Origin of the sequence: Pontibacter liquoris, from assembly GCF_022758235.1 — a bacterium.
Taxonomy (GTDB): Bacteria; Bacteroidota; Bacteroidia; order Cytophagales; family Hymenobacteraceae; genus Pontibacter; species Pontibacter liquoris.
Genome location: NZ_JALEBG010000001.1, coordinates 1,785,753 through 1,900,829 on the forward strand (window position 1 = coordinate 1,785,753; position 115,077 = coordinate 1,900,829).

Below are 115,077 nucleotides of genomic sequence, written 5' to 3' on the forward strand. Positions count from 1 at the left end.
GGCTGCAAAATGAAGCAAATTTTACACTTTATACCAGGTTTTAGACGAAGCCTTGCCTGCAACCTATTAATCAGCTGAAAAAGCAGACCGGCACCAGTGGTAGGCTCCGGCGGAAACCTTTTGCCGCCGATTTGCTTATACTAAGGCCAGGTGTAGCGTGAGTTTTAAACCAAAAAAGATGATGCGTTTTATAGAGAAAGAAGGCTTTGTAACGGTAAGTGCCGACAGCACAGCGCCGCTTGTAGCCAACGTAAAAGCCGGTACCGAAAAAGCTGTGATCGACGAATCCGGGTTGGCCACAGGTACCAAGTCAGGCCCGGATCCCTATGATTATATCCTGAGTGCGCTGGGTGCCTGTACGGTCATTACGCTGCAGATGTATGCTACGCGAAAAGGGTGGCCCCTGGAGCGCGCCGAGGTGAGGCTGTGGCACGAACGCATACACCCCAATGACTGTGAAAAGAGTGACGACAAAGATGCCCGCCTCAGCCACGTCACCAAGAAATTAAAGCTTTACGGCAACCTGACAGACGAGCAGCGCGCGCGCCTCAAGGTGATCTCCGCCAAATGCCCGGTGCAGAAAACGCTGGAAGGTGGCATTGCCATCACCACAAAACTCGAAGTATAAAGCAGCGTTTCTTTTGATTACAAGTATGATCAAGAGGTATAATAGCCATTAAAGAGCGCTCCATGTCTCATGCGCGAACTGCGCGTGGCAAATGCCTGCTTTTTTCCTATCTTCGTTCTCAAGCCACTGCTTAAGTTTGGCAAACAACCTACCCGAATGTTGAAAAGAACAACCTATACTTATCTGATCGCTGCGGCACTGGCCTTTGGCGCAGTAGCCTGCGTCCCCGTCGAGCAGCAGGGGCAATCGTCGGGCAGCAGTGCCGCAGGCGTGCAGAACGAACTGCGGTACGAGGATTATATCTATGCCGATAACATCAAATCGGTGCAGGCTTACCGCGCTTCCGGCACGCCGCAGGAAGTGCTGCAGCCGCCGGTTATTGCGATAGACCAATCGCAGCCGATTCTGCTTGAGTTTGACCGATTAAACACAGGCCCGCAGCGGCTTATCGCCAAACTGGTGCACTGCAATGCCGACTGGACACCTTCCGGCCTGAACGAAACGCAATACCTTTCTACATTTAACGAGTTCTTTATTACTGATGTGCAGAACTCAGTGAACACGCGCATCCCTTACGTGCATTACCGCTTCCGGGTGCCCCGTGTAAAACTGAGTGGCAATTACCTGCTGGTGGTGTCGGAAGAAGGCGGGAACCTGCTGCTCACGCGCCGCCTGCTGGTATACCAGAACGGCGTAGTGGTTGCAGCAAAACTGGGCCCACCCGTAGGGCCGGGTGGCCGGGAAACAAGGCAGCCGGTGGAGTTCAACGTTTTTTATCCTGATTTCCCCATCGTAAACCCTACTGTGGATGTAAAAGCTGTGATGCGCCAGAACTACCGCTGGGATAATGCCAAATCCTATCGCCCAACCTACGTGCGCGACGATCAGCGCCGGTTGGAGTACGTGTTCTTCGACCCCAAAGATCAGTTTAAAGGCCTGAGCGAGTTCCGCGTTTTTGATACACGTAGCCTCAACTTCAATGATGTGGGGGTGCAGGGCATCAACCTGCAGGCAAACCCGATAGAGGTGAACCTGGAGCCGGACAAAAGCCGCCAGAATGCCGTGTATAGCCAGGACCCGGACATAAATGGCCAGCGTATTTTTGGCAACAAGCAGTATGGCAATGGCGAAGTGAATGGCGATTATACCTGGGTGGATTTTGAGCTGAACGCTCCTGAAGCGGTACCGGGCCCGGTGTATGTATTGGGTGCCTTGACTGACTGGCGCCTGCAGAACGATGCCAAGCTCACCTATGATGCGGCTCGTGGCGTGTATGCGGGTCGGTTGTTGCTCAAGCAGGGCTACTATAACTACTACTACACGCTAAAACCTGCCAATGCCGTAGCAACCGACGAAAGTTACTTTGAAGGCAGCCACTTCGAGACGGACAACAACTACGATATTCTGATCTACTATCGTCCGCCCGGCACGCGTGCTGATTTGCTTGTAGGCTACCAGGAGCTTTTCTTTAACCGCAAGTAACGCGTCGCTTCTATATCGGCCTGCTGCCGATAATTATACTTGCCTGGGAGGAATACGCCGGGCACCTGGTTCATTTTTAACTTTAATGATGCGTTTATGCAGCTTGCCTTTAATGCCAAGTATAGCATCCTGCTGGGAATAAGTCTTTTGGGGATTGCCGCCTTTTCGTGCAAAACTACCGGCAACACGCAACCCATATCCGAAGTAACTACCCGCCGGGGCAGTATTGGGCAGACAGATGACGCCAGCCAGGCAGCCAGGCAACTTATTGCACCGGGTGCAACGCCGCAACTAGTTTCCCGGCAGTTCGGCTTTACCGAAGGCCCCACTGCCGATAAACAAGGCAACGTGTTTTTCACGGATCAGCCAAACAATAAAATCTGGAAGTATGGCACTGATGGCAAACTGTCTGTTTTCCTGGACAAGGCAGGCCGGGCTAATGGCTTATACTTCGACAACAAAGGTAACCTGCTAGCCTGTGCTGATGAACAGAATCAACTGTGGGCTATCTCGCCGGAAGGCAAGGTTACGGTGCTGGTAACTGATTACCTGGGCCAGCACCTGAACGGGCCCAACGATGTATGGGCAGCTCCCGGCGGTGGCATTTATTTTACCGACCCCTATTACCAGCGGGACTACTGGAAGCGGCAGGCTCCCGAAATAGAAGGAGAGAAGGTGTACTTTCTGGCAAGCCCGCAGAGTAAGCCCGTGGTGGCAGCCGCCGACCTAGTAAAGCCCAACGGGCTGGTAGGCACGCCTGACGGTCGTTACCTGTATATCGCTGATATCGGAGACAATAAAACCTACAGGTATACGATTGCGGCAGACGGTACATTAACCGGGCGGCAGCTGTTTGTGGCGCAGGGCTCTGATGGCATGACGATCGATAGTCAGGGAAATATTTACCTGGCCGGAAACGGCATCACCGTGTATGATCCGGCTGGCACGCAGCTCACGCATATTCCTATCCAAGCCAACTGGACAGCAAACCTTTGCTTTGGCGGCCAAGATCGGAAAACACTGTTCATCACCGCTTCAGAAGCTATTTATACTTTGCAGATGAACGTGCAGGGGGTGCAGTAAAGGTATCCGGAGAAGCGTATAAAACAGGAAAGGCAGGTATATGTACCTGCCTTTCCTGTTTTATACTTTAACTGGCGCTGCCTTACACGTTGAAACGGAAGTGCATGATGTCGCCGTCTTTTACCACGTAGTCTTTGCCTTCTACGGCCATTTTACCGGCTTCTTTTATCTTGGCTTCGGTGCCATATTGCTGGTAATCTTCCAGCTTAATTACCTCGGCGCGGATAAAGCCTTTCTCGAAATCAGAGTGGATCACACCGGCGGCGGCAGGCGCTTTCCAACCTTTTTCAATCGTCCAGGCGCGTACTTCTTTCACGCCGGCGGTAAAGTAGGTGATCAGGTTGAGGAGCTCGTAAGAGGCGCGGATCAGCTTATTCAGTCCGGATTCTTTCAGGCCATATTCTGCCAAAAACATCTCCTTTTCCTCCGGATCGGTAAGCTCCGCGATCTGTGCTTCGATCGAGGCCGAGATCAGCACCACCTGCGCATTTTCGTTCTTTACATGGTCTGCCAGCGTTTTGGAGAACTGGTTACCTTCTATCATGGAGTTTTCGTCCACGTTAGCTGCGTAAATCACCGGTTTGGCTGTCAGCAATTTCAGGTCTTCCACTGCTTCCAGGTCGTCCTCGTTCACGTCCAGGCTGCGGGCATTCAGACCGGCTTCCAGGTGCGCTTTATACTTCTCCAGGCTCGCCTGTTCTTTCTTTGCTTTTGCATCGCCGGCTTTTGCGGAGCGCAGCACTTTCTGCAATTTCTTATCGATCGACTCCAGGTCTTTCAGCTGCAGCTCGGTATCGATGATCTCTTTATCAGCAATGGGGTTTACTTTGCCATCTACGTGCACAATGTTCTCATCTTCAAAGCAGCGCACCACGTGAATGATGGCATCCACCTCGCGGATGTTCGCCAGGAACTTATTGCCCAGGCCCTCGCCTTTGCTGGCGCCTTTTACCAGGCCGGCAATATCTACGAACTCGATCACAGTGGGCAGCACACGCTCCGGGTGCACCAGTTCTTCTAGTATCGTCAGGCGCTCGTCGGGTACGGTAATTACCCCCACGTTGGGCTCGATGGTACAGAAAGGGTAGTTGGCAGACTCTGCCTTGGCGTTAGAAATAGCGTTAAATAAAGTAGACTTACCTACGTTTGGCAGTCCTACGATGCCGCATCTTAATCCCATGTATACTTCTTATTAATTTCAGGGGGCAAAGATACGGTTTTTTGTGGATAGGTTTATAGTTGGTTTTGAAAGTGTTGTTTTGAAGATGGGGGAAGTTCTGGAGTTCACTAGCTGTCATTTCGAGCCCAGGCGAGAAATCTGTCTGCTTTTTAGTGGTGTTGCTATTTTATCAACTAAGCTATACTTGGTAGCTATCATTCTACTGGTAAGATATTTCGGCTATACTTGCTAGCTGGCTTTCTTCCTCAGTCTTATACTTGTCCTGTTTCATTTTATACTTTGGAGCGCTCTAAGTCCGCGAGGGCTCGTCCTCGGGCATCGCGCTGCTTTCGTTTCCTGCCCTCGTACCTCGGGCTGCCTCACTGAAGCTCGTCACCGGAAACTCTCGAGGCGCTCAACCCAAGGACTGGGATCAATTCAATAGCTTAGGCTTATACTTCAGCTAAAATAATAGGAAAGAAATCGGCTGTATTTTACAATGCAACTTGAACCAAGTCCCCCTTTGAAGGGGGTAGGAAGATGATAGGTAACTACAAAGCTATACCTGATCTATGGTAATAGCAGGACTTAACCACTTTTTCAGAAGACACTACTACGTGGCAGCTTTACCTAATACGATTGTAAAAACAAACAGCGCCTGCAGTTAATGCTGCAGGCGCTGTTTTATAAGTATAAAGGAGGGGAGAAGGTTACTCCCACTTCAGTTCTTCATCAAAGGAGGCTTCTGTTTCGGCGGTGGCTTCTACTTCTACTTCCACTTCTGCTTCAGCTATCGGGGCTTCCAGTGCAGCCAAGGCTTCTTCTGTCAAAAGCTCGGATTTAACGTGGTCGATGGTTCCCTGCAACGCATCCATAAACTTGGCAAAATCTTCTTTGTAAAGAAAGATCTTGTGCTTCTCATATGAGAACGTCTCGTCGTTGAACTTGCGCTTGCTCTCCGTAATGGTCACATAGAAGTCGTTAGAACGAGTTGACTTCACATCAAAGAAATACGTTCTCTTCCCGGCTCTTACCCTTTGGGAATAAATTTCTGCTTTTTCGTTGTTCTCTTCCACCGTTATTAGACGTTAAATTCAACTTTGTGAACCTAAAAGTAACATATACCTATGATATATAAAAATTTTTGAATTTAAAATTTAAGTAAATATTTTCCGATATATTTGCAACGGACCAAAATAGTAAATCATGAATTTATGTTCACTTTTACTAGTACTCGTTCTCTCGTTCTTGTCGGGTAACACCACTACAAATTACACGGCCAAAGGCAAAGCCTCCTATTATGCCGACCGCATGCATGGCCAGCGCACAGCTAGCGGCGCCCGCTACGACAAAACAAAATTAACAGCCGCGCATGCCTCGCTTCCTTATAACACAAAGGTGCTGGTAACCAACCTGGCCAATGGCAAAACCGTGGTGGTAACCATTAACGACCGCATGGCGCGCAATCGCCACAACATCATCGACCTGTCGAAGGCAGCAGCCAAAGAGCTCGACATTATCCGCGCAGGGTATGGATCAGTAAGTATAACCCTGGTGGATAATGCCACCCCGGAGCAACAAGACACGCCTGCAGCCGTTTCAGAGTAGCAGTACCTGCCAAACGAACTTCCTGCCATGAAAACGCCGCTGACACTTGCCGACATACAGAAATTCGGGAACATGGAGTTTCTGGCGCGGCAGCTCGTAGAAGGCTTTATCACCGGGCTTCACCAATCACCCTACCATGGTTTTTCGGTGGAGTTTTCGGAACACCGCCTGTACAACAGTGGAGAGAGCACCCGCCATATCGATTGGAAAGTATACGCCCGCACCGACAAGCTTTTTGTGAAGCGCTTCGAGGAAGAGACCAACCTGCGTTGCCACCTGCTGCTCGATGTGTCGCCCTCGATGTATTATCCCACCGAAACGAACGGCAAAATTACCTTCAGTGCTTTGTGTGCTGCCGCACTGGCAACTCTGCTGCGCAAGCAACGCGATGCAGTTGGGCTGGTCACGTTCTCGGATAAAGTAGAGTTGCAGACGCCCGTTCGCTCCACAGCCTCGCATTTGCATACCTTGTTGCTCTTGCTGCAAAAGCAACTGGACCAGAAGCCCACCGCCCAAGGCACCAACGTGGCTGATGTGGTACACCTAATCGCCCAACAAATTCCAAAGCGCTCGCTGGTCGTGATTTTCAGCGACATGCTTAGCCGCTACGACGACAGCGATGCCGTATTTACAGCCCTCCAACACCTCCGGCATCAGAACCATGAGGTGCTCATTTTTCATGTGATGGACCGCCGGACAGAGGAGGAATTTGATTTTGCCGAGCGCCCGTACGTGTTTGTGGATGTGGAGACAGGGCAGGAGCTAAAGCTGCAACCCTCGCAGGTACGCGATCACTACAAAGCGGCCGTAGAAAGCTACAAGCGTGAGCTGGCCCTAAAGTGCGGCCAGTATAAAATAGATTTTGTGCCTGTAGATATCAGCGAGCCATTCGACAAGGTGCTGTACAGTTACCTGGTAAAGCGGGCGAAAGTACGGTAAGTATAAGTTGCTTTCTAGTTTAATAATCTCTTCGTCCTGCTTCTTTTGTTTAAGCGGAAGCCTATCTGTTACTGAAGGCTGTAGCAAACAATAGCTTTTTACCGGAACGTATAACTTACCAATTCCTGCCTCTTCATTATTTTATCTGAATCAGTATAGTATGTATCTGATCGGATGAGTCCCATCCCTGGTGCCACATAATCATCCTGTTTCATGCTAAACACCGAAATGTTTGTGTGATACGTGCGCTGATTATCTATTTTGAAAAGGTAACTATCGAACGTTCCGGCAGCAGTGGCTACTGTGTTCAGCTTGTTCGTTCTTGTGGTAAGTACCCACAGGTCGTATTGGGGATATTTATACATGTAGCCAATACCACCGTAATCGGGGCCCTGGTAAATCAGGACGGGCTGTTTACCGGCTGTGTTGTAATATACATAACCCTCCGCGCTGTTCTGAACAATGCTACCGTTATTCAGAATGTACCACGTACTCTTCTGTATAATGGTATCTTTCAGAACAGATCTTATAAACGAGCTAGTAGACAAAGGACTGCCGCTGGTATCATACGCCGTTACCTGGTACACCCATTTGTTTCCGACTTGTAGCGGGACAACTTCCTCAATTGGTACAGGCATCGTTTCAGTATCATTATCGCAGGAGGTGAATAAAAACTGAACTAACAAAATAGCTAAGACTGCATTAAATCTTATGTTCATGCGCGCTCTTTTAAGATTCTGTATAGGAGAGTAGTTTAGAAGTGAAAGCGTTGCAAGTGCCTCTTAATTTCTGATAATTATCCTCAGGCTGTACCTGTTTTCTCCCTTACTTATCTGCAAGCCCTTTGACTAAGTGCTGTGTTGCAGGTAAGCAAGCCTAGCTATAATCCTGCAGCCGGATTATCTTCCCATCTCTGAACGTAAAAACAGACCTTCCTTCCAGCTCCAGTTTATCGCCTGCTTTAATTCCGTTTGGCAGATCGTGGGCAAGTATAGCAGTATAAGCGATCAATGCTTCGGCACTGTCATCTTTTATCGTTAGCTGCGTGATCTTTTGCTCGCGTGTGGTAAAATACCGCGTGGCTTCTTCGGCCTGCTGTTTAAAGTTGGCTATGCCTTTTATACTTAGCGTTACTTCTCCGTTCGAGATGTTCTCAAATGCAATTTCCGGGTGCAGCAGCGCCATCATGCCTGCCACATCAAAGCTGTTGTAAGCGTTAATGTAGTTCTCTATACTTGTTTGAATCGCAGTTTTGTGCATGAGCTACAGTTGTATACTTAGTGAGGCAATGGGGTTCTATTTTTATCTAATGAAGACAAAACAGGGAAGCCGTTTTATTATCAGTCTAAGCTTTTGATTCTGTTAACAGCCTGGGCACTTAACCTTTAATGTAGCTATGCAGGGTTGAAACCTTTTAGGGAATAAGCTACCCCATAATGCCAGGCGTTAAGGGTTTTATAGTATTGTAGTTTCCCTGTTCTTCCACAAAAACAGATCAGCAAGATAAGCTATCGTTATGCCGAGCAAGTAGCGAAGCAGATCGACCCATAAGAAACCTTTTCCCAAAACCAGTGCACCCAGGGTAGTATGTCTAATTTCATTGATCCAATCAACCTGGTAAAGCTGACTAAATTCTATCACGTAACTGAAGAGCAAACTAGCGCCAAAAGCCCAGGGCAAACTTTTGGTTGTAAATATGCAGCGGAAACCAAAGTATACCATGGCAGCCCAGAGCATGTCACCACTATTGTCTGCCACAAAAAATGGTAACTGATCAGAGAACTTTCTGGAGCAAAGGCCCAGGATGATGATGACAACTACCGTAATCGCATACTTGATTTTGGACCAGGTCACCATAGGTATGAAGAAGCACAGGTAAATGTTTTGCCCATCAGCAAGCGGCTTTGTATCAGTTTACCAATGTACTGAAGTTCACCCAAAACAAAGCGGTGAAGCTTTATGTCAAGCCGCGTTATTATTCGGCAGTTGGGCGTTTTAAAGTATGGCCAGTGGCTGATTAGTTTGCAAGCCATTCCGCTTTTTCAATCTGGTAGATATAATTTAACTTCGGGGATTCGCCAAAATAAGCCACTTCCTGTTCGCCAACTTTCCGGGCACCTAACCGTCCGATAGCTATTTGAGAGCGCACGTTGGTTGCTCCGATATGAAAGCTCACCTGGGAAACGAACTGGAAAAGGTAATCCAACAGCAGTACTTTAACAGCATGGTTGACGCCTTTGCCCCAATACTCGGTACCATAAAAAGTATACCCGATCAGTATACTATTGTCCTGGGCATTGTAATCATACATGCGGGTACTCCCCGCAACTTTACCAGTGGCCTTCTCAATAACTTTATAAGCCCCTTTGCTCTGCATGGCGCCGTCGAAAAAGGTTTGAAAAACATCTTTCTTCCAACGATCTTTGTTTGGATGCTGCTCCCAGATCTTCGGGTTTGCTGCCACCGCGTACAGTTCTTCAAAATCACTTTCCTGTAAGGGAAGTAGTATTACCTGGTCATTCTCTAATAGCGGTTGCATATCAAATTTCATAGTAGGGTTCTTTGAGTTTTAAGCTAGGGAAAAGTTGCGCAAGTTTGACTTGATACTAGAATTTTAGAATTAAGGTATAGGCATTAAGTATGGTTACACTTAGATATTAAACTTTGCAGTAATACAGCTACTTTAAAGGCGTCAGCCAAGCTTAAGCCTGTGCTTTGTTACCTGCACGTATTTCTTTTGTTACTCCTAAAACCATACTACTCTGGGATGTAAAGTGAAGGCTTACTCTATCCCCAATTTCAAATTTGTTATACTCTTCTTCTTCTACATGTATCCTTTGACTGTCTATAATTAAAAAGTATTCGACAAGTTTGGGTTGTGAGTTAGAGTCAGCGGCTGGATTACCATGCCACCCCCAGTTAGTATTTGTATGTTTATCGGTTATTTGTCCTGAGTGTATTTTTTTTGTATCACTTTTTAAGTCCTTCAGATAGTCCCTAACAGCAAGGTATAAAAATGCTGCATAAACAGATACTACAAATAAGAGCAAAAGAGTTATTGCTGCACCTTTTTCTATAGGCAGAGTGTCATTCTTTTGTATGAAGATGGTGAAGGCTGCGGCCACTATTGCCAAAATGATTCCGATAGCTATATAGCTTACTACAACTTGTTTTATTTCGAGCTTTACTTTGCTCTTATCACCGCTATTTAACTGTTCTACATTCCTCATTTTTATGGCAGGTAACCACCTGACTAGCATAAACATCCGCTTACCAGCCGTACACTTCATCCTCAATATAGAAAGAAATCCCTACTTTGGCATGTTGTCCAGCGACTGCCAGAGGTATTTGCTGGCGATGGTGCGGTACGGACGCCAATTCTCGGCCAGTTGCTGCATCTTCTGGCGCAGGGCTTTGCCGGTTTCTTCAAGGTCATAGTGCTTTTTCATCGCATTCTGAATGCCCAGGTCATCTACCGGAAAAACATCAGGCCGTTCAAGGGCAAACATCAGCAGCATTTCTACCGTCCAGCGGCCCACGCCTTTTATCTGTGTCAGGTGGTTAATGAGGGCTTCGTCTTCCAGGGCATCGATGGTGGCGTGCTCCAGGTTGCCGGCTGCGGCAAAAGCGGCCACATTGCGCACGTAGCCAATTTTCTGCCCCGACAGTCCGGCGCTGCGCAATATCTCATCCGGGGTTTGCTGCACCAAATGCGGGTGCGGGTAGTTGTCTGGAAACAGCGCTGTGAACCTTTTGAAAATGGTAGCCGCTGCCTTCGTGCTCAGTTGCTGCGACACAATAGAACCCAGCAGTTTAAAGTATAGATCCTCCGACCGGGATGATTTGAGTGGACGGCCGCCGGCAATAATTCCCGCTATAACAGGATCTTTGGCCAGGACGGCCATTACGTCAGATGAAGGATAATCAGGAAAATAATTCATAGTTACGGGGTTTGTAAAAGCGCTCTGTAATAAAGCAGGAAACTGCTGCCTGTACGGATTCGGTATAAGCAGCAGTTTACGCTTTAGTATGCAAGTTAAAAAGCAACAGGAACTTACGCCGGCACCTGCGCCTCGTTCAGGGCGTTGAGAACCTGGAGCAGGTGTTCCTGCATTTCGTCGGTTACGTCCAGGTGGGTTACAAAGCGTACCATTTGCGGGCCGAAGCTGGCGGCAAGTATGTTTTGGGCAGCCAGTGCTTTGATAAAGGCAGCGTCCGTATACTTGTCGTTTAGCTTGAAGATAACGATATTGGTTTCTACGGGTAGCACCTGCGCCACATAGTTGGCCTGCAGCAGCACGGCTTCCAGCGCCTTGGCTTTGCGGTGGTCTTCCTGCAGGCGCGCAATGTTGTGGTCGAGGGCGTACAGGCCAGCAGCGGCAAGTATACCGGCCTGGCGCATGCCCCCACCCAAAACCTTGCGGATCCGGCGGCTCTTTTTGATGAACTCCTTGCTGCCCAGCAGCACTGAACCTACCGGCGCACCCAATCCTTTGGATAAACACACCGAGATGCTGTCGAAGTACTTGCCGTAGTCCTGTGCCTCGTCGCCGGAGGCCACCAGCGCGTTGAATACGCGGGCGCCATCCAGGTGCAGGGCCAGTTCGTGGCGCTTGCATACTTCCGAAATGGCACCGATCTCATCCAAAGTATAAAAGGCGCCGCCACCTTTGTTGCAGGTGTTCTCCAGCGAAACCAATTTCGTTTCAGGGAAATGGATGTTGTCCAGCGGGCGAATATGCGCTTCTACCTGCTCAGGCGTCATTTTGCCACGCTCGCCGTGCACCAGCGCCACCGAAGCCAGCGAGTTAAAAGCAATGCCGCCGCCTTCGTACTGGTAAATATGGGAGGTAACGTCGCATATCACCTCGGTTAGCGGGGCTGTATGGGCTTTAATGGCGATCTGGTTGGTCATGGTGCCGGAAGGGCAGAAGAGGCCGGCCTCGAGGCCAAACATCGCGGCTGCCTTCACTTCCAGGGCATTTATGGTTGGGTCTTCCCCATATACATCGTCCCCTACAGGCGCGGCTACCATGGCCTGCAGCATGGCCTGCGACGGTTTTGTAACGGTGTCGGAACGGAGATCAGTTAGTTGAGTCATGAATTTGCTTTTAGAAATACTTTACTTTGTAAAAATAATAACTTACTTTTGCCCTTCAAATTTAATCTTTGCAACGATGGGAGTTACTAGACTTAAAAGAAAAGACCGTAAGAATAAGGCAAGAGCAAACAACAGAGTAGCTAGAATTAAGCAGTTGTTGTTAACACCAGTTATCAAGAATGTGGACATGGACGAGTTAAGAGCTCAGTTCGGTGAAGCTCCAAAAAACAAAGTAGCAGCTACTGAAGCTCCGGCCGAGCAAAAAGAAGAAGCTTCTGCTGAGTAATCCTTATTCGGGTATGTAAGCCCATCTGCCTGCCGCTGTTGTTTCAGCACACGGCGGCGGCTTACCAGATAAGACTTCAGGGTGTGTTTGCCACGGCAGGCACACTTTTTTTATGCCCGTTTGCCCAGCTCTATTACCTGCAGGTCGCGCACCTGCCCGCTTTCGATCGAGAACCGCACCATGGTCCGGATCTTGTGAAAGCCATGTTTGCCGGACGCACCGGGGTTTATGTGTAGCAGGCCAGGCAGCTTTTTATCGGGCATGATCTTGAGTATATGCGAGTGTCCGGTGATATATAATTGCGGCGGATTCGCCTGGATCATCTCGCGTACATCGGGGTGATACTTGCCCGGGTACCCGCCAATATGCGTCATCAGTACATCAAGGTCATTGGCTTCAAACCGCAGCACTTTCGGGTACACCTGCCGGATGTCCTTGCCGTCGATGTTGCCATACACACCGCGCAAAGGGGCTACTTGCTTTAACTGCTCTGCTACGTCCATACTTCCGAAATCGCCAGCATGCCAGATCTCGTCGCGGTCGGCCAGGAGCCGTAGGATCTGATCGTCTACGTAGGAGTGGGTATCGGAGAGAAGGCCTATTTTCATTTGATCGGTTTTATACTTGGATTTACTGGTGATGGTGAAGGGAGGTTTTCCTTCCGAGTTAAAGGGTAAGCTTACTTTTTAGTTTAGAAGTTTTTTATACTTTATTCTCTGTCATCCCCTAGCTATTTTTCAGCTTAAATTATCTAGCGGTATTTAGTTGTTACAGTTTGATCTTGAGTAAGATATTCCGGCTATACTATGCAGCTTTAGTTTGATGCTCAGTTTAAACTTTGGCTATACTTGGTAGCAGCATTCTCTTCCGCTTTATACTTCTGGCTATACTCACTAGCTTAAGTTTAATGCTCAGTTTTATACTTACCTTGTTTCATCTCATACTTTGGAGCGCTCCAAGCCCGCGGGGGCTCGTCCTTGGGCATCGCGCTGTGGCGTGAAGCTGCTCCTCGCTTCGCTGCGGGCTGCCCTTCGGGCACCGCAACACACCAAGGCGCTCAACCCAAGGACTGGGATCTATTCGATAGCGACTGCTTTTGCTTATGGGTACTCCAGTAGGGACAGGTCGCGACCTGTCCGCGCGATGGCATCTGCTATGTAAGCAGAGTATAAGTATGAATCTCCTCTCTTTGCTTCCTTCATTTTGTCATCCTGAAAGGATCTTGGTGGAAGGGAGATGAAGGTTTCGCTAAGCAGGTGTTCTGCTGCTCCTACATCAGCCCAAAGTCCCCCTTTGAAGAGGGTAGGGGGATGGTTTCTTTATCCAAAGCTGCTTTTACTTCAGCTTAGGTATACTTCTGTTGTTGTATTCTCCCCAGCAAAAACCATAAGCAAACTGTCATTTCGAACAACGTGAGAAATCTGCTACAGACACATGAAGTGTTTTAAACAGATCTCTCCTTGCGCCGAGATGACAGCAGAGCGTGTGTGACGCTTTTTGCAACTGCTCAGAACATACATCGCTTATACTTCACCAAGCAGCAACAACAAACTCCCCTCCTTAAACAAAGAGGGGCCAGGGGCAGTTGGAACCGGAACTGTAAACTTATACTTAAGAAATAACCTCCTGCTAAACTCCCCAGGTTTCCGGGGATTGCCGCCACTGCGCCAGCGTTTCCATAGCCGACTCCGGGATGTAACCGTTGGCTAAGGCCGCTTCGGTCAGCGCATTGTAATCGCTCAGGCAGTGCAGCGCAATACCGGCTTTTCTGAAATTTTCTTCGGCCAGGGCAAATCCATAGGTAAAGATCGCAGCCATTCCGACCACTTCGGCACCAGCTGCCTTTACGGCTTCGGCGGCTTTCAGCGAGCTTCCGCCTGTAGAGATCAGATCTTCTACCAGCACCACTTTCTGGCCTGCCAGCAGCTTGCCTTCTATCTGGTTGCCCATGCCGTGCTTCTTGGGCTCGGGGCGTACGTACAGGAAGGGCATCTCGAGCAGATCGGCTACCAGAGCGCCCTGGGCAATACCGGCCGTGGCTACGCCGGCAATGGCTTCGGCCGACGGGAAATGCAGTTTTATCAATTCAGCCAACTCCTGTTTGATGTAGCTACGTATGTAGGGGAATGAAAGCGTGACGCGGTTGTCACAGTAGATCGGTGAATTCCAGCCACTGCTCCATTTAAAGGGCTGTGCCGGGCGTAATTTTACTGCCTCCGTTTCCAGCAGGAACGAGGCGACCTGATGTGCTGTGTTGGTTGAGTCCATGGCCGAAATTACATAAATATTCGTCCTTTTTCAGCCACCAAGTTTTCATTGCGCCGTTTTATTTATTGATTTGCATTAATTTGGCTACCAACTGAAGCACCGAATACTATGAACGTTTTTATAAACGACATTCCCCTGATCCTGAAAAGAGCCACGGAAAAGGTATATAAGCACGAATACGACCTGATCCTGAAAGCATCGGACCATTTTACATCCAAAACGCTAATAGGGGATGTGCTGATAAAAGAAGCTGATCCGCTGCTCGTTGATAGGCTGGTCCGGCTGATGGAGGTGAAAAAGCTTAAAAAACTGCGCTCGCTGACGCTGGTGACCGATAAAAAGAAGAAACTCATCGCCCACCTCAAAGACCAGTTCAAGATCGTGAAAGCGGCAGGCGGACTGGTGCTTAAAGATGGAAAGATCCTGATGATCTACCGCCTGGGTGTATGGGACTTGCCCAAGGGCAAGCTAAACCGCAAGGAAGCTGTGCAGGCGGGCGCGTTGCGCGAAGTAGAGGAGGAGTGCAACATACAGGTAGAAGTAGTAGGGAAGTTGCCTAAAACCTGGCATTCGTATGCCTACAAGGGCAAAAAAATATTAAAGAAGACCAGCTGGTATGTGATGGCCTGCACCGACGATAGCCTGATGAAGCCCCAGGCCGAGGAATTTATCGAAGAAGTACGCTGGATGACGCCTGAAGAAGCTACCAAGGTGCTACCTAAGGCTTATACTTCTATCGCTTTTATTGTGTCGCACTATCTGCAATCTCTGAAAACCGGAAAGGTATAAAATCATCCACGTTGCCGCCGTATTTATGAATTTCGCGGATAATGGACGAACTGATGGCGGCAAGCGGGGGAGAGGTGATCAGGAACACTGTTTCCAGGTCGTGGTTTACGTGCCGGTTGGCCTGGGCAATTGTATTTTCATATTCAAAATCGGTGGTGTTGCGCAGGCCGCGCAGCAGAAACCTGGCGCCCGCCTCGCGGGCAAACTCAGCGGTTAAGCCTTTAAAAGTCTGCACTTTGATGTTAGACTGATCTTTAAAGATACGTTCAATCACCTCCAGCATCCTGGCTACGGGTATGTAGCGCTGTTTGCTGCTGTTATTGCCAATGGCAATGATCACCTCGTCGAAAAGTTTTGCTCCCCGCATAGCAATGTCGTAGTGGCCGTTTGTAAACGGATCGAAAGAACCAGGAAACAGGGCGATACTTTTCATAGTTTAATTGTTAAATGGCTCGATTGTTAAATTGTTATTATGTACGGGATTGTTCTTACATTCTTGTTTGCCGCTTATACGTGCGTGTATGATGGAAGGCATGCATCATACTTAAAAGTATATTAGCCATTAAACAAGTTAACCACACAGCTACTACCAATTAACAGCTAGCAATAAACTAGTCGCAGAGGTTCAGGCTGTAAAGCTCGAAGTAGCGGTGTTCAAACAGATCGTGGAATTTGTAGCTATACTCTACGTCGGCGGGCTTTTTGCCTAATTTAATGTGCTGGATGTATTTTTTGAGAATGTGAAACAGTGCCGAGTCGTGCGTAATATCGCCCCAGATGGTGATCGTTTCCTGCTCGGGGCTCAGCTTTTGCTCCTGCATCACAAAAATGATGTAGTAAATAAAATCCTCCGGGCTTAGGTAATGGAAGATATTGCAGAATTCCAGCCCGGCCGGTCCAACCATCAGGATCGTTACAAAATCCCGCTCCACAAACGCATACATGCTGCGCTGCGCCGGGCGCTCGGCATAGTGCAGTACACTCCTGATCAGCACACTGGTCTGGTGCACAAAATGCACCGGCTGCTCCGGAAAGATATCCTGCAGGGCTTGGTACGTTGCCGCATCCACCGAAAAGATATTGATAGCTTCCAGCCCCGGGTGCCGGTAGGTGCAAACAACTTCCTGTTGCAAATTCAGGTTACTGTGCAGGCGCAGGTAATCGGCCTGGTGGGCAGGGTCGTAGAGGGTTTCGGGCACCAGCGTAAAGTGCTGGTTGCTGACCGATACGCGTAGTTCCTGCCAGTTTTTGGTTTGCATCAAGGGGTTTTCGGCCGCAATAAGCCGCAGCTGTTCAGCTACCTGCATGGGCACCAGGTTACTCAGGAGCTCGTAATCTTCCAGCAGCACAAATTTATTCCGGGCGGTATCTACTACAGCAAAACGGATGGATTTCCTGCTCAGCGACAAGTATAACTTGCAGGTGGGTGCCTGCTGGAAGTTAAACGCCTCGTCCTGAATTTTATGCGAAAGCCTGAAATAAGTGCTGGTCGTGTTCAACGTAGTACCGGGTTAAGCGCAGCACCTAACGAAGCGCTGCTTTACTGCAAGTATAAAAAAATTATGGCAAATGGCCGCATAGCGCTGCTTATCTCATAAAGTGGTGGGGCAGTCCCATAAGATCATCGAGGGAGAACAGGTGCTGCAGCGCCCGGTGCTTATCGGCGGTGGGGATGGCCTGCAGTTCTTTGATGGTGAGCCATTGTACCTGTTTGATCAGCTGCTGGTTGGGAGCTGCTTCCGGGTCGGTGCCGGTAGTTGCCTGGCCGTTGCTGCAGCTTACTTCAAAAAAGAACTCGACCGCATGCAGCGGCGGCTGCACAAACTCATTTACAAACAGGAAGCGGCCCACCTTTACCTCCAAGCCGGTTTCTTCCTGCATTTCGCGGGCCAGCGCCTGTTGCATGGTTTCGCCAAAGGCTACACCGCCGCCGGGGGGGGCCCAGAAAGCATTGTTGTTCAGGGTATGGTCGTGCTGCACCAGCAGAAGTTTATTTTCCTGCAGGCAAACACCGCATACGCGCACGCGCACTTTGCCGGCGTAGGCGGCTGCATTGGGGTTCAGGTCGGTCATTTCTTTTGCGGATAAACGGAAGCGTCGTAGTTTTACAGTATGATAAAAACGTACAATCCCGAATTTGAACAGGATATACGCGAAAAGCTCCAGCGGCAGGGATTTATGAAGCTCCTGGGCTTTCACGTTACAAAGATAGCAGCTGGAAGCATAGAAGGCGAATTAACCTTGGAGCCGCACCACCGGCAGCACAAAGGCTTTGCGCATGGCGGCCTGATCGCAACGCTGGCCGATATTGTGGCCGGCTTTGCCGCGGTAAGCCTGGTGCCCAAAGACCATCACGTGGTAACGGCAGAGATAAAAGTGTCCTATTTTCATCCGGGCGTGGGCGACAAATTACTGGTAAAAGGCTATGTGATTAAACAGGGGCGCAAGCTTAATTTCTGCGAAGCCGAAGTATACGATGTGCGGGGCGCAGCGGAGCCTTTGCTCATTGCCAAAGCATCGGCCACCATGGCCACCATAACCCCGGAAGAGATCGCGCGTAGAGTATAACATGTTGCCCAAGTGGTTGTAAAAAAGCAGGTTCCGGTATTTTTATACTTGCCTGCCGGCGCATGAATGTGCGCCAAGGCTAACCGGCAGCATACACACCGATCAATTATTTCTGGCAAATTAAAATCACAAAATGAACAAGGGAGTTGTAAAGTTTTTTAATGAAACCAAAGGATTCGGCTTTATTAAAGATGACGAAACAGGTAAAGAGTATTTCGTACACGTGACCGGCCTGGTGGATGAAATCCGGGAAAACGACGAAGTGACGTACGAACTGAAAGAAGGGAAAAAAGGGTTGAATGCGGTGAACGTACAACGCGTTCAGTAGCCGTTTGCTACAGGTTTTTCAGCTGTAAAGCCTTACCTCCGGGTAAGGCTTTTTTCTTAAATAAGGCCTGTTTTTAAGTATAAAAGGACGTAAATTTGTATTAGCCGTAGCAAGGCGGTAACATTTGTTTAGCTGCCTTGCCGCCTTACCTGATGCGTATTTTGCGCCACGGTTTATTTTATTATTTCAGCATAACGAATGCGCCCATTAGAAGCCCTCCGCGAGAATTTCCCGTTTGAACCCACCGGAGACCAGGCCATGCTCTTTACCAAACTCGATGCCTTTATACAGGCCAGGCAGGACGAACGGCAGGTGTTCCTGCTCAAAGGCTATGCCGGTACAGGTAAAACCACGGTGGTAACGGCGCTGGTCAAGATCCTCAACTCCTTCGGTTATAAATATGTACTGCTGGCACCCACTGGTCGTGCCGCCAAGGTAATGTCCAGCTACAGCGGCAGCCCGGCCTTCACGATCCATAAAAAAATTTATCGCCAGACAGCAAACCCATACTCCGAAGGCCTGTCGTTTACGCGCCAGCCCAACAAAGCAGATAATACCTTTTACATTGTGGATGAGGCATCCATGATCTCGGACGACAGTGGCTTCGGACAGAACGGCCTGCTGCAGGACCTGCTCAGCTACGTGTTCGATAAAAAGAACAACAAACTGTTGCTGATAGGTGATACAGCGCAGCTGCCGCCGGTAGGTCAGGCCTTAAGCCCCTCGCTGGAGGCCGAATACCTGCGGCATAACTTCCGATGCCAGGTGCACGAAATTGAGCTCAGGCAGGTAATGCGCCAGGCCGAAAGCTCCGGCATCCTGATGAACGCCACCAACTTGCGCAACCAGCTGGGGCAGGAGCCGCTCGATATCAAACTGGCCACTAAAGGCTGGCGCGATATTTACCAGATGACGGGCGAGAAGCTGGAAGACGGCCTGCGCTATGCCTATGATAAGTTCGGCATTGAAAGCACGACCGTTATCTGCCGCTCCAACAAGTCGGCTAACATGTATAATCAGCACATCCGACGCCGCATCTTCTTTGCTGAAGATGAGCTGGGCGTGAGCGATTACCTGATGATTGTGCGCAACAATTATTTCTGGCTGCCCAAAGATTCGGATATCGGTTTTATGGCTAACGGCGACTTTGTGGAGGTAACCAAGATCATCCGTCACGAGGACATGTATGGCTTCCGGTTTGCCGATGTGCGCATCCGGTTTGTCGATTACCCTAATGCGCCGGAAGAGGAAGTGAAGATCATGCTCGACACGCTTTACTCCGATGCCCCGGCGCTGCCCGCCGACCAGAATAAGAAACTGTATGAAGCCGTACTGCAAGATTACCAGGACATCACAACAAAGCGTGAACGGAGCAAGGAACTGAAAAAGAACCCTTACCTGAATGCGCTGCAAGTAAAATTTGCCTACGCCCTGACCTGCCACAAAGCGCAGGGTGGGCAGTGGAAGGCAGTATTCGTGGATCAGGGATTTCTGAAGGACGACATGCTGAACGAGGAATTCGCCCGCTGGCTGTATACGGCCTTAACACGTTCATCAGAAGAGCTTTACTTGCTGAACTTTAATCAACAATTATTGGTTAGCTGACAAATGAATGACTACCTTGTATCGTTTTTAACGTAATTGAAGTATAATAGCGACAGCAATCATTTTAACCCTTTCAATCAGATGAAAAAAGTAATCCTTTCCATGGTTTTCGCCGCGCTGGTTGCCGGCGGTGCCAGTGCCCAGACGCAGCCTAAAACGCAGGCTACTGCCCCACAGGAGCAGGCGAAAAACGGCCCGGCTATTACGTTTGAAGAAACAGAGCACAACTTCGGCAACATCACCCAAGGCGATGTGGTGGAGTACACGTTCAAGTTTAAGAACACAGGCACCCAGCCACTGGTAATTGACCGTGTGGACGTAACCTGCGGCTGCACCACGCCAAACTGGACGAAAGAGCCGGTAGCACCAGGTAAAACCGGTATTGTGAACGCTAAGTTTAACAGCGCCGGTAAACTGGGCCAGCAGAAGAAAGCGATTACCATACACTCTAACGCCGCCGCCGGCGACGCTTACGTGTACATCGTAACAGACGTAAAAGAGAAAACTGCTGCCAGCGCCCAAAAGCAATAACAGCAAGTTTAAAGTATAGGAAAGGCCCTTCTGAACGGAGGGCCTTTTTTTGTGCGCTCGGCTTATCATTATAAATAGCGTCAGCCCAATTTTTTTTATTACGGATTTACTATATTCGTTCAGTAAAGCCCAGTTAAATAGAAGCTTACATACAGCGCTATGAACAAACGAATCGTATTGATTGCCTGCACCTGCCTGTTAAGCTGCCAGGTGCTGCGAGCGCAGGATGCAGAGCAACCGTTGCCCAAGCAAAAGGTAAAACAGGAACTGCTGCCCGCGCAAAGTCAGCCGCACGAGGTTTACCTGGGATATGGTATCTTTTCGCTGCCCGTTATGATCCATGGCTTAGGCGACCTTATCCTTGGAGGAAGCATTCGCGACATTGATGTCGTAGGACCAGTCATGGCAGGCTATACTTATTTCCCTTCCCGTAGGATTGGTGTTGGGCTGGAGGCAGGCTACACAACGTACACCACAAGTTTCAGAAGTGATGGAGAGAAGGAGCGGAACAGCTATCTGGTGGTGATGCCGCACGGGGAACTCTACTGGGCTAGGTTACGGGGTGTGGAGTTCTTTTCGGGAGTGAAGCTAGGTGCCTGCTTCATTCAGCGCCCAGCTGATTACGGCTCTGGCAGTCAACACAGTATTATACCGGCCTTTCACTTCACCACCATCGGCACCAGGGTCGGCAACATACTGGGCTTTTATATGGATTCCGGCATTGGCTTCGATGGCCTGACAAATGCCGGGCTTAGCCTACGCTTTTAATAAGCAGCGCCACTCTTTAAAGGAGTGGCGCTGCTTATTAAAAGGCTTTGGATACGGCATAGAACAAAGCGCCCCAGCCCACGATCAGCAGCAGGCCACCGATAGGAGTGATGGCGCCAAGCCACGTAACGCCTGTCAGACACAACGTATAGAGCGAGCCGGAGAAAACCACGATGCCAAGTAAAAAGCACCAGGCCGCTACCTGCAGTGCCGGCTGCTCAACCCGGAAGAGTAATAGCCCCACGGCCAGCAGAGCCAAGGTATGATACATCTGGTATTTCACGGCAGTTTCGTACGTATCGAGGCGGCCGCTGGCCTGCAGCATGGGCCCCAGGGCATGTGCCCCGAAAGCGCCGAATACAACACTTAGTGCGCCCAGCAAACTCGCTGTCAGAAGGATGATCTTTTGTGTCACAGTATCTTTGGTAAAACGGAATTACATTTCGGTTTCTTCGTCGCCGCCTTCCAACGCCTCGATCACCTGCTCTTCAAAGTCTTCCTGGTTGTCGTACTGCGTAAAGGTTAGCGTTTTGTTCTGCGCTCTTACTTCTTTGGTTACATCCAGCGCTACCTCCAGCGGTTCTGCTTCTTTGCCGGTCAGGTCGGTATCCCAGTTAGCACCCATCAGCAGCGCATCGCCATACATGCCTACGCACCAGTTTTCCAAAAACTCTACCAACGTAATCGATTCCGGTACATAATCAGCCCAGTCGTCTTCGGCACAGGCCTTTGCGCCGGCCTCATCCGACCAGAAAAGGATCACTTCGGTGTCCTCGTATTCGGCCGAGCTGGAAGTAGCCCATGTTTCATCTTTCGTTAGTCCCCAAACGGCGTTTGTGTCCACAACCTGTCTGATGAAATCCTGATAACGCTTTTCAATGGTTGCCGCATCTTGTGTCATAGCTTGTGTATTGGTTTAAGAGTTTAGAATGGCCTGCAATAAGCAGATTTTTGTCAAAGATAGTATTAACTACGATAAACCTACCAAAGGTGCTGCATCCTTTACCGGAACAGATCGGGATAATCCGTAATTATACCATCCACCCCTTTTTGGCGGAGTTGCCGGATTGTTTCCACGTCATTTACTGTCCACGGGATAACTTTTATGCCGCGGGCATGACAGTTTTGAACCAGTTTGCTGGTTACCAAAGTATAAGAGAGGCTGTAGATGGTAGGCGTAAAACCCAGCATGGACAGGTTCTTCTCCAAACCCGAAAGATTCTCGACCAACAGCGATGTTTTTACTTCAGGATAGTTCCGGTGCAACACCTGCAGCGTGCGCACATCAAACGATTGGATGATGACCCAGGGAAGAATCTCTTTTTCGCAGAGCACTGTGAGCAGCCGTTCTACAAATTCCTCCGGAGCCGGGTGGTTTTTGCCATCTGTTTTTGAGGTAGATTTTGTTTCGATGTTATAGTATACCTGCGGCAGGTTATGCTGCTGCAGGTAGGTTTGCACCGAATCGATCACTTCAGAGAGCAGTGGTTTATAGGTTTTGAATTTCTGCTGCTTCGGAAAGCGGGGGTAATATTTCGTGCCGACATCGGCTTTCCGGATCGTAGCATAATCCATCTGGTAGAGCACATACTTGCCTTTGTCTTCTGCCGGAATTTCACTTCCGTACGGCGACAGTTCGTGCTCGGGGTTCAGGTAAGGGTCATGCGAGAGGATCACCTGGCCATCGCGCGTTATGTGAGCATCCATTTCCAGGGTTGTCACGCCCAGCTCCAGTGCCTTGAGCATGGCTGGCACGGTATTTTCCGGCATCAGTCCCCGCGTTCCCCGGTGCCCTTCTATGTCAAAAGCAGGGAAGGCAGTTGGGACCTTTTTTGAAGTAGTGTCAATAGCCATTTTAGAAGGATTGCAGCCTGTGATACAAAGTATAGCAACAAGTAAAAGGGTAGGAGCGCGCATGGCTGCCATTTTTAAGTTATTGTAAAACTGCGATCGGCTCCTAACAAACACCCTCGATTCTTCAAGTCAATCTTTTTCCATCTGCCCTAAAAAGCGCAAAAGCCGCTGCTATGAAAAACCTGATTACTTGCTATAGTCCCGGGCGCCGAACACGCCGCTGCCTACGCGAAGTAGTGTGCTGCCTTCTTCCAGCGCAATTTTCCAGTCGGAGGTCATCCCCATGGAGAGCTCGCAAAAATCAAGATTGGCATGAAAAAAAGTATCGCGGAGCTGCTCGAAACAGTAGCGGAGGTAACGGAACTCCTGGCGCAGCTTGGCCTCGTCGTCGGTATTGGTGGCAATGCCCATTACGCCCACAATGCGGATATACTTCATGGCACGGTATTCTTCCGACTGCAGCAGGGCGACGGCATCCTCATACGTCATGCCATACTTGGTTTCTTCGTCGGCAATGGCAATCTGCAGCAGGCAATTGATTGGAAGTGTGCGGCCAAACATTTCGGCACGGCGGTTTATCTCTTCCAGCAGCCTAAGGCTGTCTACCGACTCAATGGTATTGATGAAGCCGGCAATCTGCTTTACTTTGTTGGTTTGCAGGTGCCCGATCAGGTGCCAGGAAATATCATGTGGCAGCTGCTCATATTTCTCTACCAGTTCCTGCACTTTGTTTTCGCCGAAGAGGCGGTGGCCGGCATCATAGGCCTCTTGAATAGCGGCTACCGGATGGGTTTTAGAAACGGCAACCAGGCGGCAGGGAGTATTTCGCAGTTGCTCGTCGAAGTATAAAATGTTATCGGCTATGGCCATCGTATCTATTTTTCATTTAGCATTGTTTGTGGCGTATCACGACACATGTATCTCGTATCACGACAAAGTTGCATGTTTTGTTCCAGGGTATAAAGCAAGTATGTGTTGCCTTCTAAGCTTTCTATCTTTCGAACTCAACCTCAGTCTTCCAGCACGCTGGTAATGAAAGTGTTTTTGAGCAGCATCCAGCCCAGCAGCAGCAGCAGCGCCCACTTGAGGTATACCTGGTAATAATCACGGGTATCGCGGAAGCGACTTTCTCGGATTTCCGTTTTTTCCAGCCGGTTGATGTTGGCGAACACCTCCTGCAGGCCCGACTTGTTATCGGCTCTGAAATAGTGGCCCTGGCCGATGTCAGCAATCTGGCGCAGGCTCGATTCGTCCAGCTTGGTATCCACGTAGAGTGTTTTACCAGCTTCGTCCACATCGTAGGCTACCTGCCCATCTTTACCAATTCCGATGGTATAAAGTTTTATGTTGTAGCCAAAGGCCAGTCTCGAGGCCATGGCAGGATCCAGGCTGCCGGCCGTGTTTTCGCCGTCGCTGATGAGGATAATAACCTTGCTTTTGGCGTTAGAGTCGCGTAAGCGGTTGATGGCTACCGCCAGGGCGCTACCGATCGCCGTACCGTCGTTGGGAATCATCTTCAGGGAAATGTTGCCGATACTTTCCCGCAGCAGTTCATAGTCGGTGGTAAGCGGAGAGAGCGAATAGGCATCGCCGGCAAAAACCACCACGCCTATACGGTCCTGCACCCGCCCGTTTATAAAGTTGGTGGCTACTTCCTTGGCTGCCTCGAGGCGGTTAGGTTTAAAATCCTGCAGTTCCATCGAACCCGATACATCCAGCACCAGCACAATGTCAATGCCTTCGGCCGAGAGCTCCACCTGCTCGTTTACACGCTGTGGGCGGGCCAGTGCCACCAGCACCAGCATCGTAAAAAGGATAAAAACCAAAGTAGGAAGGAAGCGCAGCAGGCTGCTCCACTGCCAGCGATTTCTGCCTTCAAAAAGGGCCATGTCCAGTTTGTTGCGCGTGTTGCGGCGCACGGTATTCTTGAGCAAGAACAGCAGCGGCACCACCGGCAATGCATACAGCACCAGCGGGTAAACCCAGTCGAAGGAGTGAAGGGTGCTGTAGCGGAACCAGTCCAAGCTCAGCCAATCCCAGAGATCATCGGTTATACCTTGCATCTTTAATTAGTTCTCGTCTGATCTTATAGCGGCTTTTGGCAAAGCGCCGCAGCATGCCCAGCGCCAGGTTAGCTTCGCCTTCCGACTCCGACTGCAGGTTGCCGTAAATGGCCTTGTCCAGAATGCGCAGGGCGGTGTTTACCTCTTCGTCGTCCAGATAAAATTCTACAATTTCTTTGGTGGTAAACGAGTTGATGGCGCTGCGCTCCAGCTTGGTCAGGTAATTCTTCCACAGCGAAACGGCTTTTTCTATACTTCCGGAGGCGGCTGTTTTAATAAAACGGTCAGCATGCGAGCTGTAGCGGGAGGCAAAGTATACATGGTCTTTACGAAGGCGGTAGAGCTTATACTTGGTGCGGATGGCCTGCCCGAATATAAACCAGATCAGGCTCAGAAATACCGTTCCGGCCACCAGCCATAAAAGCAGTACCGGCCAGTTAAAGCGTTCCTCTACGGGAGCAAGCGTGGTTTCGGCCTGCAGCTGCAGCGGCTCCGTTACCTGCTGCACCAGTTGCCGGAGCACCACGGCATCAGGCTGCGCATATACCGCCACGGTGTCTTTGCCCTGCAGCACAAATACCGGTAAGGCCAGCTGCTGCACTGCCGGTGTTTCAAAGGTCCGCAACGTATAAATCACGCTGTCGGTGCTGATGCCGCCCCGGGTAATGGTGGGATAGAAATCCTTGCGCACAAACTCAAAAGGAGCAAAGGTATAGCCCGAGTCGGGCAGGATCACTTCCTGCGCAGCCGGGTGGCGGTGCACCAGGGTATAGGTGAGCGGCTCACCCAGGCGCACGGTGTCTACGCCGAAGCGGCCGCTGGGCTTTAACAGTTGCTGGGCATGCACCGGCATAGTGGGCAGCAGGGCAAGTAAGAATAAGAGCAGCCTAAGCACTTTTTTTGGTTGACTTGTTACGGAGCCTGAACAGGTTGACCAGCTGCGGCACATAATCTTCGTTTGTCTGGATGGCCAGGTAATTGGCCTGGTATTTCTGGCAGATCCGCTGCACGCGCGCCTGGTTCTGCGCATATTGCTGCAGGTAATGGCGTTGAAAGGATGCCCCGGACGTATTGAGCCATTGAATTTTGCCGGTTTCCTTGTCCAGTACCGGCACAATGCCCATGGGTGGCAGCTTTTGCTCGCGCAGGTCCTGCAGTTGCAGCACGATCAGGTCGTGGCGTTTGGCCAGCATCGCCAGCTCTTTTTCGTAGTGCACATCAATAAAATCAGAGATGAGCAGGATAATGCTCCGCCGCTTAATGATCTCGAGAGTAAGTTTTATACCTGCGGCCAGGTTGGTTTTGCCAGACCGGGGTTGCAGCTCATGCAGCTCCTTGATAATAGTATAGGCCTGCTGCACTCCTTTACCGGGTTTCAGGTATTTCTCTTTTTGGTCAGAAAAGCAGATAATGCCGATCTGGCTTTGCTGCCGGGCTGCCGATAAGGCCAGCACGCCGCAGATCTCTTTGCCTACCGAAATTTTTTGCTGCTTGCCGGTGCCAATCGTTTGTGAAGCACTGACATCGAGCATTAAAAAAACAGATTGTTCTTTCTCCTCGCGGTATGTTTTTACAAACACGCCATGGCCTTTGGCCGATACGTTCCAGTCGATGGCCCGCACATCGTCGCCATACTGGTAGGCGCGCACGTCGTCAAACTCCAGCCCCGTGCCTTTAAACACCGAGTGGAAATCGCCCTGCATCTGCGTGGTAATTGCCTTTCTGATTCGTATCTCGTACTTTCGTAGCTTTTGTACAAGCTCCTTCATAGCTTTGTGCCGTAGCGTCAGATTTTAAAATTAGCACATGTTCTCTTATTATACATCCGTGAAAAGATATTTCTGCATACTTTTTTGTCTGAGTCTGCTTGGTTGTCAGTCTGAGAACGATGATAAACCGGCAAATATGATTCCGCAGACGACCATGGTGCAAATTTTAGCGGATGTGCATACAGCTGAGGCGCAGATAGAAGGGCAGGAGATCTACCCGGATACGGCCCTGATGATTTATAACTATGAGCAGGAGCAGCTCCTCAGACAGCATGGTGTTACGCAGAAGCAGTTCCGGGATACTTACCGCTACTACCTGACGCACGTGAAGGAGATGGACAAGCTCTACGAGATCATTATTGATACGCTAAGCGTGCGCGAGAGCAAAGCCAAAGCAGCCGATACAGCTGCCGGAAATCCGACACCCCAGATTAGCCCGGCCCAGATCCCGTAATTATTCTCTGCTGGTAAACGGCTTAGATGAGCTTGCTGCCATTGGGCACCTTTGCGGCGGGCTGCGCCAGCACAATATCGCCGTTCTCATCGGCAAAACCCGTTACCAATACCTCCGACATATACTTGCCGATCTGCTTTTTGCCCAGGTTTACCACGCACAGCACCTGCCTGCCGGCAAGCTCCTCTTTCGTATAATGCCGGGTGATCTGCGCACTGGAGCGTTTGATGCCCAAAGGACCCAGGTCTACGGTGAGCTTGTAAGCCGGGCGGCGTGCTTCCGGAAAATCGGATGCTTCCAGTATTGTTCCTACCCGGATGTCTGTTTGTTCAAACTGCTGCCAGGTAATAGTTTCCATCGGTTCCGCGGGAGCGTGCATAGCAATATTTAAGTATGATATCAAGGTATGAAGCTGAGCTTAGCACCTTTTTAAAAGAGGCTACTGCATGGGTTCGAATGTGCTGCTGAATTAAAAGGCAGCCATACAAGCTAACTGCAAGTATAACACTTCCGGCATTGTTCAAGCAAGTATAAAAGCTCGGCTGCGGAAAAACACCTGCTATACTACTTTAAAGTAGAACTGTTAAGGCAACTTCCTCCACCCGATATGCAGCAAAATCCAACGCTGAGGCGAATAAATTATACTTGCTAAAACAGCTGCTAACCCGGGCCATTTACGTATACTATAGCAGGATCTAAATTAATGTTGCTGCGTAGCCTAGTTAATAAAAAATTAGTATATTTGCCTAAGCACGAAAACGCCAGGAGTAGCCTGCGGCAATGCTATAAGACTTAAATACCACCTTATGGTATACAACGGGGGCACACCTATCCGTACAGGTTAGTTGCGCGGCCCATTATAGAAGAGTTAAAATAAATTACATATTTGGCAAAAAGAACGGTTATGCGCGCCATAGCCGTTCTTTTTGTTTTTGTGTTTTAAACGTGAAAACCGACTATGAGCAACATTTCGTATTACACAGCAGAGGGTTTACAGAAACTCAAGGATGAATTAGCTGAGCTCAAAACAAAAGGCCGTGCGGAAGTGGCACGCCAGTTAGCAGAGGCCCGCGATAAAGGCGACCTAAGCGAAAACGCCGAGTATGATGCCGCCAAAGACGCGCAGGGGCACCTGGAGCTGAAGATCTCTAAGATGGAAGAGATTGTGGGCAACGCCCGCCTTATTGATGAGTCGAACCTGGATGCGAGCAAGGCGCTCATCCTGTCGAAGGTGAAGATCAAGAACCTGAAAAATAACATGGTGCTCGATTATACCCTGGTAGCTGAAGAAGAGGCTAACCTGGCGGCGGGCAAGATCTCTGTGAAATCGCCTATCGGTAAAGGCCTGTTAGGCAAATCAGTGGGTGATGTAGCCGATATAACGGTACCGGCCGGCAAACTGCAGTTCGAGATCCTGGACATTAGCCGCTAAGCCCATGGAAGCTTCGCTATTTTCAAAGATCGTAACCGGCGACATTCCCGCGTACAAAGTGGCGGAGAGCGATGACTTTCTGGCTTTCCTGGACGTATTCCCGACGGCTAAAGGCCATACGCTGGTAATACCCAAGCAGCAGGTCGATTATATTTTTGACCTGGATGATGCCCTGTACCTGGGCCTGATGGCTTTCGCCAAAAAAGTAGCGCATGCTGTAGAAGCAGCGGTAGATTGCAAGCGCATCGGAGTGGCGGTGGTTGGCCTGGAAGTGCCCCATGCGCATGTGCACTTGATTCCCATCAACAGCATGCAGGATATGAACTTCAGCAACAAAAAGCAGTTCAGCAAAGAGGAGTTCGAAAAAGTAGCCGCCAGCATTCGCGCTGCTTACCAGGACTAGCGCATGCTCCCGCAGTAAGCCATACTTGTAGTGAGAATTACCAAAGTATAAAGTAATAAAATTAAAAGGTCGGGGCCGCTGAAATCATCTTCAGTGGCCCCGACCTTTTTTCAGGTATGTATACCTGCCCTTATTTTATACTATCTGGTAGGGCTTCTTCTTTTTTCTTGTTCTCCTTTTTAAAGAATCCGCGCAGCAGGAAGTTGTGCTGAAGTGCTTCCATGTTGCGGTCAAACTTCTCGGTGCTGGTTTCCAGGTTTTTCATGGTGCTTTGCAGCTGGTTTGCAAAGTTAGGATCGTTGAGCAGTACGCCCACGGCACTGGACTGTCCTTTTAACTGGCCGGAGGCCTGCTGTAGGTTGTTTGCCATCTGGGTGGCTGATGCGGTAGCCTGTTGCAACTGGGCCACAGAAGCCTGCAGCTTATTAAATACGGTGGTATCGGTAAGCAGCTCGCTGGCCAGACCGTTCTCGGTATTCAGTTTGGCAGTGAAGCGGGTGAGGGCCGATGAGGCGCGTACCGTGTTGGCCGAGGTTTGCTGCAAGCTAGCCACCATAGACGAGAAGTTTTTCGCCAGCGTAGTGTCCGAGATCAAAGCGCCCATCGTGCCTTTGCCCTGCACCAGTTGCGAAGTAATTTCTTTTAAGTCGCCGGTGATGCTCACGAAGTTTTTGTTGTTCTCCTGCAGTGTCTTCATAATATCGTCGGTGTTCAGGTTGGGTACCGACTTCAGCATGTCGCCATTTTCTACAGCAGGCGACTGCTGGGTGCCATGCAGGATCTCGATTATCTGGTTTCCAATCAGGCTTTCGGAGCTGATCCGGGCAATGGCATCTTTGCGGATATACTTCTTGGAGCTTTCTTCAATATTCATGATCACCTGCACCTGTGAGGTTCCATAGAATTTAATCTCCTTTACATTTCCGATTTTTACTCCCGAGAACCACACATTATTACCTGGTTTAAGGCCTTCCACATCATCAAAAACGGTGCTGATACTGATACTTTGAATAAATCTTTTTTGCTGACCTCCGAGCGTCAGCACGGCGGCAACAAATATGATAAGGGCGAGGACTACGAAAATCCCCACTATAACGGAACGTCTGTTTTCTGCAGTACCCATCTAGTCTATAAAGTTGTAGTTGTAAAACGATTTTACGCGTTCATCATCCGTGTTAAACACTTCTTCAAACGTGCCCTGGCGCTGAAACTGGCCGTCCAGCAGCATCGCAATCCTGTCGCCCGTTTGCCGGGCGCAGGTCAGGTCGTGGGTGATGATGATGGAAGAAGTGTTAAACCTGCGTTGCACGTCGTTTATAAGCTTGTTTATTTCAATACTTGTAATCGGGTCCAGACCGGCCGTTGGCTCATCGTAGAGCATAATTTCGGGCCGCAGGATCAGGGTGCGGGCAATGCCGATGCGCTTGCGCTGGCCGCCGGATAATTCGGAAGGCATCTGGTTAATGGTTTGCGAAAGGCCCACAGCATCCAATACAACCTCCACAATCCGGTTGATGTCGCTGCGGCTCATGTCGCGCGAGTTGCGTACCAGCGGAAACTCCAGGTTTTCGCGAATGGTCATACTATCGTAGAGTGCGCTGTTCTGAAACGAAAAACCAATTTTAAGGCGCAGCGCCTGCAGTTCTTTAGGCGAGAGTAATTCCACCTCTTTGCCCAGCACATTCACGCGTCCTTCGTCTGGTTTCAGCAAACCCGAAATAATTTTGATCAGCACGGATTTACCGGTTCCGGAACGGCCCAGTACCACCAGGTTTTCCCCTTGATAGAGGTCCAGGTCCACGCCCCGCAGAATGTCAAGCTCGTCAAAAGACTTTTCCAGCCCCCTGATTTCGATGACTTTGTTGCTATAATCAATTTTCGGTTTTTCTTTTTTCATAGTTTAAATGGCGCGAATTGCATTGATGATCTGCATGGTTAGCAGCTCCTCAATAAAAATAAGGAACATCGCCGTTACCACAGCCGAGTTAGCCGCTTTTCCCACGCCTTCAGTGCCTTTAGAAGAGTGATATCCTTTGTAGCACCCCACCATGCCAACGGTGAAACCGAAGAGGAATGATTTGATGACCGACGCAAAAATATCCAGAAACGAAATAGCACTGAATACCTGCACAAAATAAGTAGTCATGCTGGTCAGCTCGTTCTGGTGCACGCTCAGGTAGGCGCCCATCAGGGCTACAAACATGGTATACATCGTCAGGGCAGGCACCATCAGCGTGGTGGCCAGCACCCGGCTCACTACCAAGAATTTAAAGGGGTTTGTGGCCGATACCTCCATGGCATCGATCTGTTCAGTCACTTTCATAGAGCCCAGTTCGGCACCGATACTGGAAGCTACCCGGCCAGCCGCAATAATAGCCGTAACCAGTGGGGCAAGCGCGCGCACAATAGCAATAGAGATAAGGGAAGGCAGCCAGGAGGTGGCCCCGAACTCAGCAAGGGAAGGGCGCGACTGATTGGTAAAAACAATGCCGATGATAAAGCCTGTCAGTGAGATAAGCGGCAGCGAGCGTACGCCCACTTCGTAGCACTGGGTGATGATCTCTTTTACCTCATAAGGCGGGAAAAAAACCTCTTTAAAAAATCGAATTACAAAAGTATAGATTCTGTATATTTCAAGAAAAACACGATCCAGCCTTCTTGTAGTTACATAGTTACGCATCTGGTATGGTCAGTTTTATAAGGGCACCTTATTTATGCACGCAAATGCCCTTTGAACCTGTAAAGTTATAGGTAAAGTTGGCATTTGAGATACTTTTTAATCAAATAGATGCTAACATTTGCATACGGCAGCAGCCTGCCACTAGATGCTGGCACCTGCTTTTTTAGCTTATCAGGATAAGGGACCCGCCTACCGGAAGGTAATAAAGGGGATTTGTTCGGGATTGATTCTGAGGAAGTAAGCAGCAACCTGCGCTACAGGGCCAGCCGGTTATTTACAGTGCATTTTTCTTGAAAATCCTGCTGATAAAGCACTTTTTAGTGGCGCTACATGGCTGTAACTTATTGCGCCAGTCGGTCCGGGTTATCGGTCAGGAAGCTCTTCCAGGACTTGCCGCCTTGCTTGGCATTGTTGCCTTTCTGATAGTGGTGGCACAGGGCTACCCCCAGGGCGTCGGTAGCATCGAGCAGTTTGGGCGCTTCTTTGATCTTGAGCTGCTGCATGAGCATGCTGGCTACCTGCTCTTTGGAGGCATTACCGTTGCCAGTAATGGATTGCTTGATCTTTTTAGGCGCATATTCCACATACGGAATATCGCGGGAGAGGGCAGCGGCAATGGCCACGCCCTGCGCCCGGCCGAGCTTTAGCATACTTTGCACGTTGGTGCCGTAAAAAGGCGACTCAATTGCCAGTTCATCGGGCAGGTATTCGTCGATGAGCTGGATCATGCGGTCAAAGATTTTCTTTAACTTAATGGCGTGGTTGCTGTAGCTTTTGAGGTGAATGACGCCATACTGTACTACCTGCACCTTGGAGCCGGTCACCTCGATTAGGCCATAGCCCATGATCTGGGTGCCGGGATCGATGCCAAGTATAAGTTTATGCGGGGGAAGGGCAGATGTAAAAACCATAAGCGGCAAATTTACATTTTTCGGGCTGCCTTAAAAAGTATATTTGTGCCGTGCTTCGAATTTTAAATTGCAAATGGCTATAAATGCCCTTGCTTTATACTTTATACTCGTCTCATACTTGGGATAGCAACATGAACCAAATTCCCGCTAAAACCCTGCAGCAGCTCAGCGCCCATCCTAATTTATGTCTGCTAAATGTGGCGCTACCCTGCCGAAGGTTTGTGCTGCGCCTGTGTGTTGCCCCAACCCGAACAGGCGTATGATGTGGCTCTTGCTTTTTTCCGTTGGCGCCTATAGCTGGTTGATTTTGCGGCGCTGGCATGCCTGGCAACGGATGGACAGCAGCTATGCACCGGAAAGTTTCCAGCCTGCTACTGCCATTACCGTGATCATACCGGTGCGCAACGAAGCCCAGCACATAGGCGCTTTGTTGCAGGACCTGGAGGCGCAGCAATATCCCCAGCACTTACTCGAAGTGCTGCTGGTAGATGATCATTCCGAGGATGCTACAACGGCAGTGGCAGCAGAATTTATACTTGCCACTACTATAGATGTTAAAATTATCCGGTTGGATAGTTATGTTAACCTGGTGGGCAAGAAAGCTGCTGTAAGGAAAGGGGTGGAGTTGGCAACGGGCGAGCTGCTGGTCTTTACCGATGGCGACTGCCGGATAGGGCCGGAATGGCTACGCCAGTTTGCTTTTCTCTACCAAACCCGGCAGCCATACTTTATCAGCGGTCCGGTCTGCTTTCAGCATACCAACACCTTGTTTGAGCGCATGCAGCTGGTAGAGTTTGCCAGCCTGATAGGGGTAGGAGGCGCTTCGCTGCAACTTCAAAAACCCAATATGTGTAATGGCGCCAACCTGGCTTATACCAAAACTATTTTTGAGGAAGTAGGCGGCTTTGCCGGAAATGAAGCCATTGCCAGCGGCGACGATGAGTTCCTGCTCCATAAGATAAGCAAGTGCTACCCTGATAAAGTTGCATTCCTGAAAAGCCAGAAAGCCATTGTTTATACTATGGCTCCTAAAAGCTTACCAGCCTTTATTTTGCAGCGCGTCCGGTGGGCCAGTAAATGGAAGTCTTATCAGAACAGGCAAGTGCAGGCTGTGGCCGTAGTGGTGTTTGCCGCAAACCTGTTCCTGTTTCTGGCCATTCCTGCAGCAGGGCTCGGGTTGCTGCACTGGCAAGCGTTTCTGCCGGCCTATGCTGTTAAATGTGCGATCGATTTCTTATTTTTAAACCGTATACTTTCCTTTTTGCGGAAGCAGCGCTACCTGGTATACATGCTGCCGTTGCAGTTCGTATATATTCCGTATGTAGTATGTATAGCGCTGGCAGGACTTTTTGGCCGCTATCACTGGAAAGGAAGAATGATCCGAAATTTATGAGCGAAAACGAATTTGATATCCTCGACGAACTATACTTTGTAACGTCGTATGCGGACCTGAAGAGGACGCTTTCTTTGTCCGACACTGAAATATGCGCCGCTCTGCACTCTCTCATCAGGCAAGGGTATGTCAAAATTCTGTACCCAGATCAGGACACAGAGCATCCTTTCGAAGAAGCGACCTTTGGCAAGCACTGCCAGGATTTCTTTTTCCTTGCTACCAAAGCTGGCCTGGTCGTGCATAATTCCATTTAGCATCCTCCAGTTGACATTTCGTTTTACAGAAGAGCCGCTTACAAGCTAGGTGGTATTTTTATTTTGATGTTAGCTTGAATTCAAAGCATTAATGTTCCTGTAAATCAACGTGGTAATATTAGTACAATAGTGCTGAGTGATTCAGGCGGAGCAGGGCATTTAAACAATATATAGCATATCTTGTTTATCGTATCATTCAGACGGAGGGTAGCTCTTTGAACAGATGCGGAACGGCGGTGAAACCTAGCTATGTACCGTATCAGAAACCTTTAATTTCCCACCAATCGGGCAAAGGTTTTTCATGTATTTCGTACCTGCACTGGCTTTTTTTAGTACTTTTACCCCGTATTTGATTGCGAAAGCAGGAGCGGAAACCTTTCGTCTGAAGACCGACAAATGCCTGCGACTCTAAAACCGATTTAGAATGCCCGACACTATTTTAACGAATATACAACAGGAGCTAAACCTCAAAAAGCTAGAGTTATCGGCGTTGCTTGAAATAACACGCGCCATTAACGATAACTTACCGGAGAGCGCCCTGTATAAAATTTACCGGTTCACACTTCTGGCTCAGCTGCAGATCAGCCGCCTGACGCTTTTTGTGCACGACGAGGAGTGGGAGTGCAAGGTATGTTATGGTACGGAGCAGGATTTTACCAAACAGGTAATTCCGGAGCAGATTCAGGCGCTGACTGAAATTACGCGCACCTCTAAAATGCTGGTCGATAAAAAGTGGCGTGCCTTCGAGATCATTATTCCCATCCTGCACAATGGCAAAGTGCTGGCTTTTGTAATGATCGGCAAGATTCAGCCCAACTACCACAACATGGATGCGCTCAACTTTGTGCAGACGGTGAGTAATATCATGCTGGTAGCCATTGAGAACCATAAGATGGCGCGCCAACGATTGGCCCAGGAATCGATTAGGCGCGAAATTGAAATTGCCCGCGAGGTGCAGTCGATGCTGTTCCCCAAGAGCCTGCCCAATAATAAAGACGTCTCCATTCATGCCAGTTATATCCCGCATTCCTCAATCGGCGGCGATTACTACGATTTTATTGAAATAGACCAGGACCAGTTCCTGTTCTGCGTGGCCGACGTGTCGGGCAAAGGGGTGCCGGCTTCCCTGCTGATGTCGAACTTCCAGGCGGGACTGCGGACTATTTTGCGGCAGACATCTGATCTGAACACGGTTGTTTCGGAGCTTAACCACCTGATCTACCGCAATGCGATCGCTGAAAAGTTTATCACTACTTTTCTGGCCCTCTACAACCGCCAGACGCGCGAACTCACCTATGTGAACGCGGGCCACAATGCCCCAATTCTGCTGCACGAGAGCGGTGCACATGAGCTGCTCAATGATGGCTGCACCATGCTGGGCGTGTTTGATGTGCTGCCCTTTATGCAGGTAACCAAACTGACCATTCCGCATAAATCTGTGCTGCTGTGCTACACCGATGGTCTGACCGAGGTGTTTGATGAAGATGAAGCCGAGTTTGGTGTTGAAAACACGATCAAGTTTCTGCAACGCAGTCGTTACCTGAGCTCGCGGATGCTGCACCTGCAGTTGCTCCGCGAAATAAACCTCTACAACGAAGAAGCCACGCTAAACGACGATATCACCCTGCTATCCTGCCGGTTTAAGTAAGTATAAATTTGAAGATGTGGGGTAGTCAAAATCAGGTACTTTGATACTTCTGCATAATCATCAGCACATTTTCAAATTGTCACATCTGCACATCTCCCAATTCTTTTGATCCGCCTTTACAAAACGCCCGCGCTGCTGAAAAAGCTGTTGCCTGCCTATACCTGGCAGCGGGAGGCACAGGCAAAAACCATCTACCTGACCTTTGATGACGGCCCTATTCCGGAAGTGACGCCATGGGTGGTGGAGCAGCTCGCAGGCTATGGGGCAAAAGCAACCTTCTTTTGCGTGGGAGATAACCTCCGGAAGCACCCGGAAGTGGCCCGACTTACCCTGGCGGAGGGTCATTTGCTAGCTAATCATACTTATCATCACCTCAAAGGCTGGCAAACGCCTTTACCGGAATACCTACAGAATGTAGCCCGCTGTCAAGCTACCCTGGATGCGTTACAGCCCGGGCAAAAGCCCGCGCTTTTCCGGCCGCCTTATGGGCGCATCACACCCCGCCAGGGAGCGGCGCTGGGGCAACAGTATGAGCTCATTATGTGGGACATCCTCACCAATGATTATGACCGCACGTTGGTCCCGGAAAAATGCCTTCAGAAAGCGCTGCAGCATACCCAAAGCGGCAGCATTGTCGTATTTCATGACAGCCTGAAGGCCCAACAGAATATGATGTATGCGCTTCCGCGTTTTCTGGATCATTTTTCAGGGCTCGGCTACTCTTTCAAAACCCTATGATCATTTCGGTAGCCTATTTTATACTTTACTTTCTGCTATTTTTGGCCTTGCTGGCACTGCTGCTTTTTAACCGGAAGCGCTATACTCTCTCCCTGGAAAATACCCCTTACATCAGCATTCTCATTGCTGCCCGGAACGAAGAACATACGATCATAAGATGCTTGCAGGCAATAGAACAGCTGCGATACCCGAAAGAAAAAATTGAAGTACTGATCGGCGACGATGCCTCTACCGACGCCACCCGAGCTGTAGTGGAAGCCTTTATCCGGGACAAACCCAACTATAGCTGCCTGCCCATTACACAAACCGTGGGTATTACACGTGGCAAAGCCAATGTGCTGGCGCAACTTGCCCGGAAAGCCACCTCGGAATTCTTTTTTTACACCGATGCCGACATTGCAGTGCCGGCTTATTGGGTACAGGCTATGCTGGAGCAACTGCAGGAGGGGGTATGCGTGGTAACAGGCATTACCACCACCACTACCGAACGGCTTTTTGACCGGATTCAGATGCTGGACTGGCTATATTCGTTGGGGCTGATGCAGGTCGTTTCGGATGTTGGTTATCCGGTATCCACGATGGGCAATAACATGCTGCTGCGAAGGGAAGCCTATGAGCAGGCGGGAGGATACGAAAACATCGCATTTCCCATTACCGAAGATGTCGCCATTTTTAATAAAGTGATGGAGCATGGCTGGAAGGCCCGCAACATTTACGACCGATCGGTGCTGGCCATCTCAACGCCTGCCGGCTCCTTTGCCCAATTCCTTAGCCAGCGCCGCCGCTGGATGCGCGCTTCCATGCACCTCCCGTTCTACATGGTCATCATTTTTTTACTTCATGGTGCGTATTACCCGGTGCTGCTGCCTTTCTTTATCTATACGTCGGTTAAAGTGGCGCTTGCAATATTTGCCAGCAAGTTGCTTTTGCAGAGTGTATTTGCCGCTATTTGTCTGCGCCGCCTTGGCCTGCGTGTGCCATGGTGGCTTTACATTTTGTTCGAGCTGTACCTGATCCTGTCCACTCTGATCCTGATCGTGCTTTTCTTCCTGCCTCTCAAAATATCCTGGAAAGGGCGGCAATATTAAAGTAGTTCTGAGTTCTGAATCCTGATTTATTGGTAGGGTTGTTATACTTGCTGCGTATTTTACAGGCCCGGTTTGCTGAAGTATAAATCAGGGGGGCGTCCTGTTCTTACCAAGGATGATAGTATCGACATTCAACTATACGCCGTTATATCCCAGCCAAGTATATCCATTTTGGTGAGCAAAGTATAAAGGCAGCTGTAGCAAAGAGGTGGACTTTGCGTGTTCAAGCTTTCTGGCTTTCGGGAAATAACTATTAATTTGCAGCCTGCTGCAGAGCAATCTTATTTAGTAGTATAAATTAAACTGGCTTATGGAGTTCATTGATTCGCATGCGCATATTTATTCCGAACAATTTAATGACGACAGGGAACAGGCCGTAGCACAAGCTTCTGCCGAAGGAGTAGGCAAAATTTACATGCCCAATATCGATCATACTTCTATTGATGCCATGCTGGCGGCGGAGGAGAAATTTCCCGGCCAGTGTATTCCGATGATGGGGTTGCACCCGACTTCTGTTAACCGGGATTTTGAGCGTGAGTTATACCTGGTGGAAGAGTGGCTAAATAAAAGGGAATTTGCCGCTATCGGCGAGTGTGGCATTGACCTGTACTGGGATAAAACATTGCTGCAGGAGCAGCAGGAAGCGCTGAAAGTGCAGGTTGCATTGGCCAAAAAGCACCAACTGCCCCTGGTGCTGCACACGCGCGATTCGTTTGAAGAAACATATGCAATCTTGGCCGAAGCACAGGACGGCAGTCTGCAGGGTATCTTCCATTGTTTTTCCGGCACCGTGGAGCAGGCTGAAAAAGTGAAGGAACTGGGTTTCCTAATGGGAATTGGGGGAGTGGCTACCTTCAAGAACGGAGGCCTTGATAAAATACTGCCGCATGTGCAGCTTTCGGACCTGGTGCTGGAGACCGACTGCCCTTACTTGGCGCCGGTGCCGCACCGGGGCAAACGCAACCAACCGGCTTACCTGCCGCTGGTAGGCAGGCGAGTGGCTGAACTGATGAACAAACCAGTGGGGGAAGTAGCCGCAGTGACCTCCCAAAACGCCCTCCGACTATTTAAGCTATAGGTATGCAGGTAGTTAAAGTAGACATCGACACGGCCACGCCGTTGCACCCCGAGGCCGCCATACTGATCATTTACACGGGCGGCACTGTCGGGATGGTATTTGACGAAGCTGAGCAGCATTTGGTGCCCTTCAACTTTACCCAGATCCTGGACCATGTACCCGAACTGCGGCAATTTCATTACCTGCTCACGGTACTCAGCATCGAACCCGCCATCGATTCCTCTAACATGGGGGTAGCAGACTGGCTGCTGCTGTCTCGGCTGATAGGAGAGAACTATGAAAGTTATGATGGCTTTGTGGTGCTGCATGGCACCGATACCATGGCCTACAGCGCTTCGGCTATGAGCTACCTGCTGGAGAACCTGCAGAAGCCTGTAATTTTTACCGGGGCGCAGGTGCCCATCGGCCGCATCCGGACCGATGCCCGTGAGAACCTGATCACCGCGGTGCAGATAGCCGCAACCAGGCAGGAGGGCACGAGCAGGGTGCCGGAAGTATGCATCTATTTCCGTAATCTGCTGCTGCGCGGCAACCGCTCCAAAAAAGTGGAGAGTAGCCATTTCGATGCCTTTAAATCCGATAATTACCCGCCCCTTGCTGAAACGGGGATAGAGATCGACTACAATGCCGAGCATGTCCTGCCATATCCTACCCGCCCTTTTCGGGCACACGGCCAGCTGGACGACCGGGTAGTGGTGCTGAAGTTATTTCCGGGCATCACGGCTGCGGTAGTGCAAAGTATCCTGCAAACACCTGAGCTGCGAGGTGTGGTACTGGAAACCTTCGGCTCAGGCAATGCGCCCACTGCTTCGTGGTTTCTGGCTTTGCTGCGGGAGGCGTTGGCTAAAGGTATTGTGATCCTGAATGTTTCTCAGTGCGATGAGGGACACGTGGACCAGGGGCGCTACGAAACGAGCAAGCATTTGCTGGACATGGGCGTAGTGGGTGGAGCTGATATCACCACGGAAGCGGCCGTTAGCAAATTAATGTATGTGCTGGGCCTGGAGCTAAGCCTGGTACAAACAACTGAGCTGCTGCGCCAAAACTTACGCGGCGAAATAACCATCTAGAAGTATTTAAAGTAAGAGGAAAGGTTTGCTTGCAAGTATGCGAGTTTATCACTTATCTTTGCACCACAAACAGAGAGTTGTCCGAGTGGTTGAAGGAGCACGCCTGGAAAGTGTGTATACCTCAAAAGGGTATCGAGGGTTCGAATCCCTCACTCTCTGCCGGTAGTAATACTAGATTGTTAAAAGCCTGCAAATCATATCTTTGCAGGCTTTTTGTTTTCATATCCTGTCAGGCTTTATCACCATCTCTTTCCTTGTAGTACTTGTATATCCGGCAAAAACCACTCGGAATTTTGCGGGCAGCTCTGAAATTCTCAGGTGGAAAGCAAAGGCTACGATGCACATGCTTTGCCCCACACCTGCTGGGTCATTCACGATCTGCCAGATCCAGTCGGTGCCGGGCCATAGGAGCAGCACGACCACCAAAAGCTTTTCCCACATCAATAGCCAGGCTTTGAACGTATCGTGAGTTTGCTTGATGCTTTATAAGAATTTCATATATTAGCTTAAGAATATGCTATGTAAGCTGGTGCGACGGGAAGCTGGAAGAATTATGCCGAACGGAATCGTATTGCAACTTCAAAACGGCAAAACTCAAAAGCTTAAAACAATCGTTTTCAGAAGAAAAAGCTTTATCAGTTACAGTTAAGCCAAACAGCACAATAAGTTGAGTTTAAGCAAAACGTTTGATTCCATCACAGCACAAGCAGTATGTTCGGCTAAGCCTCACTTATTGCCTGTACAAACCGTTTACATTCATAGTAAACCCAATGCAATACAAAGAAACAAAACCTTGTAATGCGTTAGAACCCTTTATTCATTCCTATTGGGAATTGAAAGGGGACGAACATGACAGACAATGGGAGCGAAATTTCCCTGATGGATGTGCAGGCTTGGTGATGAATTTGGCAGATACCTGTCTGACGGATAATGGCAGGGTTTCTATGGCATTTGGAAAAACGTATGTAGTGGGGGCAACGACTTCTTTTAAAGATAGTTTTATCGATAGCAATACACATTTAGTAGGCGTTTGCCTTAAACCAGCAGCTTTTGCAAATTTCTATACCTATGCAGCACAAAATGAGCTGACCGAGCTCACGGTTGAGTTTGAGAAGGCCAACTCATTTAAGATTGACAATATTATGAAAGACTCTGCTGCTTATTTAAATCAATTTTTTACAGACAGAATCAAAACTACAATCAACCCGCTACAATCCATCATCAAGGATATACATGCTTCTCATGGACAATTGCGTATTAAAGAACTTTCAAAACAGTATAACACCACAGTAAGGCAATTAGAACGAAGTTTTAAAAAGCATGTAGGAATTTCACCCAAAGAATATGCAAACATTATTCGCTTTCAACATACTTTAGGTATTATAAAGAACTCAGGTGAAAACCGGAGCTTGTTAGATATTGCTTATGAGTGTGGCTATTACGACCATGCGCATCTTACCAACGAAATTAAACGGAATACGGGACTTTCCCCTTCGCAACTTTAATTTGTCGTTTTTTTCCAAAGTAGCCATGCCGGCTCTACCTTAACATTGCAGAAACTGTAAACGAAAGACAAATGCGAAAATTATCACTTTTCATTGCGACAAGTTTGGACGGCTACATTGCAAAGCCAAATGATGATCTCAGTTTCTTAGAAGTAGTTGAAAAAGAAGGTGAAGATTATGGCTATGAAATATTTAACGAAACTATTGACACCATCATCATTGGTAGGAAAACTTTTGATTGGGTTGAAAGAGAAATCGGTTCTTCTCATTATGATAATGGGGAAAGAGACGTGTATGTGATCACAAGAACCGAAAGACCAGATGCTGGTAAAATAAAATTCTACACTGGAAGTTTACCTGAATTAGTGCATCGATTAAAAAGTGAGAAAGGGAAAAATATTTATTGTGATGGAGGGGCAGAAATAATAAACGAGCTATTAAAATATGACTTGATTGATGAACTCATTATCTCAATCATTCCGATTTTGGTAGGTAATGGAACAAGGCTATTTAAAGACGGGAGGCCTGAACAAATGCTTGATTTCGTGACGGCAAAAACATTTGATACCGGCTTAACGCAATTACATTACAAACGAAAAAGATAAACAGCGAAGCACCAACAAAGAGCATAAAATAGAGAGTGTGCAGTGGTTTTCACTATTTTGCTGGTCTTATAGCATTAATCATGTTAAACACGTAAACAGCGCCGATATGCTCTCTGTTTTATTCCCTAATTTAGCCTATCTTTTATAGCGACACTTTCACACAGGTATTTAAGATAATAAACAACTTTCATAACCACGCAATATGGCACTTATCAACCCGCACATTAACTTCAACGGAAATGCCGAAGAAGCTTTCAATTTTTACAGATCAGTATTTGGCGGAGAGTTCGCCATGATCTTACGCTTCAAAGATATGGCTAGCTCCGAATTTTCGGCAGCAGAAAAGGATGCAGATAAGATCATGCACATTGCTTTACCAATTGGTAAAAACATTTTAATGGCTAATGACATTCCGGAAAGAATGGGCCGGGTAAATGAAAACGAAAACAGGTCTAAGATAGCCATTAGTGCGGAAAGTCGGGAGGAGGCTGACAAACTATTCAACGGACTTTCAGCTGGCGGAAGTATAGAAATGCCTATTGGTGATAGTCCCTGGGGCTCCTATTTTGGCATGTTTCGGGATAAATTCGGTATTGAATGGATGGTGGATTATGACCCAAAGTATAACGGACAAGTATAAGCAAATTCCTACTAGCGCCTGCTCCCCGTTTTGCAACAGGCGGGTTGCTGTGACTGGTATGTGCTATAATGCTGCAGTTGCGACCTTTCGCCAAGCCGCTTGCCTTTAGCGATAAACCGAAAATACGAAATAGTTTCCCCTTAAATGATCGCAGGAACCTGCCTACTTCATACCTAAAAACTTGCGCTGCATCACTTCCTGCACCGGCATGTTATCGATTTTGCTTTCCAGCCACGAGATAATATCCAGGTACAGGAAAGGGCGGCGCTCGTAGGGATTGGCGGCAATTTCCATGAGCTTGTCTTTCAGGTTCCGGAAAGCATCTTTCAGGTCTGGCGGAGTAATGCCACCAAGGTTGCGCAAGAACCTGAAGATAGCCACCTGCATTTGCTGCTGATCATTCATCTTGCCTAAAAACCGGTACACCGATCGGATCTGGTGCTCCAGCTCATAGTCATCGCCCGCCTCGTAATAGGCAATAAGCCGCAGAATACGCGCAAAGCACTGGATATCTTCCCGCAGGTTAGGGGCGGCCGTGTTAATGATCTTGTTCAGGTATTTTATGGCCGTCTGGTTATCCCCGCTTCCGAAGTATAAACTGGCTATTTTAAAGTAAAAGACCAGCATCCGGTGCGGGTCCAGGTGTGGCTGGAAGTAGTCAAGTTTTTCCAGCAGTTCAGGCACTTCTTCGACTCCTTCCGAAAAAGCTCCCCGCATAAAATAAGCATTTAACCGGTTGGTATAGATGTATAGAAAAAGCAACACCTCTATATTCAGGCTGCTGCGCCGGTCCGGGTCAGCGGCAAAGGCCTCCAGGGTACGCAGCACCTCTTCGAACCGGGAATAATACTGCAGGTTAAAAAGGCTTAACAATAGGTTGTGCAAGCCCTTGATGTAGAGCGTTATCTGGCTGTTTTTCATCGCCGGATTCGCCTCAAACAAATTTACCCATTTACGGGCATAACGGTAGCAGGCCTTAAAATCCTGGATCAGGTAATTATACCACACCTGCGCTTGGTAGTAGTATAGCTTTTCCATAAATCCTGCCGTCGAAAGGTCCAGCAGTGGGAGGTTTTCCTTGAAAAAAGTGCGGGCAAGTTCGTACTCTTCCTGGTTGCGGGCATGCCCTATTTTAATGTATAAACCATACATGCGCAGGGCCACATTCGAGAGCGCATGCATTTGCGACACATGGAAAGTCAGGCCCAGTGCTTCTTCCGAAAGGGCTTCGGCCCGGCCGGTGATGCTCCGGGTGATATACTGCGATTCGATTTGTTTCTCAAAGTCTATTGCCGAAAGTGCGATGTGGTGCAGTTCCCCTTGTTTGGCAACAGTTTTGATTTTATCCAGCATTTTCAAACACTGCTGATACAAGCCTTTGTTGTAAAGCACTCGGGCATGGCCCAGTTGTTCCTGTAGCTGGATGTCGAGGTTCTGGCTGGCCTGGTAAAGGCGCAAACTGGAGAGAAGCTGCTTGTATAAATTTGCTTTCAGGTTGGCAAGTTGTACGCGTTTTATACTTGGTACCTGTTCCAGAATTTTCTCATCATCATACTGCGCCTGGTTATCAAGGGCATCAAAGAGCTGCAGAAACTTTAAGCCATCGCGCGAACCCTGGCGGTTGGTATATAACCGGAAGTGCCGCTTCTCGGAAGCTGTCAGCAATTTAATCAACTGGAAAACCGGATCTGAGGACACGTTAGGCATTGTAAAAGCAAATTAGTTAAAACGTTGAAAAAGAGCAATGTAAGCTAAAGGTGCAGGCTTTTGGAAATAGTAGCCCTGCCGGATATTTGTTTCAACAGCAACGATCTGTTCCTGATATTGGAAACAGTTTCAACGAATGTTTCTGCTATAAAGACCAAAGTAAGGATGTCAACTCAGAAAATACAAATATTTGATACGACGTTGCGGGACGGGGAACAGGTACCGGGCTGTAAACTGAACATGCAGGAGAAGTTGGTCATTGCCCGGCAACTGGAGCAACTGGGCGTGGACGTGATCGAGGCCGGTTTCCCGGTATCGAGTCCGGGTGATTTTGAAGCTGTAAAAGCCATTGCAGCCCAGACGAAAGAAGCCACTGTGTGCGGGCTTTCCCGGGCTGTTGCCAACGATATTCTGACAGCCGCAGAAGCACTGAAAGGAGCCAAACGGCCCCGTATTCATACAGGAATCGGCACCTCCGACCTGCATGTAACCTACAAGCTGCGCATTACGCGTGACGAGGTGATCGCCCGTGCTGTGGAGGCTGTGAAGCTCGCCAAACGCTACGTGGAGGATGTGGAGTTTTATGCCGAAGATGCTGGTCGTACCGATAACGTATTTCTGGCGCGCGTCTGCGAAGCGGCCGTTGCAGCAGGAGCGACCGTGCTCAACATCCCAGATACCACAGGCTATTGCCTGCCCGAGGAATACGGCGCCAAGATCAAATACCTCTATGAGAATGTGAAAGGCATTGATAAAGTATGCCTCTCCACGCATTGCCATAACGACCTGGGCTTGGCAACAGCCAACTCAGTGGCCGGTGTGATAAATGGTGCCCGCCAGATCGAGTGTACCATTAACGGGGTAGGGGAACGTGCCGGCAACACCGCTTTGGAAGAAGTTGTGATGATCTTACGCCAGCATCCCTACCTGAACCTGACGACCGGCATTAATAGCCGCATGCTGACCGAAACCTCGGCTTTGGTATCGCACATGATGCGCATGCCGGTGCAACCGAATAAAGCCATTGTTGGCGCCAATGCGTTCTCGCATTCCAGCGGTATTCACCAGGATGGCATGATCAAGCACCGCGAAACCTACGAGATCATTGATCCACGCGAGGTGGGCGTCGACCAGTCTTCTATCGTGCTCACCGCCCGTTCCGGCCGCGCAGCCCTGGCTTACCGCCTGCAGAAACTCGGGTATAAGTTCGATAAACCCACGATAGACAAAGCCTATACTTCTTTTCTGCATGTAGCGGACGTGAAGAAGGAAGTTGTGGATGAAGATCTGCATGTATTGGTGGAACAACAAAATTTAGTTGCAGCAAACTAGTATGGGAAAAACCTTATTCGACAAAGTATGGGATGCCCATGTGGTGCGCTCCATTGCCGGAGGGCAGGATGTCTTTTACATCGACAAACACCTGATTCATGAAGTGACCAGCCCCCAGGCATTTGAAGAACTCGAAACCCGCGGGCTGCCTTTGTTCCGGCGTGAACAGATCGTAGCGACTGCCGACCACAACGTGCCTACCAAAAACCAGCACCTGCCTATCCAAGATCCGCTATCGCGCTTCCAGGTTGACAAGCTGACGGAAAATAGTGCGAAACATGCCATTGAACTCTACGGCCTGGGGCACGAACACCAAGGCATTGTACACGTGATCGGGCCGGAACTGGGCATTACGCAGCCGGGCATGACGATCGTGTGCGGCGACAGCCATACGTCTACGCACGGTGCTTTTGGGGCAATCGCATTTGGCATTGGCACCAGCCAGGTAGCCCAGGTAATGGCCACGCAATGCCTGTTGCTCAGCCGCCCCAAACGCATGCGCCTGACCATTGAGGGCGAGCTGCAACCGGGTGTAACGGCCAAGGACCTGATCCTGTATGTGATCGCTGCCCTGGGTACCGGTGGTGCCACCGGGTATTTTGTGGAATATGCCGGCAGTGCCATCCGATCTTTAAGTATGGAAGGACGCATGACGGTTTGCAACATGAGCATCGAAATGGGCGCCCGCGGTGGTATGATAGCGCCGGACGAGGTGACTTTTGAATATTTGAAAGGCCGCCCGTTTGCCCCGCAGAATGACCGTTGGGAGCAGGCGCTTGCCTACTGGCAAACTTTGTACTCCGATCAGGATGCCACTTTCGACAAAGAGTACCGCTTTAAAGCCAATGCGGTTCCGCCTATGATCACGTATGGCACCAACCCGGGCATGGGCATCGCCCTGAATGCCACCATTCCGCTACAGGCAGGAGAGGGGGAAGGCACAAGCTTTGCCAAATCGTTGCACTACATGGGATTCGAGGCCGGCGAGTCGTTGCTCGGCAAACAGATCGATTATGTATTTATTGGCAGCTGCACCAATTCGCGCATTGAGGATTTGCGCCAGGTGGCCGATGTGGTAAAGGGTAGGAAAAAAGCGCCTCATCTGGAAGCCATTATTGTGCCCGGTTCCAAACAGGTAGAAAAGCAGGCAAAGGCCGAAGGACTCGACAAGATACTGGCGGATGCGGGTTTTGAGCTGCGGGAGCCTGGTTGCAGTGCCTGTCTGGCCATGAACGAAGATAAAATACCGGTAGGCGCATACTGCGTTTCTACCTCCAACCGCAACTTTGAAGGCCGCCAGGGACCGGGCTCCCGAACATTGCTGGCCAGCCCGCTGGTTGCTGCTATTACAGCCGTAGAAGGAAAGATTGTAGATGTAAGCCACTATCTCACGCATGGAAAAATTTGAAGTAATCCGATCGACAGCTGTGCCGCTGCCGATTGAAAATGTCGATACAGATCAGATCATACCTGCCCGTTTCCTGAAAGCTACCTCGCGGGAGGGTTTCGGGGAAAATCTGTTCCGCGACTGGCGCTACGACGGCCAAGGCAACCTGAAAGCCGAGTTTGTGCTGAATCAGGCGCAACAACAGGGCAGCATTTTAGTGGCCGGCAAAAACTTTGGCTGCGGCTCCAGCAGAGAGCATGCCGCCTGGGCGCTTTATGATGCCGGGTTCAGGGTGGTAGTATCCAGCTACTTTGCGGATATCTTTTGCGGCAACGCCTTAAACAACGGCCTGCTTCCGCTACAGGTTACCGACGAGGTATTGGGTCGGTTGTTCCGGCTGTTGGAGAAAGATCCGCAGGCTACCTTTATAGTAGACCTGCCGGAGCAGGTGTTACGGGTACCGGCCTGGGAGGAAAACATTCCCTTCAGCATTGATGCCTATAAAAAAGAATGCCTTTTGAACGGGTATGATGATATTGATTTTTTAGTTAGTCAGAAAGCGGCCATTGAGGCCTATGAAAATAACAGGATATGGGTGTATTAACGAAAAAGATTGCCGTGCTCCCCGGAGATGGCATTGGACCGGAAGTGTGCCAGGAAGCCATTCGTGTGCTGGAGGCTGTTTGTGAAAAATTTGGGCACCAGTTTACGTTCGATACGCAGCTGATGGGCGCCTGTGCTATAGATGCCACCGGCGAGCCGCTGCCCGCACAAAGTTTACAGGCCTGCCTCGAAGCAGATGCCATCTTGTTAGGTGCCATCGGAGACCCTAAGTATGATCACGATCCTACGGCTACAGTGCGGCCCGAGCAGGGTTTGCTGAAGCTCCGGAAATCGCTTGGATTGTTTGCCAACATCAGGCCGGTTACGGCATACGACGTGTTGCTTCCATATTCGCCTTTAAAAGAAGCGCGTATTGCCGGGGCCGACATGTTGTTCTTCCGGGAACTTACAGGAGGCATTTATTTTGGCGAAAAAGGCCGGCAAGGCAATACCGCCTACGACCACTGTACCTATAGCCGGATTGAAATTTTACGGATTGCCCGATTGGCCTTTGAGGCAGCCGAAAGCAGGCGCAAAAAACTAACGCTGGTTGACAAAGCCAATGTGCTGGAAACCTCGCGTTTATGGCGCGAAGTGGTACAGGAAATAGCAGGGGATTATCCTGGCGTAGCCGTGGACTACCTGTATGTCGATAATGCCGCCATGCAACTGATCCTCAATCCAAAGCAGTTCGATGTGATCCTGACTGAGAACATGTTCGGGGATATTCTCTCGGATGAAGCTTCCGTGATCGCCGGTTCGCTGGGGCTGTTGCCCTCTGCGTCTGTCGGGGAGAAGGCCGCGCTTTTTGAACCCATCCATGGCTCATACCCACAGGCCAAAGGGCGCAATATTGCAAACCCCATCGCCACTATTTTATCTGCCGCCATGATGCTGGAGCATTTTGGCTTGCAAACCGAAGCCGACCTGGTGAAGAAAGCCGTGCAACAGGCGCTGGATAAAAAGATACTCACACCTGACCTGACTTCGCCCGCCGAAGCTTACACAACGGAGCAGGTAGGGACCTTTATCGCTTATTTTGTACAGGAAGGAGCGGATGATCTGCCACACAAAGAGAACATAGAGGTAGGAATGAGCACAATTATTTAATCGGGCAGAAATTTCCGCTATAAAACAGGCAAGGGCCGGAAAGGAATATACTTCTTTCCCGGCCCTTGCCTGTTTTATAAACTTCACTTTAAGTATAAGGAATGCATTTCGTCTTTTTCTATTTTCCTTTTCTGCCCCTTAAAGCAGAGCATACTTTCGGCAGATCAGCAGGCGTTTTTCACACTCTCCAACTCCCTTGTTTCAGGTCACCCCGAATTAAAATACTACCTTGCAGACGAACAGTTGCCAGTTCCTCTAGAACGATAGTCAAATACAGTCATTTTAAAGTATAGCTGAAGAAAGCAGTCGTAGAATTGATTTGGTGATCAGCGCAAAGTCCGCCTTGCGCATTAAAAGAAGAAAAGCAACGCCTTATCCATTGAACAAGAACATGAATCCCATACCTGTTAAAACCACTTTTATACTTTCGCTGCTGCTGCTTGGCGCCTGCCAGACACCTAAACCGGCTGCCGGTACTGTAGCTATGGCCGAGCACAGCACCACCGCCCCGGCTAAAGCCTTGTGGCAATCTCCTGCTTATGCCATATACCCGGATAGCGTGGTTCAGGGCAACTTCGTCGCCCGAGTGCTGTCTCCTACCGAGATGACCTCTAATTACAAGAGTCCGGCCAATGCGTTCCTCAGCCCCAAAGTCACCTTCAAATTCAGTATCAATGGCAAAGACAATGAAATGCTCTCGGGCAAGGATCACCAGTTCGTTTGCCTGGCTGGCGGCGGCTCCTGCCAGACGCCGCTCCTCACGTTTGGCCAGCAGTACGTGGATACCACTGCGGTTCCGGCCAACACCTACTTGGCCCCCAACACCGAATTGAAGATCCGGCTGGACATGCGTCCGGTGCTGGCGGCATTTAAAAAGCAGGGCTATTATACTACCTTTAATGGCGATAAGCTCTACAAAGAGGATTTCAAGGGTGTGTTTGTGGCCGGTAGTACCAGTCCGTTGATCTGGGATTTCGATAACCTAGCTAACCATCAGGAACTGGCTCTTAAGGACCCGGACGCTGACGGCATCTATGAAACCACACTCAAAATGAACGCGCCGCAGGATGATAAGACCACAGCCTCGCACTGGCAGCTTTCAAAAGACATTGCTGCTTTCCCGCAGTATACTTCGCCGTACCCGGTGGCTGACGCGATTTACAACCTTTCGCTGGAGGAAATGATCCGGGCTGTGGAGCCCGACAGCACCTTCCGCACAGGAAAAGAGTGGGCGGGTGTATGGACGCGCGACATCAGCTACAGCATTATCCTTTCCATGGCTGCGCTGCAGCCCCGCGTGGCCCGCTATAGCCTAATGTGCAAGGTCAAAGACGGGCACATTATTCAGGATACTGGCACCGGCGGCGCATATCCGGTTTCCACCGATCGTATTATCTGGGCCACCGCTGCCTGGGAGCTCTACAAGGTAACGGGCGATGCGGACTGGCTGAAGGAAGCTTACCAGATCATCCGGAACTCGATGGAAGCCGATGTAAAGAATGCTTACGATGCGACTACCGGCCTGGTCCGCGGCGAATCCTCTTTCCTGGACTGGCGCGAGCAAACGTACCCGGAATGGATGCAGCCCGTGGATATCTACGAGTCAGAGAACCTGGGCACCAACGCCGTGCATTACCAGGCCAACGTAATCCTGGCGCAGATGGCAAAGCTGTTAAATGATAAGGAGGCCGCTGCCAAGTATAACCAGGTAGCCGAAAAGATCAAAACAAGTATGAACGAGCACCTGTGGCTCGCCGACAAAGGGTACTATAGCCAATATCGTTACGGGCGTAATTTTAAAACAATCTCGCCTAAAGCTGAAGCACTGGGCGAGGCACTGACTATCCTGTTTGGCATAGCGGACGCTGAGAAACAGGCTCAGCTTGTCGCCAGCACGCCCATTACAGCTTTTGGCATTCCGTGCATCTCTCCGCAAATACCGGGTATTCCGCCGTACCACAACAATGCCGTGTGGCCCTTTGTGCAAGCCTACTGGACAATGGCCTCGGCCAAAGCCGGCAACGAAGCAGCGGTGGTGGAAAGTATAGGCGCCATTTACCGCCCTACGGCCCTGTGGCTCACCAACAAGGAAAACTTTGTAGCCGCCAACGGCGATTATGCCGGTACGCAGATCAACTCGAGCAACATGCTCTGGAGCTTGTCAGGAAACCTTGGCCTAGTGTATAAGGTGCTTTTCGGGATGGAGTTTCAGGCCAGCAGCCTCGTGTTTAAACCTTTTGTGCCAGAAATTTATGGCGGCGCACGTAAGCTGACCAACTTCAAGTATAGGGGCGCGGTGCTGAACGTAGAGATGAATGGCTATGGAAATGAGATCCGCTCTATTACGATGGATGGTAAGCCGTTGGCTGACGCAGAAGTGCCAGCCTCGCTTACGGGAAGCCATACGATCAAAATAGAGCTGGCAAATAACACCATCGGCGGAGAAGTGAACAAACAGGAAGTGCAGTTTGCCCCCCTGACGCCTGCGGTAACTTATACTTCCGATTCCCTGCAATGGAAGCCGGTTGATGGCGCAGTGAAGTATAGCTTGCTGCAAAATGGCCAGCAGTTGCTCACCACCGCTGCCTCTGAAGCTAAGCTGCCTATCTCCGCTACTTATGCTGCCTTCCAGGTTATTGCCATGGATGAGAAAGGGCTGGAGTCCTTTGCAAGCGAGCCGGTGGTGGTACTGGGCAAGGTGCGCCAGGTATACGAGCTGGAAAAGATGACCAAAAAAGCCAGCCAGCAGTATAAAGGCTATTCGGGTAGCGGCTTTGTGGAGATCAGCAAAACGCGCAACAAGAAGCTAACAATGAAAGTATCCGTGCCCGAAGCCGGGGTGTATGCCCTGGATTTCCGATATGCAAATGGCAACGGACCGATCAACACCAGCAACAAATGCGCTATCCGTACACTCCGAAACGGCAATACCTTCGTGGGTACGGTGGTGATGCCGCAACGCGGCGAAGGCGAGTGGTCGGACTGGGGCTTTACGAATGCCGTGCAGGTGCCGCTGGAAAAAGGAACCCATACTTTGACGCTATCCCTGGAGGCAGCCAACGAGAACATGAACGGCGAAGTAAATCAGGCTATGCTCGACTATCTTCGGGTCTATAAAATAAACTAACCCAAACTTGCTGGGCAAGATGTCAGTTGTCTTCTCAATTGATTAGGAGTCCAAGAGATCATCAGAAAAGCCAGTGGGCAGCACCAAACGGTGCTGCCCACTGGCTTTCTGGTTTATACTTGATGTAAATTATGTTAGCGGGAATTCCGCTCTCGGGTGCTACTTTTTAGCAGCAAAGCTTAACTCTACCAGTACCGGGAAATGGTCGGATGGAAATTTGCCAAAGTAGGTATCTGTCAGTAAGCCCCACTTGTTTACGCCGAAGCCTTGCGTAACAAACACATGATCGATGATGCCTTTTTCATGAAAGGCCGGATCAAACCCGTTAAATGAGCCATTCAGGGCATAAGGCTTTGCCGTTAGTTTGTAGGTGTCCTGTAAAAGGCCAGAGTTAGCCAGGGCCTGGTACCAATTGCTTTCATGATCGCCATTCAGGTCTCCGGTAAGAATAACCGGCTCTTTTCCGGCTATTTCTTTTATCCTGTGCAGGATGAGTTTGCTGCTCTCATTTCGAGCCTGCACGCCCTGGTGATCGAAGTGGGTGTTGAAGAAATAGAACTTCTTTTTTGTATTCAGGTCCTGCAAGTATACCCAGGAGGTGATGCGGTTACAGCAAGTCGCATCCCAACCGAGCGAGGGTTTATCCGGTGTTTCAGAGAGCCAGAAGTCCCCTTTATTCAACAGCTTGAAGCGGTCCTTTTTAAAGAAAATAGCCGCATGCTCTCCTTTCTCTTTTCCATCGTCCCGGCCTTTTCCATAGCGCTCATACCCGGGCAAAGTCTTGCTTAGATCATCCAGCTGGTTCTTCAAGCCTTCCTGTGTTCCGAAAACATCAAAGTCATGATAGCGGATTAATGCTGTGATAGCTGGCGCCCTGTTTACCCATAGGTTACCAGTATCTGACTGGTTGTCGAACCGAATGTTGTAGGAGCCAACGGTTAGCTTTTGTGCATTGCTTATACCAGCGCAATAGCAAAATAATATTAGGGAAAGAAGAAAGCATCTGACGATCATAGGTTTTATCGAATAGGGTTTAAAAAAACAATTGACCTTGCTATACTGAAAGATAAGATCAAATTAAGTGTTTACCCCGGTATTCCAAAGCAGGTGGCGGTAGAAAGTCAAGTTATTTGCCCTCCGCCTAGGCGCAAAAAAAATTGATGGCTAAACTTCTGCCATGCGTTATACCTTAGTTGTGGAGCACAGTTACAGGTATTACTTGATGATCAGGAGTGCCATAAAAGTTAAGTATAAGCTATGCAGTGGAAACGATAAGTGGAAGTAGATTAGCAACATCGAATAGCCAATAGCCTGAGGAGGGTATTAATAGTAAAAAAAATCCGCTGCTCCGGCCATCAGGCATTAGCAGCGGAAATGAATTTAAGCGTACTCCCCGGTTGCTTCAGCAGCTCTGCCGATTAAGGCTTTGTTTAGGAGGGTGTATGCCTCGTCGAGGGTGGGGGCGAAGTACAGGATGTGATCTAAGCGGAGTAATTTGGTGAGCCGTAATACCTGCGGATTATTGCCAAACAAGATGATACTGGTCTTCTTTGCGTGCAGGTGCAGCAGGTTGTTTATATACCCGCTGAAGCCGTAATTATTCTTTATCAGGTGCCTGATGCTGGCACAATCCACTAAAACATACTTGTCTTCAGTAAAGGGGAGTTTTTCAATTTCATCGGCGAGAAGTTGGAAATCAGCTTCCAGAATGGTACCCTCTGCTAGCAGCAGATTAGCACCTTGTTGGTGTGTTATGGTCAGGTTCATGGGGAGAAATATAGCGTTGAAAAAAGGCTGCAGCACATTAAACTGCTTCCTTTATTTTGTACTATAATGTTGCCCGAAAGTTGGCTAAGTACCCCGGTGGTATTGATGTTTGGTAGTATATTCCATGCGTGATGTGGTAACTACGCAGCAGCTGTATTTGTACGTAACCCGGGTTGTTTTATGGCGTCAATCATACGGCAGGCACGATAATTTACTTTCCTTACGTTGCCTCCAGCCGATGTTCCTCCGGTTGCCTTCAATAGTGTTGACAGCAACTATATGGTTGCTGTCATATCATAAAATCCGTTTGCTTACTTCCTGAAAGAGGGTGTGGAATCTATTGGCTGGATGGAACTGAAGCGCAACCATAGCCTGTTGTAAATACGTAGTTTAGGCGCGTAAAACCTGTATTTATTAGCTTAAAGACTGATTATACTTCAGGCAGTTTGACCTGCTGCCTGCAGGGGTGTATCTTTAACATAATAATAGATTATTTTTTAAGAAACAGTCCTATTTCCGGCGCTGTCCTGATCTATAAAATTTGCGTGCAGCCATCCCTTTGCTGTGTGTTGGCTGGCTTTACATTGCTGCTGTATTATTACCTGCTAGTAATATTAAACCTGTTTTTATGCATCAAAGAACAAGTTACGTATACCAACAGGATTGCTTTTAGTAGGTATAAGTAGGTAAGTATAAACCTGCTGCAATCCAAACGAAGCGTTGTAACATGTGCTGTTTCCGGGCGCATGTATAGGTTATGTTAGCTAAACATGCCCTTGCTGTTGTTTATAGTTGACCAATAGCCGGAATTGCCCGTTATAGGTTGTGCTGGAGTGTTAACCTTTCGTCTTAAGGTTGGTTGCTTATCCAGCAGCAGAATGGCTGCCCTTTCCTGTCATCTTTGTAGTAAAGGGAAGAAAGTGGAGCGGCAGCAACACGGCCTGCACCAGCCGTAAAAAAACAGGTGCAATGCGAACTAAGTGCGAGATGGTACTTTATTTATGAAAAAACCCGAAGTGATCAAAGTTATACTTGCCGAAGACCATATGATTCTACGACAGGGCCTGCGGCTGCTGTTGGAACAAGACCCCGAAATTGAAGTAATAGGAGAAGCCGGAAATGGCGAAGAATTGCTGGACCTGCTTGCACAAACGCCGGCTGACGTGGTGCTGATGGATATCCATATGCCTGTGATGGATGGCTTTGAAGCAACCGAGCAGGTATGCGAGCGCTATCCGCAAACCAAGGTCATTGCCCTTTCGATGCTGGATAATGTGCCTTATGTGCAGAAAATGCTGGCTTGTGGCGCAACAGGTTACCTGCTCAAGACTACGGGGCGCGAAGAACTGAGCGCGGCCATTAAGCTGGTGGCCAGCGGAAACAGCTATATCTGCAGTGAGCTTTCCATTAAAGTGCTCACCAAAGAAGCCAATCTGAAAGAAGTTAGGCCGCAGGAGAGCGGCGAGAAAGCCGGCCTTTCCAGGCGCGAGATAGAAGTGCTCACGCTGATTGCCGAAGGTTTTACAAACGCTGAGATTGCCGATAAGCTGTTTACCAGTAAACGCACCATCGAAACGCACCGCCAGAACATTTTGGAGAAAACGCAGGCAAAAAATTCGGCTAACCTCATCAAGTATGCGATCGAGCATAAGATCATCGCCATGGATGACCCGGGCTAAGTATAATGGCTAGTTAGGAAGTAAAGGGGCCGGTTTGCTGCTTTTAACAAAAGGGAGGAGAAAATTATCAACTATAAGGTAGTGCACCAATCTGTAGCATTTTACTGCTCGTTATGATTTTTGCCTGCTTGCAGGGCCATTCTTTCAAGGCTGGCATGGGCATTCATCAGGCTTCTGAAGGTGCTGTAATCCGTTGAGCCGTAGGTGACAGAGTTGTTGTCATAAAAAAAGATCAGCAAGGTATCCTGGAGTTTTTGCAGCAAATGAATTTCGTGCCCTTTTTCCGAACCGGCAGGTATCACCTCTATACTATGTGCCCGGAAGCAAACAGTAAAAGTTGTTATTTTCCTATCAGAAACCCTCTGTTCATAGTCCTGGAGCACGTTAATAATTTCGTTTATCATACAGGTTTTTTAAAGGGCACCTAATTTATGCCTAGCCCAATAATGCGGCTACCACACGGTAATTACAGGAAAGTACGCTGCATTTGCCTCAGTAGCTTTACCTAATTTCCGGTACGTATATTTTACGTTTTACTCTTTAAAACGTCTGTTGCACCCCTATAAAACGATAGCAGAACCGAATTAGGTATAAATGCTATTTCTCTTCTCTTTTATTCAGGCCCATTTATTCCTGCTGCGCTACCTAAGCCAACCAAATCAAAGGAAGTAATTATGCCTAGGTTCAGGCTTCCGGAAATACCGCCTTCCACCTAACAAACTAATAGTAGGGAAGCATGGCTGCATAATAAGTAGCAGTTTGAAAAGTTTGTCGGTCTGGTAAGCGCCAGCCAGCATAGGTACTGTTTTTGAATTAGGAGAATAATGCCGGTTCTTCTTATATCCATTAAGTTGACTTGAGGCTATGTCGATGGCGAGGAGATGCTGATCATGAGCTGCCATATACTTGTTTGGAAATGACTGAGTGTAGGCTTGAAGTATTTTGATATTAATATATATAGTTATATTTCAATGCAAGTCATAATCATACCTTTTTCGCAGTATTGTTACAGGTTTCAGGTATTAGATTAATGCCTTTTACTACCTTTTTTATAAAGTATAAAATTCTTAATCAATTGTTAGTCAATAGATACCATCATTTGCAAGGATTAAAAAGGATGCTTCACATAACTTTACTTATTCATTGTAGGAAACAGGAAAACATTTTCTTAATTCTTCGTATAAGTCAAAGGTTTCTGAGTAGTGTTTATGGTAAATGTGGATACGCCCCAGTATGCAATCAGGTATAGTGAGGCTTTAAGCTTGGTAGAAGTAAATTGGTATTGCCATGTAACAACTGAGCAGTTGCAAGGTATTTTCTATCAGGTACTTGATGTGCTGCGGGAGTATAAACCCAGCTATTTCCTAGCCGACACCTGCCATCTGGGTGGATTCCTGCTATCTGACCAGCTCTGGCTTAAGATCAAGATCTTTCCGGAATTAGAAAAGACTAATGTACAGGGGTTCGCCCGCATCACAGCGCCCGATATCCTGGCCGAAGCCATTAATAATACGTTCGAGGATCCTACCCAGACAGATAAGCAATTTAAATTCAACATGCAGTGCTTCCATCACCGAAATGAAGCACTGGAATGGTTGTTTCAGCAGGCGCAGGCCTGAAAAGCAAAAGCCCTGTAGTGGGGGGCTACAGGACTTCTGAATACTAAACACAAACAACCAACAATCTAACTTAATTAATCTTGTATAATCTATCGCGGGGTATAAACTTGACGCTGCGCCTCTTTAATACCGGATATAGGCGGGCGTATTAATCATATGAAAATGCTCTGCCACCCCTACAAAATAATCGCCAATAAAAATGCCTGCTCCGCTGCTTACCGCCTTTGTACCCGCATTATAGGTTATTACGCCACCATCAATCGTTGAAAAATCCGTCATCTCTTCCTCCTGATAATAAAACTTTCTGGCACTTTGAGGTGCGCTGGTGCCTTTGTAGGTACTCTCTGTTACCTTCTGGTGCTTTTTAAGTAAGGCTACATTCATGTGGCGATGGGTTTTAGGTTCTAACACATGACAAGTTTAATCATTGCTTAGTCCGCGAAGTAGGAATATTTATTTGCATAAGTAACATGAGCGGCGCAGCTGAAATATTTAAAATTCGCTATGATTACCCCAGGAATATAGCTCAATTTAGATATTTAGTTCCTGTTTAACGCCTTATATGTCATAATAACGTACCTATGCTGGCTTTTAGCTTTTAAATCGTGCGTCAAAAAGACTAAAAAGTAACATGTTTATAGCTTCTTTTTGCGGAGAATACTTTGAAGCGAGTAGCTGAAAATTTGCAGGGCAAGCACTGTTAGCGCTAAAAAGCCACCGGGAAAGGCTACTAACCACCAGGCTGCCGTATTGGAGCGTATGCCTGTAATTGTGCGGCCCCAACTCACTACAGTAGGCGGTAAACCTATACTTAAGAACGATAAGGTAGATTCAAGGGTCAGCAGGCCCGCTATTCCGTAACTGACCGCGATTAAAACAGGCCCCAGCAGGTTAGGTAAGGCTTCTTTTAGTAACAACCGGGCCTTGGTGAAGCCCATACTATAGCCTGCTTCCATGTAAGGCATTGCTTTGATCCGTAGCATTTCTGCGCGCGCTAGCCGTGCCGTTGTGGTCCAATAGGTGAGTATTAAAATAGTTGAAAGTAACATAACGGAAGAGGGCATAAAGGAAGCCAGCACTAATACCAGGATCAGCCACGGAACACTCGAAACAATCTCGATCAGCCGCATGACCACCATATCGAGGGGAAACGTTTTTTTGTGACTGAACCAGGAAACCTTCTGTAACAGGGGTCGCAGCCCTAGCAGCATAACGGACGTTATGACAAGTAGCATAGCCCAGCATAGCACGATATCATTTCTATCCAGTTCATACTTGCGGATTTGTAAGGGCAGATAAATACCGAGATAAAATAACAGGCTCAGCAAAAGAGGCAATAGCAACAAGGTCGCTCTGCTTGTTTTCAGCCGGGTATCGCCGTAAAAACCTGCGGCTGCGCCCAGCACCAGGCCAATAGCAGTTGCCAGTACAACAACCGGTATACTTATAAAAAGGCCAGTGCGTGCCCCGTACAGCATTTCGGTTAGTACATCCCGCCCTAGCACATCGGTTCCAAGCCAATGGGTTGCTTCTGAGGTATTTGCACCGGGAAAAGGGGGCGAAAAAAGGTGGTCCAGATCAAGGTGATTTGGAGCGAAAGGTAGGGGTAACCAAGGAAGTATAAGCACCAGCAGCAGCAGTAATAGCAGGAAGGAAGCTGCCATTTTAAAAGATAGCTTCGTTTGCCAGAGGTGATGCATATCATGGAGCATCTGCTTCATGAGGTTTGGGAGCGAATGCGCGGATCTGAAAGCGCGTAAAAAAGATCGGCCAGTAAATGAGAGAGCACCTTAGCAAGTGCTACGATCAGCACAATGGCCACGATTACAGGATAATCCCTAGCCTGCACAGCGCTTACCAGCAACCTGCCCATGCCGGGTATGGCAAAGATGGCTTCAATCACCACAGTGCCTGCAATTAAAGCAGGTAAAAAATCTGAGAGCAACGTAATTATGGGAAGCAGGGCATTCCGAAGCACATGCCGCCATATGATCTTTTCTTCACTTAGTCCTTTGGCTTTTGCAGTGCGGGTAAAGTCCATCGCCTTTGCTTCGGTTAAAGCCCTAAGAAATTGGCTGACCAGGTAGGGGAGGTGCGCCAAAGAAAGGCAAAGTATAGGTAATAGCAGGTAAGGCAATACCTGCTGTAGTTGCTCTAGCCACGATTGTCCCACCCGGCCATAGCCTAATCCATAAACCGGGAACAACTGCAAAAATTCGGGACTGGCAAACAAGACCAGCAAACATAAGGCAAGCACAAACAACGGAATGCTATCGGTCAGAAAAAGCAAGGACATCAGAATCCTGCGCCATGTGTTATACTTTGACTGTAGAAGCTTTATACTTAGCAATAAAGCAGCCAGCGTGGTCAGCAGCATACTTATTAACGTAATCCAAAGCGTATTAAAACAAGCCTCCAGCAGTACTTCTGTTACCGGACGGCTGTCGCGGTAGGAATTGCCAAAATCGCCAGTAAAGAGCTTTGTGATCCAGTGGTGATACTGATTGTCTTTTCCGTGCCAATGAAAGGAGGGAAGCAGATACGAATAGGTGAATTGTTGCTTCTGAAGACCTTTGAAGGCCTGCTGCAGACAGTTGATTTCTGGCTTCGTAGGGAATTGCTGCGCTAATGCCTGGAGAGCGACATGTTTTTGTGAAATAGCGCCGCCAGATAGCAGCACCTGCACCGATGGCCCTGTTTTTTTTAACTGCGCAGGTGTTAGGGTGTGTTGAAGCTGGTTGATGCTTTGCCAGAACCTATAAGCGCTTTGCCAGTTGCCAGTGCGCCAGGCTAGTTGCTGCACGTCCCGCTGCTCTGCTTCCGGAATGCGTTGCAAAACCGAATCAGGCATAGCTGCGCGCGAGGTAATGCTGAAATAAAACAGGGGCAGGTGCTGGCCTGTTCGTTGCAGGTATGCCTGGTAGGCCTGCTGCCTGTCAGATGCGGCACTTTTTGCGTAATAGCCGTTGCCTTCCTGCAAAATGCTCTCCGAGCCATAAGCACCCGGTAATAACCTGCTTAGTAAAAAAATGCCCGTTGCCAGCAACCATAAAACAGGCAGTGCCAGCAAAAGGCGCTTAAGCAGATAAGTGGCCATCAGGTGCTTTACTGTTTTAGCGTAAAAGCACTCACATCATAGTTGGGCGACAGGCCGGATATCTTCAGGTTGCTGAAGCGCCGGTGCACAGCCAGCCGGTCTTTCTGGTAGTATAAGGCGATGAATGCTGCTTCGCTATGTAGGATTTCCTGCAGCCTTTTGAGTAGACGCGCTTTTTCTGCTTCACTACCGGCATGGGTATAGTCATCCAGGATCTTATCACTTTCAGGGGTTCCGAAGCCTGTGTAGTTAGGACCCTCAGTGGCAAAGGAGGAGTGGAATAGCGGCTTGAAGTTGAATACAAAAGGATTGCCTGACAATGATCTGAAAAACATACTGAACTCCCGGGCCTTAGCATTTTGGCTAAACAAGCTTCCCTCCTGAGCCTGCACAGTCACCGGAATACCCGCCTTGGCGGCTCCCTGCTGAAAAATAAGCGCTGCGTTTTCGAAGGCCGTATTACCGGCTTTGTAACTCAGTTCCAGGGTTAACTGCTGCTGCTCTCCATTAATTAACTTGAACCAGCCATTAGCCTTCCGATCCCAACCCGCTGCTTTTAACAGTTCTGTTGCTTTCTGCAGGTTATAAGTATAAGGCTTGAGGCTGCCGTTATAGTACGGCTTGATAGCAGGAGGAACCGGACCCACCGTAGGGGTGGCATACGATTGCTGCGATACTTTTATAAAGCTGTTGATGTCCAGTAAGTATGCGATCGCCTGCCTCGTACGCTTATCGGATAGTTTCGGATGCCGACTGTTTAGCCCGATATAAGCAAACTCATAGGAGTCGGGCGTATACAGGGCATAATCTTTTGTAAAAGCGCTATCTGTTTTCAGCTTGTTAAATTCTGCTGCGGGAATGTTCTCCAACACATCCAGTTGGCGGTTCTTTAACGCAAGCAGAGCCGTTGTATTATCGGGGATAACCTGAAAGCTAATTTGCAGCGGGTTAGCAGTTAGGGAATGTGTGTCAGAACCTAAATTGTTGCCCCACCAGTTTTCTTTGCGCATTAGCGTCAGGTATCGCCCGGATTCCCAAGTTTGCAGCACATAACCGCCACTACCCTGCAGCACCTCTTTATTGCGGGCATAGGCAGCGCTGTTGAAGCGTGCAGCAAAACGTGTTAGATTTTCATTGCTTTCATAGGGGGTAAGGTCACCTGAAAAATCAGAAACCTTAAAGGATTGTAGGGAGTGTTCCGGGTCAAATAGATAAGCCGGCAGAATAAAGAAGTCTCCTGTAAGCAACTCCATTTCCGGCGAAAAGCCATCACATACCAAGGTAAATTTTTTATTATCCGTTTTATCCAGCACAATATCGCGAATGAATTCCACCTGGGGTTTCATACGTTCGTTGTTAAGCAATGGCGCTTTTAAAACTTTTAAGGTAAAAGCAACATCCTCTGCCGTTACCGGGCTACCGTTGGTCCATTGTGCTTCTTTCCTTAGCGAGTAAGTAAAGTATGTCAGCGAATCGTGGCGTTCTACTACTGGCATAGACTCTACCAAAGCAGGTTTTAGCTTGTCATCTGCCAGATCTACTGTTAGGAGACTTTGAAAAAGCAGGTTAATAACCTGCAACGAACCTGCAGAAGTATAGCTTACAGGATTTAATGTTTCCGGGTCTTCCGTTAGCCGCACGCGCACCTCCTCGGGCAGGCGTTTTGGCTGGCTGCAAAACGTTAAAGAAAACAGTAAACTATAAACCAGTACATGTAATTTCCTCATCAGATGATCCCTTTTGGCAAATGGCTTTTAAGGGGCAAGATAGGAAAAATAAATACTTGTACTTCCAATCCAAAACAGATTATTCGTGCTCGTTCCAGGTTGTAGTGCCTCCGAATGTAGTTATCGTTTCGGAAGATTCAGTAGATTTTTTCTTGCTATCCTGTTGCTGTGTTGCAGGGGTGAACCCGGAAGCAATACTTAAAATGAGGGCTATAATTGCTGTTATCATTTTCCTTGTGTTTAAATTATAAGACAAATATGAACGCTTGCGCAGCAAATTAAAAGGAAGGTTCTAAATGAAAAGTAACTATAATTTATATAATTAAAATCATATTGTTTCTAAGGGTATAATTGTAAATCTTATACCAGAAGGCTTATTATATTTTAATATTAGAAATTTAAAGCCAAAGGTAACTTCATCCTTCCATTGTGATGTAACTAAAGTATTTGTTTAAATTGTTAAGTGAAAAGAAGATATTTTCCAAAAAGTAACATGGGTTTTTAAATAAAACAATTTCATTTAAATTGGGTCATACATTGCTGGAAGTATAATTTACCATATATAAAATGGAAGAACTCAAAGCTCTTGCCGGTTTAGTAACATATCGGCTTAGTAATAAAACAACTTTAATCTCTGAGATTGAACAACAAACCAGAGAAAGCGATTTTATAAAAAAAATCTCTACAGGTTTATTTACTAATGATGCTGAGGCTTCATACGGGTTATATAATTCAAACCCAAATGATGCGAGATATAAGATGCTTAAGTATAGGTTAAAGCATAAGCTTTATAATAATTTGTTTTTCTTAGATTATGAAAAGCTTAAACTTAAGTTGATTTATCAGAAAGAGCTGGAGTGTTTGCAATTACTTCACCATGCTAATCTCTTATTTAGAAAGAATGAATACACTATTGCTATCTCCTTAGCAAATAAAATTCTAAAGATCTCCGAGCGCTATGACCTGCTTAATGTAACAATTTCAGCTTTAGAAATTCTACTGAAATGTTACTTCGACGAAGGCAACATCAAATTATATCAGAATATCGATAAGAAACTGATTCAACTGATTCAAATTAAAAATTATGAAGCACAGGCACTTTCCTTATTTGGCTTAATCCGGCTTCAACTTAAAAAGACTATCAAGATCAGAAAGGAATTAATCGAAAAATTACCTCCTTCACTTCAAAGGCTTGATCAACTTTGGAGTTTGGCAAAGACCTTCGAAGCTTTTAATTCCTATTACAAAGCACACATGATTTATTTCGAGATGGTTGGTGATTTTAATGGCATTGTAGATCTTACTATTTTATCAGAGCAGTGGCTTCAGCAAAAGAAGATTAATGCCTTACGATTTGATGCCAATTACAATAAGTTTATTTTAGTATATGCACATTTAAGAGCAAAGCGATATAATGATGGGCTGGCTTATGCGCAGCAATTCTTACCGGTTTTCCAGGCGAATTCTACTAACTGGTTTGCCTTTCACGAGAATTATTTCCTATTAGCTGTGCATTCAAAGAATATAGAACTGGCAGAAGCTATTATCCTCAAGATAGCAAATAACACGGCTTTTGAAAAGATCAGCAGTACTTCTAAAGAACGTTGGAAATTATATAAGACATATTTCTATACCCTTTTCCCGAGTACTTATTATGAAAGTAGTGGTATAGGAAACAATAATCCTTATTTACTTTCTCTACCTGAGTACAGCAAAGACAAGCAAGGTTTCAATGTTGCCATCCTTATACTTCAATTCATTTATTTTTTAAAGAAAAACGATTCAGAAGCGCTGCTTTATAGAATTGAAAGTCTCAAAAAATATATTCTTACACATTTAAAAGATACTTTTAGCCAGCGAAGTAAAATATTTTTAAAGCTTCTAATCCTAACTGTTGTTGAAGATTTTGATGCGGAGGCTTGTAGTAAAAAAGGGCAAAAGTTGTATCAAAAGCTTATTGAAACGCCAACTCCAGGCGATGCCTATGCTGAAATCGAAATTGTGCCCTATGAACATCTTTGGGAACTAATTCTATCGATTTTAATAAATAAAAATTAGTAAGATGGTAATTCAACTAGTGTTACCCAGACTATAATATGCCTTTCAGCCTTTAAGAAGTAATAATGAATGAATTGAAGCGCCTGGTAAAACTTGTGGCAGAAAAAACTGGCCGAGGATTACCTGTTATTAATCAACAGGATGAAACAAGCCTGGAAGGGAAGTTTTATCATGCAATTAAAAATGGTGCAGTTACAACTGATGAGGAAGCCGCAGCTTACTTGTATAGTGATGGTAAAATAAGTACGACCTATCGGATGTTGAAGCATCGATTACGGAAAAAGGTCTTAAATAGTGTCCTTTTTCTGGAGCACAGCGAATCGCATAAAAATAGATTATGTTTTCAGGAAACAAACGATTGTCAGTTTTTACTTCATCAGGCACGAAAGCTTTACTATTTCGGTGAGTATCAGACCGCCGCAAAGTTAACGGAACAAGCCCTTATTATTGCTCATTCTGCTGAACTGACAGAGTTTATAGTTAAAGGTCTTGAGCTACAGCGAGAAGCTAGTTTACTGGTATACAATAAAAAAGCTTTTACTTTAGCTGACCAGAAGCTTCAAACCTACTATAAACTAGCAGTAGCGGAGCAGAAAGCAGAAACAATTTATTTAAATGCCCGCTGTCAGGTTATGGGAGGCTCTACTGCAGATAGAAACCGTTTCCTGCCGCAGTTACCTTCCATTATTGAGGAACTAAAGGATACATGGACAAGGTATCCTATACCAAGGATCTATAGTTTTTACCATCTGTTATCTATTACCTGGTTAGAGTTATCAGGGGATTTCCTGGGCATCTTTAATGTCATTCAGCAAGGAGAAGAACTAGTTGCAAAAGGTATACTTAATGCAAAGTGGTTTAATACCCGATTTAATAATTATATTAAAATATATTCTCTGATCAGGATCAATGAATATGAACGTGGATTAGAGCTTGCTAAAAAGCATATTAGTGATTATGATACTAATAATGTAAACTGGTTTGCCTTTATAGAAAATTATATTGTTTTATCCATCTACAGCAGAAAATATTCATTGGCAATTGAACTGCTAGGGCAGGTTTTTGATAATGAATATTTCCCTAATTTATATAGAAATAAAAAAGAGCTTTGGGAATTATACCGGCGGTTTATCTTGCTTGTCTGCGATCCGAAATTAACCAGGACGACGAGTTTTATCCAGAGGCCGGTTTGTGAATTAAAGGTGCTCAGCACCGATAAAGAAGGGTATAACCTTCCCATCCTTATACTTCATTTTGTGGAGTCGCTTGCTGATATGTCGGAAGAGACCCTGGAAACCTATATAGATCGTATTTCAAAGTATATTTCCAAGTACCTGAAAGGTGATAAAGTGGAGCGCGTTCGAACCTTTATGCGCCTGCTGCTGCTGGTGGCCAAAGAAGGGGGCAATAGAGAAAGGGTGCAGGCAAAAAGTAAGTTGTTATTAAAGAAGCTTTCGGCATCGAAAAATGGTAAAGATACACTGGCCGAGCTGGAGTTTGTCCCATATGAACACCTTTGGGAAGTAGTACTTGGCATGCTGCAGCGACGAAAAACCTCATTTAATTATTATCGCTAGGGAGGGCAGCAGGTAGGTGCAAAGGTAGTTTTTGCTAAATTACCGGATGCAAAAAAACAACCCTACCACTACCCGGGCCTGGTGCTTTTATGATTGGGCGAATTCCGTGTATTCGCTGGTCATAACCTCCACGATCTTTCCGATCTATTATAGTGCCGTGGCGCATAATACTGATGGCACGACGCTGGTCAATTTCATGGCTTTCCGGCTGGAAAGTGCCGTGCTGTTTTCCTATGCTGTTTCTGCCTCTTTCCTGATCATTGCTTCTTTAAGCCCTTTTTTAACGGCCATGGCAGATTTCAGCGGGCGTAAGAAACTGTTTATGCAGTTGTTTTGCTACCTGGGTTCACTGTCCTGCGTGTTGTTATACTTCTTTACCAAAGAAACCTTTACTTTCTCGGTTATACTTTTTGTGCTGGCCTCTATCGGGTATAGCGGCAGTATTGTGTTCTATAATGCCTACCTGCCCGAGATCGCTACTGAAGATCAGTTTGACAGGCTGAGTGCGCGGGGCTTTGCTATGGGTTATATAGGGAGCGTGCTGCTGCTGATCTTTAACCTGGCCATGATCTTAAAGCCGATTTGGTTCGGTATTGCGGCCACCAATACAAGCCTGCCGCCCCGCATTGCATTTCTGACGACGGGCCTGTGGTGGTTTGGCTTTGCGCAGTATACGTTCTATCATCTGCCCGGCAATGTTTATCATCGCAAGCCGGAAGGCAGCTGGGTACTGAATGGTTTCCGGGAACTGAAGAAAGTGCTTCAGCAGGTACAGCAACTGCCCCTATTAAAGCGTTTTCTACTGGCCTATTTCTTTTATAACATGGGCGTGCAAACCGTGATGTATGTGGCTACGATTTTTGGTATTGAAGAATTAAAGCTGCCCGATGAAGCCCTGATCCTAACCATCCTCATCATTCAATTGGTGGCCATTGGCGGCGCGTATGGTTTTGCCGCTCTTTCAAATAAAATTGGCAATGTACGCGCGCTCATCGTGGCCGTCATTATCTGGATTGGGGTGTGTATCGGCGCCTATTTCATCCGCGGACAATTTGATTTTTATGTGCTGGCTGCTGTCGTGGGCTCTGTGATGGGAGGGGTGCAGTCGCTCTCGCGCTCTACTTATTCCAAGCTGATCCCTGCTACCACAATTGATCACGCCTCCTTTTTTAGCTTTTATGATGTTACGGAGAAGATTTCAATTGTACTAGGTACGCTGGCGTATGGCGCCATTGCACAGGCTACAGGATCGATGCGCAATAGTATCCTGGCTTTGATGCTGTTTTTTATGATTGGACTAATATTTTTGACGATGGTGCGCTGGAATAAGAACATGCGCCCAAATGGTTTAGAAAAGGCTGCAACAACCCATTGATTTAAAAAATAGCTATAGCGCTTATGCATATAAGTGCGCAACTTTACCTGCAAATAGTTGCTGCTATAAATCAAAAAGGGAGCCACTGTACCGTACAGTGACTCCCTTTTTCTTTAAATGCTTGAAGAAAACCTTACTTTTTATAGACCAGCTTGCCGTTTACATAGGTGCGCAGCACCTGCGTTTCGCGCATTTGTTCAGGCGCAACCTCCATCAGGTCACTGTCAACAAGTATAAAGTCGGCAACTTTCCCTTTTTCTATACTTCCCTTTTCCTTTTCCTCAAAGTTAGATTTGGCTGCCCAGATCGTCATGCCTCGTAAGGTCTGCTCGCGTGTGAGGGCATTTTCCATCTGAAAACCACCGGAAGGGTAATTTTTGGCATCCTGCCGGGCTACAGCTGAATGGAAAGTATAAAAAGGATTTATACTTTCTACCGGAAAGTCGGTGCCCAGAGCTAGGTAGCCATTTTGCTTTAGCAACTCCTCATACGGATAGGCATGCTTGAGGCGTTCGCTTCCCAATCTTTCGCCGGCCCAGTACATGTCGGAGGTGGCATGTGTGGGCTGTACCGATGGCACGATGTTATACTTACCGAATTTAGCCATATCCGCAGGGTCTACGATCTGGGCATGTTCAATGCGCCAGCGCCTGTCGTTCTTGCCTCCTAATACTTCCCCATAAATGTCGAGCAGCAGACGGTTAGCCGAGTCGCCAATAGCATGCGTATTCATCTGAAATCCGTGCGCATACATTTGTTTGGCTACTTCCCGGAATTCCTTTTCTGAAGAAAGCAGAAACCCATAATGGCCTGCACGATCCGCGTAGGGCTTCAGCAGGTTTGCTCCTCTGGAGCCGAGTGCGCCATCGGCATAGATCTTGAACGAGGTTACATGCAGCCTGTCGGTTTTCAGCGGGCCTTTCGCAAAGAAGTGGTCTTTATTTTCCTGAGTTGGGTTTAACATGGCGTATACGCGCATTTGCAGCTCTCCCTTTTGCTGCATGGCGTCCAGCAGCTCCACGGTGGCTTTGTCCAGCCCGGCATCATCCACCGTGGTAAGGCCGACGGCAAAGCAGTTTTTCTCCGCTGTCAGAAGTGCTGCGCGTTGTTCAGCTTCCGTGGGCTCCGGTACCTTAGCCCATACCAGGTCTACGGCATTGTCTACTAAAATGCCGGTCATGCGGCCATCTTTCACTTCCACAATGCCTCCAACCATCTTGGTTTGGGGCGTAATACCGGCAAGATCAAGCGCTTTCTGGTTTACCAGGGCAGCATGACCATCCACACGGGTAAGTATAACCGGTGTGTCGGGGAAGAGCAGGTCGAGGGTATCTTTAGAAGGAAATTCCTGTACGGCCCAATCGTTCTGGTCCCAGCCGCGGCCGGTGAGCCAAGGGGTGGTAGGATATTTCTTTCGCTGAGCCACAACCTGCTGCACTACTTCTTTAAAGGAGCCTGTGCCATCCAGGTCTGCCGATTGCAGCCCCAGCCCATACCTGTAGAAGTGCGTGTGCGCATCAATCAGGCCCGGGTATATGGTTTTGCCACCTGCATCCAGCTCTTCCGCTGGTTTATACTTCTTACGCAATTCGGCCGTGGTGCCTACCTCTAGTATTTTGCCATCTTTTACGGCAAAAGCTTCAGCCTTATCGAATGCCTCATTTACCGTATACACCTTGCCGTTGTATACCAGCAGGTCAGCAGGTTGGGTGCTGGTGCAGCCGCTAACAAAGCTGCCGCTCAAGAGGAGGGCGGCAGCATAGCGTTTAAATGTTTTTTTCATGTATAGCTATTATTCAAAGCGCATGTGTTTCACGGATTCCCCGGAGTTGATCAGTTCCAGCAACGAGTCGATGCCGATGCTGAGGTGTTTCTCCACGTAGGTGGATGTCACTAATTTATCGCTTTCCGAGGTTTTCACACCTTCCGGAATCATCGGGTTGTCTGATACGAGCAGGAGCGCGCCATGCGGTATTTCGTTGATGAAGCCTACCGTAAAGATCGTAGCAGTTTCCATGTCCACGCCCATGGCCCGGATCTGGCGCAGATACTCTTTAAATTCTTCGTCATGCTCCCACACCCGGCGGTTGGTAGTATAAACAGTGCCGGTCCAGTAATCCATTTCGTGCTTTTTGATCATGGATGAAACGGCGCGCTGCAGGCGGAAGGACGGAAGCGCCGGAATTTCAGCCGGCATGTAATCGTCCGATGTGCCTTCTCCGCGGATGGCGGCAATCGGCAGGATCAGATCCCCGATCTGCGTTTTCTTTTTAAGGCCTCCACACTTGCCCAGGAACAGCGCGGCTTTGGGCTTAATGGCTGAGAGCAAATCCATTACGGTAGCAGCCATGGCGCTGCCCATTCCAAAGTTAATGATGGTGATGTTATTGGCCGTGGCTGTTTGCATGGGTTTATCCAGTCCTCTTATTTCTACGCCGAAGCGGTCGGCAAACATGCGTACGTAGGTGATAAAATTGGTCAGCAGAATATACTCTCCAAACTCATTCAGCGGAACGCCTGTGTAGCGGGGCAGCCAGTCGTTTACTATTTCTTCTTTCGTCTTCATGGGGATAATGATTCGTAATCAGGTATAAAAAAGCCGCCGTGGCAGCAGGTACTACTAGGGCGGAGCAGCGGAAAAGGTTAATTTAGCGGTATGGATAGGTTGAATCTGCCACCTTTTGCTTACAAAGTTAAAAAATCTGAAGCCAATTCATTGATTTTTGATGCGCTTCGGAAAAAATATGTCGTTTTAACGCCCGAGGAATGGGTGCGGCAACATGTGGTGCATTACCTGCTCCAGGAACTCCGCTACCCCAAAAGCCTGATCAGCATTGAGCGTGGCACCAGCTATAACAAGCTGCAGAAACGCACGGACCTGTGCGTGTATAATTCTGATGGCAAACCCCACCTGCTCATCGAGTGCAAGGCAGCCCATATACCCATTACGCAGGAAGTCGTGAAGCAGGTTTCGGTGTATAACCAGGCCTTACAGGCCCGCTATGTCGTGATCACCAATGGTTTGCAGCATTACTGCTGGCAAGTGGACTTTGACACGAAGCGCTACCAACCGCTGCAGGAAATTCCTCCTTTTAAGGCTGAAGAACAAGTATAAATTGATACGGCTTTCCTTTTCTTTCAGCGTTACTTCTGCAGGTATAGCTTGTTGTTAATTAAGCCATTTCGGTAATACTGTACATACCCTTTCAACCGTTCTTCCTGGTCTTTTGCTGCGGGAGCAGGCGCTAAATCCGGGAAAGTATAAAAGTGCAGTTCATCCGTCGCGGTCAGTTCAGTAACGCCCTGCTGTTCTACCATAAAATAGGAGTTGCCATTGTAAAAGAGTGCGCGCCCTGTGCTGCTCGTATCCAGTACCGACTGGCCGAAGGGCAGCACCTTATCTGTCGCAATATTCAAATAATCGAGTACTGTCGGGTAGATATCGGCTTGTTGCACCACACGATCCGGATCAATCCCTGTAAAAGGCTGATCAGGCTGAAACAGCAACAACGGCACCCGGTATGCACCTAATTCGTTCTGGTAAGCGGGCGCTATACTTTTCTGTGTATGGTCAGCAGTAAGGATAAACAGCGTTTGGTTATACCAAGGCTGTTTGGAAGCTGTTTTGAAAAACTCTCGCAAGGCAAAATCAGCATAGCCAATCGACTCCTGTATTTCCAGTTCTCCTTTCGGGAAGCGCCCTTTATACTTCTCCGGCACCGTATAGGGCTGGTGTGAGCTCAGCGTGAAGATGGTTGCCATAAACGGTTGCTGAAAGCTGCTGAGCTGCCGGGCAACATACTGCAGGTAAGGCTCATCGAAAATGCCCCACTGGCCGTCATAGTCTGATTTCCGTAAAGCGGGCGGATATTCATCCAGCCCATAATACTCCTGTATGCCTGCCAGTCTGGCAAAGTTGTTAAAGCCCATGGTACCATTAGCTGCCCCATGAAAAAAGGCCGTATGGTAGCCGGCTTTCTGTAGGATCGAGCCCAGGCCATAGAGGGTGTTGGACTGGTATGCAGAGGTAATATAGGGCTGCTGCATGAGCGAAGGCAACCCGGCCAGTACCGAAGGTACTGCCTCGATGGATTTGCGTCCGTTGGCAAAAGCGTTGCGAAACAGCAGCCCATTACTAGCCAGCGAATCCAGGAATGGCGTGTAGCCTCTCCCGTTGTTCAGCTCACCCACGTACTCGGCTGCAAAACTTTCCAGAATGATGATCACCACATTCTGATGCCGAGGTGGCCCGTCCGGCTGCAGATAGGTTTGCAGGTTAAAAGGCAGGGCTTTCCTTACTTCGGCATCTGTAGCAAAGTAATGCTTTGGCTCCAGTTTCGGCTGCCCGATACTTTTGATAAAGGTAAACGGGCTGTTGAGTGTAAGGTGGCCAAGCGCAGCCGGCTGCAGTGTAAAAGCATGGCTGACACGGAGGGGTTTGAGTTGCAGACCGCCACGGATGGCCAGCACAGCCAGAGCGGCTACTACCACCAGCCGGAGCGAGCGCCAGAGAAGCTTATTTTTAACTAGCGCTGCTACCGGCGCCGAAGGGTATACTTTGGCCAGTAACCAAAGCAGAAGTATAAAGCCCACGACCATGTACCAGTAGTAGCCCAGGAGCTGCCCCGCCTGTTCGGCAATATCACCACCGATGGTAAAAATCTCGTTTGTAGAACGCTTCCCAATGAATTTAAAGAACTCCACATCTACCAGGTTCAGGGCAATAAAGGGCGCATTCGTAACGAGGTACAGAATGCGAAGCAGCCGCTGGTAGGTGCTGTGCAGGGTATTGCCAATGGGCCACAATGAGAATAGCACGAAGGGAATGTTGATGATCGTCAAGGCCGACAGATCGAAGCGGAGGCCATGCAGAAAAGCGAGCACCGTCTGGTCTGGCGCTGCGCCGGCAAAGGTGCTGTAATTAAAAGCATAGAATACCAGCCGCAGCAGCGTATACAGCACCAGCAGCAGGCCCATTCTTTTCAACAACAGTTTCAGGGTGATATCAATCATGAAAGGACAGGCAGTTAAAGCAGTGACAGGTAGTATAATCTGTCTTGCGCTTGGATGTAAAGATACGGCTAAATACGCATAAACAGAAAAGCGCCTTTCCGACAGTACGTCAGAAAGGCGCTTTATATAAATCAGCTCAACTTCTTACAGCACGTTTTCTACAGGCGTGTAAGGCAGGTTAAATGCTTCGGCTACCCCTTTATACACTACTTTTCCGTTCACCACGTTCAGCCCTTTTCTGAGCTCCTCGTTTTCAGCACAGGCTTTCTTCCAGCCTTTGTTGGCCAGTTGGATGGCGTACGGCATGGTGGCATTGTTCAGGGCCAGCGTAGAAGTATAAGGAACCGCTCCGGGCATGTTGGCTACGCAGTAATGCACCACATCATCAATAATAAAGGTTGGGTTCTCATGGGTAGTAGGCTTGCATGTTTCAATACAACCGCCCTGGTCTACGGCCACGTCCACAAGCACGGTGCCCGGACGCATTTCCTTCAGCATATCGCGTGTGATCAGGTGTGGGGCTTTTGCACCCGGGATCAGCACCGCTCCAATAATAAGATCATGAGTTGGCAGCAACTCACGGATGTTATATTCATTCGACATAAACGTGTTAACGTTGGCCGGCATAATATCATCCAGATAGCGCAGACGCGCCAGGTTTGTGTCCATAATGGTTACATCCGCACCCATACCTGCAGCAATTTTAGCAGCATTGGTACCTACCACACCACCACCAAGTATAAGTACTTTAGCAGGACGAACGCCGGGAACCCCACCTAAAAGTATACCACGGCCTTTCAGTGGTTTCTCCAGGTATTTAGCACCTTCCTGTATCGACATACGGCCGGCAACTTCCGACATCGGAACCAGCAGGGGCAGGCTTCTATCCGCTTTTTCAACTGTTTCGTAAGCCAGACAAACAGCGTTCCGCTCGATCATAGCGTTGGTGAGCGGCTCATAAGAAGCAAAGTGGAAGTAGGTGAACAACAGTTGGTTGTCCTTGATCAGATTATACTCAGACGCGATCGGCTCTTTAACCTTGATGATCATATCGGCGATGGCGTATACTTCTTCGATGCTTGGAAGAATCGTAGCTCCCGCCTTTACATAATCTTCGTCGGCAAAGCCGCTGCCTTCACCGGCAGACGTCTGTACATACACGGTATGTCCGTTACGAACCAACTCAATTACCCCGGAAGGCGTTGTGCCTACGCGGTTTTCGTTATTTTTGATCTCCTTTGGAACACCAATTATCATAATGTTGTGTGTTTTGATTTGAAAAGCTGCGCAAAGATAGTGCTTCTTAGATGAAATAAAAGCCCAAAAACTGAAGCCTTTCGAAGGATTCCGAAAGCAGGAAAGGGATGCCTGCAAAATGATGCAAAACGTACTGGAAACCTGCCTGTTAGAGTAGGGCCTGAAATGAAAAAAGGCAGTGATAAAATCACTGCCATTAGTACAAAATAAAACTATGAAAAAAACTATCTGAAAGGAATGGGCTGTTTACCCTCCTTTACCATATTTTCAGAAACCAGGCTCTCTACTACCGTTGCTTTAAGCGTTAGTCTGAGTGCTGGCATCACGATATCATTCGAAATTATCGTTACAACTTCGTTCTGTTCTGATAACATTGCGGGCACATACGTAAGTTCCAAAGTAGCTGTCTGTCCGGGTTTTATCGCCGGGTCCGACACTTTGTAGCTCACGCAATTGCAAGCCGAACGTACGCCCTGTATCTGCAGGTCCTGCCGACCCGTGTTCTTTATCTGGAATTTAGCCACAGCTTTTTGTCCTTTTTCAAGTTTCCCAAAGCTGTAAGTGGTTCTTCCAACTGCCAAACGCGGTGACAATGTTTTTTGTTCCTGCGTGTGAATAGTTTTCAGATCAGCCGGTCCAACTTCGCCTTTTATGTACAAAACATGCGTTGGCGATACACCGTTAGAAGTAACAGTAATGGATTTATTGAACGGGCCCGGCCGGCCTGTGCTATTATAAATGGCTCTGATGAAACCGATTTTACCAGGCAGAATAGGTGTTTTTGTCCATTCCGGCGTGGTGCACCCACAGGAGGGCTGAACATTTGTGATCACAACGGGTTGATTCCCTTTGTTGCGTACCCTGAAATTAAAAACAGCCTTTGTGCCCTCGGCAATTGTACCAAAGTCATGCGTGTCAAATTCATACTCCAGCTCGCCTTGTGCCTGCGCATTAAACCAAAATAGCATGCAACTAAGCAGCGTCAAGAAGTAAAGCTTTTGTTTCATAAACAAGAAAAAGCAAAAAAATATGTTTTTGGATTATCAGTCAAGCGCAGACCGCCTCAAAGATAAAGATTCTTTTTACAAAATGATACACGCCAACCACTGGCGAAGGGGAGCACGGCAGGCTGCCGGATTTGAATTTCAGGGATAGTTCTGTACTTTTGATCGTAAAATACACTTATTGATTATACTGAGAAGACATGCAAACTGCTGAAGCATCTATCACTCATAAACTAACAACCGAGGAGATCCTGAACGATTACCGCATTGGGTGGGAGAGCCGTCATGCCAGCCTGGCAGGCCGTAAGGAGGTCTTTATGGGCAAAGCAAAATTCGGCATCTTCGGCGATGGCAAGGAAGTAGCGCAGCTGGCAATGGCCCGTTTCTTTCTTCCCGGCGATTTTCGGTCCGGCTATTACCGCGACCAGACCTTCATGTTTGCCATCGGTGAGCTTACCTTGCAGCAATATTTTGCACAATTATATGCCCATACAAATGTAGAAGCAGATCCTTCTACTGCAGGCCGGGCCATGAACGGCCATTTTGGAACCCGTTTGCTCGACGACGAAGGCAACTGGAAAGATCTGACCAAGCAGCGTAATTCCAGTGCGGACGTATCGCCTACGGCAGCCCAGATGCCGCGTTTGGTTGGCTTGGCATATGCTTCCAAACTTTACCGCCAGAACCCCGCTCTGCAGCAGCTGCATACATTTTCGGTTAACGGAAATGAGGTGGCTTTTGGCACGATTGGCAATGCTTCTACTTCGGAGGGGATGTTTTTTGAAGCCATAAATGCTGCTGGAGTGCTGCAGATACCCATGCTGGTTTCTGTCTGGGATGATAACTATGGTATTTCGGTTCCGGCCGAGTACCAGACCACCAAAGGTAGCATTTCCGAGATTCTGGCCGGTTTCCAGCGTAACGCTGAAGGGGAGCAGGGCTATGAGATATTTAAAGTGAAGGGCTGGGATTATGCTGCCCTCTGCGAAACCTACGAAGCTGCCGTGCGCGTGTGCCGCGAGCAACATGTGCCGGTGCTGGTACATGTAGAGGAAATGACGCAGCCACAGGGCCATTCTACTTCCGGCTCGCATGAGCGCTATAAATCAAAAGAGCGACTGGAGTGGGAAGCAGACTTTGATTGCCTGAAAAAAATGCGGGAGTGGCTGCTCGATAATGAACTGGCTACCGCCGGGCAACTGGACCAGATAGAGGCGGAAGCGAAAGAAACGGTCCGTCTTGCGCGAGGCGCTGCCTGGAGTGAATTCTCCAGTGGCATCAAAGCGGACCACGAGGAAGCCCTGCGCCTGTTAGACAACCTGGCTGAAGCAAGTGAGCACATCACCAAACTGGCTTCGATTTCAGATGAGCTGCGCAAAACAGCCAGCCCCATCCGTAGCGACGCTGTTCGGGCCGTGCGCAAAGCCCTGCGTTATGTTCGCGATGAACGGAATACGGCCAAACGTGAGCTGATTGGCTGGCTGGAACAAACGTTTGGTGAAAATGCCGATCGGTTTAATTCCTACCTGTATAGCCAGTCCGAGCAATCTGCCTTGCTGGTGGAAGAAGTGAAACCCGAATTTGATGAAAACTCTCCGGTGGTGGATGGCCGCGAAGTACTACAGGCTTGTTTTGATGCCATGCTGGCGCGCGACCCCCGCGTGTTTGCCATTGGCGAGGATGTCGGAAAAATAGGGGATGTGAACCAGGCCTTTGCTGGCCTGCAAGATAAGTATGGTGAACTGCGGGTAACGGATACCGGCATCCGCGAGTGCACTATTATCGGACAGGGCATCGGAGCTGCTTTGCGTGGCCTGCGCCCCATCACCGAGATCCAGTACCTCGACTACCTATTATATGCCATCCAGATACTTTCCGATGACCTGGCTAGTTTGCAATATCGCACTAAGGGCGGCCAGAAAGCCCCGCTGATTGTACGCACCCGCGGTCATCGCCTGGAAGGTATCTGGCATTCTGGTTCGCCCATTGGCATGATCCTGAATGCAATAAGAGGCATGCACGTGCTCGTGCCGCGTGATATGACACAGGCCGCAGGATTCTATAATACGTTGCTGAAAGCAGACGAGCCTGCGTTGATGATCGAATGCCTGAATGGGTATCGTTTAAAGGAGCGGATTCCGAATAATATCGGGGAGTTTACCTTACCCCTTGGCCAGCCCGAAGTATTGAAGCAGGGCACCGATATCACTATTGTAACCTATGGCTCTATGTGCCGCATCGTGCTGGAAGCTGCCCGCCAGTTAGAGGAGTTCGGAATTTCGGCCGAGGTGATCGACGTGCAAACGCTGCTGCCTTTTGACCTGGACCATGTCATTACGGATTCCATCCGGAAGACTAGCCGTGTGCTGTTTACGGATGAAGACGTTCCCGGGGGCGCTACAGCCTTTATGATGCAACAGGTCGTGGACGGGCAGGGCGCTTACCGCTGGCTCGATGCCAAGCCGCAATGTCTGTCTGCGCAGCCGCACCGCCCGCCTTACGGCTCAGATGGTGATTACTTCTCTAAACCGAATGTGGAGGATGTTTTTGAAGCAGTTTATGAGATCCTCAACGAAGCTGATCCCAAAGCTTTTCCGACGATCTACTAAGGGGATTTTACATACAAAAAGTCCCCGGGAGCACAGGCTGCCGGGGACTTTTTATTGTTATACCTGAAGGATACGATTTAATGAGTTAGGCCTTGTAAGTAAGTATAAACATCTGATTATAAGCTGTTCGGCTGCAAGTATAGAAAGGTGTTATTTAGGTCTTCCGGTGAAGAGCACCAGGTCATCCGTTACCACTACATTGCTTTTATGCAGGGCCCGGTCATAGATATAGATCTCGAAGCGGATGGTATCGGTTGGGCTGAAGAGCGTAGGATCAAAGAAGTCAAAAATTGCTCTATCAAAGTTTACAAGCGAGTACTTGATTTCCCCTTCTAAAGCTTCGGCCCGGCTGTCGGAGGTAAGCCGCTGGAAACGGCCATTCAGGTTAAGCAGGTTATTGGAAAGCGCCAGGGGTACATACTGGTCTCCCTTTTTGATCTGAAGGGAGGCAAAGAAATTATACTCGTAGGGAGAGCCCGAATTATAAGGCGGATTACTGTCCGGATCATCTTTCTGCAGCCTGTTCAACCCAAGGTCCCCATCGCCATCTTTGTAGCCCAGTACAATGACCAATGAGTCGTGCAATACGTTATTGGTAGGGTACGTATACTGGTCCACCCGCCGGAACTCGATCTCTGGCGTATCGGGGTAATTAGGCTCTTTGCGGCAGGCGCTGAAAAGCAAAACAAGCAGCAGTGGCGCAAAGCTATACTTTAGCATATATTTCATGGGGGATCTCCGAAAATGAAGCTAAATTTACAAAAAATATAACGCATAGAATATAGGATTTGTTGTAACTTTCTATAAATGGATTATAAAGCCGACTTTATCAGGCAACTTCATCAGGAACCCCACTTTGATTTTGCTGCAAAAGCACTTGAATTGTTTCGCTACCAGGCAGCACACAACCTGCTCTACCAGTCCTACTTATCTTTCCGGAAAATAAAACCGGAGCAGGTCCTGACGCTGGAGCAGATCCCCTTTCTACCGATCGAATTTTTCAAAACCCACCCGGTAATGACGGATTCTTTTCAACCGGAAGTAACCTTCTATAGCAGCGGCACAACCCGCCAAAGCCGCAGCCGGCACTTTGTTTCGCATCTGGCCTGGTATACTACTACTACCGAGCTCATTTTTGAACAGCTCTATGGCCCGCTGCAGGACTATATCGTGCTGGCCTTGCTGCCCTCATACCTGGAGCAGGGAGGCTCCAGCCTGGTGGCCATGGTGGAGTACTTCCGGCAGCAAACGGGACAGCAGGAGCAGGGCTTTTACCTGCACGAACATGATCTGCTGCTGCAGGCAGTCCGGCAAGCCAAGCAACGTGGTAAAAAAGTATTGCTCATCGGGGTTTCCTATGCGTTGCTCGACTGGGCTACGGCTTTGCAAGGGCGGGAGGATTTTTCCGGCGTTATCATCATGGAAACGGGTGGCATGAAAGGCCGCCGCCGCGAGATGATCCGGGAGGAGTTGCACCAGCACCTCTGCCAGGGCTTTGGGGTGGCCACCATTCACTCTGAATATGGTATGACGGAGCTCTTGTCGCAGGGCTATTCCAAAGGCAACGGCATTTTCTTGCCGGGCTATAGTATGCGCGTGCTGCTTCGCGATTTAAATGACCCTTATGATGTGGGCCGGCACCACCGTTCCGGCGGCATCAATGTCATCGACCTGGCCAACGTAGACTCCTGTGCCTTCATCGAAACAAAGGATATTGGCCGGCTGCATCCCAATGGGAGCTTCGAAGTGCTGGGGCGTTTCGACAATTCCGACATCCGGGGCTGTAATTTACTTATTGCGTAAGCATCTTTCCTGATTGTTGACCGTTTAAGCAGCCCATGGGATATGTCTTTTTTGTGGCGCTGGTTTTAGGGCTGAGTTTTATTTTTTACCGATGGGCCACACGCCGGGAGCGTCGCCGCCGGGCAGTGAGCAAACAGGAATTTCCGGTAGAGTGGCGCAAGATCCTCACCGACCGTGTAGGCTTTTATCATACCCTGGATGAGGAAGGCAAAACCCGCTTTGAGAAAAAGCTGCAACTCTTTTTAGCAGAAAAACGCATCACAGGCATTCAGACGGAAGTAGATGATTTGACAAAGGTGTTGGTAGGTGCCAGCGCCATCATTCCGATATTTGGCTTCAGCGAATGGGAGTATTACAACCTGGGCGAAGTACTAGTGTTTCCGGGAAGTATAAAGCGCTATGAGAACGATAAAAAGGAAGTTGTCTCGGAAGTGCTGGGCCGCGTAAATCCCTTTCAGAATGATCATTATGTAACGCTTTCTAAACCGGCACTGGAACGAGGCTTTAACGATATGCAGGACCGGCAGAACGTGGGCATCCATGAATTTGCGCATCTGCTGGACCAGGCTGATGGGGAGGTTGACGGCATCCCAAAAGCGCATTTACCAGAAGAGCTGGTCAGGCCATGGCAGGAGCTCATGTTGCGTAAGATCAAAAGTATAAACACCGGCGAATCGGATATCAACAGCTATGGCGGCACATCAGAGGCAGAATTCTTTGCCGTTGTAACTGAATATTTCTTTGAGAAACCGGGTCAATTAGCCGAAAATCATCCGAAGCTTTATGATCTACTGACCAAAATCTTTCATCAAAGTCCCCGCAAACGCTTTCGCCTTAATTTCAGAGAACTGCTCAATCCATATGGCAAGAGGTTGGGCCGTAACGAGCCATGCCCCTGTGGCAGCGGCGAGAAGTATAAGAACTGCTGCTGGCAAAAGCGGGGAGCAGCCGCCTGAAAATTATTGGATGTAAGTATAGAAAGTGCCTTGCTACAGAAAGCTCCTTATAGTAATGATAGGGTCTTAGGTTCAGCTGGTTTCAATACGATGTTTTACCGCCTTATACCTATGATTACTTATCACATAAGTAATTGATTAAAAATATGTATTGTAATTAAGTATAAAGCTATACTTGCTTTTGAAGTACCCAGGTGGTCATACTTCGTTCCTTTTCCACCAGTACGGTTTTAAGCGGCTCCAGCCGTTGGGCGCAAAGCTGCTCTTCCAGCAACTCCAGCATTTCTTCATCTGCCAGGAACCAGACATCTCCGTGCGGCATCTGGTAACGCCGCTCCTGCACTTGCCGAAATTTTCCTTCCATGCCGATGGTGGTGCTCAAACGACTAAAGAACATGCCACCCGTTTTGAGTACGCGCCACATTTCCTGCACCATACTTCGGAAATGTTTTTCGTTCTGCGCAAAATGCAGCACCGCGCTGCAAAGCACAACATCAAAATAGTTGTCAGGATAGGGTAGCAAAGCAGTGTCAGATATGACAAAGTTTTGCGCAGGTAGCTGCGGCGCCACCTGGCTGGCCAGCTGTTGTACCTGGCCAATAGCCTCTGCCGATGTGTCAGCCCCGTATACTTCCACGCCGGAAGCCATCAGGTACCGGATGTTACGGCCATTGCCACAGCCGGCATCCAGCAGTTTCATACTTTCCTTAACCCGTCCTTTCAGCAGCTGATCGAACAGGTAAATATCGATGTTCCCCAAAAGAGCAGGAAGGTCTGATAAAGCAGGAAGCGCCATACTTATACTTGAGAAATGGTTTAAATCCCCAATTTATACTCCTTTTGCTATACTTTTTGAATTAATTTTCGGATACTTGAATGGAACATTTCTGATACCAAATAACTATGAATACACTACCTGATACCACCGCAGTTACCCGCGCTGGACTTACAACCGAAGAATTTATTCGTAAATACGCCACGCATCCTACCTATACACCGCCCCGCGGTACTGCGCTTCATGCAAAAAACTGGCAGAGCGAAGCAGCATTGCGCATGTTTCTAAATAACCTGACCGATGAAGTAGCCGAAGCGCCCGCCGACCTGGTTGTTTACGGAGGCACGGGCCAGGCAGCCCGCACCCCGGAAGATGCCCGCAAGATCATTGAAGTGCTGCTGGAACTGGAAGAAGATGAGAGTTTGCTGGTACAGTCGGGTAAACCGGTGGGCAAGGTGCGCACGCACACGGAGGCGCCGCGCGTGCTGATCGCCAACAGCAACCTGGTGCCGCATTGGGCTACCTGGGAGTATTTCAACGATCTGCGCAAGCGTGGCCTGATCATGTATGGGCAAATGACAGCCGGCAGCTGGATCTACATTGGCTCGCAGGGGATTCTGCAGGGCACCTATGAGACCTTTGCCGCCTGCGGCGATAAGTACTTCAGTGGCGATCTGCGCCACAAGCTGCTGGTAACCGGCGGCCTTGGAGGGATGGGCGGCGCACAGCCGCTGGCTGCTACCATGGCGGGTGCTACTTTTCTTGGCGTGGATGTTGATCCGGAGCGTATTCAAAAGCGGCTTGATACCCGCTACATCGACCGGATGACTTATGACTATGAGGAAGCCAAACGGTGGGTACTGGAAGCCCGGGATCGCGGAGAAGCCCTTTCAGTGGGGTTGGTAGGCGATATCGGGGATGTACTGGCGCGCCTGCTGCAGGATAATATCACCCCTGACATTCTTACTGATCAGACTTCTGCCCACGATCCGCTGAACGGCTATGTGCCCAATGGCTTAAGCCTGAAAGAAGCAAAAGAGCTGCGCGTTTCTGATCCGGTGAAGTATAAAGCCTTGTCGCTTAAAAGTATGGCGCGCCACGTGGGTTTTATGCTGGAGTTGCAGCAGCGGGGAAGCAAAACCTTTGACTACGGCAACAACCTGCGCGAATTTGCGCAGCAAGGTGGTGAAAAAGATGCCTTCCGGATTCCGGGTTTTGTGCCGGAGTATATCCGGCCGCTGTTCTGCGAAGGAAAAGGTCCTTTCCGCTGGGCTGCCTTGTCGGGCGATCCTGAGGATATCCGCGTGACCGACGAGGCGTTGAAACAGCTTTTCCCGGAGAATACGCACATGATCAAATGGCTGGAGGAAGCGGGCGAGAAAGTGGCTTTCCAGGGTTTGCCCTGCCGCATCTGCTGGCTGGGCATGGGTGAGCGCGAAAAAGCCGGTTTGCTCTTTAATCAGCTGGTGCGCGAGGGGAAAGTAAAAGCCCCCATCGTCATCGGGCGCGATCACCTGGACTGCGGCTCGGTGGCTTCGCCTTACCGCGAAACGGAAGGAATGAAGGATGGCTCCGACGCTATTTCCGACTGGCCGCTGCTTAACCTGATGGCCAACACGGCAGGCGGAGCAACCTGGGTTTCCTTTCATCATGGCGGCGGCGTAGGCATCGGGTATTCGCAACATGCGGGCATGGTGATTCTGGCGGATGGTACGGAAAGGGCCGAACGCTGCCTGCGCCGCGTGCTCTACAACGATCCGGCCATGGGTATTTTCCGTCATGCCGATGCCGGCTATGAAACAGCCCAGGAAAATGCCGAGAAGTTTAACCTGACGCTGTAGCCTACACGTGAATACAAAACAACACATGACAGCTACTATCACCCTTGTAGGGCCCTTTGTGCAGGTGCTGCCTATGGCAGGCCTGCCGGCAGCAGGGCCAATTGCAGATATTCAATTACAGGTGATTGAACAGGCCGGCGTGCTGGTGCAGGATGGCCGCATCGTAAAGGTGGATGCCTACAAGGAACTTGCGCAGGAAGCAAAGGAAAAGAACTACCAACTCGAACCGGTTGTCAGCCCGATGGTGCTGCTGCCTGGACTGATCGATGCCCACACCCACATCTGCTTTGCCGGCTCGCGTGCCAACGATTACGCACAAAGGGTAGCCGGAAAATCATACTTAGAAATTGCCCGCAGTGGCGGCGGAATTCTGGATAGCGTGCGCAAAACGCGTGAGGCTTCGTTACCGGAACTGGTCCTGCTCCTGAAACAGCGTTGCGACCGCCATCTTTCCGAAGGCGTGACAACCTGTGAGGTGAAGAGCGGCTATGGCTTAACCGTGGAGGACGAGCTGAAAATGCTGGAGGCCATCCAACTGGTGAACGCGCAACATGCCCTGGACCTGGTGCCAACCTGCCTGGCCGCCCACACACTGCCACCAGAATTCTCAGACCCAAGAGCGTACCTGCAGCACATACAGGAGGAGTTACTGCCACAAGTCATAAAACAGCAACTGGCAAAGCGCATCGATATTTTTATTGAAGACACCGCTTTTACCGAAGAAGTTGCGCTAGATTACCTGCTGGCTGCCAAAGCATTGGGAATGGAGGTAACCGTGCATGCGGATCAGTTTAGCACCGGCGGCAGCCGGATTGCCGCCGCAGTGGGCGCCGTCAGTGCCGATCACCTGGAAGCAAGCGGGGAGGCGGAAATGGCCTTGCTGCAGCAGGCAGGCACAGTCGCTACGGTCTTGCCCGGCGCCTCACTGGGCCTGGGCATGGGGTATGCGCCAGCCCGAAAAATGCTTGATAGTGGCCTGTGTCTCGCTATTGCTACCGACTGGAACCCCGGCTCTGCACCTATGGGTGATCTGCTGCTACAGGCAGCCTTGCTAGGCGCAGCCGAAAAACTGACCACAGCCGAAACCCTGACCGCTATGACCTGCCAGGCTGCCCGGGCCCTTAATTTAACGGATCGGGGCACGCTCTCCGCAGGACAACTTGCTGATATGATTGCTTTTCCAACTGCTGATTACAAGGATATCTTATACTTTCAGGGCAAGCTGAAACCAGCGATGATCTGGAAAAACGGGATTCGGATTTAACACAAGTCACCTCTTCACTTAAACATGCGGTATTATAAAAATAACGATCAACAAATAACAATCTGCCATTACGATGTATAAACCAACCACAAAAGAAGCCTGGAAAGGGCGGGTGGATGCGCATGATGGCGAACTAGGCTTACGCTGGCACCAGGTCATGCAGTTGCTCACTTTATCTGAGGAGCTGCCGGCCCTGCCACCGGATGAGATCGCTTTTGCATTTATAGGCTTTTGCTGTGATGAGGGCGTACGTCGCAACCAGGGCAGGATCGGGGCAGTGGCAGGGCCTGCCGCTTTGCGCAATGCCATGGCCTCTTTTGCCCTTCACCTGCCGGCGCAGGTAAAGCTGTATGATGCCGGCGATGTGCTTTGTACCAATCAGAACCTGGAAGAGGCACAGGAGCAACTGGGCAAAAAAGTAGCTCTGCTGCTGCAGAAAGGTTACCGGCCGCTGGTACTCGGAGGCGGTCACGAGGTGGCTTATGGTCATTATCTGGGGGTGGAGCACGTTGCAGCACAGCAGCAGGTGGGTATTCTGAATTTTGATGCGCATTTCGATCTGCGCAGCTATGAAAAGCAAGCTACTTCCGGTACGCCCTTCCGGCAAATTGCTGACAGGTTGCAAGGTATGAACCAGCCCTTCAAGTATAACTGCATCGGTATTCAGGCTGCCGGCAACACTCGTGTACTTTTTGAGGCAGCAGAGCAGCTGCAGGTGCGGTACACCGTAGCTGAGCAGGTGCAGCTCTACCAATTACCTACGCTACAGCAACAATTAGCCGATTTCCTGGCTCAGGTAGATAAAGTATACCTGACCATAGACCTGGATGTGTTTGCTGCCGGCTATGCGCCCGGCGTGAGTGCCGTAAATGCGCTGGGGCTGCAGCCGGAAGTGGTGCTGGCGCTGCTCCGGCAGGTGGTGCATAGCGGGAAACTGCTGAGCCTGGACGTAGCCGAACTTAACCCCTCTTTCGATTTGGATAACCGCACAGCAAAACTCGGTGCGGGCTTGTTATACCATGTGCTGCAGGAGTGGCACCAGGTATAACAGGTGGATCATGTATACTTCCAACAAAAGGCCCTCTTCCTTAGTATAGAAAGAGGGCCTTTTGTCAGGATCACTTTACATGCTGCCGGGCTACTTTACTTTGAATTTGGTCCAGTAGGTAGTGTTGCTTGTTTTCACTTCTACCAGGTAGGTATCAGGCCGTAGCTTGCCCACATTGTATCGCCAGGCGTTTTTCCGATCTGCAATTGCAATCGGTTTTTCATACACCTTTTTGCCAGCCGTGTTGGTGATCATCAGCAAGGCATCTTCTTTTAGTTGTTTCTCAAAATCAAGCTGGTAAGTGCCTTTCTTAGCGCGGTGCAGGTTAATGCCGGACAAGGTTTCGGGATTAGCAAGATTAGGGTCGGACGCTTCCTTTACCAGAATATATTTCTGCTCCTGTACAGGCATTTTCGTGGCCTGCGCTGCGGCAGTGTAGGTAAGCCCAGGCAGATAAGCAAGTATAGCCAGTAGCGCCAAAGTATACTTTTTCTTCATCGTCATTGTTCCCACAGGTTAAAGTATAGGTATAGCAGCCACACTGCATATTTGAGGCCAAACTTTCGAAATCATCACTGGAAACACCTAGCTGCAACTGTAAAATTATTAAAGCCGCTTCCCTCTGGTTCTGAAAATTGAATGAACAGAAAAGGGCGGCTGTTATGGCCGCCCTTTTCTGTTCATTCGCCCTACTTATTCTGATAAAGTATAGGCAAAAACGCGGTTGTCTTTAAACGTAGGCACCAGCAGCACATTCAGCCTTTCGGAGTAACTGATATCGGCGGCATTGATGTTCTTTCCTTTGGTGTCGAGCAATTTGTAGTTTTTGCCTTCGGGCAGCACCAGGTATACTTCGCCGTCCCACCCGGATACCAGGTAATTGCCATCGGACATTTTAGCAATTCCATCTGCATTTTTAATGCCTTCTGTCCAGTCCGTCAGTTTCTTTGTTTCCGGATCCAGAAAACGCACTTCGCCGCTGCTCATTAAGGCTAGCAGCAAACGGTCGCCATCAAAGTAAATACCGTTTGGTTTTTCGCGGGCGGTATTGTCCATCCATCGGGTCAGCCGCCCGTTGCTAAACTGGTAAACGCGCTTTGCCCCCGAATCCGTCACGTACACATTCCCTGAATTATCTACCGTCACATCGTTCAGCATCTCGGCCTTATCTGCTTTGTAGCGGCCCAGAATAGCACCTGTCTGCGTCGAAACAGCCACCAGTTCATCTATATCGGCTATGTATAGCACATTATTGTAAAGCGCAATACCTTTAGGATCATTCAGGCCGGTTACCCAGTAGAGCTCGTCTACTTTGCCGTCTGTCGTGAGCGTCGAAATGAAGCCATCGCCATCCTTGCGGTTCTCCTCCGACATTTTATTGATATTGGATACATAGATCACATCGCGTTGCGGATCGTGCAGGGCCGATTCCGGGGTGCGTAACACATCGTCGGTTTTCCAGGCTTCCTCCAGTTTAAGAGGTGCTTTGGAGCCAAACAAACCGCTCGTGCAACTATTAGCAGATAAAAGCAGCAACAGGCAGCAGGATGTTGTAAGTATAGTTCTCATATATAGTTCTGTTGATTGATACTTAGTACGGCTGACGCGGCCTGCCGTTTAATACATCTGTTTTTAATCGGTGTAGAGGCCCAGTTTTTGTAAGGTGCGCTGCCGCGAAAGCTTGCCGGTGGCCGTTTCGGTAAAGGCGGGCGCATAGAATAACTCCTTGGGCATTTCGAACTTGCGCAGGTAAGGGCGCAGGTTGGTCAGCAGCTCTTCTTCTTTATGAGCAACCAGGGGCTGGCTTTCCAGCAGCAGCACGATCTTTTCACCTAACAGTTCGTCTGGCTGCGGAGCGATAAAAAAGCGTGGTGCCGGCTCCCAGTCTATCAGGGCTTCGGCTACGGCGAGCTCTACTTTTTCTATCTGCACTTTCACGCCGCCTGTATTGATCGTGTTATCAGCCCGGCCAATCCATCGAAAACGGGTGGGCGTGAGCAGCTCTACAATGTCATTTGTTACCAGCAGCTCATTGTTGGTGATATCGCCTTTGATGGTGAGGCAGCCGCGTTTATCAAGGCCTACTTTGATGTTTTCCAGCACCTGGTAATAATCGGCAGCTTCGGGCCCGTTCAGGCGGCGCAGGGCAATGTGTGAAGCTGTTTCCGTCATGCCATACGTATGATAGACCGGTGCCTGTACCTGTTGCAGCTCGCGCTGCAAAGCGGGGCTCACCGGCGCGCCGCCCACCAGAATGCCTCTCATCTGGTTTAACTGCGCTATTGCTTCGGGCGTCTCATGCAGGATGCTGTGGAGCTGCATGGGCACATAAGAACTAAAATCTATTTTCAGGTTGTCTTCTACTAAGGTCATCGGGTTGCCGACCGGCTCCACAATGATCATTTCCATATCGGCAATAAAACCGCGGGTCAGCATCATCATGCCGGCAATGTACTCGGTGTTGAGGCACACCAGCATCGTATCGCCTTTTTGCAGGTGAAGCAGCTTGATGGTGCGGCGGGCATTGGCTTCTAATTGCTGCCGCAGCAGGACGATGGGTTTGGGAACGCCGGTAGAGCCGGAGGTCTGGATCGGGAATTCCTGTATCCCGTTGAGCCAGCTGCGGCAAAACTCCAGCGTTTTGCTCTCATAGCCATTTAACGGAATGCTGTTGCGGAACGAATAATCGGCAATCTCATCGTAATAAAATTTCTTGCCGTTCAGGAGAAGGGATTTTTCTGTCATAATACGGTTCATTAACCTCTTAGCCTTTTGCGGCTTTTTGTCCATACATAAAGCACCCGCTCAGGCACTGCAAAATTGGCAGCGGGGCAGCTATAAAACAAGCAGCGCAGCTAAAGGATTTTATACTTTGCACTGCGCTGCTCTTAAATAGTACACTTTCTAGTTACATGACCTAGGTTATTTCTTGGGGTGAATTGGCTTTTGAAGTATGGATAGTTGCTAAAAACAGCACATGCAGCAAGTTTTTCTGTAGAGCCGGCAAGAGCAGGATTTAGGAGCAGGAGGTGGCTTCCAATCAAACCAAAGGAGGAGCAAAAAGATTACTCCGTAAGCAGCAAGTATGAGGAGCGGGTCGGGGTGCTTGGAAATTGGACAAGAACAGGCTGCGCAGCAGCGCGGGAATGCTGCTACAAGGAAGCTACGAACAGGGTACGTGTACTTAGTAAGTCCCTTCTTTGTGTACTTTCATGTAGTGATCCAGGGAGAAGCGGCCGGAACCGAATATCAGGAAAAAGATCAACAGGCCGAGCACCAGCAGCGACAACCACAGTTCGGTATTCTCTACATAAAAGCCCCGCTGGGAGTTAACAAAAATAACCGCGCCAAGCAGGATGGGGATCTGAAACAAAATGGCTACCCGGGTTAACAGGCCGAGTGTAATCAGCAGGCCCCCGAACAAATGCGAAAAGGCCACATAATGTGCCAGCCCCAGAGAAACCCACTCAAATCTACTGGTCCGCAAAATATGCAGCAGGGCATCGGTATTCTGGATAAACATAATGCCTTTGGCCAGGATGAACAAGCCTAATCCAATGCGTACAAAGTCCAGCCAAAGCGGGTGATGGGAATCGGTCCAGCGTTCAACGCGGTTCATGTCTTGTGATACGTTCATGGCTTTAAGTTTAAGTTTAAACAATTGGCATATAATGGTTTAAACGGTTTGTGGCCTGAACCGGACATGTTTTGCGCGAGGTCTTTTAACCCGGCCTCCTCCTGTAGCCGGAATGCAGTGCAAGGGCAAGCCGCGAACGGGAAAAGCAGGGGCAAGGATTTACTTTTTCGGACGAAAGACCTTGTTATCGATGGAATAACGGCCGGGCCCCACAATCATGAAAAAAATCAGCAGCAGCAGCACGACGAGGGATATCCAAAGCTCAGTATTGCCCAGTGCCACACCCTGGCGTGGGTTTACGAACATCACTGCCCCCAGCACGATCGGGATCTGGCACAGCAACGCAAGCCGTGTTAAAGCCCCGAATGCGATCATCAGGCCGCCGATGATATGAACGGAACTGGTCAGCAGGTCTGCTTTTTCGGCACTCAGCATATCCTGCTGCCGGCTGAAAATGTAAAAGACATCACTTGTATGCTCTAAAAACATAATGCCTTTGATGAAGAGAAAAAGCCCTAAGGCAATTCGTAAGCCGTCCATCCAGATAGGGTTGCTGGCGCTGTTTACGCGCCGGGTAGGGTGATCTTCCTGTGTCAGATCCATGGCTGTGAGATTAAGTTGAACAAACTATATATTTATAAACGGGTATTTTCGCTACTCGGATAATAAATCGACTTTTTCCTGGCGAGCATCTTCCTCTTAGCCGCTCCTATTTTCCGAGCAAAAAAGCGGCTATACCTGTCTGCACAAGTATAGCCGCTGTGTTTCTGGGAACAAGAGATTGAAGTTAAAAAGCAGTTTGCTGCAAAGCCTGTTTGTAGCTGGCGAAGGCTTCGGCATTGGCTTTCGAATCGGTGAAGATCTCGAGTATACTTGGGCCCGCATCGGTTGAGAAGAAAGCAGGCAGCGCCTGCGTCAGTTCCTCCATCGTATGCACGGCTGTGTAGGCCATCCCGAAATCGTGGGCCGTATTTTCGGCATTCAAGGCCTGGTGCGTTTCAAAGTAGGGCTCCAGTTCGGGTTGCTGCCGGGGCCCGTCAATCAATCGGAAGATGCCGCCGGCATGGTTGTTCAGTATCACGATGCGGAGGTTCTGAGGCAGGTAATTATGCCAGAGCCCGTTCCGGTCGTAAAAGAAGGCCATGTCCCCGGTGAGCAGGGTGGTGATGCCGGTACTGGTCAGGGCGCAGCCCACGGCCGTGCTGGTGCAGCCATCGATGCCGCTGGTGCCGCGGTTTGCAAAAACGGTTACCTGCTGCTCTGCCCGCAGGTTAACTATGTTGGCATAACGCACTGTCATGCTGTTAGCCAGGTGCAGGTTGCTTTGCTGCGGCAACTGGCGAAGCACCCGGGCCACTACGGTAAGTTCGCTGTAGGCTCCTTCTGCAGCATACTTCTCCAGGAAGGTGCCGGCTTTGGCGTCCAGCTGCTGCCAGGCGGCTGCAAAATCTGCAGCTGTTCGGGTGCTGCCCGCCATACTTGTAAAAAAGCTGGCCGGCTCGCAATGGATTATTTTGGTGAGTGCCTGAAAGGTATCCGCCACAGCACCCGCCTGTTGAATGTGCCACTGCGCCTGCGGTTTATACTTGCGGAGGTAGAGCTTCAGGCTTTTAGAGATCACCGATTTGCCAAACGTGAGGAGCAGATCGGGCTGTAATTGGGCTAGGGCTTCCTTGTCGGGGCAGGAGAGGAGCGCATCCTGGTAGCGGATCGCTTTAGGTAATCGCTGTGCGTTGCTGATAATGTCGCTCACCACCACGGCGTTGGTTGATTCTGAAAACTGGTGCAGGGCCTGCAGCAGCTTGGCGTCATGCTTCTCCTGGCCTGCTACCACCACAATGCGCCTGAAACGTAAGATCTCCTGCTCCAGCTTGATGGCTTTTGCCGTACTCAGCGCAAAATCCTGTCCTTCTTCGGTTATGATCTTGACTTGCTTGCCAAAATGGATTTCTTCACCAGCTTCCGGGTAGAAAGGCTCTCTTAAAGGCACATTCACGTGTACCGGCCCGGCCGGAAAAGCGGTGCAGAGGTTCAGCGCTTCCGACATTATCCGTTCGCTGTACCAAGTGGTATCCGGATGCGCAAAATCTACCGGAAAGGTATAGCTCTGCTTGATGTGCTGGCCATAGACCTGCTGCTGCCGGATGGTCTGACCATCGAGTTGATCGAGCCATTCAGGAGGGCGGTCGGCGGTTAATACCAGCAACGGTACCTGTTGGTAAAATGCTTCGGCCACAGCCGGGGCATAGTTCAGCGCCGCTGTGCCCGATGTACAAACCAGCACGGTGGGCTTGCCTGTTGTCTGGGCCATGCCCAATGCTATAAAGGCTGCTGCCCGCTCATCACTCACTGTACGGACCGTAAGTTGCGGGTGGCGCGCAAATGCGATAGTCAGCGGAGCACACCGTGAGCCGGGAGAAAGCACGACATGCTGCACTCCTTTACGGGCACATATTTCAGCAATATTAACAACAGGCTGTATGATCATACTTTCTAATTTTGAATGAGTGAATGAGTGTATGAGCGAATAAATGAATGCTTCAATTAAAAGCTTAATTCAATATTCTGTTATGCCGTCATTCTCCGTTTCCAGCACCCATCCGATGGTCTGCATCTTGTGCTGCGTTTCCTGCCATTCCTTTTCCGGCGACGAATCGGCTGTGATGCCTGCGCCTGCATACAGGATGGCCTCTTGGGCTACGAGTTGCATGCAGCGCAAATTAACATACAGGTGCGTGCCGGCAGCGCTGTTCACCGGGCCCAGGTACCCGCTATAGTAGCTGCGGTCATAGCCTTCGTGCTGCAGTATAAATTGCAGGGCGGGGGCTTTAGGCAGTCCGCAAACGGCTGAGGTCGGATGCAGCAATTCAAGCATATCGGTACCCAGCTTTGGGAAGCCAACTTCTTTCTTCAGGTCTACTGTAAAATCGGTGCGCAGGTGCATCAGGTTTCCGGCCGTTACTGTCCGGGGGCCTACTTCGTTGTAGTCCCGCAGCCGCAGCCGCTTAAAGCAGCTCAGGATATAGCGCTCTACCATGGCCTGTTCTTCGATCTCTTTCTGCCGCCAGATGGCGTTGGCAGCATTGTCAAGTCCGGCAGGTTGTGTGCCGGCCAGGGCTACGGTCCGAAAGATATTTTGCTCATCGATGCTGACCAGGATCTCAGGCGAGGTGCCCAGCCAGGTACCCACATGAGGAATGGAAACCAGCGAAACAAACGCCCGAGGATAGGCTGCCCGCAGCTCTTCGAAAGCAGCGACCGCACTGAAATTACCGGGCAGGGGCACCACCTTGTTCCGGGATAAGACTACTTTTTCCATTTCGCCGGCCTGCAGGGCTGTTACAGCATCTGTTACCGCCTGGGTATAGCTGGCATCCGTTTGCTGCAGGGCCTGCAGATTAACGGCAGGTGCATGCCACGAGGCGGTGACCGGTTGCGCCAGGAGCTCATAAAACTGCTTCAGCGGCTCAACAGGCACATCCGGGGCAGGGGTGAGCTGGCCCGAAATGGCATCGAACGTAACATCTGCTTTTATAAATATATTCTGATGCAGGGTTGTCTGGAAAGGGCAGAAAAGAAAGCCCGGCGGGCTGTTCTCCAGTATTGGCTGGCCGGTTTGCAGCTGCGCCTGCAACGACAGGCAAAGTTGCACTTCTGCAGCCTCGGGCAGGCGCCAGATAGCCACCGCCCGTTCTGCAGCCACGGCGGCGCTAAATATATCGTCTAACGTATAAATGCGGGTTTCGTCACCCATTGTCGTTCTCCTGCGTTGTTTGCTTTAAATCTTCCTGCCTCACTTTTTGTCGATCACGGCAACCGTCATCCGGCTGATGCATACCAGCTCGTCCTCCTCCGAATAGATCCGCGTTTCCCAGAGCTGGGTGCTGCGGCCAATATGAAGGGCCTGCGCTTTGGCATGCACCCAACCAGAGCGTACACTGCGCACGTGGTTGGCATTAATCTCTAAACCCACACACGCTTTTTTAGTTAGATCTACCTGCATAGCGGCACCTATACTTGCCAGCGTTTCGGCCAGCGCCACGGAGGCGCCGCCGTGCAGCAGGCCCATGGGTTGGTGCGTGCGGTGGTCTACCGGCATTTTACCGCATAAATAATCATCGCCAATTTCTGTAAACTCGATGCCGAGATGCGCTACCATGGTGTGCTTACTCCACTCATTGAGCTTTTCGAACGTAAAAGAATTTTTATGCATAAGCAGCGATTTCTAATTTCGCAGTATTATTTGAATCAGGAAGGCAAAACTAGTAGAATTTTGAGTCTAAAGAAAGTATACCTCATCCGCCACGGGCAAACCGATTTTAACCTGCAGGGCATCGTGCAGGGCAGCGGCGTTAATTCAGACCTGAATGCCGAAGGCAGGCAGCAGGCTGCCCTCTTTTTTGAGATGTATAAAGCGGTTCCGTTTGATAAAGTTTATACTTCCACGCTCAAACGCAGTATACAATCCGTGCAGGGCTTCTTGGATATGGGCCTGCCGCATGAGCAGCATGCCGGCCTGAACGAGATCAGTTGGGGCACCCGCGAAGGCACCCGCATTACGCCCGAAGAGGATGCTTATTATTATAATATGCTGCAACGCTGGCGCGATGGCGAAACAAATGTCTGCATTGAAGGAGGAGAAAGCCCCGCCCTGGTAGCTGCCCGGCAGCAGCCCTTTATCGACCTGATGCTGAGCCGCACGGAAGAGGAAACGATATTAATTTGCATGCATGGCCGCGCCATGCGTATATTGCTGAGTGTGCTGCTGCGTTATCCTTTAAAGTGCATGGATACGTTCGAGCACCAGAACCTGTGCCTTTACCAGCTCGATTATACCGGCAGCATGTTTGCCGTAAAGCAGTACTGCCAGGTAGCCCACCTGCAGGAAACCCGGCTTTAAAAAGCGGCAAAATAACTTGTGGTAACAAATAAGACGGCTATAGTTTGAATAAACTATTTTTAAATCTAATTTTGGGCTTAATAATTAAGGACCTTTTGGGCGATATAAACAACACGATATTTTATGGCTGAAGTGATACGAATGCCCAAGATGAGCGACACAATGACGGAAGGGGTGATAGCATCTTGGCTCAAAAACGTTGGTGATAAGGTTAATGCTGGTGATGTACTGGCTGAAGTAGAGACCGATAAAGCCACCATGGAACTGGAGTCTTACAACGATGGTACCCTTTTACACATTGGTCCCAAGAAGGGCGATAGTGTACCAGTCGACGCTGTGATTGCCATCATTGGCAAAGAAGGAGAGGACATCTCCGCACTGCTGAGTGGGGGATCGGATGCCGCAGCTCCCGCTGCCAAGGCCGAGGAGAAGGTTCCGGAACCGAAGAAAGAAGAAGCTGCGCCTGCTCCGGCAAAAGAAGCAGCACCGGCAGTAGCAGCCGTTGATACCAGCAACATCAAAGCCTCTGTGATCCGCATGCCGAAGATGAGCGATACCATGACGGAAGGCGTACTGGTGTCGTGGCTGAAGAAAGTAGGCGACAAAGTAACGTCAGGGGATGTGCTGGCAGAAGTGGAAACCGACAAGGCGACCATGGAACTGGAAGCCTACGAAGACGGCACTCTGCTCTATACAGGTGTGAAAGAAGGTGACTCAGTAGCCGTGGATGCCGTTATTGCCGTTATCGGCGAGAAGGGCGCAGATTACCAGGCTTTGCTGGGTGCTGGCTCCGCTAACAAAGAATCCCGCCAGGATGAAGCCAAAACAGAAGCTGGCATTGCAGCCGGCGTAGATGCTGTGACTTCAGAAAAAGTGGAGACAGAGCAGGTTCCAGGCCCTGAAGCACAGGAGCAGACCTCCCAGGGCGCAGGGGCAGAAAACGGCCGTATCAAAGCCTCGCCACTGGCCAAAAAAGTAGCAAAAGAAAAGGGCCTTGCCCTTACCCAGATAAAAGGATCCGGCGAAGGTGGCCGCATTGTGCTGCGCGACGTGGAGAACTTTACGCCAGCAGCTGCACCACAGCAGGCCGCAAAAGCAGCTGCACCGCAGGCCGCTCCGGCAGTAGCCACCGGCATTCCGGCCGACTCTTACGAGGAAGTTGCTGTTTCGCAGATGCGCAAGGTAATTGCCCGCCGTCTGGCCGAAAGCAAATTCTCTGCTCCGCACTTCTACCTGACCATGGAAATTGACATGGACAAGGCCATGGAGGCGCGTGTAAGTATAAATGAAGTATCGCCGGTGAAAGTATCGTTCAATGACCTGGTGATCAAAGCGGCGGCAGCTGCCCTGCGCCAGCACCCGGCGGTGAACTCCTCGTGGCTGGGCGATAAGATCCGTTATAACAAGCAGATAAATATTGGCGTGGCCGTAGCGGTAGAAGAAGGTTTGCTGGTACCGGTGGTACGCAATGCCGACTACAAGTCGCTTTCTGCCATTGCAGCCGAGGTGAAAGACCTGGGTGGCAAAGCCAAGAGCAAGAAACTACAGCCCTCTGACTGGGAAGGAAACACCTTTACCATCTCGAATCTGGGCATGTTCGGCATCGAAGAGTTTACCGCCATCATCAACCCGCCGGATGCCTGCATCATGGCAGTGGGAGGCATCAAGCAAACGCCGGTTGTGCGTAACGGGGAGATCCGCATAGGCAACGTTATGAAAGTGACCTTGTCCTGCGACCACCGCGTGGTAGACGGCGCTGTCGGCTCTGCCTTCCTGCAAACGTTTAAGAACCTGCTGGAAAACCCGGTGCGCATCCTGGTGTAATCCTGCTGGCAAAGTATAAGTAAACAAAAAGCCCTTCCGGAAATGGAAGGGCTTTTTGTTTAAACCAGGGTGCATTCCATTACTTACCGGAAGTATACTTGCGGATGAGCGCCCGACTTTTGATTCCGGCTTCTTTCATGTCTTTTTCTTTCCAGCGGCCTGTATCGCGGGCCGTGGGCAACAGTACCGAACAGGTTTCATCTTTATCTGACACCGACCAGGTGATCCAGCTGATCTTGTTCTTTTCGGCCCAGTCTAGCCATTTTGTCCATTCCTCCATATTGATGGGCCCATCGCCGGAGGCTTCCATACCGGCTGATTCCGAAATAAAGATCGGAATGCCTTTGCCTAGCGCGTAATTGCACCGGTCGCGGAGCGCTTGTTTGTGGGTGGCGGCATAAAAATGCACGGTATACATCAGGTTATCAAAGCCAGTAAGCGGCGCATCAGCCACCAGGTGAATGTCCTGATCCCAGTGCGGGGAGCCCACCAGGATCACATTGTCGGGGTCTATGGCTCTGATGACGGCAATTATTTGTTCGGAATAAGCCTTCACTTCGTCCCAGCTTTCCTGGTCCGGCTCGTTGAAGATCTCGTAAATGACGTTCGGTTTATCGCCATACGTTTGGGCCATCTCTGTAAAAAAAGTCTTGGCTTCTTTCAGGTTGATGTTGTGGCTGTGCCAGTCGATGATCACATATACATCGTTTTGAATGGCGCCTTCTACAACCGCTTTGATTTTCTCTTTCGACCAGTCGGGTTTTTCCAGGTAGCCGTTTTTGGGTTCTATGCCCATGGCCGCCCGTACCACCGACACATTCCAGTCGTTGCGCAGCCATTTCACCGATGCGGAGTTATAAAAACGTGGCCAGAAATTATGCCAGCCATAGCTCATGCCCCGCAACACCACAGCATTCCCTTTTTCATCCGTCAGTTGCGTACCCGTAACCGACAGCTTGCCGTGATTCTTCACGGAATGTGCCGTCGCTGCCGTGGTGCTCCACAAAAGGAGCAAAGCGGCTACCAGTAGTTTTCCTTTCATATGTTTCTTCTTCAGTACCAAAGCATTAATTTATATATTCTAACTAGCATATTTATATTTGGCATGAATAAAATTGTAGTACCATGAAGTATAGCACGAAAGCGAGCTTCTGAAGCGTTGCTGGTTATACTTGCCCGTGCTTTTATAAAACAAATACTAGCATCCTTAGGCAGATTGCTGGCAGCAGGGCAAAGGCCGGCGTATGGACAATTTGGCACATCAGGCGGCTTTGGCTTTTTGTTTGAGATAGCTTGACTTACAAGACAGCAAGTATAACGTATAGCTGTATTCACCTGAGTAAAAAGACACACATGACCAAAATAAGATCAACCACCGTTTGCGGCATTTACCACAACGGTGAAGTAGCGCTTGGTGCTGATGGGCAGGCCACCATGGACAAGCACATTGCCAAGAGCAACGTTAAAAAGATCCGGAAGCTGCTGGATGGCAAAATAGTGACAGGTTTTGCCGGCTCCACTGCCGACGCGTTTACATTGCTGGAGCGTTTCGAAGAAAAGCTGAATGCCTACCAGAGCAACATGAAGCGCGCCGCCATTGAGCTGGCCAAGGATTGGCGCAAAGACCAGTACCTGCGCAAGCTGGAAGCCATGATGGTGGTTGCCAATAAAGAGGAACTGCTCATTATCTCTGGCACAGGCGATGTGCTGGAGCCCGATAACCAGATCGCGGCCATTGGTTCAGGAAGTATGTATGCCCATGCCGCCGCACTGGCACTCAAGAAACACGCGCCGCATTTATCGGCCGAGGAAATGGTGCGCGAAGCCCTCAACATTGCCGCCGACATCTGCATCTATACCAACCATAACCTCATCATTGAGAAGCCAGCCAAATAAGCAAAAAAGTTAATGAGTTAAAAGGTTAGAATGGGTAGGGGCCCGGGATCGGGTTCGTCTTCATGCTCAACCTTATAGCGGCAATTAACGAATAACGAACATTGAATAAGAAAATATATCTTACCTTTGCGGACCCATGTAACCCTGTAGCGGTTGCTTTAAGCTAATGAATATGGAAGTAACAAATTTTTTAAAGAAACACTACAAGCACTTTAACGCAGCCGCTTTGATAGATGCTGCCGAAGGATACAAAACGCACCTGAACGAAGGTGGTAAAATGATGATCACACTGGCCGGCGCTATGTCTACGGCAGAGCTGGGCATTATACTTGCCGAGATGATCCGCCAGGACAAAGTGCAGGCCATTACCTGTACCGGTGCTAACCTGGAAGAGGATATCTTTAACCTGGTGGCCCACGATTTTTATGAGCGCATTCCGCACTACCGCGACCTGACTCCGCAGGACGAGGAAGATTTGCTGAACCGCCACATGAACCGTGTAACTGATACCTGTATTCCGGAAGAAGAGGCCATGCGTCGCATTGAGCACACCGTGCTAAAATTCTGGGAAAAGGCCGATGCAGAGGGAAAAGCTTACTTCCCGCACGAGTTCTTCTACCAGATCCTGCTGAGCGGCGAACTGGAGCAGTACTACCAGATCGACCCGAAGAACAGCTGGATGCTGGAAGCGGCTAAAAAGAACTTGCCGATCTTTGTACCGGGTTGGGAAGATTCTACGCTGGGTAACATCTACTCCGGCCACGTGATCAGCGGCGATATCAAGAATGTGCATACCATGAAAACCGGTATCCAGTACATGATCGAGCTGGCCGATTTTTATACCAACAACGCGACGGACGAATCAAAGATCGGTTTCTTCCAGATCGGTGGCGGTATTGCCGGCGACTTCCCGATCTGCGTGGTGCCAATGCTGCACCAGGATCTGCAACGCACCAGCGTGCCGCTTTGGGGTTATTTCTGCCAGATATCTGATTCAACGACCAGCTATGGTTCTTACTCCGGCGCTGTGCCAAACGAAAAGATCACCTGGGGTAAGCTGGGCAAGGATACGCCTAAGTTCGTAATCGAGTCGGATGCTACTATTGTGGCGCCGCTTATTTTCGCTATCATCCTGGATATGTAATCCGGAATAGTTTATACTATAAAAGCCTGGGAAGTATACTTTCCAGGCTTTTGTGTTTTTAGTACGAGCTTGTGCTAATTTGTTTTAAAACTGTTAGCCACAACAGTTAGCACATCAGGCAGTCATATACTTGTAGTGCGCTCCTTTAGGCGATAAATTCGCGCCGGCCAAACCGAAATTCTTCTTCCTTCAAAAAATATTCGCCGCATTTCTGCAGGATGGTGAGGTTCTCAATCTTGATCTCCCAGTTAAAGTTAAACTGGCACAGGAACGACAGAACAGGGCCGAGCATTTCAGGGGTAGTATCGCCAAGGGCTAGTGAAATGTGAGGAAGCCAGAGATTAGGATTGTAGTATAAACCCATCTCGCTGCTCATTTCTGATATTTCACGGTGCAAGCGGGCATGCAGCTGGTTAATAGGAGGGGTGCGCAGCACAGGAATATAAACCACCGGACTCTGCCCCGGAAATACGCCAAGGCCGGTGGTCCGAACAGTAATAGAAGGTGTTTCCAGGCTTACCTGGTCCAGGTAATGCTTCAGCTCCTCCATATCGGGGACCTCGGCCGTGAGAAGCGTCAGGTGGGCATACGGCGTCATCTTCACGCCTGTTAAGCCAAATTTCTTTTCCAGGTGTCCGGTTAATTCCAATACCCGTTCGGAATGATCCTCATCTAAAAGCGAAGTGATCGCAATCATAAAAAATGTAGTGAGAGTGATTTAATAGCGGATGCCTGAAGTAGTATACGTTTGCTATGAAACGAGTTTAGCAGGCATTGGTTCACTTGCTTTACCTTTGCTATACTTGTTTGAGCCGGGTATACCAGCTCCTATACTGGCTCCAACAGGCTCCATCGGTTTAGCCCACAAGCTATTGTCCTAGAACGCATGGCCGCATACTTTAAAACAAACCAACTTCGGATTTCCGGATTTAAATTGAATTGCCTGCGACTTGGGTGTGTTAGTGTTGCGCGTATACTTTATAGCTGCCATAAAATTAAGTACCTTTACCCCTCGAATTAAGAACAGTATTACATGATTTCCATAAACAACCTCAGTTTCCATTTCGGTAGTCGCCCCATGTACGAGGATGCCAACCTCCACATCAAGCCTAAAGACAAGATCGGTTTGATCGGCCTGAACGGAACGGGCAAATCTACGCTGCTGCGCATTATTGTGGGCGAGTACAAACCGGATGGAGGCAGTATCCAGATGAGCAAAGAAACTACCATCGGTTTTCTGAACCAGGATCTGCTCAGTTATGAAACCCATGAAAGTATACTGTCGGTAGCCATGCAGGCCTTTGACGAGGCGCTGCAGCTGCAGCACCAGATTGATAAGGTGCTAGTAGAATTCGAAAATAATTTCCATGATGACCTGGTAGACCGGCTGGCTAACCTGCAGGAACGCTTCGAGGCGCTGGGTGGCTATACCATGCAAGCCAATGCCGAAGCCATACTGGAAGGCCTTGGCTTCAGCACCGAGGAGCTGCAGCAACCCCTGGCTTCTTTCTCGGGTGGCTGGCGCATGCGCGTAATGCTGGCCAAGATCCTCTTGCAGCAACCTTCGCTGCTGTTGCTCGATGAGCCAACCAACCACCTGGACCTGCCTTCTATTAAGTGGCTTGAATCATACCTGGAGCGTTTTGAAGGGGCTGTGGTGATCGTATCGCATGACAGGGAGTTTCTGGACCGCACCACTAATATGATTGTGGAGGTAGCCAACAGCAAGTTGAATGTGTATGCCGGCAATTATAGCTTTTATATAGAAGAAAAGGCGCTGCGCAACGAGATACAAAAAGGCGCTTATGAAAACCAGCAATCGCAGATACGGCAAGCAGAGCGTTTCATTGAGCGCTTCAAGGCTAAAGCCTCCAAAGCCAAGCAGGCGCAAAGCCGCCAAAAATTACTAGATAAGCTGGACCGCGTGGAGGAAGTAGCGCCTGAGTCGGCTAAGGTAAACTTCAGCTTTAAGTTCAGCATACAGCCCGGCCGCCACATTTTCCGCCTCGAGCACATGAGCAAGAGCTACGGCGATAAAATGATCTTCCGCGACACGAACGTGCACATCGAACGGGGTGATAAAATTGCGCTGGTAGGGGCAAACGGCAAAGGTAAATCCACGTTGCTGCGCATTATAGCGGGCTCCGAACTGATAAAAGGCAACCGCGAACTAGGCCACAACGTCATCATGTCGTTTTACGCCCAGCACCAGCTCGAATCACTCAACATAGAAAACGAGATACTGCAGGAGCTGCAGCAGGCCGGTTCCGGCAAAACAGAAATGGAACTGCGCACCATACTTGGCTCTTTCCTTTTTACAGGCGATGAAGCTTTTAAGAAGATCAAAGTGCTTTCAGGAGGGGAGAAGAGCCGGGTAGCCTTGGCGAAAACGCTTATCTCGCAGGCAAATTTTCTGATGCTTGATGAGCCGACCAACCACCTCGACATGCAATCGGTCAATATCCTGATCCAGGCACTGGAGCAGTATGAAGGCACCTTTGTGGTGATCTCGCACGACCGCTTCTTTGTAGAGAATGTGGCTACCAAGATCTGGTACATCGAGGATTTCCAATTGAAAGAGTACCCGGGCACCTACCACGAGTATGAGATGTTTCAGGAGCTGCGCGCCAAAGATGCCAAAAAAGTAACCCAGGCCGCTCCGGTAGTGCAAAAGCAGGTAGAAAAGCAGAAGCAGCCCCGCGAAAAGAGCGATCACGTGCAGCTAAACAACCAGCTAAAACAGGTGAACAGGCAGGTAAGCGATATAGAAAAGATCATCTCTAAACTGGAACAGGAACTTGCCCAGTATGAAGCCAAACTTGCCGACCCGAAAGTATACGGCAACGTCAGCCTATTAGAAGAAACTTCGCTTCAGTTCGAGGCTGTTCAGAAAGAACTGGCCACCCAACAGCAAAAATGGGAGGAGCTGATGATGGAAGTAGAAGAACTCGAATCAAAGCTGCAGGATTAATGCTCCTTTGCAGGCACTTCAGGTATATTCTAATGGTTATTACCCTGTGAGCTGAAAAGGATTGCCTTAGAAGGTATGCATGACAAAAAAGCCCCTAGCACTAAATGGCAGGGGCTTTTTTTATGTTTCTGCCACAGGCTAATCCCAACGTTCCATTGTGTGATAGATGTAAATGGAAAAAGAAAGGAGGCAGCTATAATTTAGAGTCAGGGCGATACGAAGTGTTTATACTTTAGTTCAGCTAAAGAACTGCCACGCAATTTTATTGAGAGTTTTTTGAATCCTATAGAATACAAGAAAAATGCTTTAAATAGCTTTAAAGGTCGTTTTTGCAATAGGCTAAGTATAAATATATCATATTTTCTATATAAGTTTGTTTATATATAAAAGTTGAGATACATTTGCACAATGTTAACAACAGGGGAGTAGCAATAAAACAAATCAAGGTTTTACTGGCACTTGCAAAAGAGGAGAGTAGCAGTTGAAGATTCCAGCGTGTTGAAAGGGAAATGGGTTAACGATCAGCAAAGTCACCTACAAACAACCATAACGAAGTATAGTATGAAATCTCTTTTAGCGAAGCTTTTCCTTTTTCTTTTTGTAGTTGTTTTAACCGCTTCCTGCCAGCAGCAGGGTACTTGCCCGGCTTATGCGCAGTATGCATTGAAAACAATGAAAAAGCCGCATTCCAAAGCGAATATGGCTCGCCGCTAACTTTTTACTGTCATTCTGCTAAAAAGCAAAGCCCTGACAATTTGGGGAAGTTCGTCAGGGCTTTATACTTTAACAGCAGGCATTACTTTAGGCGTTCTTTTTCTTTTTAGTGGCATAAGCGCCTAAAATGATCCCTCCGAGCGCCAGTGCACCGGCATAAATTTTATTCCGGTTCATGCTCAGCCAGAGTTCGGGGCTGAAATCCGCAGCTTCTGCTCCAAAGGTACCATGCGCGCCATGGTCGCCCGGGATGGGTTCCCACAGGTTATTAGGCCTGTTCGGATCTTCTGGTATATCGGTCTGCTGACCGTCAAAACCGGTTTTCGCCAGTACATAATCCGCGTACCACGGGGCGATTTTATTTCCGACAATCGCCTCAACGGTAGGGCAGCCAACAAATATCTCGCGCCGCCCGTCTTTTGCTGCAAATAAAATAGCTTCGGCTGCAACTTCCGGCTGATAAATCTTACCCATGGGTTTAGGCTTGTTGGGAAGGCGTGTTTTCACAAAGCTGAACTGGGTCGTGTTCATGGCCGGCAGCTGCACCATACTTAACTTTACTTTGCTTTTGTCGTGCAGCAGCTCTGTTTTGAGCGAATCAAAAAAGCCTTCTACGGCGTGTTTGGAACCACAGTAAGCCGATTGCAGCGGAATTCCCCTGTAAGCAAGCGCCGATCCGACGAGCACAATGGAACCACGGTCGCGGGGCAGCATACGCTTTAATGCTGCCAACGTGCCGTATACCTGGCCCAGGTACGTAACTTCGGTTACCCGTTTATATTCATCGGGCAGCATTTCCTTTACCGGGCTAAAGACACTGTTCATCGCATTATTCACCCAGATGTCAATCTCACCTAATTCTTCTTCAGTGCGGGCTGCCGCATTTTCCACTGCTTCCGCGTCGGCAACATCTACTAAAAAGTAAATGGCTTTGCGGCCTACAGCTTCTACTTCCTTCTTTGCTGCTTCCAAGCCTTCTTTACCGCGGGCCAGCATAGCCACGTCGTAGCCGTGTTTTGCAAAAAGGCGCACCGTAGCCCTTCCAAGTCCGGCAGAAGCACCTGTTACAACGACTACCCCCCGGCGTTGTGTTCTTTCTTGTGTATCCATGTCAGTGTTTGTTTTTCATAGTTTGCGTTGCAAATAAATTACTTGTTATGCGTACGCCTGCTTTTTGGTGTTAGTTGTAAACCCATTGAAAGCCCTGCAAAGCTGACTTTAGTTTATACCTAAAAAGCATGTTCTAAAACAATGGCTGGTAGAGCAAAAAGAGCTGCGCTATACTTTAGCGCAGCTCTTATTTTACTTTCGTAATTTCTATGTAAGCGTTACAGGGATGTACGCGCTCCCTCGTGCTGGTGTACCAGGTAGCGGGTCAGAATATCCCAATGGATCTGCTGCATTTGTGCCCAGCCGCCTTCGGCTACCAGTGTGTTAAGGATGGCGCGGTCGCCGGCTTCTTCGCCTTGGTTGTTGATCCCTTCGTTGCGGCCCAGCTCCGAAGCGATAAGAGTAGTGCCTTGTAGCTCCACCCGGAACGTGCTGCTGGCTTCTTTACTGAAAAAATGCTTCACTTCCTGTTGGTTTTCTGCGAGCTTTGCCGGCATTTTGCTGGGGTGCACGACAAAATCGGCCATGTTCTCTTCCTCATGTACATCGGTGACCTGTACCCAGTTATCAATGCTGGTGGCCGGTAATACGATCTCAATGTAATCGCCGATCTGTGGCTTGGTGCGACTTACTTTATTTCCCTCCGGGTCGTAGAGGGTAAAGGTTGATTCAAAACCGCTTATATTGGACCAGTCATTCACGGCAAACAACTTCTGCTTCGCGAGTTCAAACTGCTTGCGTGCCGTTGTAGCATCCGGATATTTGGTTTCGTTGGTATAGGTTTTATCTTTGGTTTCTTCGCCCTTCAGTACCTTTACCTCTTTTTTTATCTCATCTACTATTTTCTTCAGTCCCATACGTATCTCCTTTTTAGTTACCTGCTTACGTTTGGGGAGCGGCCGGCGTTGGTTTTTTCGCGCTGAAAAGCCTGCACAAGTATAAAGTTTAGTAAACTACCCGAAAAAGTTCTGAAAGGAAAGTCGGGCCCTTGGTGCAGAGTCAGGATAAGCGCTGAGCAGGGGTAAGCAGCGTTAATAGGCTTTGCGGAGCATATCGGCATATTTGTCGGGCAGCGGGCTAGCTTCTATTGCGCATAGCGATAGATGTATTTTCCTTCTTTCTCTTCGGGCAAGCTACGATGAAATGGCTTGTGCGTGTGTCCGAAGCACAAAATATCCGCATCAGCCTCTTTTAAAATCCGAAGCAAGCTTTTTTCATCGCGGTCTTCAAATAGGTACTCGTTTATCCGGCGGGGGCTGCCGTGTACCAGCATCAGGTTTAGCGGCCGGCCTGCTATATGAAAGCTTACCCGGATGTGGGCTGGTAGGGTTTGAAGGTAGCTGCGTTCCTGTGGCTGCACCTGTGCATTAGTATAAGCAATGGAAATACTTCCCATGGCCTTGTCTTCATCGGTTTTATAGGCACAGCCACAGGCATCGCTTGTGTTGCCTATCCCTTCATCGTAGTTACCGGCAATAGTGGGTATGCCCCTGCGGCGCATCTCGTTTATTACTTCGTTTGGCCAGCTATTATACCCCACCAAATCGCCGAGGCAGTAAATAGCATCCGGACGGTGTAATTCCATATCGGCAAACATGGCTTGCAATGCCGGAAGATTCGCGTGTACGTCAGAGAAGAGCGCGATGGTCATATGGGTATTTGGGTAAAAGGTTAAACAGGGTGGATTAAGGAAGTGGCGTGTTTTTTTTGGCAGTGGCAGGAAAAGGATAATATTTGCGGCGGAACCAGAAGGCCACATTCACCAGGGCGATCAGAGCAGGAACTTCAACCAGCGGACCTACCACACCGGCAAAAGCCTGCCCTGAGTTTAAGCCAAACACCGCAATGGCTACTGCAATGGCTAGCTCGAAATTATTACCCGCCGCTGTAAATGCTACTGAGGTGGTTTCGGCATAACTGGCGCCCGCTGCCTTGCCGGCGATAAAGCTTAGCAAAAACATCAGGGCAAAGTATAAAGCCAGGGGCAAGGCGATGCGCAAAACATCCAATGGAATTTGCACGATCAATCCGCCTTTTAAACTGAACATGATCACAATGGTAAATAGCAGCGAAATAAGCGTGATAGGGGAGATAGCCGGAATGAACTTGTTCTGGTACCATGCTTCTCCTTTTAGGGGCACCAGTATAAGCCGGCTAAGTATACCAGCCGCAAATGGGATTCCTAAATAGAACGCTACACTCTCAGCGATCACGCCTATCCTGATATCTACCATCGCGCCTTCGAACCCGAACAGGGGTGGAAGTATTGTGATGAACAACCAGGCATAGAAACTGTAAATGAATACTTGAAACACACTATTCAGCGCCACAAGTCCAGCGGCATATTCCCGGCTGCCCTCTGCCAGATCATTCCATACCAGTACCATTGCAATGCATCTGGCCAGGCCAATAAGGATGAGGCCCGTCATGTATGCGGGGTAATCGTGCAGAAAGGTAATGGCAAGTATAAACATCAGCAGCGGCCCCACCACCCAGTTGAGCACCAGCGACAGCGTGATTACTTTTACATTGCGGAACACGCGGGGAAGTAACCTATAGTTGACTTTGGCCAATGGCGGATACAACATCAGGATTAGCCCGATCGCAATGGGAATATTGGTCGTGCCACTGGAAAGCGAATGGATGTAGCCGGAACTACCGGGTATAAAATAACCAAGGCCTACGCCCAGCAGCATCGCCAGTAAGATCCAGAGTGTCAGGTAGCGGTCTAGGAAACTAAGTTCTTTGCGGTTATGCGCAGGGGTACAATGGTCCATAAATGGTGTCTGTTTATATCCGGTCATGGAATCTTACCTGGCGCAGGAATCCATGACCGTGCCGAACACAGCGTTAGAAAAGGTTATAAACCGGAGCGTATACTACAAGGCCTCTGGTTACAAACCCGTTTCTTACATTTTATACTTTATAGCTTAAGAGTTAGCAACAGCCGGGGGCGCAGCAGGCGCCTTCCAGGGGTTTGTCGCCATACACCGTGATACTGAAGATGCCTGTCTCGCTTTGGCGAAACTGTTGGATACCGGCTTCATCGAGGTAGTCTTTCAGGATTTCATCCGGCACGTGAATGGCTTTTTCTTTCTGCACAGTGATGTTTTCAAACCCTGCTTCTTGGATGATGCGCAGGTAAGCTTCTTTCTGAATCGCGCCAGATACACAGCCTGCATACATTTCGCTGGCCTGCACAATGCCCTGCGGCAGCTCACCCACCAGCACAACATCCGAAATACTGAAATGGCCGCCCGGCTTCAGCACCCGGAATGTTTCCGCAAAAGCTTTTTGTTTGTCGGGAACCAGGTTCAGAACACAGTTACTGATCACCACATCTACCCGGTTAGCTGCAAGCGGCAGGTGCTCGATCTCGCCCTGGCGGAATTCCACATTGTTAAATTGGAGCTTGTCGGCATTCTCGCGGGCTTTTGCAATCATGGCTTCCGTCATATCCACGCCAATGACCTTGCCGCTTTCGCCCACCAAGGCACGGGCCATAAAGCAGTCGTTGCCGGCGCCCGATCCCAGGTCAAGTACGGTGTCGCCTATCTTGATTTGGGCAAACTCGGTTGGTACGCCACAGCCAAGGCCAAGGTCCGCATCCGAGTTATAGCCTTCCAACTGGGTATAATTATCAGCAAAGATGGCATAATCTACGGTGCAGCAGCCGGTGGCGCCGCAGCAGGAAGCTTCGTTCTGCGCTTTGCTCTGCAGGGCAATTTCGCTGTACTTGTCCTTTACTAATTTCTTGAGTTCTTCTGCGTTATTCATAAAATTTACCTTTTTAAGATTATCGGTATATTACGATCAATTAAAACAAATTTTTTAGCAGCAGGAGGCGGTGCAGGAAGTATAGCTGCTGAACATGACCTGCAGCAGGTGCTGGGCATGGCGCCAGGCCTTTTCGTCGATACAATAGCAAATCTTTTTACCATCAATATCCCCTTTGATCAAGCCCGCTTCCTTTAATTCTTTCAGATGCTGCGATACCGTGGATTGCGAAAGGGGGAGCTCATCTACCAGATCGCCGCATATGCAGCTGTTACGCTCCAGCAAAACATGAAGTATGGCGATGCGCGCCGGGTGGCCCAGCGCTTTGGCATACCTTGCCAGGGTGAGGTCGGCGGGTGTAAATACGGCTTCTTTTGTAGCGCCCATGAAGGTTAGTTCTTTATCATCGTAATTATACGATGATAAAAATAAAAAGTCAAGTATACATAAGTTTTTTAGCACAGTTTATACTTAACTGGGACTATCCCTGTGCGGTCAGGTAACGGTTGCTCTTGCCGGATCCGAGAGGTTGTCGTTGAGCTGGAGCGCTGCGCTGATCAGGGCAAGGTGCGTAAAAGCCTGCGGAAAATTACCTAGCAGCTCGCCCTGTAGCCCGATCTGCTCCGAATAAAGGCCTAAGTGATTGGCATAGCCCAGCATTTTTTCGAATTGCAGCCGTGCCTCCACATCGAACCCTGCTTTGGCAAGATTTTCAATATACCAGAACGAGCAGATGCTGAACGTGCCTTCTAAACCGTCGAGCCCATCGGTAGCGCCCGAGCCGAGATTGTACCGGTATACCAGCGTGTCCGTGACGAGATACTTTTCGATGGCTTTAAGGGTTGCTTGCCAGCGGGGCTCGGCCGGGCTGAACATCCGCACCAGTGGCATCATGAGTACCGAGGCATCCAGCACATCGGCCCCTTTCGATTGCACAAACGATTGCAGTTCCTCGTTCCAGTAGTTGTTATAGATCTCCTTGTAAATCTCGTTGCGGGTCTGCAGCCATTTTTCCAGGGGAGCAGGGAAAGAGCGGCTCTCGGCAATTTTTATACCTCTGTCCAGTGCAACCCACGCCATCACTTTCGAATAAAGAAAATCTTTTTTCTCGTCGCGCACCTCCCAGATGCCGTGGTCATTATCCTGCCAGTGGTCTACCACATAATCCACGAAAAGGCTAACATATTTCCAGAACTCATAGGTTATAGGGCCACCATGCTTGTTGAAGAGGAACAGTGTATCGATCAGCTCACCGTAAATATCGAGCTGAAACTGTTTGTACGCGTCGTTGCCGATACGTACAGGGGCCGAGTTCATATAGCCGGAGAGGCTCTCCAGGTCATACTCTGCCAGTTGCTTCTGGCCATCTACCGCATACATGAGTTGTAATTCTTCCGCCTCCTTCAGATCAAGGCAGCGCTGCATAAGCCATTCCAGAAATTGGGTTGCTTCTCCCATAAACCCAAGCTTGAGAAAAGCATACATGGTAAAGGCGGTATCCCGTATCCAGGTATAACGGTAATCCCAGTTACGCACACCCCCAATTAACTCGGGCAAGCCAAAGGTAGCGGCTGCAATAGTGGAGCCATACTCCCGTGAGGTAAGCAGTTTGAGTGTGATGGCGGAGCGCAGCACCATATCGCGCCAGCGCCCATTATATGTGCACTGCCCGATCCACTCGCGCCAGAAAGCAACCGTATGTTTAAAGGATTTGTCGATATAATGGACCAGGTCAGAGCGATCAAAACTGGTTTCTTCCTGTGGGACAGCCTCGATCACAAAGTGCGCTTTATTGCCCTGCTCCAGGTCCCACTCTCCGTAGAGGTCTCCGTTCTGCTCCTGTGTTTTCTGATCTGTAATAAACCGGAACTGCACGCCATCTGTGCCTTTGCTCCGGAAAAAGGAGGTGCCATCTTCCCGCACCAGCTCATGCGGTGCGCGGGCATAGTCGAAGCGGGGTTTGCAAGCCATTTTAAACCGGATCTTTCCTTTGATCACCTTAATCGAACGCACCACCGCACAATTTCCCCCTTTCTGCTTCATGGGCATAAAGTCGGTGAGTTCGGCAATGCCATCCGGCGTAAAGAAACGGGTAAGCAGAATGCCTGTGTCAGGCAGGTAGAGCTGCTTGAATTTCGTGTTGGGGTTGGTTGGCTGCAGTTGCCAGTATCCGCCTTTGTCTTTGTCCAGCAAGGCGGCAAAAATAGTAGGGGAGTCGAAGCGGGTAAAAGGCAGGTAATCAATAGAGCCCGCCAGCGATACCAGGGCGGTGGTATGCATGTTGCCGATCAGGCCATAATCAGCAATGGGAAGGTATTCTTTCATAGGATACGAGGTTGTTATACCTGCTAACGAAGCTGTTGAAAGTCTGTTTAGGAGAAAGGCCGCCCGGCGATTATTTCTGATCAGAAGTACAGCCCTGCTTATTAATCCCAATATGGATTTCCGGTAAGTGTATTCATGCTCCCTGCCAGCTCCCGTTTGATTAACCCAAGTTACCAATGCTGCCTCCATTTCAGCAGCCCTCAGACCGCTATACAAAAAAGAGATCGACTGGCAAATGGTACTGTGAGGCATCACATGCACCTTTTTCAGAAAAGTGGTCCTTATAAGTTGTTCTAAATCCTGCAATTGCGGTTTTTTCATGCAGTTAAGGGTTATCAAATGCATACCTGGCGCGTATATAAAACTGGCTTATAGCTGCCGCAACTAATTATTGCCTGTTTCCAGGTTCATGTCTTATCACCAGCAGGAGAAGGGAACAAGGCGAGCAAACCCCAAGAATAGATTTTGAATGCTTTTGATCACAGTCCGCTATACTTTAACCTTAACGAATTTATATGAAGAAGTACATTTTACTTTTATTTCTTTCCTTGCTCTATGTTCCCTTTTTATATGCGCAGAATACCATTACCGTGCAGGGTAATGTTACGGACGCAACTACGGGGCAGCCGCTTATTGGAGCAGGCGTGTCGGTGAAGGGCACCAGCACAGGAACGCAAACCGACGCTACAGGCGCATTTACCCTTTCGGCCCCGGCCGATGGAACCCTTGTAGTGGATTACTTAGGCTATAACCGGCAGGAAGTACCGATCAATAACCAGACGACCCTGAACGTGAAGCTAGGGGTAAATGCCGAACAGCTGAAGGAAGTGGTTGTGGTAGGATATGGTACCCAGGAGAAACGCGACGTAACTGGTTCGATCTCTTCAGTGAAAGGCGAAACCATCGCCAGGCAGGCTACTCAGAACCCGGTTAGTGCACTACAGGGAAAAGTAGCCGGCGTACAGATCACCAATTCGGGAGCGCCTGGTTCCTCTCCGCAGATCCGTATCCGTGGGGTAGGTTCTGCTCAGGGCGGTACACAACCGCTTTATGTGGTAGATGGTACCTTTGTAAGCGACCTGAGCTTTCTGAACCCGGCGGATATCGAGTCGATGGAGATTTTGAAAGATGCTTCGAGTGCGGCTATTTACGGGGTGCGGGCAGCAAATGGCGTGGTACTGGTCACCACCAAGCGTGGCGCAGCCGGCCAAATGCGGGTGAGCTATAACGGGTATGTGGGCACGCAGCGCGTTACCAATAAGCTGGAACTGGCCAATGCGCAGGAATATGCAACCCTGATCAACGAGAAACAAGGCACCAACCAGGTGGGTGCAAACAACCCCTCCACCGACTGGTATGATCAGATACTGCGGAATGCCCTGGTGCACAACCACCAGGTAATGGCCGCAGGTGGCTCGGATAAAGTGACCTACACGCTTAGCGCAGGCTATTTAAACCAAGAAGGCATTGTGAAAGGCAATGATTATGAAAAGATTACCGCCCGCCTGCAAACCGATATTAACTTCACAAAGAACATCAAGGTTGGGTATAGCGCCATCTTCTACGACTATAAATCCAATGATATTCCGAGCACTATCTTTTACCAGGCTTTTGTCGCGCCTCCGGTACTTCCGATTTTTAAAGCTAATGGCAACTACGGCGATCCTGCTGATATCGGATTGGGCGACTTTGCCAACCCGCAGGCATCTCTCGACTGGTATAACCAGAAATCGCAGGGGCAGCGCCTGAATGGTAATGCGTTTGCCGAAATCTCGTTCCTGGATGCGCTCACATTCCGCACCAGCTTAGGTATCGATTATGGTATTGATCAATACCGCAATTACATAGCGGCCGATTCGCTGACCACAGTGCAGAAAGCCCAGCGCAGCACCTTAACCAAATCGCGCAGCAAAACCACAAGCTGGCTGTGGGAAAACACGCTTACCTACAATAAGACTATTGGTGACAATGATATAACCGCGCTGGTGGGTATTTCCTCTCAGGAAAACCGCTCGGAGCTGTTCGCGGGGTCTGCCAACGATGTGCCATTTGAATCGGAAGCCAACCTTTACCTAAGCCTGGGTGACCCGGAAACGTTTGACATAACAAATACCGGCGACCGCTATACTTTTGCTTCCTACTTTGGCCGCGTGAACTATAGCTTCCAGGACAAGTACCTGCTTACAGCTACGCTGCGTTACGATGGTTCCTCCAAGTTTCCGAAAAGCGACCGCTGGGACTATTTTCCCTCTATCGGTTTGGGCTGGCGTGTAACAGAAGAATCCTTTATGAAGAACCAGACTATATTCGATAACCTGAAATTGCGGGCTAGCTGGGGAAAACTCGGTAACAACCAGATCCCGTCCAATATTTTTACGCTGTTAGTATCAGACCCAGGCAGCTATACTGCCGTTTTTGGAGGAGTGCCCTCTATCGGCAGAAGTATAGCTAGTATTGTACCACCTACGCTGTTGTGGGAGAATGTGAAGGAAACAGACCTGGGTGCGGAGATGGGCTTTTTAAATAATCGCCTGACACTGGAGGCCGACTGGTATAATAAGAAAACCGAGAATGCCATTTTTACAGTTCCGATTTTAGGTTCTGCAGGCCTCTTAAGCAACGAAATAACCGGCAACTTTGCCACATTCCGTAACCGTGGTTTTGAGGTAGTGGCAGGCTGGAGCGACAATGTGGGTGATGATTTCAGCTACAACTTAGGTGTGAATATCTCTACCAATAAGAATGAGGTTACAGAGCTCACCACCGGCAACAATGCGCTGTTCAATGGCAATTTACCTGTAGGGGGTTACCAGGTGACCATCTCGCGTGTGGGCGACCCGATCGGCTCCTACTATGGCTACATTGTAGACGGTATTTTCCAGAATGAACAGGAGATTGCCGAATCTGCACAGGCAAACAGTGGTTCCATAGCGCCGGGTGATTTTCGCTACAGAGATCTGAACGGCGATGGCGTAATTGATAGCAGAGACAAAACAATCATTGGCAATCCGAATGCCGGGCTGGTCTATGGTTTCAACTCCGGCTTTACTTACAAGAGTTTCGACCTGCAGGTGGATGTTCAGGGAGTGGCTGACGTGGATGTATATAACGGAAATCGCAATACGCGCTACGGCAACGAAAATTACTCCAAGGACTTTTATGACAACCGCTGGCACGGCGCCGGAACTTCCAATTCATATCCTTCTGCCGACCTGACCGGCGGCAACCTGGACCCGAATGATTTCTATGTGGAAAGTGGCGCTTACGTTCGATTGAGAAATATACAACTGGGCTACAACCTGCCCACAGGCGTGATTGAGAAGTGGAAAATGCAAGCTTTCCGGGTGTATGTGAACGCGCAGAATGCCATAACGCTGTTCGATTATAATGGCTTTTCGCCTGAGATCGGTGGATCGCCCATCAGCCAGGGCGTGGACCTGAATGTTTACCCGCTTTCGGCTACTTACAATTTAGGCGTTAACGTTACTTTCTAATAAGCACTAAGTTAATCATATGAAAAATATAGTTTTTAAAACGAAGCGCAATACGCTACTTCTGGCCGGGGTGCTAGCCCTGGGTGGCCTCTATTCCTGCGGTGATTCCTTTTTGGATGTGGAGCCAGAAGGAAGCACAGTCAGCGAGAATTTTTTTGTAACATCCGACCAGGCAATCCAATCCGTGAGCGCTATTTATGGTAACCTGAAGGACTTTAACGTGTTTGTTTTCCCTTGGCTGGCTGTTACTACCATATCCTCCGATAATGCCGAGAAAGGCAGCGTTCCCGGCGATGCCGGTTTTCTGGATACCTTCGATGACTTTACGCTTACCTCTACCGAAGGGCAGCTGAATGGCTTCTGGACAGGCCAATACCAAGGCATTAACCTGGCCAACCAGTCCATTACAAATATCCCAGCCATTTCAATGGACGAGAACCTGAAAGCCCGCCTCATTGCCGAAGCCAAATTTCTGCGGGCCTTCCACTACTTCAACCTGGTCAGAACCTTCGGTGGAGTGCCCTTGCGAACCAGTGTACCTGTAGGAAAAGAACAGGAAACGCCCGAGCAACTAAACCCAGCCCGTGCATCGCGTGAGGAAGTCTATGCGCAGATTATAGCGGATCTGACAGAAGCGGTACAGGTGCTGCCACCCAGCTATGATGCCGCCAACGTAGGCCGCGCAACGAAAGGGGCAGCCCTGGCGCTGCTGGCTAAAGTGCAGATGTACCAAAGCAACTGGAATGAAGTTATGAGCCTGACCCAGCAGGTAATTGGCTTAGGGTATTCGTTGACTCCTAAGTATGCTGATATCTTTAAACTTTCCGGCGAGAATAACCAGGAGTCGATCTTTGAGGTGCAGGCGCAGACGATTCCGGGTAACTGCGATGCCTCCAATAGCCAGTGGTCAGAAGTACAGGGCGTGCGCAACCAGTTTGGATGGGGCTTTGTAGAGCCAACCCAGGACCTGGTTGATGCCTTTGAGAAAGGGGACGAACGCATGGAGGTCACCATCCTGTTCAGAGGAGAAAAGACGCCAGAAGGGGATGTGATCACTACTACTGCACCAAACCCACGTTATAACCAGAAAGCATACGTGCCCAGCTTCGTAACCCAGGAGTGTGGCTATGGCAAAGATCAGAACATCCGGGTGATCCGCTATGCCGAGGTGCTGCTGATGCATGCCGAAGCTGCCAACGAACTGGGCAATACGCAGGAGGCGCTGGATGCCCTGAACCAGGTACGTGAAAGAGCGGGTCTGACCCCGGCAACAACTACTTCGCAGGAAGAGCTTCGCATGATCATCTGGCACGAGCGCCGCGTGGAGCTGGCCCTGGAAAATGGCGACCGTTTCTTCGATCTGGTGCGCCAGGGCAGAGCAGCAGAAGTATTGCAGGCGCAAGGCAAGCATTTTGTAGCAGGCAAAAACGAAGTGTTTCCCATCCCGCAGCGGCAAATCGATCTGAGCGGAGGAGTTTTAACCCAGAACCCCGGTTATTAATAGCAACAGGTTTCAAAACGTGCGGCGCCCTAAAAAGCGTCGTACGTTTTGAACTTAATAGCCGTTTATACTTCTAAATGAGACTAAGAAAATGCGGGTTGCTGCTTGTTTTTTGCTGCTGGATGGCATCTTGTAAGGAGGAGGAAAATAGGCCTGCGAAAGTTCCGGCAACGCCCGAAGTACCAGCATCCCCAACGGTGGATGAGGATAAAGCGCTACTGGATGAGGTGCAGCAGGCCACCCTGGGTTATTTCTGGGAATATGCTCATCCCACGTCTGGTATGGCGCGGGAGCGTACAGGTTCCGGCGATGTGGTAACGACTGGGGGCACCGGTTTCGGCGTGCAGGCGATCATTGTGGGCGTAAACCGCGGCTGGATAAGCAGAACCGAAGCAGTAGCGCGATTAACCAAACTGACAACTTTTCTGGCTAGTGCCGATCGGTTTCATGGCGCCTGGCCGCACTGGATTAATGGCAATTCGGGCCGTGTCATTCCTTTCGGTACGAAAGACAATGGAGGCGACCTGGTGGAAACAGCCTACCTGATAAACGGCCTGCTTACGGCGCGCGCATATTTTAACGGGGCAGGAGCAGAGGCCGAACTGCGTGATAAAATAGCCCAACTTTGGGAATCGGTGGAGTGGGACTGGTACGCTTCCCGCGGGGATGGCTTACTATACTGGCATTGGAGCCCCACCTATACCTGGAAGATGAACATGCCCATCCGGGGGTGGAACGAGGCCCTGAATACCTATATCCTGGCCCTTTCTTCTCCCACGCATCCGATTACGGCAGCTACCTATCAGAATACATGGATAGGGCAGAACTTTGGTGCAGCGCAGCAGTATGGCGGCTATACTTTAAAGATGGGGCCCAATTTTGGAGGACCATTATTCTTTGCCCATTATTCCTTCCTGAGCCTCGATCCGAAACAACTGGAAGACAGCTATACTTCTTATTGGCTGCAGAATATAAACCATACCATGGCCAACCGCTCGTATTGCCTTTATTTCGCCCCAAAAGCATACGGCTACTCCGATAATTACTGGGGCCTGACGGCTTCTGATGACCCTGATGGCTACAGGGCCCATGCTCCCGGAAACGATAACGGCACGATATCCCCGACGGCTGCCCTTTCGTCTTTCCCCTACACACCCTACTACAGCATGCAGGCGTTGCGCTATTTTTATGGTAGCCTCAAAAATCAACTGGCCGGAACCTATGGTTTAAAAAATGCCCACAATAAAGCCCGGAATTGGGTCGCAACAGATCACCTGGCCATCGACCAGGGGCCGATCGTGGTGATGATCGAAAACTACAG

The 115,077-nt window shown here is 49.1% G+C and carries 111 protein-coding genes and 1 tRNA gene (1 of these 112 cut by a window edge); 52 read left to right on the top strand and 60 right to left on the bottom strand.

Going from position 1 to position 115,077, the window contains the following annotated elements:
* The first annotated feature begins 178 nt into the window (after positions 1-178).
* From LWL52_RS07325 to LWL52_RS07335, 3 genes are all read left to right on the top strand, one after another.
* Positions 179-628 carry an OsmC family protein gene (locus LWL52_RS07325; RefSeq protein WP_242918395.1) on the top strand — a complete coding sequence of 150 codons (450 nt, stop codon included), beginning with the start codon at positions 179-181 and terminating at the stop codon, positions 626-628.
* Between the two features lie 156 nt (positions 629-784).
* The gene (locus LWL52_RS07330) at positions 785-2,110 is read left to right on the top strand and encodes a type IX secretion system plug protein (protein WP_242918397.1); all 1,326 of its coding nucleotides are present in this window, start codon (positions 785-787) and stop codon (positions 2,108-2,110) included.
* Between the two features lie 39 nt (positions 2,111-2,149).
* On the top strand, positions 2,150-3,193 hold the full coding sequence (locus LWL52_RS07335) for an SMP-30/gluconolactonase/LRE family protein (protein ID WP_255748693.1): 1,044 nt from the start codon (positions 2,150-2,152) through the stop codon (positions 3,191-3,193).
* A gap of 82 nt (positions 3,194-3,275) precedes the next feature.
* On the opposite strand, the gene ychF is transcribed toward LWL52_RS07335, so the two are convergent.
* Positions 3,276-4,373, bottom strand: coding sequence for a redox-regulated ATPase YchF (ychF, locus tag LWL52_RS07340; RefSeq protein ID WP_242918398.1), 1,098 nt, complete (start codon positions 4,371-4,373; stop codon positions 3,276-3,278).
* Positions 4,374-5,062: 689 nt separating this feature from the next.
* A complete protein-coding gene (locus LWL52_RS07345) occupies positions 5,063-5,428 on the bottom strand; it encodes a DUF3276 family protein (protein ID WP_242918399.1) in 366 nt (121 codons plus the stop codon).
* Between the two features lie 130 nt (positions 5,429-5,558).
* Here LWL52_RS07345 and LWL52_RS07350 point away from each other — a divergent pair, with 130 nt between their 5' ends.
* Positions 5,559-5,960 (top strand): septal ring lytic transglycosylase RlpA family protein, encoded by a 402-nt coding sequence (locus tag LWL52_RS07350; RefSeq protein ID WP_242918400.1) that lies wholly within the window; start codon positions 5,559-5,561, stop codon positions 5,958-5,960.
* 27 nt (positions 5,961-5,987) lie between these two features.
* Positions 5,988-6,899: a DUF58 domain-containing protein gene (locus LWL52_RS07355; protein WP_242918401.1), complete on the top strand. Its 912-nt coding sequence runs from the start codon at positions 5,988-5,990 to the stop codon at positions 6,897-6,899.
* A 98-nt stretch (positions 6,900-6,997) separates the two neighbouring features.
* On the opposite strand, the gene LWL52_RS07360 is transcribed toward LWL52_RS07355, so the two are convergent.
* The 7 genes from LWL52_RS07360 to ltaE form a co-directional block, all read right to left on the bottom strand.
* The gene (locus LWL52_RS07360; protein ID WP_242918402.1) at positions 6,998-7,537 is read right to left on the bottom strand and encodes a TapB family protein; all 540 of its coding nucleotides are present in this window, start codon (positions 7,535-7,537) and stop codon (positions 6,998-7,000) included.
* A 238-nt stretch (positions 7,538-7,775) separates the two neighbouring features.
* Positions 7,776-8,159: a nuclear transport factor 2 family protein gene (locus tag LWL52_RS07365; RefSeq protein ID WP_242918403.1), complete on the bottom strand. Its 384-nt coding sequence runs from the start codon at positions 8,157-8,159 to the stop codon at positions 7,776-7,778.
* 195 nt (positions 8,160-8,354) lie between these two features.
* Positions 8,355-8,756 carry a ribosomal maturation YjgA family protein gene (locus tag LWL52_RS07370; protein ID WP_242918405.1) on the bottom strand — a complete coding sequence of 134 codons (402 nt, stop codon included), beginning with the start codon at positions 8,754-8,756 and terminating at the stop codon, positions 8,355-8,357.
* Positions 8,757-8,916: 160 nt separating this feature from the next.
* Entirely contained in the window at positions 8,917-9,450 is a 534-nt protein-coding gene (locus LWL52_RS07375) for a GNAT family N-acetyltransferase (protein ID WP_242918407.1), read from the bottom strand.
* A 151-nt stretch (positions 9,451-9,601) separates the two neighbouring features.
* Entirely contained in the window at positions 9,602-10,129 is a 528-nt protein-coding gene (locus LWL52_RS07380; protein WP_242918409.1) for a hypothetical protein, read from the bottom strand.
* Between the two features lie 81 nt (positions 10,130-10,210).
* Positions 10,211-10,840: a DNA-3-methyladenine glycosylase family protein gene (locus LWL52_RS07385; protein ID WP_242918411.1), complete on the bottom strand. Its 630-nt coding sequence runs from the start codon at positions 10,838-10,840 to the stop codon at positions 10,211-10,213.
* Between the two features lie 113 nt (positions 10,841-10,953).
* The gene (gene ltaE, locus LWL52_RS07390) at positions 10,954-12,000 is read right to left on the bottom strand and encodes a low-specificity L-threonine aldolase (protein WP_242918413.1); all 1,047 of its coding nucleotides are present in this window, start codon (positions 11,998-12,000) and stop codon (positions 10,954-10,956) included.
* On the opposite strand from ltaE, the gene LWL52_RS07395 reads away from it, so the two are divergent.
* On the top strand, positions 11,999-12,286 hold the full coding sequence (locus LWL52_RS07395; protein ID WP_242920706.1) for a hypothetical protein: 288 nt from the start codon (positions 11,999-12,001) through the stop codon (positions 12,284-12,286). The two genes, ltaE and LWL52_RS07395, sit on opposite strands and share 2 nt — an antisense overlap.
* Before the next feature lie 110 nt (positions 12,287-12,396).
* Here the strand turns inward: LWL52_RS07395 and LWL52_RS07400 are convergent, their stop codons facing one another.
* Positions 12,397-12,894 carry a metallophosphoesterase family protein gene (locus LWL52_RS07400; RefSeq protein WP_242918416.1) on the bottom strand — a complete coding sequence of 166 codons (498 nt, stop codon included), beginning with the start codon at positions 12,892-12,894 and terminating at the stop codon, positions 12,397-12,399.
* 1,021 nt (positions 12,895-13,915) lie between these two features.
* On the bottom strand, positions 13,916-14,554 hold the full coding sequence (pyrE, locus tag LWL52_RS07405; protein ID WP_242918418.1) for an orotate phosphoribosyltransferase: 639 nt from the start codon (positions 14,552-14,554) through the stop codon (positions 13,916-13,918).
* Between the two features lie 108 nt (positions 14,555-14,662).
* Between pyrE and LWL52_RS07410 the strand changes: the two genes are divergently transcribed.
* Positions 14,663-15,343: an NUDIX hydrolase gene (locus tag LWL52_RS07410; protein ID WP_242918420.1), complete on the top strand. Its 681-nt coding sequence runs from the start codon at positions 14,663-14,665 to the stop codon at positions 15,341-15,343.
* On the opposite strand, the gene coaD is transcribed toward LWL52_RS07410, so the two are convergent.
* From coaD to LWL52_RS07425, 3 genes are all read right to left on the bottom strand, one after another.
* Positions 15,297-15,776 (bottom strand): pantetheine-phosphate adenylyltransferase, encoded by a 480-nt coding sequence (coaD, locus tag LWL52_RS07415; RefSeq protein WP_242918422.1) that lies wholly within the window; start codon positions 15,774-15,776, stop codon positions 15,297-15,299. The genes LWL52_RS07410 and coaD overlap by 47 nt on opposite strands.
* Positions 15,777-15,954: 178 nt before the next feature.
* Positions 15,955-16,842, bottom strand: coding sequence for a DUF3822 family protein (locus LWL52_RS07420; RefSeq protein WP_242918424.1), 888 nt, complete (start codon positions 16,840-16,842; stop codon positions 15,955-15,957).
* 88 nt (positions 16,843-16,930) lie between these two features.
* Positions 16,931-17,416: an NUDIX domain-containing protein gene (locus tag LWL52_RS07425; RefSeq protein ID WP_242918426.1), complete on the bottom strand. Its 486-nt coding sequence runs from the start codon at positions 17,414-17,416 to the stop codon at positions 16,931-16,933.
* Positions 17,417-17,455: 39 nt separating this feature from the next.
* Here LWL52_RS07425 and LWL52_RS07430 point away from each other — a divergent pair, with 39 nt between their 5' ends.
* From LWL52_RS07430 to LWL52_RS07450, 5 genes are all read left to right on the top strand, one after another.
* Positions 17,456-17,911, top strand: a complete 456-nt coding sequence (locus LWL52_RS07430) for a PaaI family thioesterase (protein ID WP_242918428.1) — start codon at positions 17,456-17,458, stop codon at positions 17,909-17,911.
* A gap of 133 nt (positions 17,912-18,044) precedes the next feature.
* Complete coding sequence (locus tag LWL52_RS07435; RefSeq protein WP_242918430.1) at positions 18,045-18,239, top strand: cold-shock protein; 195 nt, start codon at positions 18,045-18,047, stop codon at positions 18,237-18,239.
* 198 nt (positions 18,240-18,437) lie between these two features.
* Positions 18,438-19,844 carry an ATP-dependent DNA helicase gene (locus LWL52_RS07440; RefSeq protein ID WP_242918432.1) on the top strand — a complete coding sequence of 469 codons (1,407 nt, stop codon included), beginning with the start codon at positions 18,438-18,440 and terminating at the stop codon, positions 19,842-19,844.
* An 81-nt stretch (positions 19,845-19,925) separates the two neighbouring features.
* Positions 19,926-20,375, top strand: coding sequence for a DUF1573 domain-containing protein (locus LWL52_RS07445; protein ID WP_242918434.1), 450 nt, complete (start codon positions 19,926-19,928; stop codon positions 20,373-20,375).
* Between the two features lie 159 nt (positions 20,376-20,534).
* A complete protein-coding gene (locus LWL52_RS07450) occupies positions 20,535-21,143 on the top strand; it encodes a hypothetical protein (protein ID WP_242918436.1) in 609 nt (202 codons plus the stop codon).
* Between the two features lie 37 nt (positions 21,144-21,180).
* Here LWL52_RS07450 and LWL52_RS07455 read toward each other — a convergent pair whose 3' ends face one another.
* The 7 genes from LWL52_RS07455 to LWL52_RS07485 form a co-directional block, all read right to left on the bottom strand.
* Positions 21,181-21,558: a DUF423 domain-containing protein gene (locus tag LWL52_RS07455; protein WP_242918438.1), complete on the bottom strand. Its 378-nt coding sequence runs from the start codon at positions 21,556-21,558 to the stop codon at positions 21,181-21,183.
* 21 nt (positions 21,559-21,579) lie between these two features.
* On the bottom strand, positions 21,580-22,044 hold the full coding sequence (locus LWL52_RS07460; protein ID WP_242918440.1) for a DUF2750 domain-containing protein: 465 nt from the start codon (positions 22,042-22,044) through the stop codon (positions 21,580-21,582).
* Positions 22,045-22,145: 101 nt separating this feature from the next.
* On the bottom strand, positions 22,146-23,069 hold the full coding sequence (locus LWL52_RS07465; RefSeq protein ID WP_242918442.1) for a glycerophosphodiester phosphodiesterase family protein: 924 nt from the start codon (positions 23,067-23,069) through the stop codon (positions 22,146-22,148).
* A gap of 114 nt (positions 23,070-23,183) precedes the next feature.
* Positions 23,184-23,867: a YggS family pyridoxal phosphate-dependent enzyme gene (locus LWL52_RS07470; RefSeq protein WP_242918444.1), complete on the bottom strand. Its 684-nt coding sequence runs from the start codon at positions 23,865-23,867 to the stop codon at positions 23,184-23,186.
* A gap of 140 nt (positions 23,868-24,007) precedes the next feature.
* The gene (locus LWL52_RS07475) at positions 24,008-25,060 is read right to left on the bottom strand and encodes a vWA domain-containing protein (protein ID WP_242918446.1); all 1,053 of its coding nucleotides are present in this window, start codon (positions 25,058-25,060) and stop codon (positions 24,008-24,010) included.
* A complete protein-coding gene (locus tag LWL52_RS07480; protein ID WP_242918448.1) occupies positions 25,041-25,955 on the bottom strand; it encodes a hypothetical protein in 915 nt (304 codons plus the stop codon). Before LWL52_RS07480 ends, LWL52_RS07475 begins: the two co-directional genes overlap by 20 nt.
* Positions 25,948-26,829 carry a DUF58 domain-containing protein gene (locus tag LWL52_RS07485; RefSeq protein WP_242918450.1) on the bottom strand — a complete coding sequence of 294 codons (882 nt, stop codon included), beginning with the start codon at positions 26,827-26,829 and terminating at the stop codon, positions 25,948-25,950. The genes LWL52_RS07480 and LWL52_RS07485 overlap by 8 nt, the downstream gene beginning before the upstream one ends.
* Positions 26,830-26,965: 136 nt before the next feature.
* Here LWL52_RS07485 and LWL52_RS07490 point away from each other — a divergent pair, with 136 nt between their 5' ends.
* On the top strand, positions 26,966-27,283 hold the full coding sequence (locus tag LWL52_RS07490; protein ID WP_242918452.1) for a DUF4296 domain-containing protein: 318 nt from the start codon (positions 26,966-26,968) through the stop codon (positions 27,281-27,283).
* 22 nt (positions 27,284-27,305) lie between these two features.
* On the opposite strand, the gene LWL52_RS07495 is transcribed toward LWL52_RS07490, so the two are convergent.
* Positions 27,306-27,641, bottom strand: a complete 336-nt coding sequence (locus tag LWL52_RS07495) for a tRNA-binding protein (protein ID WP_242918454.1) — start codon at positions 27,639-27,641, stop codon at positions 27,306-27,308.
* Positions 27,642-28,241: 600 nt separating this feature from the next.
* On the opposite strand from LWL52_RS07495, the gene greA reads away from it, so the two are divergent.
* On the top strand, positions 28,242-28,715 hold the full coding sequence (gene greA, locus LWL52_RS07500; RefSeq protein WP_242918456.1) for a transcription elongation factor GreA: 474 nt from the start codon (positions 28,242-28,244) through the stop codon (positions 28,713-28,715).
* Positions 28,716-28,719: 4 nt separating this feature from the next.
* The gene (locus tag LWL52_RS07505) at positions 28,720-29,118 is read left to right on the top strand and encodes an HIT family protein (protein WP_242918458.1); all 399 of its coding nucleotides are present in this window, start codon (positions 28,720-28,722) and stop codon (positions 29,116-29,118) included.
* A gap of 130 nt (positions 29,119-29,248) precedes the next feature.
* On the opposite strand, the gene LWL52_RS07510 is transcribed toward LWL52_RS07505, so the two are convergent.
* The 4 genes from LWL52_RS07510 to ruvC all read right to left on the bottom strand — a co-directional run bounded on the left by LWL52_RS07510 (position 29,249) and on the right by ruvC (position 32,709).
* Positions 29,249-30,163 (bottom strand): MlaD family protein, encoded by a 915-nt coding sequence (locus tag LWL52_RS07510; protein ID WP_242918460.1) that lies wholly within the window; start codon positions 30,161-30,163, stop codon positions 29,249-29,251.
* A 78-nt stretch (positions 30,164-30,241) separates the two neighbouring features.
* On the bottom strand, positions 30,242-31,015 hold the full coding sequence (locus LWL52_RS07515) for an ABC transporter ATP-binding protein (RefSeq protein WP_242918462.1): 774 nt from the start codon (positions 31,013-31,015) through the stop codon (positions 30,242-30,244).
* Between the two features lie 3 nt (positions 31,016-31,018).
* Complete coding sequence (locus LWL52_RS07520; RefSeq protein ID WP_242918464.1) at positions 31,019-31,798, bottom strand: MlaE family ABC transporter permease; 780 nt, start codon at positions 31,796-31,798, stop codon at positions 31,019-31,021.
* Between the two features lie 341 nt (positions 31,799-32,139).
* Complete coding sequence (ruvC, locus tag LWL52_RS07525; RefSeq protein ID WP_255748717.1) at positions 32,140-32,709, bottom strand: crossover junction endodeoxyribonuclease RuvC; 570 nt, start codon at positions 32,707-32,709, stop codon at positions 32,140-32,142.
* A gap of 259 nt (positions 32,710-32,968) precedes the next feature.
* Between ruvC and LWL52_RS07530 the strand changes: the two genes are divergently transcribed.
* From LWL52_RS07530 to LWL52_RS07565, 8 genes are all read left to right on the top strand, one after another.
* Positions 32,969-34,102: a glycosyltransferase gene (locus LWL52_RS07530; RefSeq protein WP_242918466.1), complete on the top strand. Its 1,134-nt coding sequence runs from the start codon at positions 32,969-32,971 to the stop codon at positions 34,100-34,102.
* A complete protein-coding gene (locus LWL52_RS07535) occupies positions 34,099-34,356 on the top strand; it encodes a hypothetical protein (protein ID WP_242918469.1) in 258 nt (85 codons plus the stop codon). Before LWL52_RS07530 ends, LWL52_RS07535 begins: the two co-directional genes overlap by 4 nt.
* A gap of 424 nt (positions 34,357-34,780) precedes the next feature.
* Complete coding sequence (locus tag LWL52_RS07540; RefSeq protein WP_242918470.1) at positions 34,781-36,004, top strand: PP2C family protein-serine/threonine phosphatase; 1,224 nt, start codon at positions 34,781-34,783, stop codon at positions 36,002-36,004.
* Between the two features lie 105 nt (positions 36,005-36,109).
* Positions 36,110-36,742: a polysaccharide deacetylase family protein gene (locus LWL52_RS07545; RefSeq protein WP_242918473.1), complete on the top strand. Its 633-nt coding sequence runs from the start codon at positions 36,110-36,112 to the stop codon at positions 36,740-36,742.
* Positions 36,739-37,830, top strand: coding sequence for a glycosyltransferase (locus LWL52_RS07550; protein WP_242918475.1), 1,092 nt, complete (start codon positions 36,739-36,741; stop codon positions 37,828-37,830). Before LWL52_RS07545 ends, LWL52_RS07550 begins: the two co-directional genes overlap by 4 nt.
* 310 nt (positions 37,831-38,140) lie before the next feature.
* Complete coding sequence (locus tag LWL52_RS07555) at positions 38,141-38,908, top strand: TatD family hydrolase (RefSeq protein ID WP_242918477.1); 768 nt, start codon at positions 38,141-38,143, stop codon at positions 38,906-38,908.
* A 2-nt stretch (positions 38,909-38,910) separates the two neighbouring features.
* Positions 38,911-39,978 carry an asparaginase gene (locus LWL52_RS07560; protein ID WP_242918479.1) on the top strand — a complete coding sequence of 356 codons (1,068 nt, stop codon included), beginning with the start codon at positions 38,911-38,913 and terminating at the stop codon, positions 39,976-39,978.
* A 71-nt stretch (positions 39,979-40,049) separates the two neighbouring features.
* A tRNA-Ser gene (locus tag LWL52_RS07565) sits at positions 40,050-40,137 on the top strand.
* Positions 40,138-40,197: 60 nt separating this feature from the next.
* Here the strand turns inward: LWL52_RS07565 and LWL52_RS07570 are convergent.
* The gene (locus LWL52_RS07570; RefSeq protein WP_242918481.1) at positions 40,198-40,419 is read right to left on the bottom strand and encodes a hypothetical protein; all 222 of its coding nucleotides are present in this window, start codon (positions 40,417-40,419) and stop codon (positions 40,198-40,200) included.
* A 329-nt stretch (positions 40,420-40,748) separates the two neighbouring features.
* On the opposite strand from LWL52_RS07570, the gene LWL52_RS07575 reads away from it, so the two are divergent.
* From LWL52_RS07575 to LWL52_RS07585, 3 genes are all read left to right on the top strand, one after another.
* Positions 40,749-41,483 carry a helix-turn-helix transcriptional regulator gene (locus tag LWL52_RS07575; protein ID WP_242918483.1) on the top strand — a complete coding sequence of 245 codons (735 nt, stop codon included), beginning with the start codon at positions 40,749-40,751 and terminating at the stop codon, positions 41,481-41,483.
* A 71-nt stretch (positions 41,484-41,554) separates the two neighbouring features.
* Entirely contained in the window at positions 41,555-42,088 is a 534-nt protein-coding gene (locus LWL52_RS07580) for a dihydrofolate reductase family protein (RefSeq protein ID WP_242918485.1), read from the top strand.
* Positions 42,089-42,290: 202 nt separating this feature from the next.
* Positions 42,291-42,728 carry a VOC family protein gene (locus LWL52_RS07585; protein ID WP_242918487.1) on the top strand — a complete coding sequence of 146 codons (438 nt, stop codon included), beginning with the start codon at positions 42,291-42,293 and terminating at the stop codon, positions 42,726-42,728.
* A gap of 162 nt (positions 42,729-42,890) precedes the next feature.
* Here the strand turns inward: LWL52_RS07585 and LWL52_RS07590 are convergent, their stop codons facing one another.
* Positions 42,891-44,435 carry a hypothetical protein gene (locus LWL52_RS07590; protein ID WP_242918489.1) on the bottom strand — a complete coding sequence of 515 codons (1,545 nt, stop codon included), beginning with the start codon at positions 44,433-44,435 and terminating at the stop codon, positions 42,891-42,893.
* Between the two features lie 165 nt (positions 44,436-44,600).
* Between LWL52_RS07590 and LWL52_RS07595 the strand changes: the two genes are divergently transcribed.
* The 5 genes from LWL52_RS07595 (at position 44,601) to LWL52_RS07615 (ending at position 51,994) form a co-directional block, all read left to right on the top strand.
* On the top strand, positions 44,601-45,767 hold the full coding sequence (locus LWL52_RS07595; protein ID WP_242918491.1) for a 2-isopropylmalate synthase: 1,167 nt from the start codon (positions 44,601-44,603) through the stop codon (positions 45,765-45,767).
* Position 45,768: 1 nt separating this feature from the next.
* A complete protein-coding gene (leuC, locus tag LWL52_RS07600) occupies positions 45,769-47,175 on the top strand; it encodes a 3-isopropylmalate dehydratase large subunit (protein ID WP_242918493.1) in 1,407 nt (468 codons plus the stop codon).
* A complete protein-coding gene (gene leuD, locus LWL52_RS07605; protein ID WP_242918495.1) occupies positions 47,162-47,758 on the top strand; it encodes a 3-isopropylmalate dehydratase small subunit in 597 nt (198 codons plus the stop codon). The genes leuC and leuD overlap by 14 nt, the downstream gene beginning before the upstream one ends.
* Positions 47,746-48,867, top strand: a complete 1,122-nt coding sequence (gene leuB / locus LWL52_RS07610; protein WP_242918497.1) for a 3-isopropylmalate dehydrogenase — start codon at positions 47,746-47,748, stop codon at positions 48,865-48,867. Before leuD ends, leuB begins: the two co-directional genes overlap by 13 nt.
* A gap of 391 nt (positions 48,868-49,258) precedes the next feature.
* Entirely contained in the window at positions 49,259-51,994 is a 2,736-nt protein-coding gene (locus LWL52_RS07615; protein ID WP_242918499.1) for an alpha-L-rhamnosidase-related protein, read from the top strand.
* A gap of 159 nt (positions 51,995-52,153) precedes the next feature.
* On the opposite strand, the gene LWL52_RS07620 is transcribed toward LWL52_RS07615, so the two are convergent.
* Together LWL52_RS07620 and LWL52_RS07625 are read right to left on the bottom strand one after the other, a co-directional pair.
* On the bottom strand, positions 52,154-53,008 hold the full coding sequence (locus LWL52_RS07620) for an endonuclease/exonuclease/phosphatase family protein (RefSeq protein ID WP_242918501.1): 855 nt from the start codon (positions 53,006-53,008) through the stop codon (positions 52,154-52,156).
* Positions 53,009-53,374: 366 nt separating this feature from the next.
* Positions 53,375-53,761, bottom strand: coding sequence for an STAS domain-containing protein (locus LWL52_RS07625; RefSeq protein WP_242918503.1), 387 nt, complete (start codon positions 53,759-53,761; stop codon positions 53,375-53,377).
* Between the two features lie 1,001 nt (positions 53,762-54,762).
* Here LWL52_RS07625 and LWL52_RS07630 point away from each other — a divergent pair.
* Positions 54,763-55,440, top strand: a complete 678-nt coding sequence (locus LWL52_RS07630; RefSeq protein WP_242918505.1) for a response regulator transcription factor — start codon at positions 54,763-54,765, stop codon at positions 55,438-55,440.
* A gap of 101 nt (positions 55,441-55,541) precedes the next feature.
* On the opposite strand, the gene LWL52_RS07635 is transcribed toward LWL52_RS07630, so the two are convergent.
* Positions 55,542-55,844, bottom strand: a complete 303-nt coding sequence (locus LWL52_RS07635) for a hypothetical protein (protein ID WP_242918507.1) — start codon at positions 55,842-55,844, stop codon at positions 55,542-55,544.
* Positions 55,845-56,702: 858 nt separating this feature from the next.
* Here LWL52_RS07635 and LWL52_RS07640 point away from each other — a divergent pair.
* Entirely contained in the window at positions 56,703-57,059 is a 357-nt protein-coding gene (locus LWL52_RS07640; RefSeq protein ID WP_242918509.1) for a hypothetical protein, read from the top strand.
* A gap of 123 nt (positions 57,060-57,182) precedes the next feature.
* Here LWL52_RS07640 and LWL52_RS07645 read toward each other — a convergent pair whose 3' ends face one another.
* The 5 genes from LWL52_RS07645 to LWL52_RS07665 all read right to left on the bottom strand — a co-directional run bounded on the left by LWL52_RS07645 (position 57,183) and on the right by LWL52_RS07665 (position 62,112).
* Positions 57,183-57,443 carry a hypothetical protein gene (locus tag LWL52_RS07645; protein WP_242918511.1) on the bottom strand — a complete coding sequence of 87 codons (261 nt, stop codon included), beginning with the start codon at positions 57,441-57,443 and terminating at the stop codon, positions 57,183-57,185.
* 251 nt (positions 57,444-57,694) lie between these two features.
* Positions 57,695-58,780: an ABC transporter permease gene (locus LWL52_RS07650; RefSeq protein ID WP_242918513.1), complete on the bottom strand. Its 1,086-nt coding sequence runs from the start codon at positions 58,778-58,780 to the stop codon at positions 57,695-57,697.
* Positions 58,777-60,156 carry an ABC transporter permease gene (locus LWL52_RS07655; RefSeq protein ID WP_242918515.1) on the bottom strand — a complete coding sequence of 460 codons (1,380 nt, stop codon included), beginning with the start codon at positions 60,154-60,156 and terminating at the stop codon, positions 58,777-58,779. The genes LWL52_RS07650 and LWL52_RS07655 overlap by 4 nt, the downstream gene beginning before the upstream one ends.
* Positions 60,157-60,164: 8 nt before the next feature.
* Positions 60,165-61,883 (bottom strand): ABC transporter substrate-binding protein, encoded by a 1,719-nt coding sequence (locus LWL52_RS07660; protein ID WP_242918517.1) that lies wholly within the window; start codon positions 61,881-61,883, stop codon positions 60,165-60,167.
* Between the two features lie 79 nt (positions 61,884-61,962).
* Entirely contained in the window at positions 61,963-62,112 is a 150-nt protein-coding gene (locus LWL52_RS07665; RefSeq protein WP_242918519.1) for a hypothetical protein, read from the bottom strand.
* Positions 62,113-62,450: 338 nt separating this feature from the next.
* On the opposite strand from LWL52_RS07665, the gene LWL52_RS07670 reads away from it, so the two are divergent.
* From LWL52_RS07670 to LWL52_RS07680, 3 genes are all read left to right on the top strand, one after another.
* Positions 62,451-63,941, top strand: a complete 1,491-nt coding sequence (locus LWL52_RS07670) for a hypothetical protein (protein ID WP_242918521.1) — start codon at positions 62,451-62,453, stop codon at positions 63,939-63,941.
* Positions 63,942-64,006: 65 nt separating this feature from the next.
* Positions 64,007-65,518 (top strand): hypothetical protein, encoded by a 1,512-nt coding sequence (locus LWL52_RS07675; RefSeq protein ID WP_242918523.1) that lies wholly within the window; start codon positions 64,007-64,009, stop codon positions 65,516-65,518.
* A gap of 46 nt (positions 65,519-65,564) precedes the next feature.
* Positions 65,565-66,893, top strand: coding sequence for an MFS transporter (locus tag LWL52_RS07680; protein WP_242918525.1), 1,329 nt, complete (start codon positions 65,565-65,567; stop codon positions 66,891-66,893).
* A 133-nt stretch (positions 66,894-67,026) separates the two neighbouring features.
* On the opposite strand, the gene LWL52_RS07685 is transcribed toward LWL52_RS07680, so the two are convergent.
* Both LWL52_RS07685 and LWL52_RS07690 read right to left on the bottom strand, forming a co-directional pair.
* Entirely contained in the window at positions 67,027-68,676 is a 1,650-nt protein-coding gene (locus LWL52_RS07685) for an amidohydrolase (protein ID WP_242918527.1), read from the bottom strand.
* A gap of 9 nt (positions 68,677-68,685) precedes the next feature.
* Positions 68,686-69,459 (bottom strand): AMP nucleosidase, encoded by a 774-nt coding sequence (locus LWL52_RS07690; protein ID WP_242918529.1) that lies wholly within the window; start codon positions 69,457-69,459, stop codon positions 68,686-68,688.
* A gap of 90 nt (positions 69,460-69,549) precedes the next feature.
* Here LWL52_RS07690 and LWL52_RS07695 point away from each other — a divergent pair, with 90 nt between their 5' ends.
* Positions 69,550-70,008, top strand: a complete 459-nt coding sequence (locus LWL52_RS07695; RefSeq protein WP_242918531.1) for a type I restriction enzyme HsdR N-terminal domain-containing protein — start codon at positions 69,550-69,552, stop codon at positions 70,006-70,008.
* Positions 70,009-70,037: 29 nt separating this feature from the next.
* Here LWL52_RS07695 and LWL52_RS07700 read toward each other — a convergent pair whose 3' ends face one another.
* From LWL52_RS07700 to LWL52_RS07710, 3 genes are all read right to left on the bottom strand, one after another.
* On the bottom strand, positions 70,038-71,906 hold the full coding sequence (locus tag LWL52_RS07700; protein WP_242918532.1) for an LTA synthase family protein: 1,869 nt from the start codon (positions 71,904-71,906) through the stop codon (positions 70,038-70,040).
* A 144-nt stretch (positions 71,907-72,050) separates the two neighbouring features.
* A complete protein-coding gene (ald, locus tag LWL52_RS07705; RefSeq protein ID WP_242918534.1) occupies positions 72,051-73,163 on the bottom strand; it encodes an alanine dehydrogenase in 1,113 nt (370 codons plus the stop codon).
* A gap of 224 nt (positions 73,164-73,387) precedes the next feature.
* Positions 73,388-74,131 carry a DUF1573 domain-containing protein gene (locus tag LWL52_RS07710; protein WP_242918535.1) on the bottom strand — a complete coding sequence of 248 codons (744 nt, stop codon included), beginning with the start codon at positions 74,129-74,131 and terminating at the stop codon, positions 73,388-73,390.
* Positions 74,132-74,367: 236 nt separating this feature from the next.
* Between LWL52_RS07710 and LWL52_RS07715 the strand changes: the two genes are divergently transcribed.
* Positions 74,368-76,776 (top strand): alpha-ketoacid dehydrogenase subunit alpha/beta, encoded by a 2,409-nt coding sequence (locus LWL52_RS07715; protein WP_242918536.1) that lies wholly within the window; start codon positions 74,368-74,370, stop codon positions 76,774-76,776.
* A 150-nt stretch (positions 76,777-76,926) separates the two neighbouring features.
* On the opposite strand, the gene LWL52_RS07720 is transcribed toward LWL52_RS07715, so the two are convergent.
* A complete protein-coding gene (locus LWL52_RS07720) occupies positions 76,927-77,505 on the bottom strand; it encodes a hypothetical protein (protein WP_242918537.1) in 579 nt (192 codons plus the stop codon).
* Positions 77,506-77,583: 78 nt separating this feature from the next.
* Between LWL52_RS07720 and LWL52_RS07725 the strand changes: the two genes are divergently transcribed.
* Together LWL52_RS07725 and LWL52_RS07730 are read left to right on the top strand one after the other, a co-directional pair.
* A complete protein-coding gene (locus LWL52_RS07725; RefSeq protein ID WP_242918538.1) occupies positions 77,584-78,579 on the top strand; it encodes an acyl-CoA synthetase family protein in 996 nt (331 codons plus the stop codon).
* Positions 78,580-78,614: 35 nt separating this feature from the next.
* Positions 78,615-79,535: a zinc-dependent peptidase gene (locus tag LWL52_RS07730; protein WP_242918539.1), complete on the top strand. Its 921-nt coding sequence runs from the start codon at positions 78,615-78,617 to the stop codon at positions 79,533-79,535.
* 169 nt (positions 79,536-79,704) lie between these two features.
* Here LWL52_RS07730 and LWL52_RS07735 read toward each other — a convergent pair whose 3' ends face one another.
* Complete coding sequence (locus tag LWL52_RS07735; protein WP_242918540.1) at positions 79,705-80,331, bottom strand: class I SAM-dependent methyltransferase; 627 nt, start codon at positions 80,329-80,331, stop codon at positions 79,705-79,707.
* A gap of 107 nt (positions 80,332-80,438) precedes the next feature.
* On the opposite strand from LWL52_RS07735, the gene hutU reads away from it, so the two are divergent.
* The 3 genes from hutU (at position 80,439) to hutG (ending at position 84,463) form a co-directional block, all read left to right on the top strand.
* Positions 80,439-82,151, top strand: a complete 1,713-nt coding sequence (gene hutU / locus LWL52_RS07740; protein WP_242918541.1) for a urocanate hydratase — start codon at positions 80,439-80,441, stop codon at positions 82,149-82,151.
* Between the two features lie 7 nt (positions 82,152-82,158).
* Complete coding sequence (gene hutI, locus LWL52_RS07745) at positions 82,159-83,415, top strand: imidazolonepropionase (RefSeq protein ID WP_367615675.1); 1,257 nt, start codon at positions 82,159-82,161, stop codon at positions 83,413-83,415.
* Between the two features lie 73 nt (positions 83,416-83,488).
* Complete coding sequence (hutG, locus tag LWL52_RS07750; protein ID WP_242918543.1) at positions 83,489-84,463, top strand: formimidoylglutamase; 975 nt, start codon at positions 83,489-83,491, stop codon at positions 84,461-84,463.
* A 90-nt stretch (positions 84,464-84,553) separates the two neighbouring features.
* Here the strand turns inward: hutG and LWL52_RS07755 are convergent, their stop codons facing one another.
* The 8 genes from LWL52_RS07755 to LWL52_RS07790 form a co-directional block, all read right to left on the bottom strand.
* A complete protein-coding gene (locus LWL52_RS07755; protein WP_242918546.1) occupies positions 84,554-84,967 on the bottom strand; it encodes a T9SS type A sorting domain-containing protein in 414 nt (137 codons plus the stop codon).
* Between the two features lie 189 nt (positions 84,968-85,156).
* Positions 85,157-86,032, bottom strand: a complete 876-nt coding sequence (locus LWL52_RS07760; protein ID WP_242918548.1) for an SMP-30/gluconolactonase/LRE family protein — start codon at positions 86,030-86,032, stop codon at positions 85,157-85,159.
* Between the two features lie 63 nt (positions 86,033-86,095).
* The gene (locus LWL52_RS07765; protein ID WP_242918550.1) at positions 86,096-87,208 is read right to left on the bottom strand and encodes an AMP-binding protein; all 1,113 of its coding nucleotides are present in this window, start codon (positions 87,206-87,208) and stop codon (positions 86,096-86,098) included.
* A 439-nt stretch (positions 87,209-87,647) separates the two neighbouring features.
* Positions 87,648-88,100: a DoxX family membrane protein gene (locus tag LWL52_RS07770; protein ID WP_242918553.1), complete on the bottom strand. Its 453-nt coding sequence runs from the start codon at positions 88,098-88,100 to the stop codon at positions 87,648-87,650.
* 159 nt (positions 88,101-88,259) lie between these two features.
* Positions 88,260-88,703, bottom strand: coding sequence for a DoxX family protein (locus LWL52_RS07775; RefSeq protein ID WP_242918555.1), 444 nt, complete (start codon positions 88,701-88,703; stop codon positions 88,260-88,262).
* Positions 88,704-88,887: 184 nt separating this feature from the next.
* Positions 88,888-90,588, bottom strand: a complete 1,701-nt coding sequence (gene menD, locus LWL52_RS07780; RefSeq protein WP_242918557.1) for a 2-succinyl-5-enolpyruvyl-6-hydroxy-3-cyclohexene-1-carboxylic-acid synthase — start codon at positions 90,586-90,588, stop codon at positions 88,888-88,890.
* A 69-nt stretch (positions 90,589-90,657) separates the two neighbouring features.
* On the bottom strand, positions 90,658-91,854 hold the full coding sequence (locus LWL52_RS07785) for a chorismate-binding protein (protein ID WP_242918559.1): 1,197 nt from the start codon (positions 91,852-91,854) through the stop codon (positions 90,658-90,660).
* 39 nt (positions 91,855-91,893) lie between these two features.
* The gene (locus LWL52_RS07790) at positions 91,894-92,313 is read right to left on the bottom strand and encodes a hotdog fold thioesterase (protein ID WP_242918561.1); all 420 of its coding nucleotides are present in this window, start codon (positions 92,311-92,313) and stop codon (positions 91,894-91,896) included.
* Between the two features lie 60 nt (positions 92,314-92,373).
* Here LWL52_RS07790 and LWL52_RS07795 point away from each other — a divergent pair, with 60 nt between their 5' ends.
* The gene (locus tag LWL52_RS07795) at positions 92,374-93,000 is read left to right on the top strand and encodes a histidine phosphatase family protein (protein WP_242918563.1); all 627 of its coding nucleotides are present in this window, start codon (positions 92,374-92,376) and stop codon (positions 92,998-93,000) included.
* Positions 93,001-93,123: 123 nt separating this feature from the next.
* The gene (locus tag LWL52_RS07800; RefSeq protein WP_242918565.1) at positions 93,124-94,824 is read left to right on the top strand and encodes a pyruvate dehydrogenase complex dihydrolipoamide acetyltransferase; all 1,701 of its coding nucleotides are present in this window, start codon (positions 93,124-93,126) and stop codon (positions 94,822-94,824) included.
* A 79-nt stretch (positions 94,825-94,903) separates the two neighbouring features.
* Here LWL52_RS07800 and LWL52_RS07805 read toward each other — a convergent pair whose 3' ends face one another.
* Positions 94,904-95,866: a glycoside hydrolase family 5 protein gene (locus tag LWL52_RS07805; RefSeq protein ID WP_242918567.1), complete on the bottom strand. Its 963-nt coding sequence runs from the start codon at positions 95,864-95,866 to the stop codon at positions 94,904-94,906.
* A 311-nt stretch (positions 95,867-96,177) separates the two neighbouring features.
* Here LWL52_RS07805 and hslV point away from each other — a divergent pair, with 311 nt between their 5' ends.
* Both hslV and LWL52_RS07815 read left to right on the top strand, forming a co-directional pair.
* Positions 96,178-96,720, top strand: coding sequence for an ATP-dependent protease subunit HslV (gene hslV / locus LWL52_RS07810; protein WP_242918569.1), 543 nt, complete (start codon positions 96,178-96,180; stop codon positions 96,718-96,720).
* A 172-nt stretch (positions 96,721-96,892) separates the two neighbouring features.
* Complete coding sequence (locus LWL52_RS07815; RefSeq protein ID WP_242918571.1) at positions 96,893-97,864, top strand: deoxyhypusine synthase family protein; 972 nt, start codon at positions 96,893-96,895, stop codon at positions 97,862-97,864.
* Positions 97,865-98,009: 145 nt separating this feature from the next.
* On the opposite strand, the gene LWL52_RS07820 is transcribed toward LWL52_RS07815, so the two are convergent.
* Positions 98,010-98,561, bottom strand: coding sequence for a 2'-5' RNA ligase family protein (locus tag LWL52_RS07820; protein ID WP_242918573.1), 552 nt, complete (start codon positions 98,559-98,561; stop codon positions 98,010-98,012).
* A gap of 336 nt (positions 98,562-98,897) precedes the next feature.
* On the opposite strand from LWL52_RS07820, the gene abc-f reads away from it, so the two are divergent.
* Together abc-f and LWL52_RS07830 are read left to right on the top strand one after the other, a co-directional pair.
* Entirely contained in the window at positions 98,898-100,835 is a 1,938-nt protein-coding gene (gene abc-f, locus LWL52_RS07825) for a ribosomal protection-like ABC-F family protein (protein ID WP_242918575.1), read from the top strand.
* Positions 100,836-101,294: 459 nt separating this feature from the next.
* A complete protein-coding gene (locus LWL52_RS07830) occupies positions 101,295-101,549 on the top strand; it encodes a hypothetical protein (protein WP_242918577.1) in 255 nt (84 codons plus the stop codon).
* Positions 101,550-101,636: 87 nt separating this feature from the next.
* Here the strand turns inward: LWL52_RS07830 and LWL52_RS07835 are convergent, their stop codons facing one another.
* The 7 genes from LWL52_RS07835 to LWL52_RS07865 form a co-directional block, all read right to left on the bottom strand.
* Positions 101,637-102,659, bottom strand: coding sequence for an SDR family oxidoreductase (locus LWL52_RS07835; RefSeq protein ID WP_242918579.1), 1,023 nt, complete (start codon positions 102,657-102,659; stop codon positions 101,637-101,639).
* Between the two features lie 218 nt (positions 102,660-102,877).
* A complete protein-coding gene (locus tag LWL52_RS07840) occupies positions 102,878-103,516 on the bottom strand; it encodes a hypothetical protein (protein WP_242918582.1) in 639 nt (212 codons plus the stop codon).
* 227 nt (positions 103,517-103,743) lie between these two features.
* Complete coding sequence (locus tag LWL52_RS07845) at positions 103,744-104,310, bottom strand: metallophosphoesterase family protein (protein WP_367615676.1); 567 nt, start codon at positions 104,308-104,310, stop codon at positions 103,744-103,746.
* Between the two features lie 34 nt (positions 104,311-104,344).
* Positions 104,345-105,463: an ACR3 family arsenite efflux transporter gene (gene arsB, locus LWL52_RS07850; RefSeq protein ID WP_302467788.1), complete on the bottom strand. Its 1,119-nt coding sequence runs from the start codon at positions 105,461-105,463 to the stop codon at positions 104,345-104,347.
* A 133-nt stretch (positions 105,464-105,596) separates the two neighbouring features.
* The gene (locus tag LWL52_RS07855; RefSeq protein ID WP_242918584.1) at positions 105,597-106,436 is read right to left on the bottom strand and encodes an arsenite methyltransferase; all 840 of its coding nucleotides are present in this window, start codon (positions 106,434-106,436) and stop codon (positions 105,597-105,599) included.
* A 54-nt stretch (positions 106,437-106,490) separates the two neighbouring features.
* Entirely contained in the window at positions 106,491-106,823 is a 333-nt protein-coding gene (locus tag LWL52_RS07860) for an ArsR/SmtB family transcription factor (protein ID WP_242918586.1), read from the bottom strand.
* Between the two features lie 108 nt (positions 106,824-106,931).
* Positions 106,932-108,761 carry a glycoside hydrolase family 15 protein gene (locus LWL52_RS07865; RefSeq protein ID WP_242918588.1) on the bottom strand — a complete coding sequence of 610 codons (1,830 nt, stop codon included), beginning with the start codon at positions 108,759-108,761 and terminating at the stop codon, positions 106,932-106,934.
* Positions 108,762-109,276: 515 nt separating this feature from the next.
* Here LWL52_RS07865 and LWL52_RS07870 point away from each other — a divergent pair.
* From LWL52_RS07870 to LWL52_RS07880, 3 genes are all read left to right on the top strand, one after another.
* Complete coding sequence (locus LWL52_RS07870; RefSeq protein ID WP_242918590.1) at positions 109,277-112,255, top strand: SusC/RagA family TonB-linked outer membrane protein; 2,979 nt, start codon at positions 109,277-109,279, stop codon at positions 112,253-112,255.
* A gap of 19 nt (positions 112,256-112,274) precedes the next feature.
* Entirely contained in the window at positions 112,275-113,756 is a 1,482-nt protein-coding gene (locus LWL52_RS07875; protein ID WP_242918592.1) for a RagB/SusD family nutrient uptake outer membrane protein, read from the top strand.
* 197 nt (positions 113,757-113,953) lie between these two features.
* Positions 113,954-115,077: the 5' portion of a glucoamylase family protein gene (locus tag LWL52_RS07880; RefSeq protein ID WP_242918594.1), read on the top strand. It continues 376 nt past the right edge of the window; the window shows 1,124 of its 1,500 coding nt (coding positions 1-1,124); the start codon lies at positions 113,954-113,956; the stop codon falls past the right edge of the window.

Bases quoted from the DNA above. Each gene is read 5' to 3' on its own strand.
- LWL52_RS07325 (WP_242918395.1), top strand. From the start codon at position 179: ATGATGCGTTTTATAGAGAAAGAAGGCTTTGTAACGGTAAGTGCCGAC.
- LWL52_RS07330 (WP_242918397.1), top strand. From the start codon at position 785: ATGTTGAAAAGAACAACCTATACTTATCTGATCGCTGCGGCACTGGCC.
- ychF (WP_242918398.1), bottom strand. From the start codon at position 4,373: ATGGGATTAAGATGCGGCATCGTAGGACTGCCAAACGTAGGTAAGTCT.
- LWL52_RS07350 (WP_242918400.1), top strand. From the start codon at position 5,559: ATGAATTTATGTTCACTTTTACTAGTACTCGTTCTCTCGTTCTTGTCG.
- LWL52_RS07355 (WP_242918401.1), top strand. From the start codon at position 5,988: ATGAAAACGCCGCTGACACTTGCCGACATACAGAAATTCGGGAACATG.
- LWL52_RS07360 (WP_242918402.1), bottom strand. From the start codon at position 7,537: ATGCCTGTACCAATTGAGGAAGTTGTCCCGCTACAAGTCGGAAACAAA.
- LWL52_RS07365 (WP_242918403.1), bottom strand. From the start codon at position 8,159: ATGCACAAAACTGCGATTCAAACAAGTATAGAGAACTACATTAACGCT.
- LWL52_RS07370 (WP_242918405.1), bottom strand. From the start codon at position 8,756: ATGGTGACCTGGTCCAAAATCAAGTATGCGATTACGGTAGTTGTCATC.
- LWL52_RS07375 (WP_242918407.1), bottom strand. From the start codon at position 9,450: ATGAAATTTGATATGCAACCGCTATTAGAGAATGACCAGGTAATACTA.
- LWL52_RS07380 (WP_242918409.1), bottom strand. From the start codon at position 10,129: ATGAGGAATGTAGAACAGTTAAATAGCGGTGATAAGAGCAAAGTAAAG.
- LWL52_RS07385 (WP_242918411.1), bottom strand. From the start codon at position 10,840: ATGAATTATTTTCCTGATTATCCTTCATCTGACGTAATGGCCGTCCTG.
- LWL52_RS07395 (WP_242920706.1), top strand. From the start codon at position 11,999: ATGAATTTGCTTTTAGAAATACTTTACTTTGTAAAAATAATAACTTAC.
- ltaE (WP_242918413.1), bottom strand. From the start codon at position 12,000: ATGACTCAACTAACTGATCTCCGTTCCGACACCGTTACAAAACCGTCG.
- LWL52_RS07400 (WP_242918416.1), bottom strand. From the start codon at position 12,894: ATGAAAATAGGCCTTCTCTCCGATACCCACTCCTACGTAGACGATCAG.
- pyrE (WP_242918418.1), bottom strand. From the start codon at position 14,554: ATGGACTCAACCAACACAGCACATCAGGTCGCCTCGTTCCTGCTGGAA.
- LWL52_RS07410 (WP_242918420.1), top strand. From the start codon at position 14,663: ATGAACGTTTTTATAAACGACATTCCCCTGATCCTGAAAAGAGCCACG.
- coaD (WP_242918422.1), bottom strand. From the start codon at position 15,776: ATGAAAAGTATCGCCCTGTTTCCTGGTTCTTTCGATCCGTTTACAAAC.
- LWL52_RS07425 (WP_242918426.1), bottom strand. From the start codon at position 17,416: ATGACCGACCTGAACCCCAATGCAGCCGCCTACGCCGGCAAAGTGCGC.
- LWL52_RS07430 (WP_242918428.1), top strand. From the start codon at position 17,456: ATGATAAAAACGTACAATCCCGAATTTGAACAGGATATACGCGAAAAG.
- LWL52_RS07435 (WP_242918430.1), top strand. From the start codon at position 18,045: ATGAACAAGGGAGTTGTAAAGTTTTTTAATGAAACCAAAGGATTCGGC.
- LWL52_RS07440 (WP_242918432.1), top strand. From the start codon at position 18,438: ATGCGCCCATTAGAAGCCCTCCGCGAGAATTTCCCGTTTGAACCCACC.
- LWL52_RS07445 (WP_242918434.1), top strand. From the start codon at position 19,926: ATGAAAAAAGTAATCCTTTCCATGGTTTTCGCCGCGCTGGTTGCCGGC.
- LWL52_RS07450 (WP_242918436.1), top strand. From the start codon at position 20,535: ATGAACAAACGAATCGTATTGATTGCCTGCACCTGCCTGTTAAGCTGC.
- LWL52_RS07460 (WP_242918440.1), bottom strand. From the start codon at position 22,044: ATGACACAAGATGCGGCAACCATTGAAAAGCGTTATCAGGATTTCATC.
- LWL52_RS07465 (WP_242918442.1), bottom strand. From the start codon at position 23,069: ATGGCAGCCATGCGCGCTCCTACCCTTTTACTTGTTGCTATACTTTGT.
- LWL52_RS07470 (WP_242918444.1), bottom strand. From the start codon at position 23,867: ATGGCCATAGCCGATAACATTTTATACTTCGACGAGCAACTGCGAAAT.
- LWL52_RS07475 (WP_242918446.1), bottom strand. From the start codon at position 25,060: ATGCAAGGTATAACCGATGATCTCTGGGATTGGCTGAGCTTGGACTGG.
- LWL52_RS07485 (WP_242918450.1), bottom strand. From the start codon at position 26,829: ATGAAGGAGCTTGTACAAAAGCTACGAAAGTACGAGATACGAATCAGA.
- LWL52_RS07490 (WP_242918452.1), top strand. From the start codon at position 26,966: ATGATTCCGCAGACGACCATGGTGCAAATTTTAGCGGATGTGCATACA.
- LWL52_RS07495 (WP_242918454.1), bottom strand. From the start codon at position 27,641: ATGGAAACTATTACCTGGCAGCAGTTTGAACAAACAGACATCCGGGTA.
- greA (WP_242918456.1), top strand. From the start codon at position 28,242: ATGAGCAACATTTCGTATTACACAGCAGAGGGTTTACAGAAACTCAAG.
- LWL52_RS07505 (WP_242918458.1), top strand. From the start codon at position 28,720: ATGGAAGCTTCGCTATTTTCAAAGATCGTAACCGGCGACATTCCCGCG.
- LWL52_RS07515 (WP_242918462.1), bottom strand. From the start codon at position 31,015: ATGAAAAAAGAAAAACCGAAAATTGATTATAGCAACAAAGTCATCGAA.
- LWL52_RS07520 (WP_242918464.1), bottom strand. From the start codon at position 31,798: ATGCGTAACTATGTAACTACAAGAAGGCTGGATCGTGTTTTTCTTGAA.
- ruvC (WP_255748717.1), bottom strand. From the start codon at position 32,709: ATGGTTTTTACATCTGCCCTTCCCCCGCATAAACTTATACTTGGCATC.
- LWL52_RS07530 (WP_242918466.1), top strand. From the start codon at position 32,969: ATGATGTGGCTCTTGCTTTTTTCCGTTGGCGCCTATAGCTGGTTGATT.
- LWL52_RS07535 (WP_242918469.1), top strand. From the start codon at position 34,099: ATGAGCGAAAACGAATTTGATATCCTCGACGAACTATACTTTGTAACG.
- LWL52_RS07540 (WP_242918470.1), top strand. From the start codon at position 34,781: ATGCCCGACACTATTTTAACGAATATACAACAGGAGCTAAACCTCAAA.
- LWL52_RS07550 (WP_242918475.1), top strand. From the start codon at position 36,739: ATGATCATTTCGGTAGCCTATTTTATACTTTACTTTCTGCTATTTTTG.
- LWL52_RS07555 (WP_242918477.1), top strand. From the start codon at position 38,141: ATGGAGTTCATTGATTCGCATGCGCATATTTATTCCGAACAATTTAAT.
- LWL52_RS07560 (WP_242918479.1), top strand. From the start codon at position 38,911: ATGCAGGTAGTTAAAGTAGACATCGACACGGCCACGCCGTTGCACCCC.
- LWL52_RS07570 (WP_242918481.1), bottom strand. From the start codon at position 40,419: ATGTGGGAAAAGCTTTTGGTGGTCGTGCTGCTCCTATGGCCCGGCACC.
- LWL52_RS07575 (WP_242918483.1), top strand. From the start codon at position 40,749: ATGCAATACAAAGAAACAAAACCTTGTAATGCGTTAGAACCCTTTATT.
- LWL52_RS07580 (WP_242918485.1), top strand. From the start codon at position 41,555: ATGCGAAAATTATCACTTTTCATTGCGACAAGTTTGGACGGCTACATT.
- LWL52_RS07585 (WP_242918487.1), top strand. From the start codon at position 42,291: ATGGCACTTATCAACCCGCACATTAACTTCAACGGAAATGCCGAAGAA.
- LWL52_RS07590 (WP_242918489.1), bottom strand. From the start codon at position 44,435: ATGCCTAACGTGTCCTCAGATCCGGTTTTCCAGTTGATTAAATTGCTG.
- LWL52_RS07595 (WP_242918491.1), top strand. From the start codon at position 44,601: ATGTCAACTCAGAAAATACAAATATTTGATACGACGTTGCGGGACGGG.
- leuC (WP_242918493.1), top strand. From the start codon at position 45,769: ATGGGAAAAACCTTATTCGACAAAGTATGGGATGCCCATGTGGTGCGC.
- leuD (WP_242918495.1), top strand. From the start codon at position 47,162: ATGGAAAAATTTGAAGTAATCCGATCGACAGCTGTGCCGCTGCCGATT.
- leuB (WP_242918497.1), top strand. From the start codon at position 47,746: ATGGGTGTATTAACGAAAAAGATTGCCGTGCTCCCCGGAGATGGCATT.
- LWL52_RS07615 (WP_242918499.1), top strand. From the start codon at position 49,259: ATGAATCCCATACCTGTTAAAACCACTTTTATACTTTCGCTGCTGCTG.
- LWL52_RS07620 (WP_242918501.1), bottom strand. From the start codon at position 53,008: ATGATCGTCAGATGCTTTCTTCTTTCCCTAATATTATTTTGCTATTGC.
- LWL52_RS07625 (WP_242918503.1), bottom strand. From the start codon at position 53,761: ATGAACCTGACCATAACACACCAACAAGGTGCTAATCTGCTGCTAGCA.
- LWL52_RS07630 (WP_242918505.1), top strand. From the start codon at position 54,763: ATGAAAAAACCCGAAGTGATCAAAGTTATACTTGCCGAAGACCATATG.
- LWL52_RS07635 (WP_242918507.1), bottom strand. From the start codon at position 55,844: ATGATAAACGAAATTATTAACGTGCTCCAGGACTATGAACAGAGGGTT.
- LWL52_RS07645 (WP_242918511.1), bottom strand. From the start codon at position 57,443: ATGAATGTAGCCTTACTTAAAAAGCACCAGAAGGTAACAGAGAGTACC.
- LWL52_RS07650 (WP_242918513.1), bottom strand. From the start codon at position 58,780: ATGAAGCAGATGCTCCATGATATGCATCACCTCTGGCAAACGAAGCTA.
- LWL52_RS07655 (WP_242918515.1), bottom strand. From the start codon at position 60,156: ATGGCCACTTATCTGCTTAAGCGCCTTTTGCTGGCACTGCCTGTTTTA.
- LWL52_RS07660 (WP_242918517.1), bottom strand. From the start codon at position 61,883: ATGAGGAAATTACATGTACTGGTTTATAGTTTACTGTTTTCTTTAACG.
- LWL52_RS07665 (WP_242918519.1), bottom strand. From the start codon at position 62,112: ATGATAACAGCAATTATAGCCCTCATTTTAAGTATTGCTTCCGGGTTC.
- LWL52_RS07670 (WP_242918521.1), top strand. From the start codon at position 62,451: ATGGAAGAACTCAAAGCTCTTGCCGGTTTAGTAACATATCGGCTTAGT.
- LWL52_RS07675 (WP_242918523.1), top strand. From the start codon at position 64,007: ATGAATGAATTGAAGCGCCTGGTAAAACTTGTGGCAGAAAAAACTGGC.
- LWL52_RS07680 (WP_242918525.1), top strand. From the start codon at position 65,565: ATGCAAAAAAACAACCCTACCACTACCCGGGCCTGGTGCTTTTATGAT.
- LWL52_RS07685 (WP_242918527.1), bottom strand. From the start codon at position 68,676: ATGAAAAAAACATTTAAACGCTATGCTGCCGCCCTCCTCTTGAGCGGC.
- LWL52_RS07690 (WP_242918529.1), bottom strand. From the start codon at position 69,459: ATGAAGACGAAAGAAGAAATAGTAAACGACTGGCTGCCCCGCTACACA.
- LWL52_RS07695 (WP_242918531.1), top strand. From the start codon at position 69,550: ATGGATAGGTTGAATCTGCCACCTTTTGCTTACAAAGTTAAAAAATCT.
- LWL52_RS07700 (WP_242918532.1), bottom strand. From the start codon at position 71,906: ATGATTGATATCACCCTGAAACTGTTGTTGAAAAGAATGGGCCTGCTG.
- ald (WP_242918534.1), bottom strand. From the start codon at position 73,163: ATGATAATTGGTGTTCCAAAGGAGATCAAAAATAACGAAAACCGCGTA.
- LWL52_RS07710 (WP_242918535.1), bottom strand. From the start codon at position 74,131: ATGCTATTTTGGTTTAATGCGCAGGCACAAGGCGAGCTGGAGTATGAA.
- LWL52_RS07715 (WP_242918536.1), top strand. From the start codon at position 74,368: ATGCAAACTGCTGAAGCATCTATCACTCATAAACTAACAACCGAGGAG.
- LWL52_RS07720 (WP_242918537.1), bottom strand. From the start codon at position 77,505: ATGAAATATATGCTAAAGTATAGCTTTGCGCCACTGCTGCTTGTTTTG.
- LWL52_RS07725 (WP_242918538.1), top strand. From the start codon at position 77,584: ATGGATTATAAAGCCGACTTTATCAGGCAACTTCATCAGGAACCCCAC.
- LWL52_RS07730 (WP_242918539.1), top strand. From the start codon at position 78,615: ATGGGATATGTCTTTTTTGTGGCGCTGGTTTTAGGGCTGAGTTTTATT.
- LWL52_RS07735 (WP_242918540.1), bottom strand. From the start codon at position 80,331: ATGGCGCTTCCTGCTTTATCAGACCTTCCTGCTCTTTTGGGGAACATC.
- hutU (WP_242918541.1), top strand. From the start codon at position 80,439: ATGAATACACTACCTGATACCACCGCAGTTACCCGCGCTGGACTTACA.
- hutG (WP_242918543.1), top strand. From the start codon at position 83,489: ATGTATAAACCAACCACAAAAGAAGCCTGGAAAGGGCGGGTGGATGCG.
- LWL52_RS07755 (WP_242918546.1), bottom strand. From the start codon at position 84,967: ATGACGATGAAGAAAAAGTATACTTTGGCGCTACTGGCTATACTTGCT.
- LWL52_RS07760 (WP_242918548.1), bottom strand. From the start codon at position 86,032: ATGAGAACTATACTTACAACATCCTGCTGCCTGTTGCTGCTTTTATCT.
- LWL52_RS07765 (WP_242918550.1), bottom strand. From the start codon at position 87,208: ATGACAGAAAAATCCCTTCTCCTGAACGGCAAGAAATTTTATTACGAT.
- LWL52_RS07770 (WP_242918553.1), bottom strand. From the start codon at position 88,100: ATGAACGTATCACAAGACATGAACCGCGTTGAACGCTGGACCGATTCC.
- LWL52_RS07775 (WP_242918555.1), bottom strand. From the start codon at position 88,703: ATGGATCTGACACAGGAAGATCACCCTACCCGGCGCGTAAACAGCGCC.
- menD (WP_242918557.1), bottom strand. From the start codon at position 90,588: ATGATCATACAGCCTGTTGTTAATATTGCTGAAATATGTGCCCGTAAA.
- LWL52_RS07785 (WP_242918559.1), bottom strand. From the start codon at position 91,854: ATGGGTGACGAAACCCGCATTTATACGTTAGACGATATATTTAGCGCC.
- LWL52_RS07790 (WP_242918561.1), bottom strand. From the start codon at position 92,313: ATGCATAAAAATTCTTTTACGTTCGAAAAGCTCAATGAGTGGAGTAAG.
- LWL52_RS07800 (WP_242918565.1), top strand. From the start codon at position 93,124: ATGGCTGAAGTGATACGAATGCCCAAGATGAGCGACACAATGACGGAA.
- LWL52_RS07805 (WP_242918567.1), bottom strand. From the start codon at position 95,866: ATGAAAGGAAAACTACTGGTAGCCGCTTTGCTCCTTTTGTGGAGCACC.
- hslV (WP_242918569.1), top strand. From the start codon at position 96,178: ATGACCAAAATAAGATCAACCACCGTTTGCGGCATTTACCACAACGGT.
- LWL52_RS07815 (WP_242918571.1), top strand. From the start codon at position 96,893: ATGGAAGTAACAAATTTTTTAAAGAAACACTACAAGCACTTTAACGCA.
- LWL52_RS07820 (WP_242918573.1), bottom strand. From the start codon at position 98,561: ATGATTGCGATCACTTCGCTTTTAGATGAGGATCATTCCGAACGGGTA.
- abc-f (WP_242918575.1), top strand. From the start codon at position 98,898: ATGATTTCCATAAACAACCTCAGTTTCCATTTCGGTAGTCGCCCCATG.
- LWL52_RS07835 (WP_242918579.1), bottom strand. From the start codon at position 102,659: ATGGATACACAAGAAAGAACACAACGCCGGGGGGTAGTCGTTGTAACA.
- LWL52_RS07840 (WP_242918582.1), bottom strand. From the start codon at position 103,516: ATGGGACTGAAGAAAATAGTAGATGAGATAAAAAAAGAGGTAAAGGTA.
- LWL52_RS07845 (WP_367615676.1), bottom strand. From the start codon at position 104,310: ATGACCATCGCGCTCTTCTCTGACGTACACGCGAATCTTCCGGCATTG.
- arsB (WP_302467788.1), bottom strand. From the start codon at position 105,463: ATGACCGGATATAAACAGACACCATTTATGGACCATTGTACCCCTGCG.
- LWL52_RS07855 (WP_242918584.1), bottom strand. From the start codon at position 106,436: ATGAATAACGCAGAAGAACTCAAGAAATTAGTAAAGGACAAGTACAGC.
- LWL52_RS07860 (WP_242918586.1), bottom strand. From the start codon at position 106,823: ATGGGCGCTACAAAAGAAGCCGTATTTACACCCGCCGACCTCACCCTG.
- LWL52_RS07865 (WP_242918588.1), bottom strand. From the start codon at position 108,761: ATGAAAGAATACCTTCCCATTGCTGATTATGGCCTGATCGGCAACATG.
- LWL52_RS07870 (WP_242918590.1), top strand. From the start codon at position 109,277: ATGAAGAAGTACATTTTACTTTTATTTCTTTCCTTGCTCTATGTTCCC.
- LWL52_RS07875 (WP_242918592.1), top strand. From the start codon at position 112,275: ATGAAAAATATAGTTTTTAAAACGAAGCGCAATACGCTACTTCTGGCC.